General features: G+C 70.4%; 119 protein-coding genes (2 of these 119 cut by a window edge). 64 read left to right on the forward strand and 55 right to left on the reverse strand.

The window, feature by feature from the left end; genetic code table 11:
- A protein-coding gene (locus ABD120_RS24515; RefSeq protein ID WP_343952376.1) for a response regulator crosses the window boundary here: on the reverse strand, window positions 1-629 show its 5' portion. 46 nt of this gene lie to the left of the window's left edge; only the first 629 of its 675 coding nucleotides appear in the window; it begins with the start codon at window positions 627-629; its stop codon lies off the left edge, out of view.
- A gap of 176 nt (window positions 630-805) precedes the next feature.
- Between ABD120_RS24515 and vanY-N the strand changes: the two genes are divergently transcribed.
- On the forward strand, window positions 806-1,366 hold the full coding sequence (vanY-N, locus tag ABD120_RS24520; protein WP_343952377.1) for a D,D-peptidase/D,D-carboxypeptidase VanY-N: 561 nt from the start codon (window positions 806-808) through the stop codon (window positions 1,364-1,366).
- An 8-nt stretch (window positions 1,367-1,374) separates the two neighbouring features.
- On the opposite strand, the gene ABD120_RS24525 is transcribed toward vanY-N, so the two are convergent.
- A complete protein-coding gene (locus ABD120_RS24525) occupies window positions 1,375-1,644 on the reverse strand; it encodes a helix-turn-helix domain-containing protein (RefSeq protein ID WP_343952378.1) in 270 nt (89 codons plus the stop codon).
- An 88-nt stretch (window positions 1,645-1,732) separates the two neighbouring features.
- On the opposite strand from ABD120_RS24525, the gene map reads away from it, so the two are divergent.
- Window positions 1,733-2,557, forward strand: coding sequence for a type I methionyl aminopeptidase (gene map, locus ABD120_RS24530; RefSeq protein ID WP_343952379.1), 825 nt, complete (start codon window positions 1,733-1,735; stop codon window positions 2,555-2,557).
- Between the two features lie 33 nt (window positions 2,558-2,590).
- On the opposite strand, the gene ABD120_RS24535 is transcribed toward map, so the two are convergent.
- From ABD120_RS24535 to ABD120_RS24555, 5 genes are all read right to left on the reverse strand, one after another.
- On the reverse strand, window positions 2,591-3,028 hold the full coding sequence (locus tag ABD120_RS24535) for an ester cyclase (protein ID WP_343952380.1): 438 nt from the start codon (window positions 3,026-3,028) through the stop codon (window positions 2,591-2,593).
- A 50-nt stretch (window positions 3,029-3,078) separates the two neighbouring features.
- Window positions 3,079-3,450 carry a DoxX family protein gene (locus ABD120_RS24540; RefSeq protein WP_343952381.1) on the reverse strand — a complete coding sequence of 124 codons (372 nt, stop codon included), beginning with the start codon at window positions 3,448-3,450 and terminating at the stop codon, window positions 3,079-3,081.
- 100 nt (window positions 3,451-3,550) lie between these two features.
- Window positions 3,551-4,696, reverse strand: a complete 1,146-nt coding sequence (locus tag ABD120_RS24545) for an RNA polymerase sigma factor (protein ID WP_343952382.1) — start codon at window positions 4,694-4,696, stop codon at window positions 3,551-3,553.
- A 14-nt stretch (window positions 4,697-4,710) separates the two neighbouring features.
- On the reverse strand, window positions 4,711-5,049 hold the full coding sequence (locus tag ABD120_RS24550) for a YciI family protein (RefSeq protein ID WP_343952383.1): 339 nt from the start codon (window positions 5,047-5,049) through the stop codon (window positions 4,711-4,713).
- Between the two features lie 93 nt (window positions 5,050-5,142).
- A complete protein-coding gene (locus ABD120_RS24555; RefSeq protein WP_343952384.1) occupies window positions 5,143-6,654 on the reverse strand; it encodes a PucR family transcriptional regulator in 1,512 nt (503 codons plus the stop codon).
- A gap of 131 nt (window positions 6,655-6,785) precedes the next feature.
- On the opposite strand from ABD120_RS24555, the gene ABD120_RS24560 reads away from it, so the two are divergent.
- The 11 genes from ABD120_RS24560 to ABD120_RS24610 all read left to right on the forward strand — a co-directional run bounded on the left by ABD120_RS24560 (window position 6,786) and on the right by ABD120_RS24610 (window position 16,410).
- A complete protein-coding gene (locus ABD120_RS24560; RefSeq protein WP_343952385.1) occupies window positions 6,786-7,343 on the forward strand; it encodes a nitroreductase family protein in 558 nt (185 codons plus the stop codon).
- A complete protein-coding gene (locus ABD120_RS24565) occupies window positions 7,340-7,648 on the forward strand; it encodes a DUF6092 family protein (RefSeq protein WP_343952386.1) in 309 nt (102 codons plus the stop codon). Before ABD120_RS24560 ends, ABD120_RS24565 begins: the two co-directional genes overlap by 4 nt.
- Window positions 7,649-7,653: 5 nt before the next feature.
- Window positions 7,654-8,136 (forward strand): RidA family protein, encoded by a 483-nt coding sequence (locus ABD120_RS24570; RefSeq protein ID WP_343952387.1) that lies wholly within the window; start codon window positions 7,654-7,656, stop codon window positions 8,134-8,136.
- Between the two features lie 19 nt (window positions 8,137-8,155).
- Window positions 8,156-9,229 carry an S-methyl thiohydantoin desulfurase family protein gene (locus ABD120_RS24575; RefSeq protein ID WP_343952388.1) on the forward strand — a complete coding sequence of 358 codons (1,074 nt, stop codon included), beginning with the start codon at window positions 8,156-8,158 and terminating at the stop codon, window positions 9,227-9,229.
- On the forward strand, window positions 9,226-10,770 hold the full coding sequence (locus tag ABD120_RS24580) for a hydantoinase/oxoprolinase family protein (protein ID WP_343952389.1): 1,545 nt from the start codon (window positions 9,226-9,228) through the stop codon (window positions 10,768-10,770). The genes ABD120_RS24575 and ABD120_RS24580 overlap by 4 nt, the downstream gene beginning before the upstream one ends.
- Before the next feature lie 197 nt (window positions 10,771-10,967).
- A complete protein-coding gene (locus ABD120_RS24585; RefSeq protein ID WP_343952390.1) occupies window positions 10,968-11,558 on the forward strand; it encodes an RNA polymerase sigma factor in 591 nt (196 codons plus the stop codon).
- On the forward strand, window positions 11,555-12,403 hold the full coding sequence (locus tag ABD120_RS24590) for a zf-HC2 domain-containing protein (RefSeq protein ID WP_343952391.1): 849 nt from the start codon (window positions 11,555-11,557) through the stop codon (window positions 12,401-12,403). The genes ABD120_RS24585 and ABD120_RS24590 overlap by 4 nt, the downstream gene beginning before the upstream one ends.
- Window positions 12,388-13,245, forward strand: coding sequence for an ABC transporter ATP-binding protein (locus tag ABD120_RS24595; protein ID WP_343952392.1), 858 nt, complete (start codon window positions 12,388-12,390; stop codon window positions 13,243-13,245). Before ABD120_RS24590 ends, ABD120_RS24595 begins: the two co-directional genes overlap by 16 nt.
- Window positions 13,242-14,723 (forward strand): hypothetical protein, encoded by a 1,482-nt coding sequence (locus ABD120_RS24600; RefSeq protein WP_343952393.1) that lies wholly within the window; start codon window positions 13,242-13,244, stop codon window positions 14,721-14,723. Before ABD120_RS24595 ends, ABD120_RS24600 begins: the two co-directional genes overlap by 4 nt.
- Complete coding sequence (locus tag ABD120_RS24605) at window positions 14,714-15,331, forward strand: hypothetical protein (protein ID WP_343952394.1); 618 nt, start codon at window positions 14,714-14,716, stop codon at window positions 15,329-15,331. The genes ABD120_RS24600 and ABD120_RS24605 overlap by 10 nt, the downstream gene beginning before the upstream one ends.
- A 119-nt stretch (window positions 15,332-15,450) precedes the next feature.
- Window positions 15,451-16,410: an alpha/beta fold hydrolase gene (locus ABD120_RS24610; RefSeq protein WP_343952395.1), complete on the forward strand. Its 960-nt coding sequence runs from the start codon at window positions 15,451-15,453 to the stop codon at window positions 16,408-16,410.
- Window positions 16,411-16,414: 4 nt separating this feature from the next.
- Here the strand turns inward: ABD120_RS24610 and ABD120_RS24615 are convergent, their stop codons facing one another.
- The gene (locus ABD120_RS24615; protein ID WP_343952396.1) at window positions 16,415-17,545 is read right to left on the reverse strand and encodes a sensor histidine kinase; all 1,131 of its coding nucleotides are present in this window, start codon (window positions 17,543-17,545) and stop codon (window positions 16,415-16,417) included.
- A gap of 138 nt (window positions 17,546-17,683) precedes the next feature.
- On the opposite strand from ABD120_RS24615, the gene ABD120_RS24620 reads away from it, so the two are divergent.
- Window positions 17,684-18,976, forward strand: a complete 1,293-nt coding sequence (locus ABD120_RS24620) for an alpha/beta hydrolase (protein ID WP_343952397.1) — start codon at window positions 17,684-17,686, stop codon at window positions 18,974-18,976.
- Between the two features lie 33 nt (window positions 18,977-19,009).
- Here ABD120_RS24620 and ABD120_RS24625 read toward each other — a convergent pair whose 3' ends face one another.
- Entirely contained in the window at window positions 19,010-19,981 is a 972-nt protein-coding gene (locus ABD120_RS24625; RefSeq protein ID WP_343952398.1) for a GlxA family transcriptional regulator, read from the reverse strand.
- A 72-nt stretch (window positions 19,982-20,053) separates the two neighbouring features.
- On the opposite strand from ABD120_RS24625, the gene ABD120_RS24630 reads away from it, so the two are divergent.
- From ABD120_RS24630 to ABD120_RS24665, 8 genes are all read left to right on the forward strand, one after another.
- Window positions 20,054-21,277 carry an MFS transporter gene (locus tag ABD120_RS24630; protein WP_343952399.1) on the forward strand — a complete coding sequence of 408 codons (1,224 nt, stop codon included), beginning with the start codon at window positions 20,054-20,056 and terminating at the stop codon, window positions 21,275-21,277.
- Window positions 21,278-21,414: 137 nt separating this feature from the next.
- A complete protein-coding gene (locus tag ABD120_RS24635; protein ID WP_343952400.1) occupies window positions 21,415-22,194 on the forward strand; it encodes an ABC transporter ATP-binding protein in 780 nt (259 codons plus the stop codon).
- A 25-nt stretch (window positions 22,195-22,219) separates the two neighbouring features.
- Window positions 22,220-23,215, forward strand: a complete 996-nt coding sequence (locus ABD120_RS24640; protein ID WP_343952401.1) for an ABC transporter substrate-binding protein — start codon at window positions 22,220-22,222, stop codon at window positions 23,213-23,215.
- The gene (locus ABD120_RS24645; RefSeq protein ID WP_343952402.1) at window positions 23,215-25,254 is read left to right on the forward strand and encodes an iron ABC transporter permease; all 2,040 of its coding nucleotides are present in this window, start codon (window positions 23,215-23,217) and stop codon (window positions 25,252-25,254) included. Before ABD120_RS24640 ends, ABD120_RS24645 begins: the two co-directional genes overlap by 1 nt.
- 131 nt (window positions 25,255-25,385) lie before the next feature.
- Complete coding sequence (locus ABD120_RS24650) at window positions 25,386-26,198, forward strand: ABC transporter substrate-binding protein (protein ID WP_343952403.1); 813 nt, start codon at window positions 25,386-25,388, stop codon at window positions 26,196-26,198.
- Window positions 26,199-26,230: 32 nt separating this feature from the next.
- A complete protein-coding gene (locus tag ABD120_RS24655; protein WP_343952404.1) occupies window positions 26,231-26,479 on the forward strand; it encodes a hypothetical protein in 249 nt (82 codons plus the stop codon).
- On the forward strand, window positions 26,476-27,465 hold the full coding sequence (locus ABD120_RS24660) for a FecCD family ABC transporter permease (RefSeq protein ID WP_343952405.1): 990 nt from the start codon (window positions 26,476-26,478) through the stop codon (window positions 27,463-27,465). Before ABD120_RS24655 ends, ABD120_RS24660 begins: the two co-directional genes overlap by 4 nt.
- Window positions 27,466-27,500: 35 nt before the next feature.
- Window positions 27,501-28,499 carry a FecCD family ABC transporter permease gene (locus ABD120_RS24665; protein ID WP_343952406.1) on the forward strand — a complete coding sequence of 333 codons (999 nt, stop codon included), beginning with the start codon at window positions 27,501-27,503 and terminating at the stop codon, window positions 28,497-28,499.
- 523 nt (window positions 28,500-29,022) lie between these two features.
- On the opposite strand, the gene ABD120_RS24670 is transcribed toward ABD120_RS24665, so the two are convergent.
- Window positions 29,023-29,592 carry a hypothetical protein gene (locus ABD120_RS24670; protein WP_343952407.1) on the reverse strand — a complete coding sequence of 190 codons (570 nt, stop codon included), beginning with the start codon at window positions 29,590-29,592 and terminating at the stop codon, window positions 29,023-29,025.
- Window positions 29,593-29,816: 224 nt separating this feature from the next.
- Between ABD120_RS24670 and ABD120_RS24675 the strand changes: the two genes are divergently transcribed.
- The gene (locus tag ABD120_RS24675) at window positions 29,817-30,998 is read left to right on the forward strand and encodes an outer membrane protein assembly factor BamB family protein (RefSeq protein WP_343952408.1); all 1,182 of its coding nucleotides are present in this window, start codon (window positions 29,817-29,819) and stop codon (window positions 30,996-30,998) included.
- Window positions 30,999-31,146: 148 nt separating this feature from the next.
- On the opposite strand, the gene ABD120_RS24680 is transcribed toward ABD120_RS24675, so the two are convergent.
- Entirely contained in the window at window positions 31,147-32,016 is an 870-nt protein-coding gene (locus ABD120_RS24680) for an aldo/keto reductase family oxidoreductase (RefSeq protein ID WP_343952410.1), read from the reverse strand.
- A gap of 136 nt (window positions 32,017-32,152) precedes the next feature.
- Between ABD120_RS24680 and ABD120_RS24685 the strand changes: the two genes are divergently transcribed.
- Window positions 32,153-32,560 (forward strand): winged helix-turn-helix transcriptional regulator, encoded by a 408-nt coding sequence (locus ABD120_RS24685; RefSeq protein WP_343952552.1) that lies wholly within the window; start codon window positions 32,153-32,155, stop codon window positions 32,558-32,560.
- Window positions 32,561-32,613: 53 nt separating this feature from the next.
- On the opposite strand, the gene ABD120_RS24690 is transcribed toward ABD120_RS24685, so the two are convergent.
- A complete protein-coding gene (locus tag ABD120_RS24690) occupies window positions 32,614-33,033 on the reverse strand; it encodes a Rid family hydrolase (protein ID WP_343952412.1) in 420 nt (139 codons plus the stop codon).
- Window positions 33,034-33,123: 90 nt separating this feature from the next.
- Here ABD120_RS24690 and ABD120_RS24695 point away from each other — a divergent pair, with 90 nt between their 5' ends.
- On the forward strand, window positions 33,124-33,609 hold the full coding sequence (locus ABD120_RS24695) for a MarR family winged helix-turn-helix transcriptional regulator (protein WP_343952414.1): 486 nt from the start codon (window positions 33,124-33,126) through the stop codon (window positions 33,607-33,609).
- Between the two features lie 68 nt (window positions 33,610-33,677).
- Here ABD120_RS24695 and ABD120_RS24700 read toward each other — a convergent pair whose 3' ends face one another.
- Complete coding sequence (locus ABD120_RS24700; RefSeq protein ID WP_343952415.1) at window positions 33,678-34,145, reverse strand: phosphotransferase; 468 nt, start codon at window positions 34,143-34,145, stop codon at window positions 33,678-33,680.
- A gap of 470 nt (window positions 34,146-34,615) precedes the next feature.
- Between ABD120_RS24700 and ABD120_RS24705 the strand changes: the two genes are divergently transcribed.
- A complete protein-coding gene (locus ABD120_RS24705) occupies window positions 34,616-37,147 on the forward strand; it encodes a galactose oxidase-like domain-containing protein (protein WP_343952416.1) in 2,532 nt (843 codons plus the stop codon).
- A 122-nt stretch (window positions 37,148-37,269) separates the two neighbouring features.
- Here ABD120_RS24705 and ABD120_RS24710 read toward each other — a convergent pair whose 3' ends face one another.
- Entirely contained in the window at window positions 37,270-37,839 is a 570-nt protein-coding gene (locus tag ABD120_RS24710; RefSeq protein ID WP_343952417.1) for a sigma factor-like helix-turn-helix DNA-binding protein, read from the reverse strand.
- 95 nt (window positions 37,840-37,934) lie between these two features.
- On the opposite strand from ABD120_RS24710, the gene ABD120_RS24715 reads away from it, so the two are divergent.
- Window positions 37,935-38,174, forward strand: a complete 240-nt coding sequence (locus ABD120_RS24715; RefSeq protein WP_343952418.1) for a hypothetical protein — start codon at window positions 37,935-37,937, stop codon at window positions 38,172-38,174.
- 94 nt (window positions 38,175-38,268) lie between these two features.
- Here ABD120_RS24715 and ABD120_RS24720 read toward each other — a convergent pair whose 3' ends face one another.
- Window positions 38,269-38,757, reverse strand: coding sequence for a MarR family winged helix-turn-helix transcriptional regulator (locus ABD120_RS24720; RefSeq protein WP_343952419.1), 489 nt, complete (start codon window positions 38,755-38,757; stop codon window positions 38,269-38,271).
- Between the two features lie 56 nt (window positions 38,758-38,813).
- Here ABD120_RS24720 and ABD120_RS24725 point away from each other — a divergent pair, with 56 nt between their 5' ends.
- The 3 genes from ABD120_RS24725 (at window position 38,814) to ABD120_RS24735 (ending at window position 41,762) form a co-directional block, all read left to right on the forward strand.
- Window positions 38,814-39,278 (forward strand): hypothetical protein, encoded by a 465-nt coding sequence (locus ABD120_RS24725; RefSeq protein WP_343952420.1) that lies wholly within the window; start codon window positions 38,814-38,816, stop codon window positions 39,276-39,278.
- A gap of 145 nt (window positions 39,279-39,423) precedes the next feature.
- A complete protein-coding gene (locus ABD120_RS24730) occupies window positions 39,424-40,899 on the forward strand; it encodes an alpha/beta fold hydrolase (RefSeq protein WP_343952421.1) in 1,476 nt (491 codons plus the stop codon).
- A 29-nt stretch (window positions 40,900-40,928) separates the two neighbouring features.
- Entirely contained in the window at window positions 40,929-41,762 is an 834-nt protein-coding gene (locus ABD120_RS24735; protein ID WP_343952422.1) for a S1 family peptidase, read from the forward strand.
- 217 nt (window positions 41,763-41,979) lie between these two features.
- Here the strand turns inward: ABD120_RS24735 and ABD120_RS24740 are convergent, their stop codons facing one another.
- The gene (locus ABD120_RS24740) at window positions 41,980-42,744 is read right to left on the reverse strand and encodes an ABC transporter permease (RefSeq protein WP_343952423.1); all 765 of its coding nucleotides are present in this window, start codon (window positions 42,742-42,744) and stop codon (window positions 41,980-41,982) included.
- On the reverse strand, window positions 42,741-43,691 hold the full coding sequence (locus ABD120_RS24745) for an ATP-binding cassette domain-containing protein (protein ID WP_425564026.1): 951 nt from the start codon (window positions 43,689-43,691) through the stop codon (window positions 42,741-42,743). Before ABD120_RS24745 ends, ABD120_RS24740 begins: the two co-directional genes overlap by 4 nt.
- A 46-nt stretch (window positions 43,692-43,737) precedes the next feature.
- On the opposite strand from ABD120_RS24745, the gene ABD120_RS24750 reads away from it, so the two are divergent.
- Window positions 43,738-44,490 (forward strand): TetR/AcrR family transcriptional regulator, encoded by a 753-nt coding sequence (locus ABD120_RS24750; RefSeq protein WP_343952426.1) that lies wholly within the window; start codon window positions 43,738-43,740, stop codon window positions 44,488-44,490.
- Between the two features lie 43 nt (window positions 44,491-44,533).
- On the opposite strand, the gene ABD120_RS24755 is transcribed toward ABD120_RS24750, so the two are convergent.
- Entirely contained in the window at window positions 44,534-44,986 is a 453-nt protein-coding gene (locus ABD120_RS24755; protein ID WP_343952427.1) for a MarR family winged helix-turn-helix transcriptional regulator, read from the reverse strand.
- A gap of 54 nt (window positions 44,987-45,040) precedes the next feature.
- On the opposite strand from ABD120_RS24755, the gene ABD120_RS24760 reads away from it, so the two are divergent.
- Window positions 45,041-45,385 (forward strand): VOC family protein, encoded by a 345-nt coding sequence (locus ABD120_RS24760; protein WP_343952428.1) that lies wholly within the window; start codon window positions 45,041-45,043, stop codon window positions 45,383-45,385.
- Complete coding sequence (locus ABD120_RS24765; protein WP_343952430.1) at window positions 45,382-46,620, forward strand: MFS transporter; 1,239 nt, start codon at window positions 45,382-45,384, stop codon at window positions 46,618-46,620. Before ABD120_RS24760 ends, ABD120_RS24765 begins: the two co-directional genes overlap by 4 nt.
- Here the strand turns inward: ABD120_RS24765 and ABD120_RS24770 are convergent.
- The gene (locus ABD120_RS24770) at window positions 46,611-46,781 is read right to left on the reverse strand and encodes a hypothetical protein (RefSeq protein WP_343952431.1); all 171 of its coding nucleotides are present in this window, start codon (window positions 46,779-46,781) and stop codon (window positions 46,611-46,613) included. The genes ABD120_RS24765 and ABD120_RS24770 overlap by 10 nt on opposite strands.
- A 23-nt stretch (window positions 46,782-46,804) precedes the next feature.
- Here ABD120_RS24770 and ABD120_RS24775 point away from each other — a divergent pair, with 23 nt between their 5' ends.
- Both ABD120_RS24775 and ABD120_RS24780 read left to right on the forward strand, forming a co-directional pair.
- Window positions 46,805-47,668: a hypothetical protein gene (locus ABD120_RS24775; protein WP_343952432.1), complete on the forward strand. Its 864-nt coding sequence runs from the start codon at window positions 46,805-46,807 to the stop codon at window positions 47,666-47,668.
- The gene (locus ABD120_RS24780) at window positions 47,662-50,343 is read left to right on the forward strand and encodes an outer membrane protein assembly factor BamB family protein (protein WP_343952433.1); all 2,682 of its coding nucleotides are present in this window, start codon (window positions 47,662-47,664) and stop codon (window positions 50,341-50,343) included. The genes ABD120_RS24775 and ABD120_RS24780 overlap by 7 nt, the downstream gene beginning before the upstream one ends.
- Before the next feature lie 2 nt (window positions 50,344-50,345).
- On the opposite strand, the gene ABD120_RS24785 is transcribed toward ABD120_RS24780, so the two are convergent.
- The gene (locus ABD120_RS24785; RefSeq protein ID WP_343952434.1) at window positions 50,346-51,272 is read right to left on the reverse strand and encodes an NmrA family NAD(P)-binding protein; all 927 of its coding nucleotides are present in this window, start codon (window positions 51,270-51,272) and stop codon (window positions 50,346-50,348) included.
- 103 nt (window positions 51,273-51,375) lie between these two features.
- Here ABD120_RS24785 and ABD120_RS24790 point away from each other — a divergent pair, with 103 nt between their 5' ends.
- A complete protein-coding gene (locus ABD120_RS24790; protein ID WP_343952436.1) occupies window positions 51,376-51,942 on the forward strand; it encodes a TetR/AcrR family transcriptional regulator in 567 nt (188 codons plus the stop codon).
- Between the two features lie 83 nt (window positions 51,943-52,025).
- On the opposite strand, the gene ABD120_RS24795 is transcribed toward ABD120_RS24790, so the two are convergent.
- The gene (locus ABD120_RS24795) at window positions 52,026-52,907 is read right to left on the reverse strand and encodes an NAD(P)-dependent oxidoreductase (RefSeq protein WP_343952437.1); all 882 of its coding nucleotides are present in this window, start codon (window positions 52,905-52,907) and stop codon (window positions 52,026-52,028) included.
- A 176-nt stretch (window positions 52,908-53,083) separates the two neighbouring features.
- Between ABD120_RS24795 and ABD120_RS24800 the strand changes: the two genes are divergently transcribed.
- Window positions 53,084-53,419, forward strand: coding sequence for a winged helix-turn-helix transcriptional regulator (locus ABD120_RS24800; protein WP_343952438.1), 336 nt, complete (start codon window positions 53,084-53,086; stop codon window positions 53,417-53,419).
- A 21-nt stretch (window positions 53,420-53,440) separates the two neighbouring features.
- Here ABD120_RS24800 and ABD120_RS24805 read toward each other — a convergent pair whose 3' ends face one another.
- Window positions 53,441-53,794, reverse strand: a complete 354-nt coding sequence (locus tag ABD120_RS24805; RefSeq protein WP_343952439.1) for a winged helix-turn-helix transcriptional regulator — start codon at window positions 53,792-53,794, stop codon at window positions 53,441-53,443.
- A gap of 89 nt (window positions 53,795-53,883) precedes the next feature.
- Here ABD120_RS24805 and ABD120_RS24810 point away from each other — a divergent pair, with 89 nt between their 5' ends.
- The 5 genes from ABD120_RS24810 to ABD120_RS24830 all read left to right on the forward strand — a co-directional run bounded on the left by ABD120_RS24810 (window position 53,884) and on the right by ABD120_RS24830 (window position 60,903).
- Window positions 53,884-55,443, forward strand: a complete 1,560-nt coding sequence (locus ABD120_RS24810; protein ID WP_343952440.1) for an MFS transporter — start codon at window positions 53,884-53,886, stop codon at window positions 55,441-55,443.
- 477 nt (window positions 55,444-55,920) lie between these two features.
- The gene (locus ABD120_RS24815; RefSeq protein WP_343952441.1) at window positions 55,921-57,510 is read left to right on the forward strand and encodes a phospholipase A2; all 1,590 of its coding nucleotides are present in this window, start codon (window positions 55,921-55,923) and stop codon (window positions 57,508-57,510) included.
- A 59-nt stretch (window positions 57,511-57,569) separates the two neighbouring features.
- Window positions 57,570-57,869 carry an SCO4225 family membrane protein gene (locus ABD120_RS24820; RefSeq protein WP_343952442.1) on the forward strand — a complete coding sequence of 100 codons (300 nt, stop codon included), beginning with the start codon at window positions 57,570-57,572 and terminating at the stop codon, window positions 57,867-57,869.
- Window positions 57,866-59,812 carry a S8 family peptidase gene (locus ABD120_RS24825; RefSeq protein ID WP_343952443.1) on the forward strand — a complete coding sequence of 649 codons (1,947 nt, stop codon included), beginning with the start codon at window positions 57,866-57,868 and terminating at the stop codon, window positions 59,810-59,812. Before ABD120_RS24820 ends, ABD120_RS24825 begins: the two co-directional genes overlap by 4 nt.
- 263 nt (window positions 59,813-60,075) lie before the next feature.
- Window positions 60,076-60,903, forward strand: coding sequence for a hypothetical protein (locus tag ABD120_RS24830; protein ID WP_343952444.1), 828 nt, complete (start codon window positions 60,076-60,078; stop codon window positions 60,901-60,903).
- Between the two features lie 26 nt (window positions 60,904-60,929).
- Here the strand turns inward: ABD120_RS24830 and ABD120_RS24835 are convergent, their stop codons facing one another.
- A complete protein-coding gene (locus tag ABD120_RS24835; RefSeq protein ID WP_343952445.1) occupies window positions 60,930-61,205 on the reverse strand; it encodes an alpha/beta fold hydrolase in 276 nt (91 codons plus the stop codon).
- 207 nt (window positions 61,206-61,412) lie between these two features.
- On the reverse strand, window positions 61,413-61,895 hold the full coding sequence (locus ABD120_RS24840) for a MarR family winged helix-turn-helix transcriptional regulator (protein WP_343952446.1): 483 nt from the start codon (window positions 61,893-61,895) through the stop codon (window positions 61,413-61,415).
- Between the two features lie 110 nt (window positions 61,896-62,005).
- On the opposite strand from ABD120_RS24840, the gene ABD120_RS24845 reads away from it, so the two are divergent.
- From ABD120_RS24845 to ABD120_RS24880, 8 genes are all read left to right on the forward strand, one after another.
- Window positions 62,006-63,178, forward strand: a complete 1,173-nt coding sequence (locus ABD120_RS24845; protein ID WP_343952447.1) for a cytochrome P450 — start codon at window positions 62,006-62,008, stop codon at window positions 63,176-63,178.
- Window positions 63,179-63,429: 251 nt separating this feature from the next.
- Window positions 63,430-63,858 (forward strand): hypothetical protein, encoded by a 429-nt coding sequence (locus ABD120_RS24850; RefSeq protein ID WP_343952448.1) that lies wholly within the window; start codon window positions 63,430-63,432, stop codon window positions 63,856-63,858.
- Window positions 63,855-65,171, forward strand: a complete 1,317-nt coding sequence (locus tag ABD120_RS24855) for a hypothetical protein (protein ID WP_343952449.1) — start codon at window positions 63,855-63,857, stop codon at window positions 65,169-65,171. Before ABD120_RS24850 ends, ABD120_RS24855 begins: the two co-directional genes overlap by 4 nt.
- Entirely contained in the window at window positions 65,162-66,739 is a 1,578-nt protein-coding gene (locus ABD120_RS24860) for a vWA domain-containing protein (RefSeq protein WP_343952451.1), read from the forward strand. The genes ABD120_RS24855 and ABD120_RS24860 overlap by 10 nt, the downstream gene beginning before the upstream one ends.
- Window positions 66,740-67,244: 505 nt before the next feature.
- The gene (locus ABD120_RS24865; protein WP_343952452.1) at window positions 67,245-68,528 is read left to right on the forward strand and encodes an MFS transporter; all 1,284 of its coding nucleotides are present in this window, start codon (window positions 67,245-67,247) and stop codon (window positions 68,526-68,528) included.
- A gap of 454 nt (window positions 68,529-68,982) precedes the next feature.
- Window positions 68,983-69,384 carry a hypothetical protein gene (locus ABD120_RS24870; protein WP_343952453.1) on the forward strand — a complete coding sequence of 134 codons (402 nt, stop codon included), beginning with the start codon at window positions 68,983-68,985 and terminating at the stop codon, window positions 69,382-69,384.
- Window positions 69,385-69,389: 5 nt separating this feature from the next.
- Window positions 69,390-71,930 (forward strand): DUF7737 domain-containing protein, encoded by a 2,541-nt coding sequence (locus tag ABD120_RS24875; protein WP_343952454.1) that lies wholly within the window; start codon window positions 69,390-69,392, stop codon window positions 71,928-71,930.
- Window positions 71,931-72,173: 243 nt separating this feature from the next.
- Window positions 72,174-72,995, forward strand: a complete 822-nt coding sequence (locus tag ABD120_RS24880; protein ID WP_343952553.1) for a PHP domain-containing protein — start codon at window positions 72,174-72,176, stop codon at window positions 72,993-72,995.
- A gap of 42 nt (window positions 72,996-73,037) precedes the next feature.
- Here the strand turns inward: ABD120_RS24880 and ABD120_RS24885 are convergent, their stop codons facing one another.
- The 3 genes from ABD120_RS24885 to ABD120_RS24895 form a co-directional block, all read right to left on the reverse strand.
- A complete protein-coding gene (locus tag ABD120_RS24885) occupies window positions 73,038-73,397 on the reverse strand; it encodes a hypothetical protein (protein WP_343952455.1) in 360 nt (119 codons plus the stop codon).
- A gap of 177 nt (window positions 73,398-73,574) precedes the next feature.
- Complete coding sequence (locus ABD120_RS24890) at window positions 73,575-74,303, reverse strand: phosphotransferase family protein (RefSeq protein ID WP_343952457.1); 729 nt, start codon at window positions 74,301-74,303, stop codon at window positions 73,575-73,577.
- Between the two features lie 143 nt (window positions 74,304-74,446).
- On the reverse strand, window positions 74,447-75,439 hold the full coding sequence (locus ABD120_RS24895; RefSeq protein WP_343952458.1) for a DUF8189 domain-containing protein: 993 nt from the start codon (window positions 75,437-75,439) through the stop codon (window positions 74,447-74,449).
- Between the two features lie 299 nt (window positions 75,440-75,738).
- Here ABD120_RS24895 and ABD120_RS24900 point away from each other — a divergent pair, with 299 nt between their 5' ends.
- Window positions 75,739-76,725 carry an ArsR/SmtB family transcription factor gene (locus ABD120_RS24900; RefSeq protein WP_343952459.1) on the forward strand — a complete coding sequence of 329 codons (987 nt, stop codon included), beginning with the start codon at window positions 75,739-75,741 and terminating at the stop codon, window positions 76,723-76,725.
- 64 nt (window positions 76,726-76,789) lie between these two features.
- Here the strand turns inward: ABD120_RS24900 and ABD120_RS24905 are convergent, their stop codons facing one another.
- From ABD120_RS24905 to ABD120_RS24925, 5 genes are all read right to left on the reverse strand, one after another.
- Complete coding sequence (locus ABD120_RS24905; RefSeq protein WP_343952460.1) at window positions 76,790-77,041, reverse strand: hypothetical protein; 252 nt, start codon at window positions 77,039-77,041, stop codon at window positions 76,790-76,792.
- A 79-nt stretch (window positions 77,042-77,120) separates the two neighbouring features.
- Window positions 77,121-78,128, reverse strand: coding sequence for a trypsin-like serine peptidase (locus tag ABD120_RS24910; RefSeq protein ID WP_343952461.1), 1,008 nt, complete (start codon window positions 78,126-78,128; stop codon window positions 77,121-77,123).
- Window positions 78,129-78,513: 385 nt separating this feature from the next.
- The gene (locus ABD120_RS24915; protein WP_343952462.1) at window positions 78,514-79,401 is read right to left on the reverse strand and encodes an alpha/beta hydrolase family protein; all 888 of its coding nucleotides are present in this window, start codon (window positions 79,399-79,401) and stop codon (window positions 78,514-78,516) included.
- Window positions 79,361-79,546 carry an epoxide hydrolase N-terminal domain-containing protein gene (locus ABD120_RS24920; RefSeq protein WP_343952463.1) on the reverse strand — a complete coding sequence of 62 codons (186 nt, stop codon included), beginning with the start codon at window positions 79,544-79,546 and terminating at the stop codon, window positions 79,361-79,363. Before ABD120_RS24920 ends, ABD120_RS24915 begins: the two co-directional genes overlap by 41 nt.
- 263 nt (window positions 79,547-79,809) lie before the next feature.
- A complete protein-coding gene (locus ABD120_RS24925; protein WP_343952465.1) occupies window positions 79,810-82,074 on the reverse strand; it encodes an ATP-binding cassette domain-containing protein in 2,265 nt (754 codons plus the stop codon).
- A 61-nt stretch (window positions 82,075-82,135) separates the two neighbouring features.
- On the opposite strand from ABD120_RS24925, the gene ABD120_RS24930 reads away from it, so the two are divergent.
- Together ABD120_RS24930 and ABD120_RS24935 are read left to right on the forward strand one after the other, a co-directional pair.
- Window positions 82,136-83,101, forward strand: coding sequence for a helix-turn-helix transcriptional regulator (locus tag ABD120_RS24930; RefSeq protein WP_343952466.1), 966 nt, complete (start codon window positions 82,136-82,138; stop codon window positions 83,099-83,101).
- Window positions 83,102-83,411: 310 nt separating this feature from the next.
- Window positions 83,412-84,152, forward strand: coding sequence for a carbonic anhydrase family protein (locus ABD120_RS24935; protein ID WP_343952467.1), 741 nt, complete (start codon window positions 83,412-83,414; stop codon window positions 84,150-84,152).
- A gap of 915 nt (window positions 84,153-85,067) precedes the next feature.
- Here ABD120_RS24935 and ABD120_RS24940 read toward each other — a convergent pair.
- Window positions 85,068-85,325 (reverse strand): hypothetical protein, encoded by a 258-nt coding sequence (locus tag ABD120_RS24940; protein WP_343952468.1) that lies wholly within the window; start codon window positions 85,323-85,325, stop codon window positions 85,068-85,070.
- Window positions 85,326-85,520: 195 nt separating this feature from the next.
- Here ABD120_RS24940 and ABD120_RS24945 point away from each other — a divergent pair, with 195 nt between their 5' ends.
- Window positions 85,521-86,411, forward strand: a complete 891-nt coding sequence (locus tag ABD120_RS24945; protein WP_343952470.1) for a CehA/McbA family metallohydrolase — start codon at window positions 85,521-85,523, stop codon at window positions 86,409-86,411.
- 57 nt (window positions 86,412-86,468) lie between these two features.
- Here ABD120_RS24945 and ABD120_RS24950 read toward each other — a convergent pair whose 3' ends face one another.
- Complete coding sequence (locus tag ABD120_RS24950; RefSeq protein ID WP_343952471.1) at window positions 86,469-87,215, reverse strand: class I SAM-dependent methyltransferase; 747 nt, start codon at window positions 87,213-87,215, stop codon at window positions 86,469-86,471.
- A 309-nt stretch (window positions 87,216-87,524) separates the two neighbouring features.
- Between ABD120_RS24950 and ABD120_RS24955 the strand changes: the two genes are divergently transcribed.
- Complete coding sequence (locus ABD120_RS24955) at window positions 87,525-88,040, forward strand: GNAT family N-acetyltransferase (RefSeq protein WP_343952472.1); 516 nt, start codon at window positions 87,525-87,527, stop codon at window positions 88,038-88,040.
- A 56-nt stretch (window positions 88,041-88,096) separates the two neighbouring features.
- On the opposite strand, the gene ABD120_RS24960 is transcribed toward ABD120_RS24955, so the two are convergent.
- Window positions 88,097-88,534 (reverse strand): hypothetical protein, encoded by a 438-nt coding sequence (locus ABD120_RS24960; RefSeq protein WP_343952474.1) that lies wholly within the window; start codon window positions 88,532-88,534, stop codon window positions 88,097-88,099.
- A gap of 88 nt (window positions 88,535-88,622) precedes the next feature.
- On the opposite strand from ABD120_RS24960, the gene ABD120_RS24965 reads away from it, so the two are divergent.
- Together ABD120_RS24965 and ABD120_RS24970 are read left to right on the forward strand one after the other, a co-directional pair.
- The gene (locus tag ABD120_RS24965; RefSeq protein ID WP_343952475.1) at window positions 88,623-88,940 is read left to right on the forward strand and encodes an ArsR/SmtB family transcription factor; all 318 of its coding nucleotides are present in this window, start codon (window positions 88,623-88,625) and stop codon (window positions 88,938-88,940) included.
- A complete protein-coding gene (locus tag ABD120_RS24970; protein ID WP_343952477.1) occupies window positions 88,937-89,353 on the forward strand; it encodes an SRPBCC family protein in 417 nt (138 codons plus the stop codon). Before ABD120_RS24965 ends, ABD120_RS24970 begins: the two co-directional genes overlap by 4 nt.
- Before the next feature lie 9 nt (window positions 89,354-89,362).
- Here the strand turns inward: ABD120_RS24970 and ABD120_RS24975 are convergent, their stop codons facing one another.
- Window positions 89,363-90,202 carry a Rossmann-fold NAD(P)-binding domain-containing protein gene (locus tag ABD120_RS24975; RefSeq protein ID WP_343952478.1) on the reverse strand — a complete coding sequence of 280 codons (840 nt, stop codon included), beginning with the start codon at window positions 90,200-90,202 and terminating at the stop codon, window positions 89,363-89,365.
- Between the two features lie 81 nt (window positions 90,203-90,283).
- Here ABD120_RS24975 and ABD120_RS24980 point away from each other — a divergent pair, with 81 nt between their 5' ends.
- The gene (locus ABD120_RS24980; protein WP_343952479.1) at window positions 90,284-91,225 is read left to right on the forward strand and encodes an AraC family transcriptional regulator; all 942 of its coding nucleotides are present in this window, start codon (window positions 90,284-90,286) and stop codon (window positions 91,223-91,225) included.
- Window positions 91,226-91,235: 10 nt separating this feature from the next.
- On the opposite strand, the gene mltG is transcribed toward ABD120_RS24980, so the two are convergent.
- The 5 genes from mltG to ABD120_RS25005 all read right to left on the reverse strand — a co-directional run bounded on the left by mltG (window position 91,236) and on the right by ABD120_RS25005 (window position 94,917).
- On the reverse strand, window positions 91,236-92,174 hold the full coding sequence (mltG, locus tag ABD120_RS24985; protein ID WP_343952480.1) for an endolytic transglycosylase MltG: 939 nt from the start codon (window positions 92,172-92,174) through the stop codon (window positions 91,236-91,238).
- Window positions 92,171-92,683 carry a SigE family RNA polymerase sigma factor gene (locus ABD120_RS24990; protein WP_343952481.1) on the reverse strand — a complete coding sequence of 171 codons (513 nt, stop codon included), beginning with the start codon at window positions 92,681-92,683 and terminating at the stop codon, window positions 92,171-92,173. The genes mltG and ABD120_RS24990 overlap by 4 nt, the downstream gene beginning before the upstream one ends.
- A gap of 138 nt (window positions 92,684-92,821) precedes the next feature.
- Complete coding sequence (locus ABD120_RS24995; RefSeq protein ID WP_343952482.1) at window positions 92,822-93,529, reverse strand: hypothetical protein; 708 nt, start codon at window positions 93,527-93,529, stop codon at window positions 92,822-92,824.
- A 216-nt stretch (window positions 93,530-93,745) separates the two neighbouring features.
- The gene (locus tag ABD120_RS25000) at window positions 93,746-94,243 is read right to left on the reverse strand and encodes a hypothetical protein (protein ID WP_343952483.1); all 498 of its coding nucleotides are present in this window, start codon (window positions 94,241-94,243) and stop codon (window positions 93,746-93,748) included.
- A gap of 236 nt (window positions 94,244-94,479) precedes the next feature.
- Window positions 94,480-94,917 carry a hypothetical protein gene (locus ABD120_RS25005; RefSeq protein WP_343952484.1) on the reverse strand — a complete coding sequence of 146 codons (438 nt, stop codon included), beginning with the start codon at window positions 94,915-94,917 and terminating at the stop codon, window positions 94,480-94,482.
- Window positions 94,918-94,952: 35 nt separating this feature from the next.
- On the opposite strand from ABD120_RS25005, the gene ABD120_RS25010 reads away from it, so the two are divergent.
- A complete protein-coding gene (locus tag ABD120_RS25010; protein WP_343952485.1) occupies window positions 94,953-95,942 on the forward strand; it encodes an alpha/beta hydrolase family protein in 990 nt (329 codons plus the stop codon).
- A gap of 27 nt (window positions 95,943-95,969) precedes the next feature.
- Here the strand turns inward: ABD120_RS25010 and ABD120_RS25015 are convergent, their stop codons facing one another.
- The 8 genes from ABD120_RS25015 to ABD120_RS25050 form a co-directional block, all read right to left on the reverse strand.
- Complete coding sequence (locus tag ABD120_RS25015) at window positions 95,970-96,728, reverse strand: MerR family transcriptional regulator (RefSeq protein WP_343952486.1); 759 nt, start codon at window positions 96,726-96,728, stop codon at window positions 95,970-95,972.
- 10 nt (window positions 96,729-96,738) lie between these two features.
- Entirely contained in the window at window positions 96,739-97,623 is an 885-nt protein-coding gene (locus tag ABD120_RS25020) for a DUF2268 domain-containing putative Zn-dependent protease (RefSeq protein WP_343952487.1), read from the reverse strand.
- Between the two features lie 129 nt (window positions 97,624-97,752).
- On the reverse strand, window positions 97,753-98,502 hold the full coding sequence (locus ABD120_RS25025; RefSeq protein ID WP_343952488.1) for an SDR family NAD(P)-dependent oxidoreductase: 750 nt from the start codon (window positions 98,500-98,502) through the stop codon (window positions 97,753-97,755).
- 214 nt (window positions 98,503-98,716) lie between these two features.
- Window positions 98,717-99,127, reverse strand: a complete 411-nt coding sequence (locus tag ABD120_RS25030; protein WP_343952489.1) for a MerR family transcriptional regulator — start codon at window positions 99,125-99,127, stop codon at window positions 98,717-98,719.
- A gap of 101 nt (window positions 99,128-99,228) precedes the next feature.
- Complete coding sequence (locus ABD120_RS25035; protein ID WP_343952490.1) at window positions 99,229-99,801, reverse strand: NADPH-dependent FMN reductase; 573 nt, start codon at window positions 99,799-99,801, stop codon at window positions 99,229-99,231.
- Between the two features lie 66 nt (window positions 99,802-99,867).
- Window positions 99,868-100,203, reverse strand: a complete 336-nt coding sequence (locus ABD120_RS25040) for a YciI family protein (protein ID WP_343952491.1) — start codon at window positions 100,201-100,203, stop codon at window positions 99,868-99,870.
- A 115-nt stretch (window positions 100,204-100,318) separates the two neighbouring features.
- Window positions 100,319-100,942, reverse strand: a complete 624-nt coding sequence (locus ABD120_RS25045; protein WP_343952492.1) for a DsbA family oxidoreductase — start codon at window positions 100,940-100,942, stop codon at window positions 100,319-100,321.
- A gap of 33 nt (window positions 100,943-100,975) precedes the next feature.
- Window positions 100,976-101,338 carry an antibiotic biosynthesis monooxygenase family protein gene (locus ABD120_RS25050; RefSeq protein ID WP_343952493.1) on the reverse strand — a complete coding sequence of 121 codons (363 nt, stop codon included), beginning with the start codon at window positions 101,336-101,338 and terminating at the stop codon, window positions 100,976-100,978.
- 482 nt (window positions 101,339-101,820) lie between these two features.
- Here ABD120_RS25050 and ABD120_RS25055 point away from each other — a divergent pair, with 482 nt between their 5' ends.
- Window positions 101,821-102,696: an MFS transporter gene (locus ABD120_RS25055; protein ID WP_343952554.1), complete on the forward strand. Its 876-nt coding sequence runs from the start codon at window positions 101,821-101,823 to the stop codon at window positions 102,694-102,696.
- Window positions 102,697-102,742: 46 nt separating this feature from the next.
- On the opposite strand, the gene ABD120_RS25060 is transcribed toward ABD120_RS25055, so the two are convergent.
- From ABD120_RS25060 to ABD120_RS25070, 3 genes are all read right to left on the reverse strand, one after another.
- Window positions 102,743-103,168, reverse strand: coding sequence for a hypothetical protein (locus ABD120_RS25060; protein WP_343952494.1), 426 nt, complete (start codon window positions 103,166-103,168; stop codon window positions 102,743-102,745).
- A gap of 383 nt (window positions 103,169-103,551) precedes the next feature.
- The gene (locus ABD120_RS25065) at window positions 103,552-104,733 is read right to left on the reverse strand and encodes a cytochrome P450 (RefSeq protein ID WP_343952495.1); all 1,182 of its coding nucleotides are present in this window, start codon (window positions 104,731-104,733) and stop codon (window positions 103,552-103,554) included.
- 91 nt (window positions 104,734-104,824) lie between these two features.
- Complete coding sequence (locus ABD120_RS25070) at window positions 104,825-105,142, reverse strand: SDR family oxidoreductase (protein ID WP_343952496.1); 318 nt, start codon at window positions 105,140-105,142, stop codon at window positions 104,825-104,827.
- Window positions 105,143-105,471: 329 nt separating this feature from the next.
- Between ABD120_RS25070 and ABD120_RS25075 the strand changes: the two genes are divergently transcribed.
- Window positions 105,472-106,362 carry an RNA polymerase sigma-70 factor gene (locus tag ABD120_RS25075; RefSeq protein ID WP_343952497.1) on the forward strand — a complete coding sequence of 297 codons (891 nt, stop codon included), beginning with the start codon at window positions 105,472-105,474 and terminating at the stop codon, window positions 106,360-106,362.
- A gap of 19 nt (window positions 106,363-106,381) precedes the next feature.
- Here the strand turns inward: ABD120_RS25075 and ABD120_RS25080 are convergent, their stop codons facing one another.
- Complete coding sequence (locus tag ABD120_RS25080; protein WP_343952498.1) at window positions 106,382-106,834, reverse strand: winged helix-turn-helix transcriptional regulator; 453 nt, start codon at window positions 106,832-106,834, stop codon at window positions 106,382-106,384.
- 83 nt (window positions 106,835-106,917) lie between these two features.
- Here ABD120_RS25080 and ABD120_RS25085 point away from each other — a divergent pair, with 83 nt between their 5' ends.
- Window positions 106,918-108,108 (forward strand): MFS transporter, encoded by a 1,191-nt coding sequence (locus ABD120_RS25085; protein ID WP_343952499.1) that lies wholly within the window; start codon window positions 106,918-106,920, stop codon window positions 108,106-108,108.
- A 29-nt stretch (window positions 108,109-108,137) separates the two neighbouring features.
- On the forward strand, window positions 108,138-108,521 hold the full coding sequence (locus ABD120_RS25090) for a VOC family protein (protein ID WP_343952500.1): 384 nt from the start codon (window positions 108,138-108,140) through the stop codon (window positions 108,519-108,521).
- Window positions 108,522-108,673: 152 nt separating this feature from the next.
- Here the strand turns inward: ABD120_RS25090 and ABD120_RS25095 are convergent, their stop codons facing one another.
- A complete protein-coding gene (locus ABD120_RS25095; RefSeq protein WP_343952501.1) occupies window positions 108,674-108,862 on the reverse strand; it encodes a hypothetical protein in 189 nt (62 codons plus the stop codon).
- A 274-nt stretch (window positions 108,863-109,136) separates the two neighbouring features.
- On the opposite strand from ABD120_RS25095, the gene ABD120_RS25100 reads away from it, so the two are divergent.
- The gene (locus ABD120_RS25100) at window positions 109,137-110,090 is read left to right on the forward strand and encodes a haloalkane dehalogenase (RefSeq protein ID WP_343952502.1); all 954 of its coding nucleotides are present in this window, start codon (window positions 109,137-109,139) and stop codon (window positions 110,088-110,090) included.
- 115 nt (window positions 110,091-110,205) lie between these two features.
- Here ABD120_RS25100 and ABD120_RS25105 read toward each other — a convergent pair whose 3' ends face one another.
- A protein-coding gene (locus ABD120_RS25105) for a hypothetical protein (RefSeq protein ID WP_343952503.1) crosses the window boundary here: on the reverse strand, window positions 110,206-110,369 show its final stretch. It continues 175 nt past the right edge of the window; only the last 164 of its 339 coding nucleotides appear in the window; the start codon falls outside the window, past its right edge; it ends in the stop codon at window positions 110,206-110,208.

Consider the following 110,369-nt stretch of genomic DNA (forward strand, 5'->3'; position numbering starts at 1 on the left):
TAGACGGGCGCCGCCGAGTCGTCCTCGATCTTCGCGCGCAACCGCTGCACGCAGGCGTCCACGAGACGCGAGTCACCGAAGTAGCCGTGCTCCCACACCGACTCCAGCAGTTGCTGGCGGCTGTGCACCCGGCCCGGCGTGCCGGACAGTTCGAGCAGCAGGCGCAACTCGGTCGGGGCGAGGCCGACCACCACGCCACGGCTGGTGACCACCAGGCCGGCCCGATCGATGGTCAGCTCACCGTGCCGCTCCAGCTCCGCCCGGTCCCGGCCGATCCGCCGGAGCACCGCGCGGATGCGCGCCTCCAGTACCCTGGGCTGCACCGGCTTGACCACGTAGTCGTCGGCGCCCGCCTCCAGCCCGGCCACCACGTCGATGTCGTCGCCGCGCGCGGTCAGCATGATGATCGGCACCTGCCCGACGGCCCGCATGCGGCGGCAGACCTCGAAGCCGTCCATGCCGGGCAACATCAGATCGAGCACGACGACGTCGGGCAGGTCCATCCGCAGCCGGTCCAGCCCCTGTTCGCCGGACCCCACCGCGCCCACCCGGTACCCGTGCCGGGTCAGGGCCAGTTCGAGGCCCTCCCGTACGGCAGGGTCGTCCTCGATCAACAACACTCGCGACATGCCGCCGAGTTTCACAGCAGGCCCCCGTAGCTCGTCGCCGGTCAACCCCTCCACTGTCGGTCGGCGGTGTCCGCGTCTCATTCGCACCGTGTCATGGTCGTGTCACGGTCGCGCCGTCGAGAAACGGTGACATCCGACGCACGACGCACGCACATTCGGCGCCAATCGTAGTCGGCATGACCGAACCAGGCACCCTCCCTCCTCGGCCCCGTGACCGGTTGTACGCCGCCGCCACCTTGGCGCTCGCCGTGCTTCTGCTGCCGGTGGCGCTCGCCCGCCGTCCGGGGCGGGCCCGGGAACTGGCCTGCGGCTGGGCGTTGCGAATGCGCTTCCCCGCCGAGGACCTCACCGGGCTCACCGACGGCACCCTGGCGGCGTTCACGGCGGCGCGCACCGAGGCGCTCTGGCGTCACGGCCAGCTCATCGGCCTCACCTCGGGGTATCGCGACCCCCATGTGCAGCAACGGATGTTCGACGAGGAGGTGCGCCGCACCGGCTCCCCGGCCTCGGCCCGCACGCTGGTGCTGCCACCGGCGGAATCCAACCACGTCAAGGGCGTCGCGCTGGACGTACGTCCGCATGAGGGCGCCCGCTGGCTGGAGGAGCACGGCGCCCGCCACGACCTCTACCGCATCTACGACAACGAGTGGTGGCACTTCGAGTACCGCCCGGACCGGGGCGGCAGGCCGCCACGACGGCGACCGCACCCCGGCGTGGTCTACCTGAGGTCGCGCTGAGGCGACGGCTACGAGGCGGCTTCCAGCGGCAGCTCGGCGCCGCGCCAGGTGGCGGCCAGCTCCTGAACCGGTATGCCGAGCGCCTCGCCCAGGCCGACGATCGTGCCGAATCCGGGGGACGGCAGCCGTCCGGTCTCGATCTTGCGGAGGGTCTCCGGCGAGATTCCGGCCGCGTGGGCGACCTCCGCCGGGTCGCGTCCGGCTCGGGCGTGACGCAGCAGGGCGCCGAGACGCCTGCCGGCTTCGATCTGCTCGGGTGTGAGCGGTTGGCGCACCATGCCCTCAGCATAGAGTTGGTATTACTATACCGGCAAGTGCTACGGTCTCGGTATTACTATACCGAGCACCCCGAGACATGAGGCCCCCGTGATCGAGCTGAAGACACCCGCCGAGATCCAACGCATGCACACCACCGGCCGATTCGTCGCCGAGGTCCTCTCCGAGCTCGGCCGCCTCGCCGACGTGGGTGTCAACCTCCTCGACCTCGAACACCACGCACGCGACCTGATCGGCGCCCGGGGCGCGAAATCCTGCTACTGGGACTACGCGCCGTCCTTCGGGCGCGGCCCGTTCCGCAACGTCGTCTGCCTGTCGGTGAACGACGCCGTCCTGCACGGCCTGCCCCACGACTACACCCTGCGGGACGGCGACGTCCTCACCGCCGACCTCGCGGTCAGCATCGACGGCTGGGCCGCGGACTCCGCACGCACCCTCGTCGTCGGAACCGCCGCCGAAGAGGACCTGCGCGTCATCCGCGCCACCGAGGAAGCCCTGGAGGCGGCGATCGAGGCGGCACGCCCGGGCAACCGCCTGGGCGACATCTCCGCAGCCGTCTGGACGGTGGCCCGCGACCACGGTTACCCCGTCAACACCGAGTACGGCGGACACGGCATCGGCCGCACCATGCACGAGAGCCCCCACGTACCGAACAAGGGCAGGCCCGGACGCGGCCTCACGCTCCGGCCGGGCCTGACCCTCGCCCTCGAACCCTGGTTCGCCCGCACGACCGACCGGATCGTCCACGACGCCGACGGCTGGACCATCCGGTCGGCGGACGGCTCGCGGACGGCCCACTCCGAGCACACGGTGGCCGTCACCGAGGACGGCCCCCTGGTCCTGACCCGGCGCGAAGACGAGAACCCGGCGTCACGGGCCGATCCCACCGGCCGCCTGTCCGCGAGCGACGCCTGACGGCCGTAGCCCGCGCGACAGGGGCCGCGCGGGCTACGGTGCAGGGAACTTCCCGAGCTGCCGCATCACCGAGAGCCCGTCGACGACCGCCCAGGTCTCGATGATCCGCCCGTCGGCGAAGCGGACGGTCAGGACCTCCTTGTACGTGACGGACCTGCCGGTCGGCCCGATGCCCAGGTACTCGCCCCGATGGGTTCCGGTGACCGTGTTCCTGGTGACCACCTTGTCCCCCTCGGCGATCATGTCGTCGATGTGCACGTCGAGGTCGGGAAAGGCCCGATGCAGCGCCACCAGCACCTCCTTCATCGCCTGTGTCCCCTTCGTGACGATGGGCAGAGGCGTGTGGATCAGCAGCTCCGGGTGGACGACCTCGTCGATCGTCCTGGCGACGATCTCCGCGTCGCCACTGCTGACGGCGTCGTGGAAGCGCCGGAGCACCGCCTTGTTGGCCATGGTCTCGATAGTGGTCATGTGGTCGCTCCTCAGATCGGGATGTCGAGACGGACGTACGGGTACCGGGGTCACCAGCCGTAGGGGCCGAACCGTCCCCAGACGACGAACGCGCAGAGCGCGAGCAGAACGGCGGTGAACAGCAGCCCGGAGGGCTCCTTCCTGCGAAGGTGCAGGGCCATGGCCAGGATCATCATGATCGCCAGCCCGGTCGCGGCGATCGGCGTCAGGACGGGTGCGATCCCGGTGACGGCCGGCGCGAGCAGCCCGATCGCGCCCAGCACTTCCGCGACGCCCATGGATCGCAGGGCCGTCCTGGAGAACGATCGCGCCCACGGGTACCTGTCTGCCTGCTTGTCCTTGGGCTGGAGAAGTTTCCCCAGGCCGGACATGGCGAACAGGGCGGCGAGGATCGTCTGCACGATCCACAAGGTCACGTTCACGGTGGCGTCTCACCCGCTGTCGTGGTCCGGGGCGGAAGGCCGGGAGGGTTGTCGCTCATGTCCAGGCGACGAACGAGCGCCCGCCGAGGGGACACCCGGCTCAGAACTGTCGGAGGCGCCGGGTCAGGAACCGCCGCTCGGAGGTCGAGACGGCCAGTTCGAGAGCGCGCCGGTAGGCCGTACGGGCCTCGGCGTCGCGGCCCAGCCGCCGCAGCAACTCTCCGCGCGTCGAGTGGAAGTACAGGTAGCCGTCCAGGTCGAGGTCGTCCACGGCGCGCAACGCCGAGACGGGATCGCCGGCCTGGGCGATCGCCACGGCCCGGTTGAGCTCGACGATCGCCGAGCCGGTCAGCTCGGCCAGCCGCCGGTACAACTCGGCGACCTGCGGCCAGTCGATCCGCTCACGCGCCTGGAGGGAGGCGATGGCGGCCTGCACGACGTACGCGCCGCGCCCGCCCAGCGCCATCGCCCGATCCAGCGCCGCCCGCCCCGCCGCGAGCTGCCGCAGGTCCCACAACGACCGATCCTGATCGTCGAGCAGGACGAGGTCGTCACCGGAGAACCGCGCCCGCCGCCGCGCGTGGTGGATCGACATCAGCGCCAGCAGCCCGTGCGCCTCGGGTTCCCGAGGCATCAGCCCGGCCAGCACCTGTCCCAGCCGGATGGCCTCGGCACCGAGGTCGACCCGGCCGCTGTAGCCCTCGTTGTAGATCAGGTAGACGACGGCCAGCACCGCGTCGAGCCGTTCGGGCAGCAACCGCGCGCCCGGGACCGCGAACGGGATCCCGGTCGCGGTGATCTTGGTCTTCGCGCGGGTCAGCCGTCGTTTCATGGTCTCCTCCGAGACCACGAACGCTCGGGCGATCTCCGCGGTCGTGAGGCCGCCGAGGGCCCGCAGCGTGAGTGCGACCTGGCCCTCCAACGGCAGCGCCGGATGACAGCAGGTGAAGATCAGCTCAAGCCGCTCGTCCTTGATCGGGGTGTCGTCGAACTCGTCCACGATGGCCTCCGGCGCCCGCAGCAGATGGATCTTCCGGGCCAGGGAGCGCTCCCGCCGGATCCGGTCGATCGCCCGGTTCCGGGCCGTCGTCACCAGCCACGCGCCCGGAGCGTCCGGCACACCTGAAACCGGCCAGCGCTCGGCCGCGAGGGCGAACGCCTCCTGCGCCGCCTCCTCCGCCCGCTCGAAGTCACCGAGGAACCCGACCAACGAGGCCAGCACCCGGCCCCACTGGTCGCGGAACACCTCCTCCAGGACGCTCAGAGCCGCACCACCGGCCTGACCTCCACGGTGCCGCCGAACCGCAGGGCCGGGACGCGCGCCGCCAGTTCGAGCGCTTCGTCCAGATCGGCGGCCTCGATCAGGCAGAAGCCGCCCAGCACCTCTTTGGTGTCGGCGAACGGGCCGTCGGTCATCAGCGTCCGGCCGCCCGACAGCCGCACGCAGGTCGCCGTCTCCGCCGACTGCAACTGCGCGGCGCCGACGTGGCGCTCGTCGTCGGCCATCGCGAAGTAGTCGGCGTAGGCCGCCTCGCGCTCCTCCTCCGAAGACGTCTCCAGATAGCCGGGCGCGGCGTAGATCAGCAGCGCGTACTGCATCGCAACCTCCAGGGCGGTGGGCTCTCACCGGTACGACGAACGAGGGGCCGCCCAGGGGACACCCTCGCCGATCCGATCTTCGCCGCCGGAGGGTCAGTGCCTGCGCGGCGAGGGCTGGGCGGCCACCCGGCAGGCCAGTTGCAGCAGCAGGCGGTGCTCGGCGTTGTCGCCGTCCACGTCGAGCAGGTCGAGCAGGCGCTGCACCCGGTTGGCGACCGTGTTGCGGTGCACGCGGAGTGCGGCCGCCGCCTCACGGGGCGAGCCCGGGTGGTCGAAGAACGCCTGAAGGGTACGGAGGGCCTCGTCCCTGCGCCGGGGGCCCAGTTCGTCGAGCGGGGCCAGGAGCCGGTCGACCACGACGCGGGAGCTGTTCATGGCGTACCACTGCAGCAGGACGCGGCGGAAGCCGAGGTCTCGGAAGGCGAGCGGGCGGTCCTGGTGGCGGGCGGTGCGTGCGGCCGCGCTGCCGGCGCGGGCCTCGGTGGCGGAGGTCTGCAGCCCTTCGAGGCCCTGGTAGGACCCGCCGACGCCGCAGTACAGCCGCAGGCCGGTGAACTGCTCCTTGAGCCGGGCCAGGACGGCGGACGCCGTCCTGGCGACGGCCTTCGGCTGGGCGGCGGTGGGCTCGGCGTGCTCGGTCCGCACCAGCGTGAGGGCGCTGCCCGCGTCCGCCCGCTGCCAGCCGGCGCCGTCGTTCAGCGCCGACTGCAGCGCCAGCCGCCGGGCCTCGACCGTGAGCTCGTGCCGGGCGGTCTCGCCGCCGGTGAGGCCGTCGAGATTGTCCAGTTCGATGTGGATCACGGTGTGCCAGCCGTCGACGACGAAGCCCGCGCGCCGCGTCCTGGCGAGGAGGGGTCCGGCGTCCTCGGGCGCGCTGAGCAGCAGCTCGGCGAGCAGCGCCGCCCGCGACGCGGCCGGCCCCTCAGAGGTACGGCGGGCCCGCTCGATCGCGTGCCCGGCGAGCGAGGCGGCCCGGTGCAGCACCAGGCGGACGACCGTGTCGGAGGCGTCCCCGGCCGGTGCGCAGTGCAGCCGCGCCGGTACCGTTCCGGACACCGTGACGGGTACGCCGTCGCCGTCGGGGCCCGGCGCGACGGAGACGGCCCGGCCGAGCTCGCGGCCGGCGAGCGCGGCCAGTTCGCCGATCGGGTCGGGTCCGGGTTCCGCACGGTCGAGGGCCGCCAGCGCGGTCGCCGCCCGGGGGATCACGCGCATCGGCCCGAGGGCGATCTCCTGTTCGATCGCGATCACCAGTCGCGCGAGGTCGGTGCCCCGGGCCACGGCCAGCAGCGACAGCCCGTACCGTTCGGTCAGCCTGCTGACCGTCAGCGGCAGGGGCCGGTCGAGGGGCAGCCCGACGAGGGCGAGCGCGGCCACGTTCGCGCCGGCGGCGAAGCGTACGGCGACGTCGAGCAGGTCGGGGTTGATCTCGTCGGAGGACCTCCCGGTGCAGACCCCGACCTGACCGTGCCCCGCGTGCGGGACGGCCCGGATGTCCTCGATGAGGGTGACCCCGCCGATCTTCCGGGCGTGGCCGGCGTCGCACAGCACGGTGACGACCCGGCCGATGTCGGGGCGGAGCAGGATTTCGCTGACCACCGTCATCCGTCGCACGGTAGCCCCGATGTGCGGTCACCACAAGACTCGGAGTCAAGATGTGCGATCGCACATATCCGTGATGGCGGGTCTGACTTAGTGTCGTGCTCAACCGTCCCCGCCCCCCAGGGAGCGCACACATGATCGATGCCAAACCGCTCGACGTCGCGGACGGCATGCGCCGCCGCCGCATGCACCGGATCTTCGCCGACCGCCCGGTGCCCCGCGAGGTCCTGGGCAGGATGGCGTGGGCGGCGGCCCGCGCCCAGCAGGCGCGCTCGGGCGTACGCCACGTGGTCGTCGCCGACGATCCGGTGCTCATGGCCGCCGCGCGGCAGGTGCTGCCCGGCTTCCTCAACAACGCCCCGGCCATGCTCGCCCTCTGCACCGACCTCACCCAAGCCGACGCCTCAGGCGGCCCGCGCCTGGTCGAGCACGTCAGCCGCCTGGACTCCGGCGCCGCCTGCGCCCATCTCGCGCTCATGGCACAGACCCTGGACCTGGGTGTCTGTACCGTCACCAGCTGGGCGGACGAGGCGGTCCGCGCCCTGTTCGGCCTGCCCGAGCACATCCGCCCCGACGTGACGGTGGCCGTCGGCTACATCGACGCGCAGACCGCCGCTCCCGCGGTCAGGGGATTCACCTCGGGGCTGCACCACAACGCCTTCGGCGCGCCCTTCGCGGACGGTACGCGGTGAACGCGGCCGACGAACGGCTCGGCCGCGCCCTCCACGAGACCGTCACCGTGCTGGTCTGCAGCGCGCCGCTCGCCTTCGACGAGACCAGGCTGCTGGCGGCCTACCGCATGCTCGACGCGGCCGACCGGCTCATGCGGATCATGGCCGACGACGACGATGACTTCCTCCGGCGGGCGCAGGCCGACTTCGCCGCCCACCGGGGCCTGGCCATGACGGACCAGGCGGCTTTCACCGCGTGGCTGTCGCGGTACGTGAGCGAGTTCGCCGCGCAGGCGCTCCGCCGTACCCGCGCGGAAGGGGTGTGAACGGCATGGGCGTCGAAGCGCGCATCAGGGAACTCGGCCTCGTCCTGCCCGCGCCGCTCGTCCCGCCGGACGGGCTGCGGCTGCCCTTCCCGTCCGTGCGGGTGCGGGGAAACCGCGGCTACCTGTCCGGACACGGGCCGTTGCTGCCCGACTGGTCCGTGGACGGGCCTGCCGGGCGGGTCGGCGCCGAGGTGAGCGTGGAAGAGGGCTACGCGGCGGCCCGGGCGACCGGGCTGCACATGCTCACCAGCCTGCGCGCGGCCCTCGGCGACCTCGACCGGGTCACCGCCTGGCTGCGCGTGTTCGGCATGGTCAACGCGGCGCCCGGCTTCACCCGCATGCCCGCGGTCGTCAACGGCTTCTCCGACCTGATCCACGAGCTGTGGCCGCAGGAGAGCGCTGCGCACGCGCGCTCGGCCGTCGGGGTCGCCTCGCTCCCGTTCGGCATCCCCGTGGAGATCGAGGCCGAAGTGGAGATCGACGGATGAACCATCAGGAGGTGGATTCGTGAACAGCATCACTCTCGACGACGTCGAGGACCTCGCGCTCGGCGCGGTCGTCCTGGGCACCGGCGGAGGCGGTGATCCCTACATCGCGAAGATCATGCTGCGCGAGGCCATCGCCAAGCACGGCCCGATCGAGATCGTCGACGCCACCGACCTCGACCCGGACGGCCTGCTCCTGCCGATCTGCATGGTCGGGGCGCCCACGGTGGTCGTGGAGAAGTTCCCGAACGGCAACGAGGCCGCGCGCGTGCTCAGAGCCTTGGAAAGCCATCTCGGCCGCACCGGGGTGGCGGTGCTACCACTGGAGAACGGCGGCCTGAACTCGCTGTTCCCGCTCGTGGTCGCCGCCGAACTGGGGCTGCCGTGCGTGGACGCCGACGCGATCAGGCGGGCCTTCCCGCAGATCGAGATGAGCCTGTTCACCCTCGCCGGGCTGTCGTCCACCCCGATGACCATGGCCGATTCCATGGGCAACTACGTCTTCTTCGACTCCGTCGACAACGCCACGGGGGAGAAGCTGGCGCGCGCGTGCGTGGCGCAGATGGGCATGCTCGCCGTGGTGAGCGCCTACGCCGTCACCGCCGGCGAATGCGCGCGATTCGGCGCGAACGGCTCGCTGACCTACTGCCTGGAGATCGGCCGCCGGATCCGCGCGATCCAGGAGGGCAGGCCGGGGGCCTACGCCGAGTTCCTCCGCTTCTGCGAGGCGGAGATCCTGTTCACCGGCAAGGTCGCCGACATCGAACGCCGAACCACCGGCGGCTGGGCGCGCGGCACGATCACGCTGATCCACCTCGACGACCCGCGCCGGGCCATGCGGGTGGAGGTGCAGAACGAGAACCTGATCGCCTTCGAGGACGGCGAGCCGAAGGCGATGGTCCCCGACCTCATCACCCTGCTCGACACCGAGACCGGCACCGCCATGACCACCGAGTCCGTCGCCTACGGCCAGCGCCTGCACGTGATCGCGATGCCGGCGTTGCCGCAGTGGCACACGCCGGAAGGGCTCGCGCTGGCCGGGCCGCGCGCGTTCGGCTACGACCTCGACTTCACGCCCATCGGAGGGTCCCGATGACGACTGTCCGCATCGGCATCGACGTCGGCGGCACCAACACCGACGTCGTGGCCGTCGACTCCGGCGGGAACGTCGTGACCTGGCACAAGACCCCCACCACCGCGACGCTCTTCGACGGCATCGGGACCGGCCTCGCGGCCGTGCTCGCGAGGGTGCGTCCCGCCGACGTCAGCCACGTGATGCTCGGCACCACGCACCCGGTCAACGCGCTCATCGCCAGAAGCAACCTGGCCCGGGTCGGCGTGCTGCGCATCGGCGCCCCCGCCACGCTGTCGATCTCACCGCTGGCCGACTGGCCCCGCGACCTGGCCGACCTGGTCTGCGCGTACAGCGCGATCGTGCGCGGCGGCCACGAGTTCGACGGCAGCGAGATGGGCCCCCTCGACGAGGACGCCGTCCGCGCCTTCGCCAAAGCCTGCGGCGCCACGGTCGACGTCATCGCACTGACCGGCGTGCACTCCCCGGCCAACCCCGCGCACGAGATCCGCGCCGGGCAGATCCTCGCCGAGGAACTGGGCCAGGGCTTCCCCATCACCCTGGGACACCAGATCGGCGGGCTGGGGCTGCTCGAACGCGAGAACTCCGCGACGCTCAACGCGGCTCTGCGTTTCGTCGGCGCCGAGGTGGTGGCCGGGCTCGAACAGGCGCTGTCCGCCCACGACCTGCGGGCCGAGATCTACATGACGCAGAACGACGGCACGCTGCTGAGCGCGGCGGAAGCGGCCCGCCGGCCGGTCATGACGATCGGCTCCGGCCCGACGAACTCCATGCGCGGCGCGGCCCACCTGTCCGGGCTGACGGACGCGATCATCATGGACGTCGGCGGCACCTCCACCGACGTCGGCATGCTGGTGGGCGGCTTCCCGCGCGAGTCGGCACTGCCCGTCGAGATCGGCGGGGTGCGCACGAACTACCGCATGCCCGACCTCATCTCCGTCGGGCTGGGCGGCGGAACCGTGGTCCGCGCGGACGAGCGCCTGCGGATCGGGCCGGACAGCGTCGCCCACCGCCTGACCGAGCGGGCCCGCGTCTTCGGCGGGGACACTCTCACCCTCACCGACGTGTCGGTCCTGGCCGGACGCCTGACGGCAGGCGAGCCCGGCCGCGCCGCCGACGTGCCCCGCTCGCTCGCCGAACAGGTTGTGGCCTGGGTCGACGACCAGATCGGCGCGCTGGCCGACCGGATCAAGGTGGCCCGCTCCGACCTGCCCCTGGTCGCCGTCGGCGGTGGCGCGCACCTGATCCCGGACGAGATCCCCGGTGTCAGCGCCGTGCACCGCCACGAGTACGCCTCGGTCGCCAACGCCATCGGCGCCGCCATCGCCGAGGCGTCCGGGACGCTCGACCGGACCTTCCAGTTCTCCGTCGGCGGACGCGAAGCCTGTCTTGAGACCGCCAAGCGGGCCGCCGTCGACGCCGCCGTACGGGCCGGAGCCGATCCCGCCGGTGTCCGCATCACCTCCGTCACCGAGATCCCCCTCTCCTACCTGCCGGGCGACAGCGTCCGCGTCCAGGTCAAGGCCACCGGCCCGCTGACCTGACCCCTGCGCTGAGGGGTGGCCCGCCCGGGTGAGGCGACGGGCCACCCCTCAGGCCGTGCCCGTCCGGGGGCGGTGATGAGCCACCTCTCAGACCGTCCGCCGAGTCAGCTCTCAGGCTGTCCGCCGGGCCGCCACGAAGCCGAGGTGTTTCGGCCGGCACAGAACCGCGGACGCCCGATCTTGCGATAGACCGGAATGTGCGCTCATTCTTCACCCGCCGTCGCGAGCCGCCCGAGGTCGGTCCCCACAGCACCGACGCCGAGCTCCTCGCGGCCGTCGCGGCCGACCGGGTGGAGGCGCTGAAGCTCCTGCACCAGCGGCACGCGCCCTGGCTGCGCGTACGGCTGGCCCGCCGATGCTCCGACGCCGACCTCGTGGACGACGCGATCCAGGACACCTTCGTCGCCGTCTGGCGCGGCGCGCGTCGCTACCGAGCGTCGGAAGGCGAGGCGGCGGCGTGGATCTGGACCATCGCGATCCGCAGGCTGATCTCCGCGCTGCGCGGCAGCGGCGCCCCCCGGCAGACCGCCGCGCTCGACGACGGGCACCCGGAGGGCGGCCGGCTGATCACCGAGTCGGCCGAGGACACGGTCCTGGTCGGAGTGGAGCACGGGGACCTGGGCACCGCGCTGGCCAGGCTGTCGCCGGATCTGCGCGCCGCCATCCGGGCCACCGTCCTCGACGGACTCACCGTGCGTGAGGCGGCCCTGCTCCTCGGCGTGCCGGAGGGAACCGTGAAAACCCGCGTGATGCGGGCCAAGGCCCAGCTCAGGGAGTATCTCGCATGAACCCGCAATGGCACCTGCCGCAAGAGCTGATCGAGCAGTACGCCGGCGGCCGTCTCGGGCCGGTCCAGGTGATGTCGGTGGACGGCCATCTCGCCCGGTGTGAGCGCTGCCGGGCGGCGGTGCCGTACGAGAGGGAGTGGCTGGCGGCGAGCTGGGAGCGTGTCGAGGACCTGGTGGACCGGCCCAGGACGCGGCCGTTGGCCCGGCTGCTGCGCCTGTTCGGCGTTCCCGAGCACGTGGCCGCGTTCCTCGCGGCCACTCCCGCTCTCGCCCGGGGATGGCTGGTCGCGGTCACCGCCGTGATCGCCTTCGCGGTGGCCGCCGCCCACCTGGCCGTCCGTGACCCGCAGGCCGGACTCGGCGGCCTGGCGCCGTTCCTGGTGCTCGCGCCGGTGCTGCCGCCGGCGGGCATCGCCTTCGCCTACGGGCCCCGGGTCGATCCCGTCCACGAACTGCAGGCCGCCACCCCCATGGGCGGCGCCAGGTCCCTGCTGCTGCGCGCCGTCGCGGTGCTGGTGACCGCGATCGTGCTGACGGGAGCGGCGACGCCGCTCCTGCCCGGCCCGCCGGGGCTGACGGCGGCCTGGCTCCTGCCCGCCCTCGCGCTGACCTCGGCCACCCTGGCCCTCTCGACCCGATTCTCGCCGCCGACCTCGGCCGCCGCGCTGAGCGCCGCCTGGTTCGGCGCCGTGGTGACCGGCGCCGAACTCACCGGCGACGTGCTGGCGCCGTTCTCGCCCGAGGCCCAGGCCCTGTACGGCGCGGCCGCGCTGATCCTCATCCCCCTCGTCTACCTGCGGCGCGCCCGCTTCGACTCAGGAGAACCCCGATGGACCCGACCGTGACCGTTCGCGGCCTGACCAAGAAGTACGGCCGGAACGTGGTACTCGACGACCTCACCCTGGAGTTCGGCCGGGGGGTGACCGGGCTGCTCGGCCCCAACGGCGCCGGCAAGACCACGCTGCTGCGGAGCCTGGCGACCACCCTGGCGCCGGACGGCGGCAGGGTGCGCGCCCTCGGCCTGGATCCCGAAGACCGGAGCCAGCGGACCGAACTGCGCAGCCGCCTCGGATACCTCCCGCAGGACCCGGGTTTCTACCCCCACTTCACGCTCTTCGAGCTGGTCGACTACGTGGCGATCCTGAAGGAGCTGACGGACCGGCGCGAACGCCACCGGGAGGTGCGCCGGGTCCTCGCGGAGGTGGACCTGGCCGACCGTGCCACGACGAAGGTGCGCAGGCTGTCGGGCGGCATGAAGCAGCGGCTGGCGCTGGCCCAGGCGCTGCTCGGCGAGCCCGACCTGCTCATCCTCGACGAGCCCACGGTCGGTCTGGACCCCGAGCAGCGCATGCGGTTCCGTGCGCTGGTCTCCCGGCTCGGCGAGGACCGTACCGTGCTGCTGTCCACCCACCAGACCGAGGACGTCGCGGCCCTGTGCGAGCGCGTGATCGTGATGAACAGGGGGCGCGTGGCGTTCCAGGGGAGCCCCGGCGAGCTCGCCAGCGTCGCCTCCGGCCAGGTGTGGGTCGCAGGCGCCGCCCCCTCGGGCTCCCGCCTGTTCTGGCGGACCTCGGACGGCCGCTACCGGAGCCTCGGGGCCGGGCCGCCGGGCGCGGCGCCCGCCGCGCCGACCGTCGAGGACGGTTACCTGCTGCTGCTCGGTGAGCCGGTAGGAACGGCGAAGTGATCTTCCGGTCGTTGTTCCTGTTCGAGGTTCTCCGGCTCGTGCGCAGCCCCGTCCCCTGGGGTGCCGCCGCGCTCTGCCTGGGGCTGCGGCTCATCGCGACCTGGCAGTGGCTGCCCGACCTGAGCGTCGAGCCCACGAGCACGTCGGGGGCGATGCTGCTCATGGCGGTGGCCATGATGCTCACGGCCAACCTCGCGACCTCGCGCGACACCCGGGGCGGCCTGCCCGAGACGTTCGGCGCGCTGCCCGGCCACGCGGCGGAGCGGACCAAGGCCGCGACGTGGGCGGCCGTCCTGGTGGGAGCCGGGCTCGCGCTGAGCGTGATGACCGGCTACCTGCTGGCACGTTCCGCGATGGGCCCGGTGGCAGGTGTGTTCGACCCCTACGAGGCGCTGGGCGGAGTGCTGGCCGTGCCCTTCGCCTCGGCACTCGGCGCGATGCTCGGCAGGTGGACTCCCGGGCTGGTCGCCGTCCCCGTCGCGGCCTTCCTGATCGGCGCCTTCACCTGGCTGAACGGTCAGCAGAGCGGCTACGGGAGCTGGTTCCTGCCCGTCGTGCTCTTCCACGGGCCCGACTGGCCGCAGCGTCCGTCGGCGTCGCACGTCGTCTACCTCCTCGCCGCCGTCGTGCTGTTCGCGGCCCTGGCCCTGCTGCGGCACGGGGCCAGGCCGGTGCGGCTGGTCATGGCCCTGGCCGCTGCGGCGGTCGCGGTGCCCACGGGCGCGGCCGCGACCGCCGTGGCGCCGGGGGAGGAGATCAACCGGCGGTTCGAGACCGCGCAGCGGAATCCGGCCGCGTTGCTCGACGACATGGACGCCCGGGTCCGGGAACGCTATTTCGGGCCGGACGCGCGGCGCTGCGAGAAGCACGGCGCCGTCACCTACTGCGCCTTCCGCGACTACGTCGCCTGGATCCCGTCCTGGGTGGCGGCGGTGAACCCCGTGGCGCAGGCGCTGCCCCCGGCGGAGCGTGCGCGGCTGCCGGCCGTGCGGCAGGTCACCGACTCCTGGTCCGACGCGGACGGCGACCAGCGGCCGTCCATCCGTACGCACCTGATGTGGGGGCGGGCCGGAGCGGAGGACACCTACCGGGCCGTACTCGCCGCCCAGCTCATCCGCCCCGTGCTGGGTCTGCGGCCACCGCCGGCGGGCTGCGACCTCCACGGCCGGAGCAGGGCCCTGGTGGGTCTGTGGCTGCTCGGCCAGGCCGTCGCGCCGACCCCGCCGGAGGACCGGGAGATCCAGATCGGCTCGTCCCTCTTCGAGCCGGTGCAGTCGCCGCTGGGCATGCTCCGGTACGGCACTGCCGAGCTGGGCTACGCCCGCAGGCTCCTCGCCATGCCGGAGGCCAGGCAACGGATCTGGACGCACTGGGACACCCTGCTGAAGCCCGGCACGACGCTGGAGCAGGCGCTCCCGCTGCTGGGCCTGCGTCCCGAGTTCGCCGCCGAGCCCACGAGGGGGCGGCCATGCTCGTGATCCAGCTCATCGGGCCGCTCGCACGGGCGATCGACTGGACTCCGCTCGCGGTCACCGGGACGCTCGCCGTGGTCATGGCCTCGGTGATCGAGGCCGGTTCCGCGCTGGGCGTCGGGACCGCTTTCACCCTGCTCAGGATGATGGGCGTGATGCTGGGGGCCGCCGCCGGATTCGCCGTGATCGACGAGCTGACCGTGAGCACCGGGGCGGTCCCGGTGCCCCGCTGGCTCCGCCAGTGGCTGCGCTGCGGCTTCGGCGGCCTCACCGCCGGGCTGAGCTGGGGGATCGCGTGCGCCGTCGCCGTGGCCCGGCTACCGGAGGGCGGCCATCTCAAGGTGGCGGGGATGGCGGTGGAGGCCGCGGTGTGCATCGCGATCGGCCTGCTGACGGCCTCGATCGCCGGGCGTACGCACCAGGGGAAGGCGGCCGCCCTCGCGGGCATGGGGGCTCTGCTGGTGATCGTCGCGGTGAGCCTGGTGCTGCGGGGACCGTACTGGCCGTGGCTCTACCCGGACGAGGAGAACTGGGAGGTCGTGCACCACGGGTGGCTGGCCCTGCTGCCGCTCACCCTCGCCGCCCTGAGCTGGGCGAACCGGGATCTACGCTGAGTCGTCGGCCTTCTTTCGCACCGGCCCGCCGTCGGCCCCCTGCGAGCGGTTACGGCGGGGTTATGCGGCTGGTCGCATGATCTTGCGGTACCACCCCGTCGTCGACCGTGAAAGATCGTATGAAGAACATCATCGCGCTCGCAGCCGTCCCATTCCTGCTCATCAGCCTGATTCCCGGTGGCGCCGCCGACGCGGCCACTCCCGCGCGGCGCATCGCCTGGGCGCCGTGCCCCGACGACGCGACCACCGAGTGCGGCACGCTGAAGGTGCCCGTCGACTGGGACACCCCGAGCGGCGCCACCGTCGACCTGGCGGTGGCTCGGCGTAAGGCCGCCGGCCCGGCGTCCCGGGTCGGCTCCCTGGTCGTCAACCCCGGCGGGCCGGGCGGTTCCGGCGTCGACTTCGTGGTCCGCGGCAGCGGCTACTTCAGCGCCGAGCTGCGAGGCCGCTTCGACCTCGTCGGCTTCGACCCGCGAGGGACGGGCCGCAGCCACCCGGTGGTCTGCTCGGCAGCGCTGATGCGCGAACGTCCGCATCCGTTCGTCAAGAGTCAGGCGGACATGGACGCCTGGGTGTCGTTCAACCGACGACTACGGGAGGACTGCCGGGCGCGTACCGGACCGTTGTACGACCGGGTGAGTTCGCTCGACGTCGCGCGCGACGTGGAGGCGTTACGAGCGGCGCTGGGCGACGACAAGCTCACCTACTACGGTGTCTCGCACGGCACCCTGATCGGCCAGGCGTACGCCGAGCGTTTCCCCGGCAAGGTCAGGGCGCTCGCGCTGGACTCGAACTTCGACCACAGTGTGAACACCGCGAGCTACTTGACCACCGCGGCCGCCCACACGGCGGGGGCGTTCGACCGGTTCGTCACCTGGTGCGAGGCGACGGCGTCGTGCGCGCTGCACGGCCAGGACGTCCGGGCGTTCTGGAAGGGCCTTCTCCAGCGGGCCGACCGAGATGGTGGCGTTGCCGACGACCGCTGCGACCTCGCAGCCCTTGGCCGTCAGCAGCAGCTCCAGGCCGCTGGACAGCAGGACGTCGTCCTCGGCGATCACGATCCGCACGGCACCTCCTGACCGATCACCACGCGCACGGTACCCGGACGGCGAGCGTGGTGGGGCCGCCCGGCGGGCTGTCGAGGCGGACGACGCCGTCCAGGGCGGCCACCCGCCGCCGGATCCCGGCGATCCCGGTGCCCGCCGTCTCGTCGGCGCCGCCGCGCCCGTCGTCGGTGACCTCGACGGACAGCAGGTCGCCGGCGCGTTCGACCCGGAGGGCCGCCCGCGTGGCGGCGGCGTGCTTGGTCACGTTCGTCGGCGCCTCGGCGATCACGTAGTAGGCCATCGCCTCCACGGTCGCCGGGAGCGCGCCCAGATCGGCGAGTTCGACGCGGACCGGCACACCCGACTGGGCGGCCAGCGCCGCCAGCGCCCCGTCGAGCCCCCGGTCGGCGAGGATCGGCGGGTAGATCGTCTGGAGCACCGCGCGGAGCTCGGTCATGGCCTCCTCCGTCGTCTCGTGCGCCTGCCGGATCAGCGCCGCCACCGCGCCGGGGTCGTCGGCGAGGGACTCCCGGGCGAGTCCCAGCTGCATGGCGATGGTCACCAGGCGCGCCTGCGTCCCGTCGTGCAGATCGCGTTCGATCCGCTGGAGCTCCGCGCCATGGGCGTGGACCACGCCGACCCGGCTATTGGTCAGTACGTCGACCCGCTCGGTGAGCCGCTCACGGGCCGAGGGCGTGAGCACCGCCAGGCACAGCCGCGCGTGGATCCGCGCCAGCGCCGGGAGCGCCCACCAGGCCGCCGCACCGAGGACGGCGATCTGGACAGACCCTCCGATCAACGCGGTCGCCCAGTCGCTCACCCGGACGTCGAGTACGGACACCAGGCTGGGACGCGCGTCGGCGGGAAACGCCCACCACGACGACATCGCCACTGCGGCGACCAGGATGTTGCCCAGGCACAGCAGGGCGGCCAGCCCGAGCGGGAACCCGACGACGACATGTGTGAGCGCCCAGACGAGATTCCGCCACCCGGCTGCCCGGCCGGCGGCCGGAACGCCGAGCATGCGGGCGGCCCGGCGCCGATGCCGCTCCACCCACCTCCGCGCCGCCGGCGGCGCGAGCAGCACCGGCAGCACCACCGCCGTGGCCACGGCGGTGGCCAGCGTCATCAGAAGGTACGCAGAACCGGACAACGCCCGACCACGCATGCCTACCTCCTCGTCCAGACCGGTTCGGGGACGATTGTCCGCCACCGGGTTCCGTCGGACACTACAGCGGGCTGTACCGACGCGCGTGCGGCCGGCTGTATGGCCCCGGAACCTCGCACGGGCATAGCGTCCCCGACCATGAAACCGACCTTTCCGCAGGTCCGTGCCCGCCTGCCCGCCACCGACCGCGCCCGTCGCATCGGCACCATGGTCCTCAACAACGGCGGCCCCGGCGAGAGCACGCTCGGCATGCCCCTGCGGGTGCGCGCGGCCATGAAGGACGTCGGCGCGCGCTACGACCTCATCGGCCTGGACCCGCGCTTCGTCGGGCGCAGCACACCGCTCGACTGCGGCTGGCCGATCGGGAGGTGGATCCGCTCGGCCGGCCAGACCCGCGCCCGGTTCGATCACCAGGTGGCGGTGCAGCGCGACCTGGCCGAGCGCTGCGCCCGGCGTCACGCCGACGTGCTCCCGTACGCGAACACGCGCGACACCGCCCGCGACATCGACCTCGTGCGCCGGGTCCTCGCCGAACGCCGGATCTCCTTCCTCGGCTACTCCTACGGCGCCTACCTGGGCGCGGTCTACACCCAGATGTTCCCCGGCCGCACCGACCGCGTCGTCCTGGACAGCGCGGGCGACCCGCGCGAGTGGGGCCCGAGGGCGATCCAGGGCACCGAGGACGAGGCGGAACGCGCCCTGCGCGGGTGGGCGGCCTGGGCCGCCGACCGTCACGTCACCTACGGCCTGGGCGCCACCCCCGCCCGCGTGCTCGCCACCGTGACCGCGATCGTCGCCGCCGCGCAGGAGCGCCCGCTGCGCGTCGGCCCCCATGAGGTGGACGAACAGACGATCCCCTACCTCCTGTCCGTCGGCTCCGGCGACGACCGTCCTGCGGCCCGTGCGGAGTTCACCTCCACCGTCAGGACCCTGAACACGGCCGCGCACGGCCGCCCGGCCGACCCCGGCCCCGGACTCGACGGGCTCCTCACCTTCGTCCTGACCCGCGCGGGCTCCCCGCTGGCCGGCCCGGCGGCCGCGATCGTCTGCGGTGACCGCGCCGCGCCGCGCGACCCCGGCACCTACTGGAACGACGTGCGGCGCAGCCGCGCCCGCCATCCCCTCTTCGGCCCCCTCAAGAACAACATCTGGCCCTGTGCCTTCTGGCCGAGCCTCCCGCGCGAGCGCCCCACCCGCATCGGCAACGCGACGCCCGCGCTGATCGTGTCCGCCACCGGCGACACCGCCACCACCTACGAGGGCAGCAAGGCCATGCACCGGGCGCTGACCGGTTCCCGCCTGCTCACCCTGCGCGGCACCACGGCCCACGGGATCTACGGCGAGTACGGCAACGCCTGCGTGGACGCCGAGGTCAACGCCTACCTGGCCACCGGCGTCCTCCCCGCCGCGAACCCGGGCTGCGGGCCCTGACCCCGTCGCGGCGGCGCGGCGGCCGTGGCGCGTTCAACGGAAGGAGCGACGGTAGGCGGCCGGGGTGGTGCGCAGGGCGGTATGGAAGCGGCGGCGGAGGTTGACCGCCGAGGAGAGGCCGACGCGGGTGGCGATGGTCTCGACGGGCAGGTCGGTCTCCTCCAGCAGGGCACGGGTGGCGGCCAGTCGGCGTTCCTGCAGCCAGCGGGCGGGAGTGACACCGAGCTGATCGGTGAACTGGCGGGTCAGCGTGCGGGGGGAGACGCCGGAGAAGGCGGCCATGTCCTTGACGGTGACCTGGTCGGGCAGGTGCGAGAGGAGCCAGTCGAGCAAGGGGGCCAGAGAGTCCGGCATAGGGCCGGTGGTGGGCAGGGGAGGGTACTGCCGCTGGCAGCCCTCGCGGTGCGGACCGGCGGCGAGCTGGCGGCCGATGCGCATGGCGTGGGCCGCGCCGTACTCCTGCAGGACCTGGTGGAGGCAGAGGTCGAGGGTCGCGGCCGAGGCTCCGGCGGTGGCGACGTCGCCGTGGTCGACGTAGATGACGGTGTCGTCGGGGATGACGCGAGGGTGGCGGGCGGCGAGTTCGCCGGACAGTTCCCAGTGGACGGAGGCGCGGCGGCCGTCCAGGAGGCCCAGGGCGGCGGGGATGAAGATTCCCGCGCAGACGGCGACGATGCGGGCGCCTCGGGCATGGGCGCGGGACACCGCGTGGAGCACGGCGGGCGAGGGGGCGAGGGTCCAGCTCGCGATGACCACGGTGTCGGCGTCGTCGAGGGCTTCGAGTCCGGTGTCCACCTGGATGGGTACGCCGAGGGTGGAGGGCAGGGAGCCGGGATGTTCGGCGCACAGGCTGAAGCTGTAGTGCTGGGGGATGTCGGGGCCGTGGTAGCCGAAGACGGCTGAGGCGGAGGTGACCGGGTAGAGCTCCTGGTTCGGGGCGACCAGGGCGACCACACGATGCGGGCTGAGGGGCGCCGGCGGTGTTTCCGGGCAGTCCAGGGCCATGGCGCAAATGTACCTAATGATGTCATCAGGGACACCGGTGGGCTGATCTGGAAAAATCCAGAATTGGGGCTCATGTGGACCAGGAACTTCATCTTCTACTTCGGGGCCCGCACGATCTCGCTGCTCGGCGACGCGATGATGCCCGTCGCCTCGGCGCTGGCGATCGGGAAAGTCTACGGGATCGCCGGTGTCGGCTACGTTCTCGCGCTCTGGACCACGTCGGCCGTGCTGGTCATGGTGTTCGGCGGGGTCGTGGCCGACCGGATCGGCGCCCGGCGCCTCATGATCGGCGCGGACGTGATCAGGGTCGTCACCCAGGGGGTCGTCGCCGTCGCCTTCCTGGACGGTGCCCCGCCGTACGCACTGCTGCTGGTGACGGCGTTCCTGTCGGGCACGGCCGCCGGGTTGTTCGAGCCGGGCGTCAACGGCATGGTCCCCCTGGTCTCCAGGGATCCGCAGCGGGCCAACGCGACGCTGAAGATCGCCGAGGCGGTCACCCACCTGGCGGGTCCCGCGCTGGCCGGAGTCCTCATGGTCGTCGCCGGGCCGGTCTTCGTCTACGCGGTGGACGCCGCGACGTTCCTGGTCAGCGGGGTGTGTCTGCTGCTGGTCCGGGTCACCGTACCCAAGCCGGGGCCCTCCGACGTGCTGAGCGACCTGCGCAGGGGCTGGGAGGAGTTCAAGGCCAGGAGCTGGATGTGGTCGGTCATCCTGGTCTGGGTGTTCTGGGGGGTTCTGGTGGTCGGGCCGTACGTGCCGCTGTCATCGCAGGTCATCGGGGACGACTACGGCTGGGTGATGGCGGCGCTCGGCCTCGGCACCGTGCTGGGCGGACTGGTGGCGATCAGGCTCAGGCCGCGCAGACCGCTGGCGGCCGGTGCGATGGCGCTGAGCGGGTACGTCGCGGTGCCGCTGACGGTCGCGCTCGGCTCGCCGCTGCCGCTGCTGATGGCCGGGCACCTGCTCGGGGGGTGCGCGCTGGCGCTGTGGTCGGTGATGTGGTCGACCAGCGTGCAGACGCAGGTGGCGCCGGACGTGGTGAACCGGGTCAACGCCTACCAGGTGGCCGGTTCGGTCGCCGGCATGGCCGTCGGCCAGGCGCTGGCCGGCCCGGTCGCCGCCCTGGTCGATCCGCGTGACTTCCTGCTCGGGTCGGCCCTGGTGACGGTCGGCGTGGTGGCGGCGCTGCTGCTGATCAGGCCGGTCAGACGGCTGGGCAGGGAACCCCGGGAGGGCGCCGGCCCGGATCGCCGCGCGCTTCGCACCCTGGACCGTCCTCCGCCCGCAGGTCGGTGAAGGTCGCCGGCGGCTTCCGGGTGCTTCGCCGCGGGTAAGTGGATCCCGAACTTAAGGCATGCCTTACCTAAGTTGTATGGTGGGCCTGATCGTTCCGCGATGGGGAGGTATGCGTGCTCTTGGGGGAGGTCCGCTTGGTGGCGGACAAACTGGACGTCGGGCACTCCGGGCGCCCGGTCCTCCGGCAGGTGGACCTGTCGTTGCGGGCCGGTGCGATCACCGTGCTCGTCGGCCCCAACGGCTGCGGCAAGTCGACCCTGCTGCGTACGGTGGCCGGCCTCCTGCCGCCCATCGGCGGCGACGTTCGCATCGACGAGGTGCCCCTGCGGCAGCTGGCCCGCCGCGCACTGTCGCAGCGGCTGGCCTTCCTGCCGCAGACGTCCCAGGCGCCCGCCGGAGTCACGGTCCGCGAGCTCGTACGGCACGGCCGCTACGCCCACCGAGGCGCGCTCGCCCGCCACACCGGCGAGGACACCGAGTCGATCGCCTGGGCGCTGGAAGTCACCGACGCCGCGCCCCTGGCGGAGCGGCGGCTGGACGAGCTGTCCGGCGGCGAACGGCAACGGGCCTGGCTGGCCATGGTGCTCGCCCAGCGTGCCGGAGTGCTGCTGCTGGACGAGCCCACCACCTACCTCGACCTGCGCCACCAGTTCGAGGTGCTCGACGTCGTGCGGCGGCTGGCCCGTGAGCACGGCATCGCCTGCGGCCTGGTGCTGCACGACCTGATGCAGGCCGCGGCCTACGCCGACGAGGTCGTCGTGGTCGCCGACGGCGGCGTCGCGGCCGGCGGCGCCCCCGACGACGTGCTCACTCCCGACGTCATCGATCGGGCGTTCGGCCTGCGGGTCAGCATCGTCCGCGACCCCGGGAGCGGATATCTCGCCTGCTTCCCCCAGCGGCCGCACGCCGCGTCCTGAACACGTACCACAAGGAGAGTCCCCCGTGCAGAGAGTTCTGCGTGCCCTCGTAACAGGCGCCACCACCGCCGCGCTCGCGCTGACCGCCGTCGGCTGCGGGGGCGGAACCGTCGCGAACACGGCGGGCGGAGCGCCCGCCGGAGACCGGCCGGCGAGCGGCGGCATCACCGTCGAGACCGCGCAGGGCCCGGTCACCTTGAGCAAGGCCGCCACGAAGGTGGTGTCGCTGGAGTGGACCTACGCCGAGGAACTGGTGGCGCTCGGGGTCACTCCCGTGGGCAACGCCGACAACAAGGGCTACGGCACCTGGATCACCGCAGAAGGCGCGAGCCTGCCCGCGAACGTCACCGACGTCGGCGGACGCAACGAGCCCAGCCTGGAGAAGATCAAGGCGCTGCAGCCGGACCTCATCGTGGTCGACTTCGAACGCTCGAAGGCGAGCCTCCAGGCGTTGTCCGGCATCGCCCCGGTGGCGGCGTTCACGTACACCACCAAGCCCCAGCTCGAAACGATGAAGAAGAACCTCACCGAACTGGCGAAGGCGGTGGGCAAGCAGGACCAGGCCGCCGAGGTCATCGGCCGGATCGACACCCGGGCCGCCGAGCTGAGGACGCGGCTGGAGAAGGCGGGCAAGACCGGCCTGAAGTACGCCGTCGGGCAGGGCTTCACCGCGAACGGCACCGCCTCGGTGCGCATGCTCACCGACGACGCCATCGCACCCCAGGTCCTGAACCTCGCCGGATTGAAGAACGGCTGGAAGGGCGCGCCCGACACCTGGGGCATGACCACCGTCGGCGTCGAGGGCCTGACCAAGGTCGAGCAGGACGCCACCTTCATGTACGTCGCCAGCCAGCAGGACAATCCCTTCACCGGTGTCTTCGCCGGCAACCCCGTGTGGAAGGGGCTGCCGTTCGTGAAGGACGCGAAGGTTCTCCCGCTCGACCCCGGCACCTGGCTCTTCGGCGGCCCGCTGTCGGCGCTGCACATCCTCGACGAGGCCGCCAAGGCACTGAAGGTCTGATGACACCCCCTGCCAGACCGGCGGGACGTCGCCGGCGAGCCCTGCTCCTGGGTGGCGTCCTGGCCGTCGTCCTCCTTCTCGTCGGCGTCGTCCACCTCGGTCTCGGCGCCTCCGGCGTGGGGATCGGCGACATCCTTGCCCTGCTCACGGGTGACGGCGACCCCCGCACCCGGGACGTGCTGGTCGGCAGCAGGCTGCCGCGCACGCTGACCGGGCTGGTCGTCGGGATCGCCCTGGGGATCTCCGGAGCGCTCGTCCAGGGCGCGACCCGAAACCCCCTGGCCGCTCCCGACACCCTGGGCGTCAACGCCGGCGCCTATCTCGCGGTGGTCCTGGTGGCGTTCACCGGGGCGAGCCTGGGCCCGCTGCCCGCCGGAGGCGCGGCCTTCCTCGGCGGCCTGCTCGCCGTCGCCGTGGTCCACCTCCTCAGCCGAGGCGGCGTGCTCACCCCCGGCAAGGTACTGCTCGCCGGGGCGGCCGTCGCGCTGGCGGCCACCGCGGCCGCCGAGTTCCTCCAGATGCTCGACGTCCAGGCGACGCGCGGGCTGTTCTTCTGGGGCAACGGCACGCTGATGCAGTCGGAGCTGGGCAGGCCGCTCGTGCTCGGCGCGGTCGTGGCCGTGGGCGCGCTGCTGGCACCCCTGCTCGCGCGCCCGCTCGACCTGCTGGCACTCGGCGACGAGACGGCGCAGTCCATGGGGGTGCGGGTGGACCGTGTCCGGCCCGCCGCCTTCCTCCTGGCGGTGCTGCTGTCCGCGTCGGCGGTCTCGCTGGCCGGGCCCATCGGATTCGTCGGACTGATCGCGCCGGTCATCGTCAGGCAACTGGGCGCCCGCAGGCACGCGCAGCTCATCCCGCTGTCGGCGATGCTCGCCGCCGTCGTGCTGCTGGTCGCGGACGCGGCCGCCCAGCTCGCCGTGCCGCCGTCCGCCGTCTACACCTCGGAGCTCCCGGTCGGTGTGGTGACCGCGCTCATCGGCGGTCCGGTCTTCATGCTGCTCGCCCGCCGGGTGAGCACCGGTGACGCGGACACCGGTGCGGTGGTCACCGTCTCCGGCCGCCGCCGGGCGCCCGCCTACGCGGTCGCGATCGGCGGGGGAGTGCTCGTGCTGGCCGTCGCGATGCTGATGTCCCTGCGGGTCGGCGACGTCGAGGTGAGCTGGGGCCAGCTGTGGTCGGTGCTGTCCGGCTCGGCCGAACAGGTCACCGAGGCCGTCGTGTCGTTCCGGCTGCCGCGCATCCTGGTCGCCGCCCTGGCCGGCGCCTGCCTGGCCGTGGCCGGGACGGCCGTGCAGACCGTCGTGCGCAACCCGCTGGCCGAACCCGGGCTCGTCGGCGTGACCGGCGGCGCGTCGCTCGGCGCGGTGCTGATGATCCTCGTGGTTCCGTCCGCTCCGGCGCTCGCGCTGCCGGCCGCCGCGGGTGTCGGAGGGGTGCTCATGCTCGCCCTCGTGGTCCTCGTGGCCGGGCGCGGCCGTTCGGGACTGGATCCCACGCGCGTGGTCCTGGTCGGTCTCGGGGCCGCCGCGACCTCGATGGCGCTGGTCAACATCATGGTGGTCGGCGCGCAGATGAACATCTCGGCGGCGCTGAGCTGGCTGGCGGGCAGCACGTACGCGCGCGACCTGTCCGCGCTCGGCTGGCTCGTCCTGCCCGCGCTGGTCGCGGTGGTGCTCGTGGCCGCCGCACGTCCGGTGAACCTGCTCGCCCTCGGCGACGAGCTGCCGCGCGCGCTCGGCCTGGAGCTGGGCCGCGCGCGGCTGCTGGTGCTGGGCGCGGCGGCCGTCCTGGCCTCCGGTACGGCCGCCGCCGTCGGGGCCGTGGGCTTCGTCGGACTGGTCGCGCCGCACCTCGCGCGGCGGATCGCGGGCAACGGGGCCGCGCGGATGGTGCCCATGGCCGCGGTGCTGGGGGCGGTGCTGGTCGTCGCCTCCGACGCGCTCGGCCGCTGGCTGCTGGCGCCGACGGAGATCCCGGTGGGCATCGTCACCGCTCTGGTCGGTGCTCCGTACCTGGTGTGGCTGCTCCGGCGGGCCTGAGAGGCCCGAACGGGCGAGTGATCCCACGCGGCCGATCGCTCCAGAGTGACGCTTGACATCAAGTCACCTTCAAGATCCAGGATTGGGAGTGAGGTTAGGCATACCTAAGTGCCTCCGGTGGTGGAGGTGACGTGACGACAGAGGACAGGGGCCATGAGACCGACCACCGAAACGCGCTCGAACCCGTGAAGCGCCGCCTCGTGCCCCTCGTCCTCGCGGCGCCGCTGCTGCTCGCCGCCTGCGGTACCACGACGACCACCGGATCGGCCCCGCCCACGCCGACGGTGACCATCACGGCGGCGAACGGCGAGGTCACCGTACCGGTCACCGACACCGGGATCTGGGCCCTGGACTACCAGACCGCGATCAACCTCCTCGCGCTCGGCGTCGTCCCCTCGCACGCCGGAAGGTACACCTACGACCCGGACCCCTACGTGAAGGCCGCGTACGCGCTCCTCGAACGCGCCGGGGTGAAACTGGTCGAGCCGGGCAAGGCCGAACTCGTCGCCGCCGCCGAGCCGGAACTCGTCGTCGGCAGGCCGAACATGGGCAACGACGAGATCGTCCCCCGGCTCGGCGGCATCGCCCCGGTCGTGACGCTGCCCGGGCTGCCCGTCCTGGAGAAGGAACTCGGCACGCTCGGCGCGATCACCGGGCGCGGGGACCGGGCCTCGGCGCTGGCCGCACGGCTCGAAAGGAAGCTCTCCGACCTGGCCGGGCGCGTCAAGAGCTCCGAGTTCGCCGGCGACTCGGTCTCGGTGCTGTCGGCGTGCGGCGAAGACGGCTACTGCGTCTACGGCGACGCGCGCGGCTTCGGCCGATCCTCGGCGACCTCGGCCTGGTTCGGCCCGCGCCACAGGCGACGGAAGGCAACGAGTGGGGCTACGAGACCATCTCGCCGGAGAACCTGGAGCAGCAGCAGGCCGACATCGTCATCGCCCTGACCGGCTCGGTCTCCGCCGGCGCGCGGTCCCCCTTGGAGAACCCGCTGCTGGACACCTCGGGATCGAAGACCGGCGCCGTGGACTTCTCCGGCTGGTACGACGTCGGCCCGCTGAACCAGATCTGGGTCGTCAACGACCTCACCGCCATCCTCTTCGGCGAAGGCCGGATCGCCGGCGAATCGGACGCTGCGGCGTTGTGGACCGAGCTCACCGACGATGCGCGGCCCGCCGCCTTCGCGGACGTACCGGCATTGTGGTCGAAGGCGGCCGGCACCCCGTGAGCCGGGCCGTGTGGCTGGCCGGCGCCGTCGCCGCGCTGGCGGTCGTCGCGTCGGCGAGCGTCGCGGTCGGCGCCAAGCCCATCGCGATGTCCTCGGTCCTGGAGGCGATCACCGGCTTCGACGGATCGAACGACCACCTGATCGTGCGCGATCTCCGCCTCCCGAGGACGGCCGCGGGGCTGCTCGTCGGGGCCGCCCTCGGCGCATCGGGCGCGCTGATCCAGGCGTTGACCCGCAACCCGCTGGCCGATCCGGGACTCTTGGGGGTCAACGCCGGAGCCGCGTTGTTCGTCGCGATCGGCATCGCCGGGTTCGGGGTGGAGTCCGTCGCCGGACACCTGTGGTTCGCGTTCGCCGGTGCGCTGGTGGCGACCCTCGGCGTCTACCTGATCGGGTCGGCCGGGAGGTCCGCGGCCGACCCGATCCGGCTCACGCTCGCCGGAGTCGCCATGGGGGCGGTGCTCGTGGGTGTCACGTCGGCGATGATGCTCCTGCGGCCTCGGACCTTCGAGCACATGCGCGGCTGGAACGCCGGCACGCTCGCGGGCCGGGGCGCGGACGTGCTGCTTCCCACCCTGCCGTTCGCGGCCACGGGGCTGCTGCTCGCGCTCGTGGCCGCCCGCTCGCTGAACGAGATCGCGCTCGGGGACGAGGTCGCGGCCTCCCTCGGCGTGTCCGTGCGCCGTACCCGCGCCGTCGTGGTCCTCGCCGTCACGTTGCTCGCCGGTACGGCCACCGCTATCGCCGGGCCGATCGTCTTCGTCGGCCTGATGATCCCGCACGTCGCACGCTGGATCGCGGGCCCCGACCAGCGGTGGATCCTGCTCCACACGATCGTCCTCGCCCCGGTTCTGCTGCTGCTGTCCGACGTGGTCGGCCGGGTCGCGACCGCGCCGGGCGAGGTGCCCGTCGGCATCGTCACCGCCTTCGTCGGCGCCCCGGTGCTCATCTTCCTGATCCGGCGTCGACGGGCGGCCGGACGGTGAGCCGGCCCTGGCACGCCGTCCTCCGGTGGGGCCCGGTGGCGATCCGCAGGAACCGCAGAGCCATGCTCGTCAACCTGTCACTCGTACTGCCTTGTGCCGGGGTCGTCCTGTGGTCGCTCGCGACCGGCGATCTCCGGCTCGGCGTGGACCAGGTCGTCGCGGCGCTGACCGGCGGCCAGGACGGTGTCGTCCGCACCGTCGTCGTCACCTGGCGGCTGCCCCGCGTCGTCGCCGCCGCGATCTTCGGCGCCGGGCTGGCCGTCGCCGGAGCGATCTTCCAGTCCCTGACCCGGAACCCGCTCGCCGCCCCCGACGTCATCGGGCTCTCCAGCGGCGCCTACACCGGCGCGCTGATCGTCATCATCGGCATGGGCGGCGGCTACCTCCAGGTGTCCGCAGGAGCCCTGGCCGGATGCTCGATCACGGCCGTCGTCGTCCACCTGCTCGCCCGTCGCGGCGACAGCGGGGGATTCCGGCTGATCGTCGTCGGTGTCGGCGTCTCGGCGATGCTCACGGCGGCGAACACCTGGATGCTGCTGCGCGCCCAGTTGGAGGTCGCCGTCGCGGCGGCCGTGTGGGGCGCCGGTTCGCTCAACGGGATCGCGTGGGACCGGGTGGCCCCGGCCGCTCTCGCCACGCTCGCGCTGTTGGTCGTCGCCGTACGGTTCCAGCCCGCGCTGCGCGTCATGGAGATGGGCGAGGAGACCGCTCGCTCGCTCGGTCTCCGAGTCGAGCGCGACCGGTTGATCCTGCTGCTGACGGGCGTGGCGCTCACGGCCGCCGTCATCGCCGCCGCCGGGCCGATCGCCTTCGTCGCCCTCGCCGCTCCGCAGATCGCCCGCCGCCTCACCCGGGGTCCCGGAGTCACCATGACCGCCTCCGCGCTGGTCGGCGCGCTGGTGCTGACCGTCTCCGATCACGTCGCCCAGCACCTGCTGCCGCAGGTGCTGCCGGTCGGCGTCGTCACCGTCGTCGCCGGGGGCGCCTACCTGGTGTGGCTCCTCATCCGCGAACAGCGCCGCCGCCCCTCGTGATGGTCTCGCGCTTCAAGGGAGCGCTTCCAGGGAACGGCTGCGCGGCGCTTCCAGGGAACGGCGGACGCGCCGCGCAGCCGTCTCAGCGTCCTTCTCTCCATCACGTCGGCCCGCTCACGTGCGGAATCCGCCGCGTCGGCGGACACCGAGCAGCCGGGCCAGATACAGCCCGCCCAGTCCTCCGGTGACCAGCCCGGCGGGCAACGTGGTCGGCGCGAACAGCCGTTGACCGGCCAGATCGGCGGCGATCAGGGAAGACCGTTCAAACGACAGAACGCGTAGAATTTAGGCAAGGCTAAGCTTATCTCGCTGCCGCCCCTCCTGTCCGCCCGTGACGCCGCTCGCGAACATCGCGCTCCGGTGGTGAAGACCTCCACCCGGTCTCCGACGCCGCCGTCCTCCACCCGGACGGGTCCGGCACCACGCGTTCGACAGGATCTCGCCGGTCTGCTCGGCGACGTCGACCACGTCGATCATGGTGACGCTCTCGGCGCGGCCATCACCTTGGCCGGGGCGATCCGTTTCACGCAGAGCGGCGGCGCCGGCCCTCGGGAGTGAAGGTGAAGCTCTGGCCGAAGTCCCCCTCGCAGACGCGGATGGCGAGCAGGACAGGGTCGGCGTAGGCGGGGGGCCAGTGCTGTTCGGCTGCCGGGTCCGGCCCGTTCCAGAGGTGAAAGGCGATCATCGGTTCCTCGGGCGCGCCGGTCAGGTAGCCGAGGGCCTTTCCGTATCGAGGGTTGTTCCCGCCGAAGCGGATCGAGGGCGGGCCGAAGACGGTCGTGACTTCGGTGAGCGTCCGGTCGCACGATGCCCAGGCGCTGATCATGGCCCTGAGGGCGCGGTATTCGTGGAGTGTCAGCGTGTGATCGGCTTGGAGCCAGCCTTGAGCGTGGGCGAATTCCGCGTAGACCGAAGCCACGCCGTCCTCGTGATGGCCGGGTATCAGGGAGGTGAACGCTCCGGTGACTCCGGTCGATGTGAATGCCCCGCGTGCCTCCCACTCCTGCCGTCCTGCGGACCAGCGGTCCTCGCGCCGCTCCACATGCGCCAGGTGGTCGAAGAGAATGCGCAGCGCGACCTCGCCGCCGTACATCCCGGGCCTGCGCAGAGCCAGGTTGAGCTCACGTCTGAGGTGGTCGCGAATCTCTGTGGAGGGCCGGATGTCCGGGTCGTCTGACACGAAGATCAGTCTCCCCGGGTGTTGAGAACCGATCGATCGACCCCAGAACGTCTAATCGGATTCGGCACGTAGTGGCCCATACCTGGGTCGTGAGGCCAGTGTGCACGTCCCGTCTGAATGGGGTAATTGTTGATCTTATGCGGCTGTTACACGGCGGAGCGGTGGCGCTTGTCAGCGTCGTGCTCCTGGTCCTGATCGGGTGGCCGAACCAAACCGTCACCACGGTGGCGGGCACGGCGGAGCCGTGGGATCCGCTGGGGCGAGGAACCCCGGCCATCGACGTTCTCGGTAGTTCCCCCTGGTACGGCGAGCTCTACGGCGATGTGACCGTGGTTCCTCGCGGGAACCACAGCCGTCAGGGCGTCTCCGGCGTACGGCTTGCCGACGGAGCCGAGAGCTGGGTGTACGAGCGTCGCTGGGCCGATGACATGCTGGAGCCGATCCGGGTGGACGATCGGCACGTGGCGGTCCCCTGGCGTGACGGTCACGTGACCCTCATCGACGTGCCGACCGGTGACATCGTCTGGCAGACCGACCTGCCCGACGGACCGTTCGCACCGGAGAACAGGACCCTTGACGAGGAATGGCCGACGGCGTGGGAGCTGTCCGTCGCTCGCCATGGATCCACATCGGCCCTCGTGGTGCTGCACGACGGCCGGGTCGACGTGCTGGACACCCGGAGCGGCGCGATCCGCTGGTCCCGCCACTCCGGCACCTGCCCCGGCGCCCACGGGACCGAATACCCGGGCGTCGGCAGCGTCAAAGGCGCGGGCACGGCCGTACTCATCAGCCGTGGCTGCGAAGGCACGACGGGGTACGTCGTCGCGCTCAGCACCGAAGACGGTAGGCCGCTGTGGAGGTTCACCGAGAGGGAGCTCAATCCCTTGAGCAGCCGAGACCTCGGCGAGGGGCGCTTCGTGTCGGCAGCCGACGGAGGGCTCGTGGTCCGCAGGACCGTGGACGGGAAGATCCTCTGGCGGGCGCGGCCGGCAGACCACTACGTGGAAGACTACGGAGTGTCGGTCGGCCTGCTGACCGTGCCTCACGAATCCGGGATCACCGCATATCGCGTCGCCGACGGCAGCGTCGCCTGGCGCCGCGACGTCAGGGACGGGGGACGCCCCGACGTCCTGACGAACGGGCTGGTCACGTACGCCACATCGACTCCGCGGACACTGCTCAAGCTGGACGCCCGTACGGGCCGGGTCATCGACCGGCACCGCTTCGACAAGGACATCGAGCTGAAGTCGATGGACGACGATCTGGTGGCGATCGGCTTCCAAGAGGTCGGGACAGGCGACGATCAGCTGATCGGCTGATCTCGACGCCTCATCGTGAATCGGGCCACGGCAGACCCGGCGGGTCCACGTGCCCGCCGGTCGCCCGGCGGAGGATCTGCCGGAACGCGTGCCGGTGGAGGCGTTCGGCCTCGGGTTACCCGCTCGGGAAGGACGCGCCGGCGCCTGTTCAGCGGCCGATGCCGTCCAGTTCGGTCACATCCTCGTCGGAGAGGGGCAGTCCGGCGCCCGCGATGTTCTCACGCAGGTGGGCGGTGGACGAGGTGCCGGGGATGAGCAGGATGTTCGGCGAGCGGCGCGTCAACCAGGCCAGCGCGATCGACATCGGCGTCGCCTCCAGTCGGCGCGCGACCCGTGAGAGGGCCTGTGACTGGAGGGGCGTGAAGCCGCCCAGGGGGAAGAACGGCACATAGGCGATGCCGTCGGCGGCCAGGTGGTCGACAAGGTCGTCGTCGTGGCGGTGAACGAGGTTGTACATGTTCTGCACGCACACGATCGGGGCGATCCTGCGCGCCTCGGCGACCTGGTCCGCGGTGACGTTGCTGACCCCGAGATGGCGGATCAGACCCTCTCGTTGAAGCTCGGCGAGCGTCTCGAACGCCTCGGAGATCGAGCCGGGTCGGGGGCCCTGGGCGTCGCCCATGCGCATGTTGACCAGATCGAGGGTCTGTACGCCGAGGGAGTCGAGGTTCTCGTAGACCTGCTCGCGCAGGTCTACGGGACGCCGTGCCGTGGGCCAGTCGCCCTGCGCGTCGCGGGCCGCGCCCACCTTGGTGGCGATGACCAGCGACTGCGGGTAGGGATGCAGCGCTTCGCGGATCAGCTCGTTCGTGATGCGCGGTCCGTAGGCGGCGCTGGTGTCGATGTGGGTGATCCCGACGTCGACTGCCTCGCGCAGGACGGCCAGGGCGCCGTCGCCGTCGGCGGGCGGGCCCATGACCCCCGGACCGGCGAGCTGCATCGCGCCGTAGCCGAACCGGGTGACGGTCGAGTCACCCAGCGTCCAGGTTCCGCCGGGAAGAGTGGAGGGCGTGTCCATGTCGGTGCCTTTCGCTTCCTGTCAGGGGTGGTGTCTCCATGCCCCTTGCATCAGTATTGGAGCCGTACTTCCTCTCGGGAAGTAGGCACTCTGAAGTGCGTAACCAGCCCACAGGTGAGAGGCGAGATCAGTGGCGATGACCGAGGCCGCCGAGAAGGCGGAGTACAACGCGTTCCTGGCAGTGTGCCCCAGCCGTCGGCTTCTCGACCGGATCTCGGACAAGTGGGTCGTCCTGATCCTGTGCGCGCTGGGAGGTGACGAGGCGGGCGAATCGCCCGCCCCGAGGGCGATGCGTTACTCCGAGCTCTCCCGGCTCCTGGTCGGCGTCAGTCAGAAGATGCTGACCCAGACCCTACGAGCTCTCGAACGCGACGGCCTGCTCACCCGCACCGCGATACCCACGGTGCCCGTCACCGTCACCTACGAGCTGACTGAACTCGGCCTCTCACTGCACCACCTGGCCCGCGTGCTCAGACAGTGGGCGCAGACCCACATGGACCAGGTGCTCGCCAACCGCGAGAAGCACGACGCGCAGACTTCCTAGCGTGCGGGGCGTGTCTGAGGCTCTCGGGGTGGTCGTGTTTCTGCGGCTGTCGGTCAGTCGCGCCCGATGACGGCGGTGACCCGGATCTCGACGCGCATCTTCGGAGCGCCGAGAGCCGGGACGCCGGTCTCGGTCCAGATGGGTGCTCGGTCGCCCATGCGCTCGCGGAACTGCTCCACCATGACGCGGTTGTGGCTCTCGCCGATGAAGTCCGTGGCGTCGGGGACGTGGTAGGAGTTCACCGCGATGACGTCCCGCCAGGTGGCTCCGGCCGTGGCGAGGGTTCGCTCGACGTTCTCGAAGGCTTGGACGATTTCGTCCTCGAGGGACTCGGGGAAGTTCCAGTCGTCGTCCCACCCTCCTTGACCTGAGGTCTCGACGCGATCGCCGATCCGCACCGCCTGGTTGTAGTGCATCTTGGCGAGCTGCGTCTCGCCGTACCCGGGTGTGGCGAAGAACTCCGGCCTGCTCATGGTGATCCCTTCAGATTGACTTCACGCGTGAAGTGAATCTATCGGGCTTTCGCTTCACGCGTGAAGTCACCTGCCGGGTATGGTGCTCTTATGTCCACCTCCGAGACCTCCGACCCCGGCGAGACGCTCTGGCTGACCCCGGACGAGAAGGAGGCATGGACCGGGTTGGTTTCGCTGGTCCTGCTGCTGCCAGGGCGTCTGGAATCGCCGCTGCAGCACGCGACCGGGCTGACCCTCTTCGAGTACCTGGTCCTCAGCCACATCTCGGAGGCCCCGGAACGCCGCCTGCGGATGAGCGACCTGGCCTACCTGGCCAACGGCTCCCTGTCGCGGCTGTCCAATGTCGTCAAGCGGTTCGAGCAACGCGGCTGGGTGGAACGTTCGCCCGACCCCGACGACGGCCGGTACACCATCGCTGCCCTCACCGACTCCGGCTATGCGATGGTCGTCGCCGCCGCGCCCACGCACGTGCGAAGCGTGCGGCGGATCGTGCTCGATCCGCTCACCGCGGCTGACCGGCAGGCACTGGCCCGCATCGCCGCCAAGCTACGCGTGCGGCCCGTCGATCTGTCCTAACGAGGAGCCGGGATGGCGCGCCGGGTCGAACCACGGAGGCGAGCGCCGAGCGCGTCCGTGTCACGGGCTCACAGCAGCGCCCCCGCAAGGTTGTCCTGCTCGTCCACCCAGTCGGCGTCGGCTCGGATCGAACGGGTGAAGCCCCGCTCCCGCAATCGGACGAAGGCAGGCTGCCCCCGGTCGGCCAAGGCGTCGATGCCGTCCGAGGTGGCTCGCATGCGTCGCGACACCATGGGCAGGAGCTCGCGGCGCCCTGCCTCCTCCAGCCCGTACTCGTCGGCGAGCAGCCGCAGCCGGCGCCCACGGTACGGCGGCGCGCTCCAGCCCAGTTCGGCGGCGCTCGCGTCGCCGATCAGCGGCACGAACTGCCACGCGGCGTGGGCGAGATCCCAGATCCTCGGCCCGATCGCGACGAGGTCCCAGTCCAGCAGGCCGACAGCCGCCCCGCCCCGGAACACCGTGTTGCGGGGAGCGAGGTCGTTGTGACACGGGATCCGCGGCCCGCCGCTGACGGGAACCTCGTTCGCCCAGGTCACATCCGGTGGCGTGACGAAGCTCGCCGCGGCCTGGTGGTAGCGGCGGATCAGGCGCGCGGCTTCGCGCAGGACACACCGTCACCGGCCTCGGCGAAGCGGGCGCCGAGCAGCACCTCGCCCTCGACGTACGACAGCACCTCGCGCCCCTGGTCGTCGAGGCCCAGAAATCTCGGCGCCGTCGAACCCGACCTCCTCCAGGTGGAGCAGGAGTGCGTGGACGGCCGGCGATCCCGGACCGACCGGCCGGCGCACCGTGTCCGCGATGCGCACGACCTGGTGCACGTTGCCGCCCTCCAGAGGTTGTCCGGACTGCGTCATCGCTGCGGCCACCCTTCTCGATCGACGATGTGGTTGCGGCCGGGCGCAGCGACCTGACCCGCGTCGATACGCTTCCGTAACAGGCATTGCCGCAGGGGGAGCACACACTCAATATCACCTCAGAGCGACCCTTCCACCAGGGATGTGATCGCGTGCGTGTCAGTCGTGTCCTCCTGACCCTCCTCCTTCTGGTCACCATGGGCGGGGCGCCGCTCAACGCCGCGCCCGCAGCGGCGTTATCCTGCGGCCCAGGTGCGACGTTCGGCTTGGGCCTCGTCCAGAGCACCTGGGGCGCGGACCCCGTACGCAACTTCGAAGCCGTCTTCCCGAGAGCGGGAGGCGGCTTCCAGCACTACTTCCGCCAGAACACCGGCAAGTGGGCCATCCCGTGGTACACCACCGGCTGGGTCGGTTCGGGCGGTGTCGACGGTACGGCGGTCCTGCAGAGCAACTACGCCCCGGGCCATCTGGAGGTCGTGGCCACGACCTCGGACGGCCGGCTCCTGCACTACTGGCGTGACGACGGCGGGACCTGGCAGTGGAGCCCGCCCACGCTGATCGCCTCGGGCGTGAAGGGACAGCCGGGCTTCGTCCAGAGCCGCTGGGGGACGAAGGGCAACTTCGAGGTCGTGGCCCCGCTGGCGGCCGGCGGTCTGGGGTCGTTCTTCCGGGACAACGACAGCGCGACGATCCCCTGGCACCACAACGCCACGTTCGGCGGCGGCGTGAACTACGACGCCGTCTCGATGGTCAACAGCTCCTACGGCGGCGGGCTCAACCTGGAGGTCATCGCCAGGACGGGCACCACGTTGCACCAGTACTACCGTGACGCGAACACGATCTGGCACGGCCCGTACACGCTGACCGCCAACGGCGCGCCCGTCGCGGCGAAGGGCACGTTCAGCCTCATCCAGAGCAAGTGGGGCACCGGGACGTACAAGAACTTCGAACTGGTCGTCCCGCTGGCCGCGGGCGGCCTGGCCCACTACTGGCGCGACAACGCCGGCAGCCAGGCCTGGATCGGCCCGGGGACGGTGGACGGCGGCGGCGACTACACGGCCGCCGCGCTCATCCAAGGCACCTACCAGCCCGGCCACCTGGAGGTGGTGGCACGCAAGGACGAGACTCTGGTGTGGACCTGGCGTGACGACGGCGGCACGGGGGCGTGGAGCAAGAAGTACCCGTTCGGCGCTGAATCGCCCGCCTGCGCTCCGGCCACGACCGGCGCCTGGTCCGACCCGATCGAGACCGGCATCGTCGGCATCCACTCCACGGTGCTGCCCAACGGCAAGGTGTTGTGGTTCGCCTTCCAGAACGACAGCGACCACCACGGCCACTCGCTGGTCTTCGACCCGGCGACGAACAAGGTCGAGCCGACCAGCGCGCCGGGCAACCTGTTCTGCTCCGGGCACACGCTCACCCCGGACGGCCGGGTGTGGGTGGCGGGCGGCCACATGGCCGATGTCAACAGCTCCCACACCTTCAACCCGGTGGGCAACACATGGACCAAACACGGCTCGCTCGGTCCGGGCAGCACTTCGGGCCGCTGGTATCCGACCAACACCGTGCTGCCCAACGGCCAGGTGTTCACCATCTCCGGCACGCACGGCGGCGGCGGCCCGGCCAACGCGACGGGCAGCAACATCAACAACACCTGGCAGGTGTTCAACCCCGCGACCAACACGGTGTCGGCCGGCACGCCCGTGACGGTCGCGCCGTTCTCGACGGACGGCTTCGGCCCCGTGGACCTCTACCCGTTCGTCTACGTGGTGCCCAGCGGGCCCCAGGCGGGCAAGGTCATGGTCCATGCCCGGCAGACGACGCGTTTCCTGAACGTGACGACCAACTCCTGGTCGGGCCCGATCGCCACCCGGTCATCCCATTCCCGTACCTATCCGGCGCAGGGCACCTCGGTCATGCTGACGCTCTCGCCGTCCGACGGGTTCCGGGCGCGGGTGCTGGTGATGGGCGGCGCCGGGACACCGCTCGGGCTGGACACGCCCGCGCACAACGGCGTCGAACTTCTCGATCTCGGTACGGCGGCGCCGAGCTGGCGGAACGTGGCGCCGATGAAGGAACCTCGGGTCATGCCCGACAGCGTGATCCTGCCCAACGGCGAGATCTTCGTCGTGGGCGGCAGCCGTACGGGGAAGGCCGATCTGGGAGACCAGCCGGTGCTCGCGCCCGAGATCTACGACCCGGCGGCCGACACGTGGACGCGGGCGGCGCCGATGCGGGTGCCGAGGCTGTACCACTCCACGGCGGTACTCCTGCCGGACGCGCGGGTGCTGGTCGCGGGGCGTGACGGGCTGTTCAACGCCATGCCGTACAAGTGGCCGGAGAACCGGGCGGAGATCTACAGTCCGCCGTACCTGTTCGCGGGCACCCGCCCGGTCATCACGTCGGCGCCGTCGTCGGTGGCCTACGGCGCGACGTTCACCGCCGGGGTCGGCGCGGTGCCGGGCACGTCGATCAGCCGGGCGGTGCTGATCAAACTGGGGTCGGCGACGCACGGTTTCGACATGGGGCAGCGGGCGATCCAGTTGCCGATCGTCGGCACCGCAGCAGGCGGCGTGAGTCTGCAGGCGCCGCCGAACAGCACGGTGGCGCCACCAGGGCACTACATGTTGTTCGTGTCGTCGGCGGCGGGCGTGCCGTCCGTGGCGAAGATCGTCAAGCTCTGAGCGCCGTCGGCCGACGTCGGTACCAAGCCCGACCATCCGTGACCACATGGTGTCCCGGTCGCCTGGCGGGCCCGCATCGCGGACGCGGTGACGGCGATGCGGCCGATTCCACCTGGAGTTCCTCATCGATCCTCGATGACCTCCAGGTGGAGGTCGCGAAGGTGGTCGGGATCCGCGATCAGGTTGATCTCGGTGATCCGTCCCGCCGTGATCGTGAAATCGAACGCCATGCGCGGCCGCCCGCCCCCTGACCAAACGGCCCCGGCGGCCCCGTCCACCAGCGCCGGTCGCGCGCCCTGGGCACGTCCGCGGAAGGTCTCCGCCACCGCCGAGGCGCCCCGCAGCCGTCCGGGCGCGCCCGTCAGCACGGCCGCGCGATCGGCGTGCAGCACCACGTCCGGGTCGAGCAACGTGAGCAGGGCGCCGAAGTCGCCGCCCCGCGAGGCCGCGAGGAAGGCGCCGACGATCTCCCTATGCCGCAGCAGATCGGCACCGGACGGCGGATCCGCCCCCTGAACCCGCCGCCGGGCCCTGCTGGCGAGCTTTCTCGCTGCGGCGGGGGAGCGGTCCACGATCGGTGCGATCTCCTCGAACGGCACGGCGAAGACGTCGTGAAGGACGAAGGCCAGCCGCTCGGCGGGATTGAGCACGTCCAGGACCACCGGCATCGCCAGGCCGACCGAGTCGGACACCAGCGCGGCCTGCTCCGGATCGCTCCCGCCGTCGCCGAGTGGGGCTACCCGTCCTGGTTCAGGTTCGTGGTCGGGGCCGTCGAGGGGTGTGTGCCGTGTTGCTGGTCGTTCCCCGCCGGCCATTCAAGTTCATCGGCGCGGCCGCGTTGATCCTGGTTCTCACCGCCGCGACCACGACGCACATCGTGGCCGGCAGCGAGCTCCACGAACGCGTCGCCGCCCCCGTCAACCTGGTGATCATGTTGGTCTTCGCCCTGCTCAACTGGCCGGCCGGCTGGCGGGACCTGCTGCGCCGGGAACGACGGCCCAGCGCGACCCCGGCGTACGTGAGGTGACCCGCCGCCCGGGTTCCCGGTCGTCGAGCGCCCGCGTGGAACACGACCGCCGCCCGTTCGCCGCGCAGGAGGTCCTGCAGCCGCTGGTGGCCTGTCATGGGCGGGTGTGCTGGGCGAAGTCCCGGACGAACCGGTTGAGCAGGCGGGCGAACGCGGCCAGGTCCTCTTCCGGCCACTCTGCGGTGGCCTCGGCGATGACGGAGCGGCGGAAGTCCCTGATCCGCGTGAGCGCGGCACGGCCGTCCGCCGTGAGCGCGAGCAGTGAGCGACGGCCGTCGAACTGGTCGGCCTCGCGCCGTAGCAGTCCTGCCTGGAGGGCTTGCCCCGCGAGCCTGCTGGAACGCGGCTGATCCACGTCCAGGACCGCCGCAGCGTCGGTGACGGTGAGCGCGTCGCCGTTCGCCTCGGCGGCCTCGATCACGTCGAGCAGTTCGTAGACGGCGTCGGGCAGGCCCGCGCGCTGCCCGGCGGGTTCGCCACGCCGTCCGGACAGCCGGGCCAGCGTACGGCGGCGCTGGCTGCGACGGATGCCGACGACGGCGGCCTCGATCTCGGCCACGTCGCTGTCCGATTTGCCGGTCACGGCACCCTCCATGCATAGTTACAGACAACTACATGTCATATTACATGGAGATTTTCATGGACAAGCCGTTGGGCTACTGGCTCATGCACCTGCACAACCTGCTGGAGGAGCAGTTCGCCCGAACCCTCGCCGACCTCGGCCTCAGCCGCCGCCGATGGCAGGCGCTCAACCTGCTGAGCCGAGGCGACAGCACACGCGAGGAACTGGCCACCGCCCTGGCCCACTTCTCCTCGGACGGTGGGCCGGACCCGCTGGAGGCGTTGATCACGCAGGGCTGGGCGGCCTCGACCGGCGGGGAAGCCGTCGCGCTCACCGAGGCGGGTCGCGCCGCCCACGTCGAGGCGGGCAGGCACGTCGAGACGAGCCGGGCGACCGTACTGGGCGGGCTGACCCGCGAGCAGTACGCCGAGACCATACGAGTCCTCACGGTGATGGCGGGGAACGTCGAAGCCGACCTGGCCCGCTCACACCGGCAGGCACCGGCGGGCGCGCGGACGGCATTGCCCGATGGCGCCGGGTAGCCGAGGGCGCCGACAGATCGGATGGCCGGCTGCGTGGCAGTCGATACGGGGTGGAAACATCTCATCCTCAGGATGGCCGGAGTACGCCTGACGGCGTGCCTCGCGTGCCGTCTGGCGCGCGGGCAGAACCACTGAAAGGTGCACGATGCCCAGCACTCGTCATCTCTCACCCGCCGCACTGACGCTGGCCGCGACCGTGTGCCTGACCGGCCTGCCGGCCGAGGCCGGTACGGCAGGCGCGGCGACGGAGCCGCTGGACTGGAAGAGATGCGCCACGACGGCCAAGGACTGGCCCGTCGCGAACGATGCCAGGACCGAATGCGCGATGCTGACGGTCCCGATGGACTACGCGGACCCGCGGGGCCGTACGATCAAGATCGCGGTGAGCCGGCTCAAGGCCGGGGACCCCGCCAGGCGCCGAGGCGTGATCGTGATCAGCCCCGGCGGCCCCGGCATCTCCAACATCACCGCCCCGGCGTCGTATGCCGCCAACGCCCTCGGCACCCTGGCCACCGACCACGATCTGATCGGGCTGGACCCCAGAGGCGTGGGCTACAGCGACAAGATCAAATGTGCGGAGGATCCTCCCGCCGAACCGCCGCCCGGCACGAGCGCCAAGGCCAGGGCGAAGGCGGTCTTCGACCGGACGGCCGCCTCCAACAAGCGGTGCACCGCGACGGATCCCGACTTCGTCCGGCAGCTGACCACCACGAACATCGCCCGTGACGTCGACGCGCTCCGTGCGGCCCTCGGCGTACCGAAGATCGGCTTCTACGGGGTGTCGTACGGCACCGCAGTGGGTTTGACCTACCGGACGATGTTCGACGACCGGGTGGACCGGATGTGGGTGGACTCGGTGATGTCACCCGTCATGGATCTCCACGCCATGGACGCCACCATGGACGCGGTCGCCGAGAAGTCCTTCGAGCGGTTCCTCGCCTGGCTGGCCGGGCGCGACCCCGAGTACCACTTCGGGACCACCGCCGCCGAGGTCCGCGCGACGGTCTTCGCCCTGCGCGACCGGCTCGACCGCAAGCCGCTGGTGGTCGGCAAGGGCGCCCGCCTGGACGGCGACTGGGTGAGCGGGCTGCTCGGCATGGACCCCGGTGGCTGGGCCGCCGCCGCGCGGGATCTGGCCACCGTCCGGGAGGGCCGCGTCCCACGGTCGGCGCGGACGGGCCCGGCCGCCTCGCAGGTCTTCGGCTTCGACGACACGCCCTTGGGCATGAACACCACCCAGTACAACGCGATCTTCTGCAACGAGGGAACCGGCGGGCGCGACTTCGAGCAGGTGTGGGCCGATGCGCGGGCACGCGGCCAACGCTTCCCGGGAACCGGCGGCCGGATCGAGTTCAGCGGCTGGTGCGCGGGATGGCCGTGGCCCGCTCGCCCGTGGCAGCAGGTCACGGGGAACAGCCCGCTGCAACTGTCCGGCCACGTCGGCGAGTTCGTCACCCCCTACGACTGGGCCGTGGACGCCGGGAACGCCGCCGGCGGGACGCTGCTGACCGTCCAGGACGGCGCGCACGGCTCGCTGAGCCGACTGCCCTGCGCCTCCAAGGTGATCGACTTCTTCCGTACCGGCCGCACCAGCGGGGGCACCTGCCCCGGCATGCAGTGACCCCACCCCTTCCCATGAACGGACCTGAGATGCGCAGAATTCGGCGACTCGGCGCGGCGCTCGCCGCCGCCCTTCTCGGCCTCTCGCTGGTGACACACCCGGCGCAGGCCGCGCCCGAGGACCTGACGGGCAGCGTCGACGTCAACGGCTGCTCAGGAGCACTGGTACGGTTGCCGACCTCCGCACCCGCCGACCCGGCCCTCGTCCTGACGAACGGGCACTGCTACGAGAACGCGTGGCCGGTTCCCGACGAGGTGCTGGTGGACCGGCCCTCCCACCGCCTGTTCGAACTGCTCGGCGCCGACGGCCAACCCGTTGCCGCCCTGCACGCCGTCAGGGCGCTCTACGTGACCATGACCGGTACCGACATGGCGCTGTACCGACTCGGCACGACCTACCGGCAACTGGAGCAGGACCACCGCCTCCGGCCGCTCACGGTCTCGGCCCGGCGCCCCGAGCCGGGGAGGGAGATCCGGGTGGTCTCCGGCAGCCTGAAGAAGGTCTACTCGTGCGCCGTCGACCGGCTCGCCTACCGTGTACTGGAGTCGGGCTACATGACCAAGGACGTCCTGCGGTACACCTCCGCCTGCAAGACCGGCCCCGGCACCTCCGGTTCCCCGATCCTCGACGCGAAGAGCGGCGAGGTCGTCGGGATCAACAACACCAGCAACCGCGACGGCGGCAGGTGCACGCTGGACAACCCGTGTGAGATGAACCGCGACGGCGTCGTCACCGCGCGCAAGACCGCCGCCTACGGCACCCAGACGTACTGGCTCACCACGTGCGTCGCGGCAGGGAACAAGCTCGACCTGGACCGGCCCGGCTGCCTGCTGCCCAGGCCCGGCCCACAGGCCACGCGGTGATCGCCTCCTCGTACGAACCCGGCTGTGGACGGCACCGCTTCCGGAGCTGAAAGCACCGACGCCGCCATGGCCATGACACTCGTGCCGGGCAGCGGGGACGGTGACGCCTTCCGTTCCTCGTGATCGGAAGGTCGTCGCCGACGGGAGCACCGGGCCGAAGATCTGCGCCGAGCCGCTGACCATCCACAAGCAGGAGGGCTTCCGCACAGCCCTGCTGTCAGGCCGCCGTCCTGCGCCGGAACAGCAGGGCCGCGATCGGGAGGCCGGCCACGACCACGCCCGCGAGCCAGGCTGTCGCGACGACGCCTGCCGAGCCCATGGGCTGGTCCAGCAGCAGCGCCCGCATCGTGTCGATGATGGGCGTGAGCGGCTGGTTGGCGGAGAACTCCCGCAGCACCGCCGGCATGGTCTCGGCGGGCACGATGCCGTCGGACAGGTACGGCAGGAACAGCACGACGAAGCTGAACGCCCCGGCCGCCTGCGACGACTTCACCAGCAGGCCCCAAAGCACGGCCAGCGTGGACAGCGCCAGCACATACCCCGCGACCAGGGCCAGCACCATCAGCCAGTCGGAGAGTGTGGCGTCGGGCCGGAAGCCGAGCATGAGCGCGACGGCCAGTGAGATGGCGCAGGAGACCAGGTTGCGCAGCACAGAGGCCACGACATGCCCGGCGGGCACCACCCAGCCGCTGATCGGCAGAGTGCGGAACCGGTCGATCATCCCGCCGGTCATCTCGTCGGAGATGGTCACGGCGGTGAGCGCGGCGCCGTACCCTCCGGACATGAGCAGTACGGCCGGTACGACGAAGTCGATGTAGTCGAGCCTGCTGGAGCCGGTCGTGATCGCGCCGCCGAACACGAACACGAACAGGAGCATGATGATCACGGGCAGGGCGGTGTTGACGATGAGGCCGTCCAGGACCCGCATCTCGCGGCGCAGGTCGCGCACGACCAGGCGGCGCAGGTCGGCGGCGGCGCTCATGCCGCGGCCGAGGTGAGCTCGAAGAAGACGTCGTCCAGGGTGGGAGTGCGCAGCGCCACCCGCGAGACGGCGATGCCCGCCGTGTGCAGCAGGTCGAGTGTGCGGCGCAGGTGGTCGGCGTCTTGGAGGGCCAGCGTGAGCTCCTGGGACTCGGCGTCGAGATGGGCCCCCGACCCGGCCAGTACGGCGCCCGCCCGGGGCAGATCCTCGGCCCGCGCCGGGCGCAGGGCCAGTCGCTCCGAGCCGACCTGACGCTTGAGCGCCTCGGGGGAGTCGTCGGCGACGACCCGGCCGCCGTCGATCACCACGACGCGGTCGGCGAGTTGGTCGGCCTCCTCCAGGTACTGCGTGGTGAGCAGGATCGTGGTGCCGGAGGCGAGCAAGTCGCGGATCACCGCCCACAGGTCGGCCCGGCTGCGGGGGTCGAGGCCGGTCGTGGGCTCGTCCAGGAACAGGATCGACGGGGCCGACACCATGCTGACGGCCAGGTCGAGGCGGCGGCGCATACCTCCGGAGTATGTGCCCGCCCGCCGGTCGGCGGCGTCGGTCAGGGCGAAACGCTCCAGCAGTTCCCCCGCGCGGCGCCGGGCCTGCCGTCCGCCGAGACGGTAGAGACCGGCGAACAGCTCCAGGTTCTCCCGCCCGGTCAGCAGGTCGTCCACGGTGGCCTGCTGCGAGGTCAGCCCGATGGTGCGGCGTACGGCCACGCCCTCGCGCGTCACGTCGTGCCCGCCGACCACGGCGGTGCCGCCGTCGGGGGCGAGCAGCGTGGTCAGGATGCGCACGGTCGTGGTCTTGCCCGACCCGTTGGGCCCCAGCAGGGCCACCAGCGAGCCGGTGGGGACGGTCAGGTCGATCCCGGTCAGCACACGCGTGGCGCCGAACGACTTGGTGAGCCCCCTCACCCGAATGGCATCTGTGAATGCCGTACTGTGTATGACGTTCATAGTTTTATTAATGCAGAATCCTAGGACCGAGTCAAGGAGAAGCTCGATGGCGAGAGAACGGTCGCTGCCCCCCGTGTTGCAGCGGATGTGGGGGCTTGAGGCCGTGCCGCGCAGGGGCCCGAGGCCGCGCCTCGACCTGGCCACGATCACTGCGGCCGCCATCGAGATCGCCGACTCCGAGGGGCTGGCCGGCGTCTCGATGGCGAGCGTGGCCGCGCAGGTGGGATTGACGACGACGGCGCTGTACCGGTACGTCGACAGCAAGCAGGACCTGCTCACCGCGATGGCCGACGGGGTCGCACCGCCGCCGCCGGAGCCCGGAGGCAGGCACTGGCGCGACTACCTCGCCCTGTGGACCCAAGCCCACCGCGACCTTGTGCTCCAGCATTCCTGGGTGCTGTCGATCTCCCATATCGCCCCGCCCTTGGGTCCGAGACGGCTGCTCTGGCTGGACCGGGCGCTGGCCTCGCTCGACGGCACGGGCCTCGACGAGGGGGAGAAGGTCAACGTGGCCAGCACTCTGACCGGCTACGCGCTGACCGACGCGGCGCTCGTGCTCTCGGCGACCGAAGGGGTTCCCGAATTCGACGAGGCCGGCATCGAAGGCGCCGCCGACTACGGGGAACTGCTGGTCGGCATGCTCGACCCCGAGACCTATCCGGCGCTGTCGGCCGCCATGCGCGCGGGCGCCATGCACGGCGTCGAAGGCTGGGTGGACGACGAGGACTTCCGCTTCGGCCTCCGCCTGCTGCTCGACGGCGTCGAGCAGCTGATCGAGCGACGCGCCGAAAAGGACTGAGACGCGGATCGAGCGCCGGCTGGGGGTGTACCGGGCGCGTGACTCAGGGTTGGGGTGCGCCCGCGGCGGCCGCGCAGGCGGCGAGATCCTCGTGCAGTCGGTGCTGCCGTTCTTGTGACAGTGGCGCGAAGATCTGCCGTTCGACGGCACGCGCTGCGACGCTGGCCGTGCGCAGCGTGGATTGCCCGGCCTGGGTGAGCTCGGTCGGCAGCGCACGCCCGTGATCCGCGTGAGCCGGCCGGGTGAGCAGGCCCCGCTCCTGTAGTCGGCGGAGCACGACGTTCATCGACTGGCGCGTGACGAAGGCGTGGCGGGCGAGTTCGGAGTTGGACAGTCCCGGATGCTGGCCGAGCAGTTCGAGGCATGCGTATTGGGCGACGGTGAGACCCAGAGGACGCAGCACCTCGTCCATCGCGGCGTGCAGTGATGCCTGTACCTGCTTGAGGACATAGCCCACCGACTGGTCGAGGTCGCCCACGGTCTCTTCTTGCTTCATGTCAGTATTCTGACATATCCTCCTATGTCAGTTCCCTGACATAGGAGGAAGTTCATGGGCGGGCAGGTCACGTACTTCGAGTTGCCGGGCAAGGACATCGAGGCGACCCGGCGGTTCTGGGGCTCGCTGTTCGGCTGGACGTTCTACGAGGGCAACTTCCCGGGATACTCGATGATCCAAGGGCCCGAGCCCATGGGTGGAGCGCCGCACGATGATCCGTCACACCACCCGCGCGTCTTCTTCGCCGTCGACGACATCACCGCGGCTGTGGCTCGGGTGCGCGAACTCGGCGGTACCGCGGAAGATCCGGTCGATATCCCCTCCGGTGCCTACGCCCACTGCAAGGATGACCAGGGCGTGGAGTTCAGCCTGTCCCAGCAGGCGGGTATCCACGCTTGAACGGCACCGAGATCACCGAGTCAGGCCGCCTGCGCGGACCGCTGCTTCCGCTGGCACTGGCCACGTTCGCGGTCGGCACCGACGCGTTCGTGATCGCCGGCCTCTTACCGGCCATCGCCGCCGACCTTGACGTCGGTCTGCCGGCCGCCGGACAACTGGTGACCGTGTTCGCGTTGACGCTGGCTGTCGCCGCACCGGTTCTGGGCTGGCTGTCGAGCCCACTGGATCGTCGTAAAGCCCTGCAGTTGGCACTGATCGTGTTCGTCGTCGGCAACGTCGTGACCGCACTCAGCCCGAGCTATCCGCTGGCATGGCTGGCCCGGATCCTCACGGCACTCGGGGCGGCCACGATCACCGCCACCGCGTCGAGCGCGGCTGTCGCGATCACGCCCCCCGAACGGCGAGGGCGGGCCATGGCGCTGGTCATCGGTGGGCTCACCTTGTCGACCGCGCTGGGTATGCCTCTCGGCAACCTGATCGGCGGCGTCGACTGGCGTCTCACACTCTGGGCCGTCGCGGCTCTGGGCGTCGTTGCCGCGATCGGCATCACGGTGGCGTTGCCCAGGGTCGCGCTGCCGCCGACGACCCTTACGGCCCGGCTGGCCCCGCTGCGCCGGCCGAAGGTGCTCGCCGTTCTGGTCGTGACCCTGCTGGTGATGGCCGGGCACTACACCGTCTACACCTACCTCGCAGCCGTGACCGAGGGCGCGACCGGGTCGTTTCCACAGGCCATCACCATGGTCTTGTTCGTCTGGGGGGCCGGTGTCCTGTTCGGCAACTTTCTCGCCGGCCGGCTCGCCGACAGCCTTCCGGGACGCGGTCTGGCGCTCGCGGCACTCACCGGCGGTACGGTGCTGCTCGTGATCAGCCCGCTCACGGTCAGCCACCTGGTCGTCGCGTGCGTCTGGGCCGCGATCTGGGGCGCAACCGACGGGATGGTCTCCGTCGTGCAGCAACACCGGCTGGTCGGCCTCGCACCGGCTTCGGCACCTGTACTCCTCGGCCTCAACTCCTCCGCGATCTACCTCGGGGTCGCGATGGGCGGTGGGCTCGGCGGCCTGGCTCAGGACTGGCTGCCGGTCACGGTGCTCGGCGTTCCCGCCGCCGTCCTGGCATTCCTCGCGACGACCGTCACCCTCGCCGAGAGGAGAGCCGACACAACGCAGAGTTCACTCAGCGCAGCCGAGAGGGTCCGAACGCCCGGCAGGAGAACTGTCCGCCGAGATCAGGTGTGATGCCTGATCCGTCCGTGGAGACGGTGGTAACGGTTGATGTGCTCGAAGAAGCCGGTCCGCCGCTCCAGCACCGGCGAGTTGGGGTGGTCGGTCATGGTGTCGAGCAGCTTTTCCCGCTCCGGATCGGCGTTGCGGGCATACTCGTAGCGGAACCCATGCATCCACGCCCACCGGGAAGACGTTCATGGCCAGACGGCGCCAGGGCAAGAAACGGACGAAGGGTACGGCGGAGACGGGCGGCGACCCGCCGCAGGAGGAAGCCTCAGGCGGTGGCTGGAAGGCCGCGCGCGTATGGCTGGCCGGGATCGGCAGCGCCGTACTCATCGCGGCGATCGGCGTGGTGTTCACCACCTGGTACACCGCCGGCGGGATCGACGCCGTCGACAGCATCGGCGGCGCGCCGCCGCTGACGATCGGGCACGTGGCCGTGGACCTTGAGGAGCGCCCGCTCGTGCTGAGGGAGCCGGTGAGCGACCCCAGGGACCGCGCGACCCTGCTGAGCAGGGCGACCGGCGACGCCGAAATGGCGGCCGTGCTGGCCCGCCATCGCGTCGCCACGATCGGGGCCACGAACGTCACCGTCGTCCTGACGGGCAACCGCAGCAGCCTGCGCATCATCGACGTCAGGCCGAGGGTGCTCGTGCGCGCGCCGCCCGCCGACGGCGCCCTGTTGCGTCAGGGCACCGCAGGGGAGGCCGGCACGGTCGAGCTCGTCGCCGACCTCGATCGGCGGCCGGTGCGGTTCGCCGCGAAGAAGGAGCCGCGCACCGCGTACTTCACGAAACAGCAGATCGATCTGAAGCGGGATGAACGGGTCACGCTCAGTCTGTCGATCGTCGGCGAGTCGGCCTACTACGAGTTCGATCTCGTCGCCACGGTGCTGGCCGAGGACCGCTCCGAGGAGGTCGTGATCAACGGGCCGGGAGGCGTTCCGTTCCGGCTGACGGGCCCCGCCGATTCCTACCGCAGCACCTACCGAGGATTGGAGACCGGCGGCTGGGCGCCGATCTCCACCGGCCGGGACTGCACGGCCGTGGTGGCATGCTGACCGCGCGGGCCGCCGTCGCCCTCGTGCTGACGGTGGCGCTCCTGGTGACGCCGGGCTCCGACGCACCCAGCGGTGGTCTCGTGCCTGTCGGATGGCGTATGGCGTGGACGGCGCCCGACGGCTCCGACTCGGTGGTCTGGCACTACGGCACTCCGCTCTATGGCGTATCCGAGCAGGTGCTGGTCATGGTCGACGACGGGGGCGCGATCCGCGTGCGCGACGCCCGTACCGGCGTGCCGACCAGGAGCGTCGGGACCTTCGACGGGACGGTGGCCGGGGTGTGGGTGGCCGCCGGCACGATCGTGGTGTTCACCGAGAAGGAGGAAGGGCGCGGTCAGTTGCTCCATGCGTACGACCTGGCCACGGGCGCGGCGTTGTGGCGGCGCGCGGTGAGCATCGTCCGCGAGGGGCACCCACCCGGCAGCGGCTCCTACCGAGGGCAGCGGGTCATGGTGACCGAGGCCGGCGTCGTGGTGGCCGAGCGGCAGCTCGAACCCCTGACCCTCCTGTCTCTGGACCTGCGCTCGGGCCGAACCCTGACGAGCACGGTGCACGAGCGGAACTGCGACCTGCTCGCGGAGAAGGGCGCCCACTCGGTGCTGCTGCTCGACTACTGCACGGGCAACCGGGTCCGGCTCTCATCCGTCGATCCGGCCACGCTGCGGCCCTTCTGGACGCGCACGCTGCCCCCACCGGCGCTCACCTTCCCGAATCCGAGACAGGCCGGGGACCCGCCCCTGCTCGCCCTCATCGTCAGCGGCGACGGGTACGCCGAGGTCGTGGTCGACGAAGTCACCGCGTTCTACACGCCGGACGGCCGGCGGCTGCCCACCGATCCGGGCTCGCCGACCTCCACCGCTACGGTCCGGGGCGGCCGGTGGACCGAGCCGTTCCGGGCCGGTACCGCCGGTACGCACGTGAGCGGATCGACCAGGTGGCCGCTGCCGGCGTTCCTGACCTCCCTCGACCGGGCCACGGGACGCCTGCACGCCCTGCCACTGGACGTGCCCTACGCGGGCGCCTATCTGGTGGGGACGGCAGGGGACCTGGCGTTCGTGCACTCCGGCGGGAGCGTCTCCGCCTACGTCCTGACGTACGGAGCCGCGCCGGACGGCCATCTGTCCGGCCTCGCTCCCGACGACGCCTGGCCGGACGCGTGCGGCCTGCTGGACGCCGCCGACCTCCGTCCCCTGGCGGACGGTTACGTGCCCAGACCGGTGACGCGGGCGCTGCTCGGGCGTCCGCTGCCCGAGCCCGTCCAGTGCGACTGGATCCCACCCTCGGACGACGCCCCTGCGGTCTCCGTCTCGGTGGAGTGGGTGTCGCACTCCGACGCCGCCGCGCGGCGGATCTTCGCGGCGGAGACCGCCTCCATCAAGGAGAGCCACGCCTACGACCCCGTCACGGCGGATCCGTACCTGCTCGACTATCTCCGGTCCTCGGCGATCGGCACCGGCAGTGAGCCGGAAGCCGTCGTCGGCGTGGGGTCCGTGATCGTCCGGTTGGCCTCCGTCTCGCGCCCGGCGCTCAGGCTCCTGGCCCCGGTGGTGCGGGATGAACTGCTGGCCCGCCGAGGACTTCCCCGGCCCACGCCGTCCTCCCCTCCCCAGATGCGTTGGAGCTTCCCCACGGACGGCGATGTCCGAACCGAATTCGTGGTGAGCGGCGATGGCGTCTACGCCGCCGGCGGCGGCCGGGTCTACGCCCTGGACGCCTCCTCTGGCCGCCCGCGCTGGGCCCGCACGATCGGCGATCACGTGGCGGGGTTTCAGGTCGCCGACGGCCAGGTCTACGGCTTGGCCGGAAACTTCCTTCACGCCTTCGACGCTCGTACGGGCCGTCAGAAATGGCGGTACCAGGGCAAGCAGCTCGTCATGTTCACCGCAGGGGAAGGGCGCGTCGTCCTTTGCGGCTACGGGGGGACCGACGTGCTGGACGCGGCCACCGGGCGGCGGCTGTGGCGTTCCGGCGAGCGCGGCTGCACCGGCCGTCCCGTGATCGGGGGCGGTGCCGTGTACGTCCCCGGCCAGAGGGGCATCGTGCACGCTCTGGACGCCGCCACCGGCCGCCATCGTTGGAGCGCGCGCGGCGACGGGGACGTGACACCGGCGGGGAAGACCGTCTACCTCGGCACCGGCAACCGCGTCCGAGCGCTGGACGCCGCCTCCGGCGCGGAACGCTGGAGCACCCCTGTCGGCGACGGCGCCGTCTCCGCCACCGTGCTCTCCGGCACCGCCTTCTACGCCAGGGACTCGGCGGGCACCCTGCACGCGCTCGACGCCCGTACCGGCGAGAAGCGGTGGACCTTCTCGCCCGGCATCGTCGACACTTTCCCGCTGGCCCGCGCGACGGTCTCCGGTAGCCGCCTCTACCTGGTCGGGCCCGGCGGCATCGTCCACGCCCTGGACGCCGCCTCGGGCACGGAACTGTGGAGCACCCGAACGGGGGGCGGTAGCGTCTCCGCCCCGATCTCGCGCGGGGACATCGTGTACGCCGACGGGGGCGACAACGCCGTTCACGCCCTGGACAGTGCGACGGGCGCGCGCAAGTGGCGCGTGATCGTCGGCAGCCCTGCGGCGATCGGCCCCGTCGTCGAAGGCGGGCTCGCCTACGCGAGCGGCAGCGGCAACGTGTACGCCATCGGCCCCGCCCCCGGGCCGGGCCGGGGCCGGTGAGGTCAGGCCACAGGCGTCAGGTACCTGTGTGCCCACTGGTCGAAGGTCGTGAGCGGGATGCCGTAGTCGCGCGCGTACTCCGGGCGGGCGGGCAGGCCGACCACCTGGACGAACTCGTGGGAGGCGATACCCGGCCCGGGCATCCCGGCGGCGATCGCCTCCTCCATGGTCAGCTCGGGCGCGGTCAGTTCGGTGCCCAGGGCGTCCGAGAGGATCGCGGCGATCTCCGTCATCGTCCGGTGGTCACCGGCCAGTTCCAGTTCGACCTCGTGGAAGCGTTCGGGCTCGGCGAACGCGGCGGCGGCCGTCGCGCCGATGTCGTCGGCCGCGACAAGGGCGAGCCGGGTGGACGGCTTCAGCACGGTCACCAGGCCGCCCTCGACACCGCGGGGGAACAGGTAGGCGACGGCCGGCAGGAAGTTCTCCATGAAGAAGCCCGGCTTGATGATCGACCAGCGGGTGAAGCCCGCCTCGCGTACCCGGTTCTGGATGTCGGCCTTGACGGTCATGGCCGGCTCCAGCGCCGCCCATCGCCCTTCGGCCCAGCCGGGGGTCTCGACGTGCTGCCCCGCTCCAGAGGTCGACGTCTGCACGAACTGCGGTACCCCGGCGGCCAGCGCCGCTTCGATCAGGTTGACGGCCTGGCGCAACTCGTCGTCGAAGTCGAACCCGCCCGCTCTCGAAGGGGGCATCTGCGCGGAGAAGACGGCTCGGGCCCCTTGCGCGGCATCGGCCAGGGAGTCGCGGTCGTGGAGGTCGCCGGTGACCAGTTCGGCGCCGAGCGCCCGGACCGCCTTGGCGCGGTCCGTTCCGGGGTCGCGAACGAGCGCGCGCACGGGTACGCCGGCGGCGAGCAGCGCGCGGGCGGTGGCGCCGCCCTGCTGTCCGGTGGCGCCGGTGACGAGGACGGGTGCGGGGTCTGTAGCCATGAGGCCGCTCCTGAGGTGCGCGAACACGAAACGGCGGACCTCGCCGTTTCCAGTGCGATACGATACGGCGGACCCCGCCGCTTAGCAAATGTGAGGTGACGCCATGCCCGCCCAGCGCGCGGACGCCCAGCGCAACCATGCCCTCCTGCTCGCCGTGGCAGCAGAGGCGATCGCCACGGACGGCGCCGACGCGTCCCTGGAGCAGATCGCCCGTACGGCGGGCGTCGGGTCCGGCACCGTGCGCCGCCATTTCCCCACCCGCCAGGCACTGCTCGAAGCGGTCTTCCGGGGGCGGGTCGAGACCCTGTGCGCCCGCGCTCGCGAGCTGACCGGCCAGGCCGACAGCAGAGCCGCGCTGCTGGATTGGCTGCACGCCGTCACCTCGGAGGCCGCGACCATCCGAGGGCTGGCCGTCGCGCTGACCCGCGACCGGGCCGACCCCTGCGCCGTGCAGGAGTACTGCTGCACGGCCCAGCTCACCGAGGCGGGCGGCCCGCTGGTACGCCGCGCCGCGAGCGACGGCGAACTGACACCGGGCGTGACCGTCGACGACCTGATCACCCTGATCACCGGCATCGCCCTCGCCACGGAACACCACCCGAACCCCGCCACCGAGTCCGACCGGCTGCTGCGCCTGGCGGTGTCGGGATTCTTCCGGCCGCAGGGCTGATGCCGGTGCTCGCCTCGGCCGGATTCCGGATGAACGTCGCGCTCGTCGTCAGGCCGGCACCCGTACCGGCCTGATCGCTGTGGTCAGGAGCGGTTGTCCAGGTAGTGGCGGGTGAGCCGCGTGATGTCATCGCCGCCGTGGCCCGCTTCTACGACGGCCTGGGCGAGGGGACGGACCGACCCGAGCGGCCCGGGGTCCATGCCGCGGCTCTCGGCGGCGTGGATGATGTGGTCCATCGTGGCCACGTTCGAGGCGATGCTCGACACGTCTGCCGGGAATTCGCCGCGATTGAGTTTTTCCGCCATGTCGGTGATCGATTCGGGGAGCAGGCCGATGATTCCCTGGGCGAACGGCGCGAAGTCGGCGGCGTCGATGCCCTCCGCCTCGGCCAGGGCGAAGGAGTGGGCGAGACCGCTCATCGACGTCCAGAAGATGTTGAGCAGCGCCAGGTCGAAGCCCGCAGCGCGGCCGGGATCCGCGCCGAGATGGGTGTGCGAGCCGCCGAGCGCGGACAGCGTCTCGGCGTGCGCCCGGTACGACTCCTCGGGTCCGCTGTAGAGCAGAACCGCCGCGGAGGTGCCGATGGTGAAGGTGGGCGACATGACCGCTCCGTCGAGGTAGTCGATGCCGTGCTCGGCGGCCCAGGCGGCGGCCGTACGGGAGCGGGCGGGGGTGTCGGCCGTGAGATTGATCAGTGTGCGGCCTTTCAGGACGTCGGCGATCGGCAGGAGGATCGCGTCCGAGGCGTCGTAGTCGAGCACGCAGACGATCACCAGCGGGCCGGCGGCAGCGGCGTCGGAGGGAGACGCGGCCAGGACGGCGCCCTTCGCGACGAGTGCGTCCGCCTTGGACGCGGTGCGGTTCCATACCGTGGTGGGGTGCCCGGAGGCCAGGAAAGCGGCCGCGATGGCCTGCCCCATGGGGCCGAGACCGAGAACGGTGACCGGGCTCTTCTGGGCGGTCATGTCGTTGTCCTTTCGTCGCCTGATGGTTCGACCGGGCAAGGGTGCCGTCGGTGAACTCCGCGTCCTTGGAAATGGGGGACCTGCGGTGTCTCCGACCTTGGCCCGTTGCGGAAATTTGTGCAAGTACCTACTATTTGTTCAGGTACTTACCTTTACTTCAGCATGGGAGGCTTCGGATGAAGAAGCGCAGCTACACCTGCGGCCTGGACGCGGCCGTGGACGTGGTCGGCGGCAAGTGGAAGGCGCTGATCCTGTGGAGCCTGCACGAAGGCCCTCGGCGGTTCGGCGAGCTGCGAAGAGAGGTGCCGGGCATCAGCGAGAAGTCGCTGATCCTGCAGTTGCGCGAGATGGAGCACTGCGGATTGGTGCACCGGGAGGTGTACAAGCAGGTCCCGCCGAAGGTGGAGTACTCGCTGACCGAACTCGGTCAGTCCCTCAACGAAGCCCTCATCCCGCTGGGCGACTGGGGTGAGAAGCACATGAAGACCATCGAAGCGATCCCAGCGGCCTGACCGGCCGGCGGACCCGGCCGATCAGGCGGCCGGTGATCCGCCCTGGCGCACCGCCTCCTTGTACCAGCGGCCCCAGTCGTCCAGCTGCTCGGTGATGGCGTCCAGGCTGCGTCCGACCTCGGTCAGCGTGTAGTCGACGCGTGGCGGCACTTCTCGGTGGACGGTCCGCGTCACCAGACCGTCGCCTTCCAGCTCCCGCAGCTGGCGGGTCAGCATGCGCTGCGTGATGCCCGGCAGGGTTCGCCTGAGTTCACCGAAGCGCAGGGTTCCCGGGACCAGTTGCTTGAGGATGGCCAACTTCCAGCGACCACCGAGAATCTCCATGGCGAACTCGACGGCGCAGTAATCCGGAGTCTCTTCGACATTGGAACGCACGGCTGACCTCCATTGGTATACAGAATGACACTAGGTAACATAAATGGCCGTACTTGCAGCTTGCGGTGAAACCTCCCGAAACTGTGACAATGGTGAACAACGATACGCCCGTACCTGTGCGCGCGACAGGGGAAGGGGACCGGCCGACCTCGTCGTCGCGGCAGCGGTGGGTGATCCTGGCCGTGATATCGGGCGGCCTGCTGCTGTGCGGCATCGACCTCACCGTGCTCCACGTCGCCGTGCCGAGTCTGAGCCGGGATCTCCGTCCCAGCGCCGCGGAGTTGCTCTGGATCGTCGACGTGTACTCCCTGGCACTCGCCGCCATGCTCGTGACGTGCGGGACCCTGGGCGACCGGATCGGCCGACGCCGTATGGTGCTCGCCGGCTTCCTCACTTTCGGGCTGGCCTCGGCGGCCTGCGCCTTCTCGGCGTCCAGCGTGCAACTCATCGCCGCACGTGCGGCGCTGGGCCTCGGCGCGGCGATGATCATGGCGTCGACGGTGGCGATCATCAGGGTGGTGTTCACCGACGGCCGTGAGCGGGCCTTCGCGATCGGCGTGTGGACCTCCGCCCACAGCGTCGGAGCGACGATCGGGCCGCTGGTCGGCGGGCTGGTCGCCGAGCGGTGGGGGTGGGGTGCCGTCTTCCTGGTGAACGTTCCCGTGCTCGTCGTCATCCTGGCCGTCGGGGCTCGCGTCATCCCCGAGTCGAAGAACCCCGTGCCCCGCCGGTGGGACCTGGCCAGCGTGGTGCTCTCCGTCACCGGCCTGGCCGCCGTGGTGTACGCGCTCAAGCAGGTCGGCGAACACATCGGAGTGAACGCCACGATCATCGTCACCGCCCTCGGCGGGGTGACGCTGCTCTACGTCTTCGTCCGCCGGCAACGACGTCTGGCGGAGCCGCTGCTGGACTTCTCCCTTTTCGCCGAGCGCCGCTTCACCACCGCCACTCTCTGCGTCATCGGCTGCTTCGGCGGCTACGTCGCCCTGCTGTTCTTCCTGACCCAGTGGCTCCAGCAGGTGGGCGGCTACTCTCCGCTGTACGCCGGCCTTTCGCTGATGCCGTTGGCCGCCGCCAACGCCGTGGGCGCCGTCACCGCGCCCTGGATGGCGAACCGGTGGGGAAACCGCGGGGCGCTCACCGGTGCGCTGCTGCTTTTCGCCCTCGCCTACGCGGTCATCGCCGCCGTGGGCGACACCGCCCAATACGGCGTTCTCCTCGCGCCGCTGCTCGCAGCCGGGTACGGCGCCGGCATCGTCATGACGCTGGGCGCCGACTCCATCATGAGCGCAGCTCAACCCGAGCGTTCCGGGGAAGCGGCCGCCATTCAGGAAACCTCCTTCGAACTCGGCGCGGGACTCGGCGTCGCCGTCCTCGGCACCGTCATGGCCGTCGTCTACCGCACCGGCATGCCGCCGGTTCCCGGCCTCGGAGCCGATGAACGCGTCACAGCCGGAGAGTCGTTCGCCGCCGCCGAGGGCCTCATGGCCCAACTGCCCCCGGCAACCGCGGACGCCGTGCTGAACGCGGCCCGGCGAGCCTACGACCAGGGCTTCACCGCCGTGGCGGTGATCGCGACGGTCGGACTGGCCCTCACCGCTGCCATGGCGGCCGTCCTGCTCCGCCCCGGCAAGGGCGAGAGCGTCTGAAGGACGGCGCCGCCTCGGCTCGCGCTGTGCGATCTCCTCCGGACCGGTCGACTCGGCCCGCCGCCGCTCCGTGCTGTGCCTCCCACACCGGCGACAGCACGGAGACAGGTCGGCGAAAGGCGCTTCTTCTAGTGTCGGACCGGATCTCACGCTCTTCACGAGAGGGCTCGATCCCCGGAGCGCGGTACGAACGCGTGCCGCCGTCCGGCGCTCGCGGTCGGGAGTCCCGCCCGGAACCGTTGTTCCCGGGCGCGTTCTCACCAGGTGAGCCCCAGAGATCGTCACGGCAAGGTGACTATTTTCTGCTATTGCATCGACGATCACCCGCGAGCAAACTGTGACCAGGCAAGCACGCTCCGAGATCGCCGGGAGCGCGCGAAGAGCGCATCTTCTACACGGGGAGCAGTACGAACCATGCTGAACAGGCGACTACGCCACTTGTGTCTCGGGTTAACCGCGACAGCGACCATCCTTCCCTTGATCACCGCGATCCCGGCCGCCGCCTCCACGGCCACTACCGCCACCACGACCGCGGATCCGACGCCGGTCCAGCAGATCGGCCCAGGCCAGTACTTCGCGGACACCCGGGTCTTCGAAGTCAGCGAGTCCGACGTCGCCGCAGGGGCGATCGGACGCAGGCACAAGGTGGCCGCCGTCGACGGCGGCCTGGCCAGACCGGAGTCGGTCCCGGCGGCGCGCACCGACCTGGCCGTCTTCGGGCCCGGCTGGCAGGCCGAGTTCCTCGGCGGGACCACCAGCCGTGCACTGAATGTGCAGGGAAACGAGGTGGTCGTCACCGAGCTGGGACTGTCCGGCTCGACCCGCTACGAGCTCAAGAGCTCGGTCGACTTCCCCTCCGGCGGAGGCATCCGCAAGTACGAGGCCACCGACGGCTCCAAGCTCAGCGAGACCACCCGCTGGGACACCACAGCGGGTGCGATGAAGACGACGATCACCGAGGTCCCGGCGATGGACCTCGGCACGCCGGCCGCAGGGGACGACGGCTTCGTCAACGCCGACGGCAGCGCCACCAGCGCCGCCGACCTGAACCTCACCTACACCTGGTCCCAGCTCGGCTCGGCCTCCTGGCGGGTGACGGACGTCGCCAACCGCGCGCACGGCGCCGCGGCCGTCCGCTACGACCCGCAGGGACGCGTCGCCTCCGTCACGGAGTCCGCCGCCGGCGACACCCCCGAGAGCGTACTGACCTTCCAGTACGCCACCTCGACGACCGCCACGGCCGCGACCTTCGGCGACTTCCAGGGACGGATCAAGCAGATCTCCCTCGCCACCGGCACGGACCCGGCCCAGGTCGTGGCGAGGTACGGCTTCGACACCGCCGGCTACCTCCGGACGGCCACCGACCCCACCGACGACGGCCAGGCCGGCTACGCCTACGACGCGACCGGTCGTGTGACGACACTGTCCTCCGAGCGAAAGGGCGCCTGGGATCTGAGCTACTCCGGCTCGTCCGCCTCGCCCACCGCCACCTCGACCGGTCCCGGCGGACTGCCGGACGCCCCGGACCCGGCCAGCAGCACGCGCCCGCCCGCGGGTGCGCCGAGCCTGGCCGATCCCAACACCACGGGACCGCCCACCGGTGAGTTTCCGCCTGAGGGTATCGACCCAGGTCAGGCATACCCCCGCCATTGCTGGTACGCCGCGAGCTGGCTGTGGTACACGCGCGCCGGCTGCGCCGCCTGGACCGCGCACTACGGCTGGCGCAAGCCGTACTGGAGGCAACTCCCCACCGGACGCTGGGTCGTCGGCATCCTCTACGACCACTGCACCAGCGCCCCCGACCGGCCGGGCGGATTCAACTTCATCCCCGCGTGCGACATGCACGACTACGGGTACGGCCTGATCGGCAACACCTACAAGGGCTACCGCTTCTACCTGGACAGGCACCGCAAGGTCGACGTCGACGACGTCTTCTACGTCACCCTGCGCGATTGGACCTGCTCCGCTTACAGCTGGTGGCGGCGCGGTACCTGCCGGAACATCGCCTGGGTCTACCGCAAGGCGGTCCGGTTCGGCAATCCGAGGAACGGCGCGAACGCGACCTGACGAACTGCGGGCGCGGGCCTGTTCCGAGGGTCCGCGCCCGCCCCACCGAAAGCCTTCTCATGCCCCGTAGAAGACACCGCCGCCGAGCCGCCCTGATCGCCGGCGCCTACCTGGGCGCCGTGCTGGCCACGGAGGGCTACCTCAGGTTCGTCTCCATCCGGTACGGCACGCCGATCGGTCCCGGCATCGTCCTGATGGCACTCACCCTGCCTTCCTCCGTGCTCGTGCTGGCGACGCCGGTGGAGGGCGGGTACCTGGAGGCCGCCCTGGTCGGCTGCGGCGTCCTGCAGGCGGGCGTGCTGTGGCTGCTGCTCCGTGGACCGGTCGATGCCAGTTCTTCCTGGAGGAATCACCCGTGAGGAAATCAGCCGCCATCGTGGCGGTCTTAGCGTCGGTCGTCGCGCTGACGGTCACCGGGGCCGTGGCGCTGGCCTCGGCGCCCGGCCCCGAGATCGCCCCCGGCCTGTCGAAGCGACTGTCCGCGGGCGGCACGATGAGAGTGATCGTGACCACCCGGAGTCAGGCGCAGCTCTCCGCGGCGGCCGCCTCGGACCAGGTGCTGCAGCGCTACACCTCTCTGCCCATGGTCGTCCTGCGGGTGGACAAGGCCGGGCTGGACCGGCTCAGCACGCAGCCGGACGTGGTGAGCGTGGTCGAGGACAAGCCCGAACCGCCGGTGCTGGCCCAGAGCGTGCCGCTGATCGGCGCGGACAAGACCCGTGCCGCGGCTCTGACCGGCAAGGGCACCGCGGTCGCCGTACTGGACACGGGGGTGGCGGTACGGCACCCGTTCCTGGGCGGCAGAGTGATCGCCGAGGCGTGCTTCTCCCCGAGTGACCCGGAGTACGCGGCCACCAGCCTCTGCCCGAACGGCACGGACGCGCAGGAGGGGCCGGGCTCGGCCGACTCCGAGCAGGGCCGGTGCGCCACGCTCGACTGCGCCCACGGCACGCACGTGGCGGGGATCATCGCCGGCCGGGCCGGGGTCAGCGGCTCCGACGGTCCGGGAGTCGCTCCTGAGGCCGACATCGTCGCCATGCAGATCTTCAGTCGCTTCGAGTCGGAGGACATCTGCGGCATGAGCGCCTCGCCCTGCGTGCTGAGCTTCACCAGCGCCCAACTCGCGGCTCTGGAGAAGGTCCACGCCCTGCACCAGTCGGGCGTGCCGATCGTGGCGGCCAACCTGAGCCTCGGCTCGGGCCGGTACAGCGCGGCATGCGACGCCGACCCGCGCAAGGCGGCGATCGACCGCCTGCTCACGCGTGGTGTGGCCACGGTCGTCGCGGCGGGCAACAACGGGTTCGGCGACGCTGTCAGCGCTCCGGCCTGCGTCACCTCGGCCGTCGCCGTGGGCAGCACCACCGACACCGACGAAGCCTCCGGCTTCAGCAACCGAGGCGCGCTCCTGGACGTCTTCGCGCCGGGTACGGGCATCACGTCCTCGGTGCCCGGCGGGCGATGGGCCGCCATGAGCGGTACCTCCATGGCCGCCCCGCATGTGGCCGGTGCCTTCGCGGTGCTGCGCCAGACGTACGCCTCGGCGGGCATCGGCGAACTGGAGGCGAAGATCAAGAGCACCGGGAAGGCCATCACCTACCCGGGTGGGAGCACTCCTCGGCTGCAACTGAAGGACGCGGCCCTCGGCCCGACCCCGACTCCGACCCCGACGCCCACTCCGAAGCCGACGCCGCCACCGGACGGCAAGCACTGGGTGGACACCTTCGGCACGGCCAACGGCTACCCGTGGACGCAGTGCGTCGGCAAGTGCCCCGTGCAGGGCAAGCTCTACGCCGCCACGAACTACGTCTTCTGCAAGATCTGGGGAGACGAGGTCAGGGACGGCTCCGGCAACTACAACCGTTGGTGGTTGCTCACCGACCTCGATCGCACCAACCCGGGGGCGAGCGGGCGGTCTTACGTCTCGGCCTACTATCTGTCCCGCTGGGGTAACGACGAGGCCCGTGACAACAGCGGCGCCGTCATCCCCGACTGCACGGGCAAGAGCACCGGCAAGCACTGGGTGGACACCTTCGCGGACGCCATCGGCTATTCCGGCCCGTTGACCGGCGCGACCATGCAGGGGCAGCTCAACAAGGCGACCAACTACGTCTTCTGCAAGAAGTGGGGCGCAGAGGTCAGGGACAGCGCGGGGAACCACAACCGTTGGTGGTTGCTCACCGACCTCGATCGCACCAACCCGGGGGCGAGCGGGCGGTCTTACGTCTCGGCCTACTATCTGTCCCGCTGGGGTAACAACGAGGCCCGCGACAACAGCGGCGCCGTCATCCCCGACTGCAGCTGACCATGCATGGTGTCTGGCCGACTCGGGCGGGAGGGACCCGTCTGATCATCATCTAGCTGCCGTATTCCCGGTTTTCGCGGCCTTTTTGTCAAGGCGGTTGAAAACCGGGAGAGCGCTTCCACTACTCCCTGCTACCTGCGGTGACGCCAAATTCTTGAGAAGAGTTTCTTGATTGTTTGGCATTCGTGAGTCAAGCTTTACCATGATCATCGCGATGGCCCGCCACCGCGGGCCGTCGGCCGCACGTGGAAGGATGAGGACGCTTGACGTACACGAGAACGCTCGGACGTGCCGGTGTCGCAGCCGTCGCCGCGACGCTGACGATCCTGAGCACCGGGGTGGCCGCACACGCCTCCCCTGCTCCCTCCCCCGCCAAGAGTTCCGCCGTCGCCTGCCAGCCTTCGGGTGCGCTAGCAGTCGACGGCGCGGAGCTCGACGTCAACAGCCCCGCGCCAGGCGTGGGTAACTGCTACACCTTCACCGGAAACGTCGGCGACAAGCTGACCGTCGGAATCTATCTGCCCGGCGCCACCGGCGAGCGGTTCGGCTTCCACAGCAAGCTGATCGTCCGCGACCCGGCCGGCCAGATCGTCGCCCAGTACGTCGGTGGGTCCCCGCAGGTCGAGGGCATCTACCGGCTGGCCATCCCCGACCTGACCGCCGCCGGGACCTACCAGGTCGAAGTGGCCCCGGTGTTCCCCGACGGCTTAGTCTCCGGCCGAGTCCTGCTCAACTCCGTCGTCGACCTCGGCCGTGTCGACATCGACGGTCCCGGCAAGCAGGTCACCCTCAAGCGGATAGGCCAGGAGCAGCGCATCACCTTCGCCGGACGCTCCGACCAGTGGGTCCAGCTCGACCTGGCCAACTTCGACTTCCAGACCGGCACCCCGGCGCGTGAGGCGGGCGTCTGGGTCGAGATCTGGGACAAGGACAAGACCCGCCTGCTGTACCGCGACGTCCTGCGCGCCAACGGCCGCCGCGAGATGGGTCCGCTCCGCGTCACCGCCGACTTCGTCGTCCAGGCGTGGACGGTGTGGGGCTCGCAGGGCGGCGTGACCCTCTCGATCCCGAGCATGCCGCCGCAGAAGTAACCCTTTGAGAAAGTACGGCGCGGGCCTCACACGGGCCCGCGCCGTACTCGTATCCGAGCCGGACCGGTGTCCAGCCAGTCGGCGACGGCCGCGACGTACTCGCCTGTCTCCGTCAGCGGCAGGAGGTGCCCGGCTGATGGAAAAGTCCGATGTGTCCAGTCGGGACGGCGAGCGGCCACACCGTCGACCATGGTCGTGGTGATCAGCTTGTCCTGCGCCCCGGCCAGCAGCAGTGTGGGAACGTCGAGCCGGTCGATCATGCGGTGGGCCGCATCCCTGTCGACGAAGAGGGCGGACAACACCGAGGCGAAGGCCGCGACGGCGCAACCGAGGTGGCGAATCGCACCCCTTCAGCGTGCCATGCCGGGCGCACCGGGGAAGGCCCAGCGGAGGATCGGGGCGCTTCTTAATCCACCGGCCGGGATCGGTGGCGGGGTGTCGGGTGGGCACAGGTGTCGGCAGGGGCACGGCGGCGCAATGGAGCCGGTCGCGGGGCCAGGCCCGCGCGGTCAGGTGTCCCTCTGCGTGAGGTGTGCATCCACGGTGCCGCGCAACTCGGCCAGGAAGGTCTCGAACTGCTGTAGCACCTCGGGGTGGTACTGGGACAGCACCGCATCCTGGCGGTCGTTGACGGGACCGAAGAACTCGTCGGAGAGTTTTCTGATGTGCGGGCTGGTACGCAGGGTGACGACGCGCCGGTCGGTGTGTTCGCGGCTGCGGACGACGTACCCTGCCTCTTCGAGGCGGTTCACCAGCGCGGTCATGGCGCCCGACGACAGGGAGATGCGCCTGCTGAGCTGGGCCGGGGACAGCGGGGCACCCCGCTCCTCGGCGGAGGAGATCTCCAGAAGGGCGAAGGCGTCGGTGGAGTGCACGCCCAGCACTGCGGCGAAGCGGCGGCCTAGTTCGGTGAAGGTCGCACCATAGGCCCGGAGCCCTTCCGCCAACCGCTCACGCTGCGCCGCGACGCCACTGGGCATCGGTTCCTGCATCCGGGTTCTCCGCCTTCCCTTGTCTGTGAGCCGCGTCGACGGCGTGTTTGACAATCTATCGGGCCCAATCTACCTTCGCCATGGAACTACTTCACCATGGAGGTATCTAAGTGACCGGTGCGCCTTATGCTGGTGCCGACCCGTTCGCCAACCCCCCTCGTGGCCTCAGTGAGCCTCATCCCGCCCCGGCCGCCCTGCGCGCCGCAGGCCCGATCGTCCGGGCCGATGCCTACGGTGGCGGCCCGGTGTGGATCGTCACCGACGATGCGCTGGCCCGTAAGGTTCTCACCGACCCCCGCCTCGTCAAGGACCCCGCTTACGCGCCGCCGAGCTGGGACCCTCACATCGTCGGACTGGAGCCGCCAGCCGCCGAGCACCTGTCGCTCACCACGGTCGACGGCCCGGAACACACCCGGCTGCGCCGTGCGCACGCCGGGCTCTTCTCCGCCCGCAGGATGCGCGAGCACGCCGATCGGACCACCGAGATCGTCCGGCGCCTGCTCGCCGAGGTCGCCGACGACCAGGTCGACCTGATGGCCGACTTCACCACCCGGGTCCCGCTCACGGTCCTGTTCGACCTGCTCGGCATCCCGCTCGACCGGGTCGACCAGGCCATCGACGCCTGCCAGCGAATGGTCCACGGTGCCCCCGACGAGATCGGCGGCTCGATCGCGGCGCTGGAGGAACTGGCCGCCGAGTCGCTCCGCGACGGTCGGCACGGGCTCGCCGCCGAGCTGCGCGATCACGTCCCCGACGAGGTCACCGACGTACAGCTGCGCTACCTGATCTTCGGGCTGATCTTCGCCGGGCAGCTCACCACGGAGGCGGCCATCGGCTTCCTGGTCGCCCACCTCCTCGACCCCGACCGGCCGGTGGACGGGGTCACGATCGATGATCTCGTCCAGGAAACGCTGCGTCTGCACCCACCCGCCCCCTTCACTCTCTGGCGGTTCGCCACCACCGACCTCGAACTCGCCGGTGTGGCGATCCCTGCGGGCTCCCCGGTGCTCGTCGACATTCAGGGCATCAACACCGCCCCCGGCCGAGCGAAGGGGCAGGACCTCACCTTCGGTGCGGGCCCGCACTACTGCCTCGGCGCGCACCTTGCCCAGGTCGAGTTGAGCGCGATCGCGAGGGTGCTCCGGGCCGACTTCCCCGACGCGCGCCTGGCGGTGCCGTACCGCGAGCTCCGGCAGGCCGGTGAAGTCGGCATCATCGGAGGTCGGCTGACGGCCCTCCCGGTCACCCTGCGCCCGGGAAGCAGCGGTGCGCAGGGTGGCTGAGACTCCTCGTGATCCGAACTCCGAACAGTTCCTGAGGTTTGCCGATCACCCCGGTGGCCGGCAGTGGGCCGCCGGGGCCGGCCTTGGCCGCAACCCTGCTCCAGTAGCCGGACGCATTGATTCACCGTCTATCGCGTTCCCGGCAAGACATCGCAATCAGGTGAAATTCCCTTTCTGAGGACAGTCCGTGTCTAAATAGCATGGCGAGGTTACGATCGCCGTACATATTCTTGGGTACGGGAGGGACAGGCATGGATATGGCAGCATTGGCCAGTCAGCTCATGCCATACCTGAGTGCGGCGATCGGTGCCTATGGGGCGGCTTTAGCGGCCAAAACTCAGGACGTCATCGCGGATGAGACGGTCATCCTGGGACAACGTCTGCTTCAGCGCGTCCTCAAACGAGAACAGTCCCGCGCGCAAATCGAGTCCGCCGTCAACGATCTTGAGCAGGCCCAGTCGGACCCGGAGGCGGGGGACGTCGACGACGCGTCGGCGGCGCTGCGTCTCCAACTGAAGAAGGCGCTGACCGCCGATCCCGAGATGGCGGCGGAAATGGCCAGGATGCTGTCGGACACCACGCTTTCGAGCGGGGTCACCGCAGTGGGCGAGCGGGTCGCCGTCATCGGGGTCAACGTCGGTGTCGTACAGCAGGGCGACGATTCCACCGCCTCGCGATGACCGATCCTCCCGTCCCCAAGAAGGCGGCGGCACGCGGTAAGCGCGCTGCTGAGATCAGCGACAACCGCGGCATCACCCAGCAGGGCGACAACTCGGCCGCGGGCCAGGTGCAAGCCGGAACCGTCGGTGAGATTCACGTTCATGTCGCGCCGCCGCGCAAGTCGTCGGGGAAGAAGTCCCCGGACCCGCCCGACGAGGGCAGGCGGCGACTTCTCCTGATGATCGCGGTGGGCGCGGTGGGCACTGTCGGCCTGGCCGGCGGCGGATTCTGGGTCCAGCAGAACCTCACACAGTTGACGCCGGTGTTCGGCGGCGGGTGGGAGGCGTTGTTCGCCAGCGAGGAGATCGGTGAGGTCTTTCGGCGGCAGCGACTCGATGTCGACGTCAACAATCTCTCCGGCATCGACATGACCTACATCCAGGGCGAGGACCTGGACCGCTACCACTTCTTCCTGTGCCCGGCCGACAGCATCGCCGCAGCGGTGAAGAACAACTTCAGGGCGTCGGGACAGTCGCCGTCGAACCCCCGCCTGGTATTCCAGGCCCCCATGGTGGTGCTGGTTCACCGAGCCCTGCTGGAATGCCTGGTGGGCCAGTCCCTCGTCAGGTCGGAGAACGGCTTCCACGTTTTCGACGTACTGCGATATCTGGACCATCGCCTGAAGAAGCCGAACTGGACATGGGGCAGTATCGGAGCGCCCGAAGCGGTCGCGCAGGGGGATTCCCAGGTGGAGGTGGTCTCCGGCGCTCCGTGCTCGGCCGGCGGCGGTGATCTGTACCTCAGCCTGCTCATCCACGCGCACCGGAAGAACTACCGTACGGACAAGGTGCGTTTGGTCAACGATTTGCAGCGATTGTTCCTGAACAGTTGGCCGGCGAGCAGTTCCGGCCTGTTACAGGAGTTCTTCTCCAGCCAGCAGTACCCGATGGCCTTCGTCTACGAGCACGACGCGCTCAAGTATCTGGCGGACCAGCAGGGAATAGCACCCGATAATTACCGCCTGCTCTATCCCGACCCGGGCGTGATCTCCAAGCACCTGTTCGTCGGCCGAGACGACGAGGACGGGAGCGAACTCGTCGGCGATCTGCTCACCTCGCGCGAAGTGCAGCAGATCATGGCACGGAGATTCTTCCTGCGTGGCGCCGACGCCGAACTCTTCGAACAGGCCGTCATCGCGCACGGCATGACCGGTTGCATCCGGCAGGGCGACGCTGTCGGGTCTTTGGCACTGCCGATCCCTTCCGACATCGCCCCGTTTCCCCGCCCGGACCTCATGATCGAATTCAGGAACGAGATCGTGGCATGCGCCTGAGCCGACCGGCACCTCGGAGGGTGGTCATCGCGGCGGTGATGTTGCTCGTGCTGTTCGCCGGGCTGTACGCGACCCGGGATCCCGACCGGCCGGAGCAGATCACGATCCTGGCCGCTCCCGAACTGATGGATCTGCGTCCCGTCCTGTCCGACTTCACCCGCGCCGAAGGGATCCGGGTCGAACTGCGCGAAGCCGATGGCGCGCCCCTCTCCACGCAACTGGGCACACGGCCGCCCGTCGACGCCGTCTGGCTGCCGACCGGCCTGGAGCACAACGGGGACGGCAACCGGCAACTCGGCGCGGGAAGAACGATCACCTTCTCCCCGGTTCTGCTGGCTCTGAAGGTCTCGGTCGCCGAGCGCCTCGGTTGGATCGGCAGCCGGGTCACCTGGAAGCAGATCGCTTCGGCCGCCCGAGGACACCGCTTCACCTTCGGCATGAGCGCACCGGATCAGACGTTCACCGGGCGCGCCGCCGTACTGGCCGTCGCCAGCGGTTTGACCGGGGTCATCGACTCGATCGACGACGGCGACATCTATCCGGCGGCGGGCGGGCTGCGGGCGATGTCCGCCGCGCAGACCGTCACCGCGTCGACCGATGCCGAACTGGCCGCCCGCTTCCTGCAATCCGGCGGCGCCTCCGCGGACGGGCTGTACACCCACGAATCCCAGATCGCCCGGCTCAACGCCTCCGGCCTTCTCAAGCAGCAGTTGGTCCCCATACGACCGAGTGACGGCGTGGTCAGCGCCAGGTACACGCTGCGGCCCCTGCTGAAACCGCGTACACCGAAGGCGGCCGAGAACCTGTCCCGGCTCGCCGACCATCTGCTCGACCCGGACACGCAACAGAAGATCGCCGATCGGATCCGGCACCGTCCCATCGCTCCAGGCGTGCGCCTGCCAGCGGCTCTGCCTGCGAACCCGCCCCCGTTGCTCAACATCCCCCGGGACCAGACCGTCGTCGACCGGCTCGTCGCCGTCTACCTGGGCCGCTACCGTTACGCCACCCGCACCGTCTTTCTCCTTGACGTCTCGGGCTCCATGCGCGGTGCCAAAACCGCAGACCTGCGCCGGGCCGCCGCGGCCTTGGCCGGTGCGCCCGTGACTCACGGGGCCGGGGTCGCCGAGGAGGAGGCGATCTTCCTCCCGTTCGGCTCCTCCCCGGCCAAGCCTGTGATCATCGACTTGTCCGGCGCCCGCTTCGCTCGCGGTCACAAGGCCGTGAGCGACTTCCTCGCCGGCCTCACGCCAAGGGGACACACCGCGACCTACGACGCCCTCGTCGCCGCTCTGCGGAATCTCGCCAGGCTCGGCACCGACGACCGCATTCTCTCGATCGTCCTGATCACCGACGGCATGAGCAACAGAGGTCGCACCCTATCCGACTTCATGAAACATCGTGACACGCTGACGCCCGACCTCAAACGGGTGCCCGTCTACCCCGTACTGGTCGACGGCGCCGACGCCCGCTCCATGCGGCAACTGGCCGAACACACCGGCGGCCGGCTGCTCGACGCCCGCCACACCGACCTCGCCGCCGCCTTCCTCGCCTATCGAGCCCAACAATAGGACGGCGAGCAGGCATGCCCGGTCAGCGGCGAATGTCGCCGTCGGCGTGTCGGCTCGGCCGTCAGGCGTCCGGCTCACCGTACGGATGACCGGTTCTTCTCGGATACGTCAGTAGACCGACCGGCCGCATCGGAGACCGTCACCCTGTCCGGCGGTTCGTTCCCCGCCAGGGACCATGCCTCGTCGCAGCGCGGAGTGAGCATTCACCTGCTCGCGAAGCAATGCGGAAAGAAACGATCCGCAATATGCGGCATGGTCGAGGGAGACGGATCGTCACGCACCCGACCGATCCACGAGACCCTGATGGAGACGATGCGTTCCCTCCGCGATCCGAGAACCCAGTAGCAGGTCCGCCTCGCGGAATCAATCGGACGTCAACATTCGTTGTCACGTCCGCCGCCTGTGGCGGCGCGCCTTCCCGGCCCGCCACCGCGACTTATCCGATCGCGGATTGTCGTAGGCGTTCCGTATGTTCATGTATGCATCCACCGATACGGACAGACCGATGACTCGAAGGACCCCCATGATGACCGCGACCACCCCCTGGCGCAGAAATGTCGCCCTCTTCCTGACCGGCCAGACCGTGTCCTTGTTCGGCTCGATGGTCGTGCAGTACGTGGTCATGTGGTGGGTCACCCTGGAGACCCAGTCCGGGCTGGCCGTGGCCCTCTACGCCGTGGCCGCGTTCCTGCCGCAGGGCGTGGTGTCGATCTTCGGCGGCGTGCTCGCCGACCGGATGAACCGCCGTGTGCTGGTGATGATCGCCGACGGCGGTATCGCCGCGGCCACGCTGGTGCTCGCCCTGCTCATGGCCAACGGCGTGACCGACCTGTGGATCGTTCTGCTGGCGGTCGCGGTCAGGTCGGTCGGCGCGGGTGTTCAGACCCCCGCCGTGCAGGCGATGATCCCGCAGATCGTGCCCCCCGAGCGGCTGATGCGGGTCAACGGGATCTTCCAGACCATCCACTCGGCGATGGCGTTGCTCGCCCCCGCCGTCGGTGCCGCGATCTTCGCGGCCTTCGGCCTCGTCCCGGTGTTCTTCCTGGACGTGGTCACGGCGGTCATCGGCATCGGCCTGCTGGCCCTGGTCGCGGTCCCGACGCTGGAGCGGGTGGCCGAGTCCGGCGCGACCTACCGGCAGGACCTGGTCGAGGGAATGCGCTACATCCGGTCGAACCCGGTCGTGCGCTGGCTGCTCGCGGTGTACGCGATCATCTTCATGCTCACCGTGGCGCCCTCGTTCGTCACCCCGCTGATGGTCGCGCGCAGCTTCGGCACGGAGAAGTGGATGCTGGCCGTACTCGAGGTCGCCTTCAGCGTGGGCATGATGCTGGGCGGCGTCCTGGTGTCCACGGTGCTGGCCAACCAGGGACGGGTACGGATGATCCTCTTCGCCGTCTACGGGTTCGGGGTGCTGACCGTGGCGCTCGGCCTGAGCACGAACCTCTGGGTCTTCTACGGCTTCATGTTCCTGGTCGGCCTGCTGGTGCCTCCGTTCTCGACCCCGTTCATGACCCTGATCCAGGAAACCGTCGAAGCCGGGATGCAGGGCCGGGTGTTCAGTTACGTCGGCATCGTTATGGCGCTGGCGACGCCGCTCGGCATGGTCGTGTTCGGTCCGCTGGCCGACGTGGTCAGCGTGCAGGTCCTGCTGATCGGCGCCGGACTGGCCGCCATCGTGGTGATCGCGATCGCCGCCCGCCTGCCGTCCGGCCGTGCCACCGTCGCCGCCGCCCGCTCCTCGGCCCCGCAAGGCGAGCCCGAGGCGGAGAGCGTCGCCAAGGTCTGAGCGCAGGAAACCGCACACGGGACACTCTCCCGCGCCCTCTGATACCCGGCAGCACATGGACTGGCCGCACCAGCCAGTCCATGTGCACCCGGCATCCGGAAGGGTCCCCGCGTCCTGGTGACCAGATGGTGGGTCTCCTGTGCGAACGACCCGCGCACGGAGGCGGTCGCGCGCCGTCTCCGGCACGCCCAGCAGGACGGTACGGTCGCCGCCGGCCTGGACGTGCTGATCGACATGACGGACGGCGCGGTCACCTACCGGGTGCTGCAGCGGGACCCGCCGAGCTGCTGCGCCATCTCACCGTCGTCTACCGTCAGGCCGGGCTCCACCCGCTCGCCACGGCGCCGACCGGTCGTGCCGGAGCACTCCCGGAACTGTGCGTACTGCTGGCCCCGGCCGGGCCGTCCGCCTCGGTGCGGCAAGACTGTCGGTCCGCTCTTCTATGGTGGCTGCCGTGGTGGACATCGAGGTGCGCAGCCGAGTTCCCGGCAGGTCCGGCGACGACCTGCCGACAGTGCTGGTACGGCTGGCCGACGAGGGCACGACGGTGCGGGAGCTGATCCGGCGCACGGTCGAGGAGCAGATCCGGGAGTCGCGCGCCGACACGGCGCGTTCCCGGCGCATCCTCGACCGGCAGTACGGGTCCGACGACGAGACCCCCAACGGCGCGATCAGGAAGCCGCCGGCGGATCCTGACGCGACTGCGGAAGCCGCCCGAGCGCATCGGGCCTTCGCCCGGGGCACGTTCGTGGTCTTCGTCGGCGGACGGCAGGTCGCCGACCTGGACGAGCAGGTCACCCTCCGGCGCGGTGAACCGGTGGTCTTCCTGCGACTGGTCGCGCTGGCAGGAGGCTGATGACGATGGAACGCTCTGTACCGGACATCTACCTGGCCGCCGTCCACGAACACCGCGAGGCGCTGTGGCGGCTGGTGGACCAGGCGCGCGTCGCGGCGAAGGCCGAAGACCTGCCGGGCCTGCGCGAGACGGCCGGGCAGATCCGGCTCCGGATCGAGCAGGGCGACGATCAGACGATCGGCAACCTGGCACCGCACATCGGCGACATCGTCGCGGAGGTCGACACGCTCTACGACGCCGCTTTCCCGGCCGACCGGCGGGACGACCTGGCCGACCTGCTGGCCACGCCGTGGCCGTCGGCTCACCGGAAGTCTCTGCTCGCCGCCTTCCTCGGGTGCGACGTCCGGCACCGGTCGGTGCTGGACGAGGTGGCGGAGTCGGCCGTCGCCGCTGCCGACGTCCACCTGCTGCGGGTGCTGGTCTCCACCCCGCTGGGCAGTCTGAGCAGGGAGAGCGTGGCCCGGATTCTCGACGCGCTCCACCGGTTCGGCGCCCTGGACGCCGCCATGGTCGAACGGGCCTTCACCGACGACCGCTACCTCGGCCACGCCATCATCGGCCGGTCTCCGACCGGCGAGGCGAGCGGTCCACCGCTCGCCTGCGCGGATGCCGTTCGGGACCATGTGGACGCGCTGACCTGGCGGCTCGTCTGCGCACCGGCCCCGGCCGACTGGGACGAACTGCCCAAGGGGCTGGCGCCGCGTGGGCTGAGGTTCGTCCGGGTGGCGCTCACCTGGGACGGTGACCGGCGGGTCGCCGACCACCTCGGGGTGGCGGAGTTGACCGACGAGGAGCGCGGCGACCTGCTCGCCCTGTTGCGGGATCGGCCGGTGGAGGAGCGGCACCAGGCGTTCCGATGGCGGCGGCACGCCGGCGACGCCGAGGCGTTGCTGCCGTTGTTCGGCCTGGAGCGCGCCGCGCCGTTGCTGCGCCTGATCCAGGCGATCCCGGCAGACGAGGTCGCCCGCCAGGACCGGGCCGTCCTGCTGGCCGCGATCGAGGACGCCGGAGCGGACGCCGCCCGGCGCATGCTGGAACGCGAACCGAACGAACTGGTCTCCGCGGTCATGGGTTGGAACCGAGCCGAGGTGCTGAAGCGCGTCAAACACAATGCGTTGCGGGGCATCGCCGCCTTCGGGATGTTGCCGCTCGCTCCGGATGAGACGGTCCTCGACCGCTATCTGGCATTGCGCGAGTGCGCGAAGAAGGGCGCCAAGCTCGGTCCCAACCGCAGGCACAGCCACGCCGCCGCGGTCGCGGTCGCCCTCGACCACCTGGCGCAGGTGGCCGGCGTTTCAGAGGTGAGCCGCCTCGAATGGGACTGCGAAGCCCGCATCGCCACCGAGACCCCCACGGTGGCGGAGGTCGGCGACTACCGGATCGCGTTGCGGTTCGACGGCGCCGACCCGGTGATGACGGTCGACCGGGCGGGTAGGACGTTGAAGTCGGTGCCCGCCGCCGTCCGCGCCGACCCCGGTTACCAGAAGCTGCGTGAACACCAGAAGCGACTGACAGACCAGGCTCGCCGGATGCGGACCGGGCTGGTGGAGCGGCTGGTCGCCACCGCCGGCACGCTGGCACCGGACGAACTGGCCAGGTTGCTGTCACTGCCCGCCGGCGCGGCGATGCTGCCCGCGCTGCTCTGGAAGGACCAGGCGGGGATGATCGACCTGCTCGACCAGGTCGACACCACCGGCCCGGTCACCGCCGTCCACCCCGTCGAACTGCATGATCGAGGAGTTCTCGCCCACTGGCAGGCGGAGATCGTCCGGCGCCGCCTCCAGCAGCCGGTCAAACAGGTGTTCCGGGAGCTGTACGTGCTCACTCCGGCAGAACGCGAGGCGGGCTCGGTGTCGCGGCGGTTCGCCGGTCAGAGGGTCAGCGGCAAGGTGGCCGTCCAACTGCTGTCCGGCCGGGGTTGGCACACCCACAGCAAGTACGACGACCATCAGGCGACCCGCGCCGTCGGCGACGGCCTCATCGCCGGGCTGCGGTGCGACTTCCACGGCTACTTCGGGAGTGGGGACGTCCTGATCGGCGAGATCCGCTTCCTGACCGGCCCGGATCGTAACGCTGCCCCGACCCGCTCGGACGGCGTGCCGGTGCCACTGGCCGACGTGCCACCAGCGGTGTTCTCCGAGGTCATGCGCGATCTGGACCTGGTGGTTTCTGTCGCAGGCATCGAGCCGGAGGCGTACCTGTCGCAGGCGCAGGCGGACAGTCGTGCGCAGGTCCTTGCGGCGCTCATCGCCGACCTGGGGCTGGCCCGGGTCACCGTCGAGGGGCGCGAGGCCGTGGTACGTGGTACCCGGGCGACCTATCGGGTGCATCTGACCAGCGGCAGCATCCACGTCGACCCGGGCGGCCACCTCTGCGTGGTGCCCGCCTCGTTCGGCGCCACGGCACACCGGCGGCTGTTCCTGCCGTTCGCCGACGAGGATCTGATGACGAGCGTCATCCTGAGCAAGGTGCTCCTGCTCGCCGAGGACGAGAAGATCAGCGATCCGTCGATCCTGGCTCAGCTCGACTCCCTCACGGGGATCTGACGCCGCCCCAGGACGAACCCGCCCACGAGGTGACCGACGTGCATCAGGTGGCAGTCGTCGAGCCGTCGCGCGGCGGCGCACCATGCCGCCGCGTCCACAGGTACGTCGGTGCCCGTGTCTGGGCTCGACGGACTGATCTCGCTGAGCGATATCGTGGTGATCTTCCTTCAGGCCATCCCCTGAAGTGGCCCGGACCATGCGCTGAAGGAGCGGTGAGCGGTGAGGTTGCCCGCAGACAGTCACGTGCACAGTGAATGGTCCTGGGACGCCCCAGGAGGCTCGATGGAGGGCGCGTGCGCGAGGGCGGTGGCGCTGGGCTTGCCGGCCATCGCCTTCACCGAGCATGTCGACCACACGGTCTGGACGGTCGCCTCCGGCGACCTCGACCCGGGCGGCTTCCTCGCGGGCTTGAGCGCGCCGGATGGATCGTTGACCCCTCCGGGGTTCGACGCGCAAGGGTACCTGGAAGCGATCGAGAGGTGCCGCGAACGTTTCCCGAGCCTCCGGATCCTGAGTGGCCTTGAATTGGGAGAACCTCACTGGCATGCCGAAGCCATCACGAAGGTCCTCGGGACCGGACGATTCGATCGCGTCTTGGGCTCCCTGCACTGCCTTCCCGAAGGCGCCGGGTTCGCCGAGCCGCCGGGCCTGTTCGAACACCGGGACGCGGGTGAGGTCGTTCGGGGGTACCTGGAGGAAGTCGCCAGGCTGATCGCCGGGAGCGAGGCGTTCTCCGTGCTCGCTCACATCGACTACCCCGTCCGCCACTGGCCGAGGGAGCGGGCCGGCGTCTTCGACTACTCGGCCTTCGAGGAGGAGTTCCGGCACGCGCTGCGGGTGACCGCTCAGTCGGGAAGAGCGCTCGAACTCAACACCCGCCTGCCGATGCACGCGACGCTCGTGAGGTGGTGGCACGAAGAAGGCGGCCAGGCGGTCACCTTCGGAAGTGACGCTCACGGTCCGGCAGACATCGCGCGCAGATTCCGAGAGGCGGCGCACATGGCAGAGGCCCACGGGTTCCGCCCAGGACGAAACCCCTACGACTTGTGGGCGCGCGTGGACTGATCGGCGCGAACACGCTCGGACGATCGCCGGCCCTGTCTGCCTTCAGCTGCGCCGGAGAAGCTCGGTGTGCGGCAGGTCCTCGGGGTGCAGGAGGCCGGGCCGGGCGTTCAGCAGCCGCCATCGACTCGTGACCCCGTCCGGGCCCTTGAGCGTTCCCTGCGCGAGCGCGGCGTCGATGCGGGCCCGCACCTCACGCTCCGCTTCCGCCTCCACCGCGAACAGGACACGCAGCCGCACGGTGCCGTCCCGGCGGTCGGCGTCCGTATGGTGCGGCGCGATCGGGCAGGGCGGCTCGTGCTCCCAGTGCCCGCACAGCGCCGCGGTGATCGCCGCTCCAGGGGAGCGCACATCGCTGTGTGCTTCCATGACGATGGTCGCCTCATGGGCGAAAGCCGTGCGCACCCTCCGATGATTCCTCACCCGCGTCCGAGCGGTCCAGCGTGGATCCCGATCGGCGAGGTCCGCGACTGGTGTTCCGCGAACCCGTACGGTGCAGCCCCCTGTCCGGGCCAGTTCCAGAAACAAGGGTGCGCTGGGGAAACGGCGTCATGTGCTTCAGGAGACGGGGCGGATGTGGCCTCACCGTCGGGATCTCAGTACGGCGAGCTCGGGCTCCGGGTCGAAGCCGTGCTCGATCAGCCAGCGGGCCGTGCGCAGGCTTCGCAACGACCACCACGCGCGGATCACGTCGAGATCGACGTCGGTGCCGTAGCCCGCGAGGACGTCGCCGAGGCGCTCCTCATGCCCGAGCGTCAAGGTGGCGAGGTCGAACAGGGCATCGCCCCGGCTCGCCTCGGACCAGTCGATCACGCCGGTGACGTCGTCACCGTCCACGAACACGTGGGTGACCTGCAGGTCGCCGTGCGTGAACACCGGTGTCCACGGCCGCAGCGCGGCCTCGGCGACCCGGCGGTTGCGGGTGACCACGTCCGTGGGGAGAACGCCGTTCGAGACGAGCCACTCGCATTCGCCGTCGAGCTCCGATGCGATCTCGTCGAGGCTTCGGCCGGGCCATGGCGGCAGGGGCGCGTCGTGGAGTGTGCGCACTGCGGCGCCCGCTGCGGCCCACGCCGCCGACGACGCGGTCGACGGCTCGCCGAGGCGGCCGAGCGCCGTTCCGGGGAGGGCGGCGAGCGCGAGCACGGGCGGCTTGCGCCACAGGATCTCCGGCGTCGGGATCGGTGCCATGGCCATCGCCTCGACCTCGGCGTCCGTGCGGGTCTGATCGGCGTCGATCTTCAGGAACACGTCGCCGACGCGCAGGGTGGCGCGTTCGCGATGGGCGACGACGACCTCGATCTCTTTCACGTCGGCCATTATCGCGGGACAGACCACCGACGTCGCCTGCGACTGCGCAGCCCGGCCTCGGATCGAAGGGGTTGGCAGCGCCGAGCAGGGCGGTGGGTGAGGGGCTGTGGTGGGGCGAATGTGTGCTCGCCCCACCGGCTTCGTCAGTTCAACGTCAGGGTGGACCAGCCGGAGCCGTCCCAGCGGTAGTAGATGTGCTGGTTGGAGGCGTTGGGCGCGATCGCATGGACATGACCGTCTTCGGTGGTGATGGCGGCGGGGTCGCCCGCGATGGTGCCGCCCAGGTTGGCGGTGTTCCAGGTTCCGCCGGACCAGGCCCAGTACTTGAGCTGGTTGTCGGTTCCGCGAACGAAGAGGCGAATCTGACCGACGTCGACGTGGGCAGTCGGGTCACCCGCGATGGAGCCGCCCAAGTTGGCGGTGTTCCAGGCCCCTGAGAAGTAGGCCCAGTATTTGAGTTGGTTGTCGCTTCCCCGGGCGAAGACACGTACCTCGCTACTGACTGGGGAGTGGGCGGTGGGGTCGCCTGCGATGGAGCCGCCGAGGCTGGCGGTGTTCCAGGTTCCTGCGGAGTACGCCCAGTATTTGAGTTGGTTGTCGGTTCCGCGAGCGAATACGCGTACTTCGCCGATGTTGGTGGTGTGGGCGGTGGGGTCGCCTGCGATGGAGCCGCCGAGGTCGGCGGTGTTCCAGGTTCCTGCGGAGTACGCCCAGTATTTGAGTTGGTTGTCGGTTCCCCGGGCGAATACGCGTACTTCGCCGGCGTCGGTGGTGTGGGCGGTGGGGTCGCCTGCGATGGAGCCGCCGAGGCTGGCGGTGTTCCAGGTCGCGCCGGTCCAGGCCCAGTATTTGAGCTGGTTGTCGGTTCCCCGCGCGAACACCCGCAACTCACCGGTGTCGGTGTTGTGCGCCGAGGGTGAGCCGACGATGCTGCCGCCGAGCGAGGCGCGGTTCCAGACGCCCCCGAAATTGGTCCAGTAGACGAGGTCGCCGGAGGCGCCCCGGCTGAAGTACCGCAGCCTGTTCCCGTGCGGCAGCAGCGAACCGGACAATGACGGCGTGTTGACCGCTTGCCGGACGAGGGTGGTTCCGGCTTGGGCGGGTGTCGCCGCCGCGAGGGCGGCGGCGGTGAGCACCAGGCTGATCAACCCGGACGCTAAGCGCGTGATCTTCAAGAAGGGTCCCTTCGACACTCGTGGAGGGATGAACGTGTCCTCAGGATCACGCCGGGTTCGCGACCGGAACAACGACCTTCGACGGAGGTCTAAAAAGCCTGCACAGACGGGCAGGATCGTGAGGGCGGGGCGCTGGAGCGGATGGTGGAACCCGGACCAGAACAAGGCTTCGGGACGGCGGCCGCCGAACGTGTGCGGTGACGTGGCCGCCCGCCTGTCCGATACACGGGGGAGCGGTTTCGTAGCGGTCTGGAGGCTGGGTGCGCATTCACTTCTCGCGGGGCGATCTCGCACGAACCCGACTGGCCGAGGGCGCGGACGTCGCATGGGAGGTGATCAACAGCCTCCACGCGCTTCAGGCCGCGTACGGCGGATCGATCCTGCGGGCCTGGCGCAAGGCAACGGGCCCCGACCTTGCCGCAGCGGACCTCGGCCGCAGGGTGCGCGACCGGCTGTTCCCCGTGGCGCCCAACGCTTCGTACTTCCCCGACCTCCTGACCCCGCCGGAGGGCGCGCTCGGGCTGGGGGAGGCGTTGGAGACCGTCGTCTCCGCGCCGCGTCGCCGGTTACGCCAGGAGTTCGGCGCGCTCCGCGGCTCGCCGGGCGCCGGGCCGTGGCTGGCCGACCTGGCAGCCGGACGTACGGCGGCGCTCAGGGAACTGGCCGCGACGCTCAGCGAGTACCACCGGGTCTCGGTGGAACCCCACTGGGAGTCGATAACCACCTCTGTGGCCGCCGATCTGGCCTTCCGGCGGCGGGCGCTGCGTGAACACGGCATCGCCGCGCTGCTCGCGACCTTCCGGCCGATGATGCGCTGGGAAGACCCGGTGCTGCACCTGCCCATCCACCCTTCGGGTCGCGACGTTCACCTGCGCGGGCGCGGGCTGGTGCTGATCCCCTCCTACTTCTGCCGCAGGCACCCGCTGACGATCTTCTCGGCGGAGCTGCCGCAGGTGGTCGTCTATCCCGTGGAGCTTCCGCTCCGGGCCGCCGTACCGTCGTCCGTCGGCGCGCTGGAGCGCCTGCTGGGTGAGACGCGTGCGGCCGTGCTGCTGGCGGTACGCGCGGAGCGTACGACCGGCGAGTTGTCGCGGGACCTCGGCGTGGCTCCGGCGACGATCAGCCACCACACCGGCATCCTGCGTGAGGCGGGCCTGATCCACAGCCGCCGCACCGCGAACACGATGCTGCACACACTCAGCCCCCTCGGCGCCGCGCTGCTCAACCGCCATCCCTGGCAGACGTAGCCCCGCCACATCGGGCGGGCCCGGCGGCACACGTCGTGAACGTCGCCGCGCGAGCGGCGACGGTTCACTCCTCCTGGATCGGGGCGGGCGCCGGGTTCGCCTCGCGCATCCGCTCCTCCGTCCAGTAACTCCGATCGGGTGCCGGCGGGTCGACACGGTGCGCGGTCGGGGACGTCTGAACGCCGGTGTCGCTCGTGGGCGCGGGAGGACCGGTCTGGGTGGCTGAGGACGAAACCATCCGCACCACTGTGACGGCGACGGCGATCACGGCCGTGACCCCCACCGCTGCGACGACCATCCGGAGGGGAGTTGACATCGTCGGGCCTTCCCTGAAGGAGCCTCCGATTGAGTATGGAGCACGCCGACGTCGAGCGGCGTGCTCCATACTCTATCCGCTAGGGCAGTCCATTGGCGTAATTGAAGAGGTCCCAGTCGGGATTATCGAAATACGGACTCCACCACTGAGTCGGGTTGACGATCCGGTTCAGGGTACTTGAGGTTCCGTTGATGTATCCGAGGCCGGTACTGTCGTTGTAGGCCCAGAGCCAGGGGCCGCCGCTCTGGCCTCGGGTGAGCGGACACCCCATCGTGATCTGGTTTGCTCCCGCTGCGGCAGTGTTTCCCTGACAGAAATACTGCCAGTCGCCCGGGTACGGATTCTCGGACGGATAGCCGAGCATGGTCATGAAGCGCGCCCGGGGCTGTCCGGTCTGCAGGCCTTGGCCGCCCACGGTGTCAACGAGTCGCTGGTTGAACTCGTTGTTGGCAACCACGGCGAAGGCGACGTCGTAGTCGAAGTTGCCGCTACCGCTCCAGCCGTTGAAGGTCGCCAGCGAAGTGGCGGGGAATGTCCCGTACGGGCGGTTTCCGAAATTAAAGTAGGGGACGAAGGCCCAGTTCTGATGCCAGTTGCGGCCACCGCCGCCGTGTACGCAGTGTCCGGCCGTGCTCACCAGCCGCCGGGAGGAGCTGTTGACCGAGGCGCCCGAGCAGACGTAGTTGAGCCCGTCGACGGCGTTGCGGTAAAAGATCTTTCCGACCGTGATCGAGGCGTTGACTTGGACACCGATGTCCTTCGTGCTCGGACCTGCCTTACGGTGGTCCAGGCTCTGCGGCGACGACGGCGCCACGGGCTCCACCTTGTGGAGGGTCGCCGGTGCGTCGGCACTGGGGCTTTGGGGTGTGACCGTGGAAGGAGCCGCCGAGACCGGAATCGCCTCGCGCATCCGCTTTTCCGTCCAGTAAGCCTGAATGGCCGCGCTTCTGGACTTGCCGGTTCGCGTTACTTCCTGTGCTACGTCGGAGCTGACGGGTGCGGGAACGGTGACGGCTTCGGACGGGGAGTTCGCACTCGACGTGGCGGTGCTCCCGGCGGAGGCGACTCCAGTGAGCGTTGCGCTCATGAGGATGACGCCAATTCCCGCCGCGAGCGAGCGTCGCGTTAAGGGACGTAATCTAACCGCGCGCATGTGGCCTCCGTAAAGGCGTTGAGAGGGCTGTGCAGGCTGACCGTATGCCGGAACCCGGGCGCGGTAAATAGCGCGGCATTGATCGGCGGCGTCATTAAATGGACATTGATTTCAGGGCTCGACTATGAGATGGCACGCCCGACGTGGGAATATGGGAGTCCCGAAAATCGGGGCAGCTCGACTTTCTCGGCGGCAGCGATGTGCGCGGGTGCCGCCACGGGATTTCACCGGACCCGGGCCGCCCGGCCGCGGTGCAATATTTCATGTCACGCAATTCCCGTTGCGCGGGCGTGAATCAAGCGCGCCCGCGAAGACCGCCTCAGGGCCTGCGGCCGTGAAAAGTACGGCGCAGGTCGGTCACCCAGGCGTCGGGGTTCTCCCAGGGGATGAAGTGGCCGCCGTGGTCGTGGGCGTTGACGTTGACGTGGTTGAACCAGGCGCCCTGCGGGCCGGTCCTGAACGCCTGGACCCGCTCGGCGGCTGTGTGGATGCCGGGCGGGTTCTCGTAGGTGACGAAGGTGAGGCCGACCGGCGCCTGCACGATCGGCGTGCGGTCGTGGGCGGGGGTCCAGGGGTAACGGTTGGCGTTGGCGTAGTAGCGCATCGACGTGGCGATGGAGTTGTTCACCCAGTAGATCGTGGCGTGGGTGAGCAGGTCGTCCCTGGTGAAGACGGATTCGACGTCGCCGCCGTTGTCGCTCCAGGCGTTCCAGCGCTCCAGCAGCCAGGCGAGCAGCCCGGCGGGTGAGTCGCTCAGCCCGTGGGCCAGGGTGGCGCCGTCGAGCATGTGCACGGCGAGGTGGCACGCCGCACGGTGGTCCCACTCGATGATCCGGGCGCGGACATCGGCGGGCTGGTCGTCGGTGAGGGGCCGGTTCCGGGCGAAGTCCCAGGCCCGGGGGCCGGAGAAGAAGTCGAGGGGCAGCCCGGAGCCGATATGGATGCCGTACAACGCGTCGGCGTACTTGTGGCCGAGTTGGCTGGAGACGATTCCGCCGATGTCGCAGCCCCCGGCGGCGTACTTCTCGTACTCCAGGATCTCGGTCATCAGGGTGTGCCAGAGGTCGGAGACCTTCCAGAAGTTGACGTCCGGAAAGCCGGTGAGCGGGCCGGGGAACCCGAATCCGGGCAGAGACGGCACGATGACGTCGAAGGCGTCGGCGGGGTCACCGCCGAACGCGGCCGGGTCGGCGAGCGGGTCGATCACTGTCGGGGACGCCGTAGGACCAGTCCTCGTTCCCCTCGTCCAGCGGCGGCCGCGTCGATGAGAGGCGGGCGCGCAGGTCATCGAGGACCTCGTCGGACACGTGGATCGGAACGGGCTTCAGCGGGAAGGCGCGCGGGGTGCTCATCGTGGTTCCTCACTGGCTGTGCCGGTCGGCGGCGAGCCGTGACGGCCTACCGCCAGAGCGCTTCGGCCGCCCTGACGACAGATACGCGAGCGGCCGAAAAGCCAGAACATTTCCGGGTCAAGGTGCGTCGCCAATCCAATCACATCCGGATCCGGCGACTGATGTGCGCCCGTCCTCCGCGCGGAAGGGAGCCCCGCAAAGGCGAGTCCTCTCGGCCTGGTCCTGAAGCTGCTGCGAGAGTTCCAGGCGATTGCGGGCCGCCGTCAAGAAGACCGTGACACGGCGGAGTACCTGTCGGAACCGTCGCGCAGGGCGGCGGCGGTGGCCGTACCTGTCAATCCGGTGACCGGCCCCTGATAGAGGATCCGGCCGCCGTGCTTGCCGGGTCCGGGTCCGAGGTCGAGCATCCAGTCGGCGTGCCGGATGACGTCCAGGTTGTGCTCGATGACGACCGCCGTGTGGCCCTGGTCGACGAGCTGGTCGAGGAGGCCGAGCAGGACGGCGATGTCGCGCAGGTGCAGGCCGGTGGTGGGCTCGTCGAGGACGTACAGGGTGGGGGCGGCCGAGTCGCGCAGTTCCTTGGCGATCTTGACGCGCTGGCACTCGCCGCCCGACAGTGTGGTGAGCGGTTGACCGAGGCGGAGATAGCCGAGCCCGACGCGTTCCAGCGTACGCAGGGCACGGCCGATCTCCTCGTCCGGCAGCCGCCGGATGGCGTCGGCGACGGTCAGGTCGCCGAGGTCGGCGATGGACAGGCCGTTGACGCGGTGACCGAGCACCTCGGCGGTGACGCGCCGTCCCTGGCAGGTCTCGCACACGGACTCCTGCCCCTCCATGAAGGCCAGGTCGGTGTAGATGACGCCGAGCCCCTTGCAGTCGGGGCAGGCGCCCTCGGAATTGGCGCTGAACATGCTCGCGGGCAGGCCGCTGTGCCGGGCGAAGAGCCTGCGGACGGGCGTGGCGATGCCGGTGTAGGTGATGGGGGTCGAGCGGCGGTTCGTGCTGACCGGCCGCTGGTCGATCACGACCGCGGCGTGCTGGGCGAGAAGTTCCGCCGCGAGGCTGGACTTGCCCGAGCCCGCGACCCCCGACAGAACCGTCAGGACGCCGGCGGGGATGTCGACGGTGACGTTCTGGAGGTTGTTGCGGGTGGCGTTCGCAACCGTGAACGCGCCGTCGGCGGTCCGGGGACGTTTGCCAGGTGATCCACGATCGCCGAGGGCCTGCGCGGTGGCCGTGTCCGCCCGCCGCAGTTCCTCGAAGGTGCCCTGGAACACCAAGTGCCCGCCGCCCGCGCCCGCATCGGGGCCGATCTCGATGACCTGGTCGGCGATCGCCATGACGGCCGGGTCGTGCTCGACGACCAGGACCGTGTTGCCCTTGTCGCGCAGCCGTCGCAGCAGGGTGGTCATGGAGTCGATGTCATGCGGATGGAGGCCGACGGTGGGCTCGTCGAAGATGTAGAGCATCTCGATGAGGCTGCTGCCCAGATGCTTGACGGTCTTGACGCGCTGTGACTCACCGCCGGACAGGCTGGTGGTGGCGCGGCCAAGATGGAGGTAACCGAGGCCGATGGCGACCATGGCCCGCAGCCTGCCGGTGAGCGCCGCCACGGCCGGCGCGATGGCCGGCTCACGCACCTCCTCCAGCAGAGCGGCAAGTTCGGTGACCTCCATGCGGGCCATCTCGCCGATGGTGCGGCCTGCGACGGTGACGGAGCGGGCGGCCTCGTTGAGGCGGTCGCCGTGGCAGTCGGGGCAGATCTCCGCGCGGGTGAACCGCTCGACGGTCTCCCGCTTGCGGTCGGACAGGTCGTCGGCGGTGTGCAGGTAGATGCGCTCGAACCGCTCGACGACGCCCTCGTACTCCTTGGGCGGCCTGGTGCCAAGGGCCGCTGCGTGCGCACCCCCGTAGAGCAGGGCACTGCGCTCGGTCTCCGCCCAGTCGCGGAGCGGGGTGTCGGCCGAGAAGCTGCCGATGTCGGCGTACTGGGAGTACCAGTAGCCGCCCTCGCCGAAACCGGGCAGCAGGATCGCTCCCTGCGCGAGAGATCTGTCCAGGTCGAGAAAGCGGTCGACGGCGCTGACGATCACCTCGCCGAGCCCGGAGCAGGACGGGCACATACCGGCCGGGTCGTTGAAGGAGAAGCGGTTGGACTCGCCCACGAACGGCGTGCCGATGCGGGAGAACAGCAACCGCAGGTACGTCCAGGCATCGGTGATCGTGCCCACTGTGGACCGGGCGTTCCCGCCGAGCCGCCGCTGGTCGATCAGCACGACCGGCGAAAGCCCCTCGATCTCGTCGGTCCCGGGACGGGTCCACTTCGGCAGCCGGTTGCGCGCGAACGGCGGGAAAGTCTCGTTGAGCTGGTGTCCGGCCTCCGCCGCGATCGTGTCGAACACCAGCGATGACTTGCCCGACCCCGACACGCCGACGAACACGATGAGCCGGCCTCGCGGGATGTCCACGTCGAGACGCTTGAGGTTGTTGGTACGGGCACCGCGGATGCGGATGGTGTGCTGAGGCATGAGAGCGAACCTACGAGCAGATGTGGTCGAATCCTGGCCGGAATTTCGCGAAAATAAGGTTATGCCGGACGTCACTCAGCGCATCCTCTCTCTGCTGGCCACGCTTCAGACCGGCCGGGCGTTCACCTCCGACGAACTGGTGGCACGGCTCGGCGTCAGCGCCAGGACGCTGCGCCGTGACATCGATCGGCTGCGCGGCTACGGCTATCCCGTCCACACCCAGCCGGGACCCGGAGGGCACTACAGGCTCACCGCCGGTACGGCGATGCCGCCGCTCGCGTTCGACGACGAGGAGGCGATCGCGACCCTCCTCGGCCTGGCCACCCTCGCCGCCGTCGGCAGCGCCGTCGAAGGCAGTCTGGACGAGGCCGCCACCCGCGCCTACGGCAAGGTCGATCAGTACCTGCCCAAGCGGCTGCGGCACCGCGCCACACACCTGCGCGCCAGCCTGGAGACCGGCACCGCCGTCGCCCCGAGCGTCAGCGCCGACGTCCTGGCCACGCTGGCCGACGCCATTCAGCGCCGTCACCTCGTCACCTTCCAGTACGTCGGCAAGGACGGCGCCGCCACGTCCCGGCGCGTCGAGCCCTACCGCCACGTTCAGCACAACCTGCGCTGGTACCTGCTGGCCTGGGACACCGCCAAAAGCGGCTGGCGGGTCTTCCGCCTCGACCGCATCACCGGCCTGCACGTCTCGACCGGCACGTACCCGCCGCGCTCGCTGCCCGCCGACACCGCGCTCGACTACCTGCGACAAGGGCTCGGCAAGAACCGCGAGCGGGTCGTTCTCACCGTGCACGCACCCCTGCCGGCCGCCGCCGACGCCTTCAAGCACCAGGACGCGGAGTTCACGGCAACGAGCGCGGAGCGGACCCGAGTGGTCCTGTGGCTCGACACCTGGCAGTGGCTGCTCGTCAACCTCGCCATCCTCGACACGGCATTCACCGTCCACGAACCGGCCGCCTTCCGGGCCGCTTTGGCGGATTTCGGCGCACGACTCGCCGAGGGCGCCATGCCTGGCGGATGACGGGCGCCTGCCGGCGTAGGGGGTTGCTCTTTCATGGAGACCGGTCGCGTACGTCATCGACGCGCTCACCCGGAACGGGCCGTCAGCATCACCGGATGGCAGCCCTGGATGACAGCCACCCCACCCGCGCGATTGGCTGGCCGAAGTCCGGGGTTACGGATTCGCCGGAAAACGGAAGCCTCGAATGATCGTAGATCACGATTTATCGTGTGGGGAAAACGCCCCAGCGGAGAATTCGTCTCGGCTTTGACGGCGAAAGGTACGCGCGCCACCACCTAATCCGGGATGAGCCGCGAATGAAAGGTGTCACATGTTATCTCGCTTAGCCAGATTACTGACCGCCGTCGCCGCGACGGCAGCGCTCATCGCAGCACCCGCGCAGGCCCAGTTCGCCTGCACCGGAGTCCCTGGTCACGTCCAGAGCCCCGTCGAGATCGACCGCTCCCAGAACTGCGGCCCAGCCACCCCGGCGATCGAGATCCACTACAACACCGCCGACGGAGTGGTGCAGTTCCGGGACAAAAACAGCAACAGCGCAGTCGACAGTCACGATGACATCGCCTTCGTGCCGAGCGTGCCTGGCCAATACATCAGATACGGCGGCATCAGGTACGACCTGACCGAGGTGCACTACCACTTCAGGGCGGAGCACAAATTCGCGGGCGAGGTCTTCGCCCCGGCCGAAGCCCATTTCGTCCACCGGCGAACCCCCACCGGCAAGCCTGTGGTCCTCGGTGTCCTTCTCGACGGTGTGGCCACGTCGGCCGGCGCCCACCAGCACATTCTCGAGAATGCGCCACCCACCTTCCTCGTTCCCTGGCCCGTCGGTGGCATCGATGTCGCGTCCATGCTCCCGGCCAACAAGGCGAGCTACCGGTACTACGGCTCGCTCACGTCCGATCCGTACACCGATGTCGACTGGGTCGTGTTCAACGACCGTCTCCAGGCCAAGAGCCAGACGATCGGCAACCTGCATGCCCGTTTCGGCCCGGCCGGTAACAAGCGAGGGCTTCAGCCCGTCGCGCCGAGGATCTACCACGGCCATCCGTGACAGACAGCCGGGCGGGCCGCGTACCTGCCCGCCCGGGTGCGACGTGCTGCGGAAACGCCGCACCGGCCGGTCGAGCGCCCGGCCATCCAGCGCCGGACGTCAGCGTCTGCCCAAGCCGGTCAGCCGGCGACTGCCTGCCAGGCAGGGTCGACGATGGTGGTCATGATCTCCCGTCGCTCGTGGACGCGGCCGTCAACGCGACGAGGTCGATCTTCCCCACGCTCCGGCCTGGCGAGGAGAGGTCCTGGCACGAGGGCTGCCGTTCCTGGCCCCGGAGGAGCACGGCCGCGCACGCGTCCTGCGCCTTGAGCGCGGGCAGACGAGCGCCATCGCACTGGACACGGCGGCCACGGTCAGGACTGTCACCTTCGCCCATCGGACCCGTGGCGATTCGAACCCCGGATTCACCGCACTGAACAGGGTGAGCGCCGTCTACCGCTTCTGCTTCTCGGATGGCGAGTCGCTCGGTGTTCCCGTCAGGGACGGCTTTGAGATCGACCTCCCGTCGCTGGGCTGGGGGATGCGGCCGAGCCTGGCGGTGCCCGACGAACCTGACAGTCTGCCTGATCGCGACATGGGCGCGTTCGCAGACGCGGGCGGCCGGCAGACCGAGGTGGTGGGGGCCGGCCGCTGGTCGGATCGGCCCGGTGGACCGAGTTTCGGGCTTCAGGGCGTCGAGACGCGGCCCCGCTACTACCTGTGGTCGTGGACCAACCCCAGGCCCGGACACGATGTCGTCCGCATCGACCTCGAGTCGTCCGAGGCAGTCGTCGAAATCGGCGGAATCTGTGTCGGGTTCCTCGATGAGCATCCCCTGCTGCCGGAGGCCGCTCGGGCCGTGACGGCCGAGGTGCCACCCGGCTACGCCGGCGACGGCTCGGATCTCGAGATCACGGTGGATCGCGGAACCGTCACCTACACGACCCCGCTGCTGCGGCAGCCGGACGCCGACGATCCGTTCTCAGCCTGGGGCGACGCCCAGGACGCCGAGGAGGCGGCCGTGTACGCGCGCGTGTCCTCGATCGGGTCCGGCACCCTGCGGCCGGCGGCGAACGGCGAGACCATCGAGCGGGCCCGCTGGGCGGAACTGGCCGAGGGCCGCTCCCACGGGTCGCTGCGAGTGAACGAGGTGGGCCGCAACTGGGTGCGCACCGAGATCGTGGACGATTCCACCGGTCAGCCGATCGCCTGCCGGGTGAACTTCACCTCGACCGACGGCGTGCCGTACCAGCCGCACGGCCACCATCACCACGTGAACGGCGATCGCCCCAGCTGGCACCTCGACGTGGGCGCCGACGTGCGCTTGGGACGCACCACATACGCCTACACGGACGGCCGGTGCGAAGGCTGGCTGCCACGGAAGCAGAGATGGGCGGCGGGCTCGACGCGACGCTGTCGGACTGGGCAGACCGCTGTCGTTCACAGGGCGGCACCGTCGTCGTCCCGCACTTCCCGTTGCCGCTGGGGGAGCAGGCGGCCTTGGTCGCCACGGGTCGGGTCGACGCGGTGGAGTCGTTGGGCCTGTGGCCCGACCTCATGTACCTGCACTACTACCGATATCTCAATGCCGGTTACCGCCTGGCGGTCAACGGCGGCACGGACAAGATGTCGAACGACGTCCCGATCGGGCTGTCGCGCACCTATGTGCGCCTGGGGGAGGACGACGACTTCGGATACGACGCTTGGTGCCGGGCGCTGCGAGCCGGCCGCAGCTACATGAGCAGCGGGCCGCTCCTGAGTCTGCTCGTCGACGGCCAGGGCCTCGGCGACACCGTCCACCTCCCGGAGAAGGGGGGAACGGTGGCCGTTCTGGCCACGGCGAGAAGCATCTTCCCCATGTGCCGCCTTGAACTGGTGCACAACGGGCGGGTTGTCGCCGCCTCAGAGAACGAAGCCGGCGCGCACGAACTGACGATCGACGAAAACGTGCGCTGTGACGGCCCGGGCTGGCTGGCCGTGCGTGTCGGCGGCGGCGGGCCGGAGCACCTGACGCTGCATCGAGATGAGTTGCGGCGGTCGATCATGGCGCACACGTCGCCTGTCTACCTCGCCTGCGCCGGGCGCCCCACCACGGATCGCCGGGCACTGGAGGATGTTCTGGCGCTCATCGAACGCGGACGTTCCTACGTGGAACTGCGTGCGGCCGCGGCTGCCGCCGATGCGGCCGTGCACCACCATGGTGGCGATCACCGGGCGTTTCTCGTGAGGCCCTTCGACCAGGCGCGCGCTGCCGTACAGGCTCGTCTGGCCGAGGGCTGAGGCCTCCGGCCGGACGCGCTCAAATAGACCGTCCCACCACCTTGCCTGACGTCGCGTTCAGGCGATCAGCAGGCGCAGGCCGAGCTCCGCCGCGTCGAGGTCGGCGAGGTCGTGGTTGCGTTCGGCCCATCGGCCGGAGGCGAGGTCATCCCGCAGGCTGCGCACCGCGCGCCGCTCGGCGTCCGGCCCGACTCTCGCCCAGACCGACATCCCGCGACGGACCTGCTCCTCCAGGTACGCCTCCGGCCTTCGCCAGTACGCCTCGAAGAGGCCGTCGGCGCAGTCCCACGGGACGGGTACCCGTTCGATCCGGGCCCCGATCGCGTCGGCCGACTCGGTCACCGAAGGGCGACCGGCAAGAAGGTTCGCGACCTCGGGCAGGTAGTCGCGAGTGAGCCAGAACCGAAGACGCCACCCGCTGTCGGCGGTGTCGTGCGTGAACACCACCACCCGCCGGGCGACCCGCCGCATCTCCCGCAGGCCGGCGATCGGGTCCGGCCAGTGATGAACGGAGGAGACCGTCATCGCGGCGTCGAAGGTCTGGTCGTCGAACGGCAGGCTCTCGGCGGATCCCACCAGGCACGGCGCCGCGTCGGCAGGGCGCTGCGAACGCATGAGCGCCGACGGTTCCACCGCGAGGACCTGCCGGTCGTGAGGCTCGTACGACCCGGTACCCGCACCGACGTTCAGGACGGTCCGGGCATCGCCGAGCGCCGCCCAGATCTGCGCGGCGATACGGGGTTCGGTGCGCCGTGTCACGGTGTAGGTGGCTCCGATGGTGTCGTACAACTGCGTGCTGGACATCGATGTCGCCTTTCCGGCTGTCATCCATCACCGAGCAGAGGGGCGCTTGATCACCATTTCACCACATCGACCGGCAGGTCCGGCAGTCGTGCCGCCGGCACGGCTTCACGGCTCCGGCCGAGCGCGACGCCCCCTCTCCGACCGTCGAGATCGGCGTTGTGATAGGAACTCGGACAGAGAACATCCGAGATCAAGCGTTGGACGGCTTATGACACAGACAGCACCGGGGCCGATCGCCATTGCGTCGCTCGTCGCGGCCGCGAACCGGCGAGCGCCGTGGTCCGCCGCCAAGGGCTTCCCCGCCCCGCCGTGAACCTCGAACGTCTCACCGGCCAGGAGACCCTGGCCCACGTCCCCCACCTGGTGAAGATCTACCGGGCCGCGTTCGGCGGCCCGCCATGGCACGAGGACGAGCACGCCGCCGACGCCTTCGCCGAACGCCTGCGCACGGACACGCGGCGCCCCGGATTCGCGGCGGTGCTGGCCGGTGACGACGGCGAGCCCGCCGGCTTCGGTACGGCCTGGCGCACCCCGGCGCCCTTCCCGACGGGCCGTGCCTACGACCTCGTCCGTGCCGAACTGGGTGACGCGGTGGAGTCCCTGCTGGTCGGAGCGCTGGAGGTGGACGAACTGGCGGTGAGCCCACACGCGCGCGGCCAGGGCCTCGCGGGCCGGATCCTCGACCTCCTGTGCGGCCGGGCCGACTCCTGCTGGCTGCTGACGTCCCCGCGAGCGGCCGATGCGATCAGGCTCTACGAGCGGCTGGGCTGGCGACGCCTGACCGGGCCGGACGCGGACATCGTGGTGTTCCTGCGTTCGCCGTGAACCCCTCCGTCCGTGCCCGCGTCCCGGCTGTGGGGCACGGATGCGGCCGGGATCGTTCAGGAAAGCCGGGTGAAGGACATGGTCATCCACGGGTGCCAGGTGGCGGCATCGGTACGTTCCCAGTCGGCGGACATGGTGGCGTCGTCGGTGATCACGAGGGTGGCGCGCTCGGTGTCGCCGGCGAAGGTCCATACGCCGTCGTCGTCCACGCTCGCCCGCATGGTGGCGAAGCTGCCGTGGTTGTCGAAGGAGCGCATGGGATAGGTGCCCGTGGCCGGGTCGTAGGGGCCGATCATCTCGATGACCTGCACGTGGTCATCGCCGATGCGCACGTCGGCCCGGTGGACGAGGAAGAACCCGCCGATCGGCCACTCGTAGGTGTCCGTCCCGACGATCTCGAGATCGGACGCCGGCACCTTCCCCCGGGTGTGCCAGTGGCCGACCAGCGCGTCGAGGCGCTTGTTCTCGATCGGGGGGATCGGGTGGTGAGACATGGAAACCGTCCTTGCCGTAGTATGTAAGTTGTTGCTTAAATACTTACATGGCTGGCGACGGTGGAGCAACCGATGAAGGCGGTGGGTGATGGATGAGGCGTTGCGGGCGGTGGCCGATCCGACCCGGCGCGCGATACTCGTCCTGGTGCGGGATGAGGAGGTGTCGGCCGGTGACATCGCCCGAGGTTTCCCCGGCATCAGCCGGCCGGCGGTCTCCCAGCACCTGCGGATCCTGGTCACGGCCGGCCTGCTCGACGTCCGCAGGGCGGGCAATCGCCGGTTTTACCGGATGCGCCGCCAGGGCCTGGCCGAGGCGGCGACGTTCTTCGAGTCGATGTGGTCGGCGCCGCTCAACCGCCTCAAGCAGGTGGCCGAAGAGGAAGAAAGCGCAGAGGGATCACCATGAGCACCATCGAGCAGACGTTGTGGATCCGGGCCCGCCCGGAAACCGTCTGGCGCCACTTCGTCGACCCGGTACGGCTGGCGCGCTGGTGGGGCGAGGCCGAGGTGGATCCCCGCCCCGGAGGCGAACTCGTGGTGCGGATGCGGGAAGGTCCGCGTCCGATCATGCGCGGGTCCTTCCTGGAGCTGGTGCCGTACGAGCGGATCGTCTTCACCTTCGGCTGGGAGCCCACCCCCGGCGCGCCCGTCCTACCGCCCGGCACCTCCAGGGTGGAGATCACGCTCACCCCGGAGAACGACGGCGTGAAACTGACCCTGCGACACAGCGGCCTGCCGTTCACCCTGGAGGGGGAGACCGGCGAAGGGTGGGCGCACGCGCTCGCCCGCCTCGCGCAGACGTCCGAAAGCGTCGCGTGACCCGGCCGTTCAGCGGCCGGGGGCGTCCCACACGCCGGTGGGGGCGATCTCGGCCACCCAGTCGGCGAAGTCGCGGGGCTTGCGGCCCAGAGCACGCTCGACGCCGTCGGCCAGCGAACCGTTGCGGCCGTCGAAGAACTCGGAGATGAGTGTGGCCAGCGGCTCGGCGAACTCGCGCGGGGCGCCTTCGCCGACGATCGCCTCGGCGAACGCGTCTCGGGTGATCGGCTCGTAGCGGAGCTCGCGCCCTGTCGCACGGGCGATCTCGCCGACGCCTTCGGCGAAGGTCCACAGCCGGGGGCCGGTCAGCTCGTAGCGCTCGCCCACGTGTCCGTCCTCGGTGAGGGCCGCCACCACGACGTCGGCGATGTCGTCGGCGTCGACGAACGGGTCGGCGTTATCGCCGGCCGGCAGCGCCAGGACCCCGTGGCGCAGCGGCTCAAGGAACACGCCCTCGTCGAAGTTCTGGTTGAACGAGGCGGGGGCGACGACGGTCCACTCGACGGGCAGGCTCGTCACGGCATCCTCGCATCGTACGGCCTCGTCCTGGTTGCGGGCGGACAGGAGGACCAGGCGCTCGACGCCCGCGTCGACCGCCAGCCGGGCCACGGTGCCGACGGCCTCACCGGCTCCGGGCCACTCGATCTCCGGGTAGTACATCAGGTAGGCCGACTTGACCCCGACGAAGGCGTCGGCCCAGGTCGCCGGGTCCTCCCAGTCGAACGGAGGCTCGCCGGAGCGGGAGCCGACCCGTACGTTCACACCGCGCTCGACCAGTCGCTTGCTCACCCGGCGGCCGATCCGGCCGGTACCGCCGAGAACCAACGTCGTGTACTCGTTTGCTGTCATGGCTTCAGCTTGACGGCGCACACTCTGGATGGTCCATGGCCGAGATATCGAAATGCATATTCAATCGTCTACTCTGATCGGGTGGACGCACTCGCAGGATTGCTGGAGGGGCCGCGAGCCAGCGGCGCCTTCCTCCTCCGTATCGTCCTGGACCCCCCATGGTCGATCCGGGTCCAGGACGGCTCGCCGCTGTGCCTCGCCGTCGTGCTCAACGGCGAGGCGTATTTCGAGCCCGAACACGGCCGGCCGGTACGGCTGCGCCCGGGCGACGTCGCCATCGTCCGTGGGCCGCAGCCGTACCTGATGAGCGACGGCACGACGACCCCGCCGCAGGTCATCGTGCATCCCGGCCAGCGGTGCGTCACACCGGAGGGCGTCGAACTGCGCGAGCGGATGGCGCTCGGGGTGCGCACCTGGGGGAGCAACCTCGACGGGTCGGTGCAGTTGCTGCTCGGCGTGTACGAGGAGGTCGGCGCCGTCGGCCAGCGCCTGCTCGACGTCCTGCCGCCGCTGCTGGTCGTCTCCGAGGACATGTGGGACTCGACCCTCCTGCCGGTGCTGGCCGGAGAGGCCACCAAACAGGGGCCGGCGCAGGGCGTCATGCTCGACCGCCTGCTCGACCTGCTGCTCATCTCGGTGCTGCGGGTGTGGTTCGACCGGCCCGAGGCCGAGGCTCCGGCCTGGTACCGGGCCTTCACCCACCCGGTGGCCGGTGCGGCGCTGCGCCTGTTCCACGAGGACCCGGCGAACGACTGGACGCTGGCGCGGGTCGCCGCCGAGGTCGGCGTGTCACGGGCGACGCTGGCCGAGTGCTTCCGCGACGCCGTCGGCACCCCGCCGATGACGTACCTGACCGAGTGGCGCCTGGCCTTGGCCGCCGACCTGCTGCGGCAGTCCGACGCCACGCTGAACGCCGTCGCCCGGCAGGTCGGCTACGGCAGCGGATTCGCCCTCAGTTCGGCGTTCAAACGCGTGTACGGCATCAGCCCGCAGGCGCACCGCACCACAGCGCCGGCGCGGTGAACCGGCGACGTCACCACGTTCGCTGGTTCCCGCGGTGTTCTTCGACCAGTTCCGCGAACTCGGAGCCGGACGCGGTGAACTTCATGACGCCCTTCTTCGGATCGGTCGCCACGAAGTAGAGCCAAGCGCCGGGGGCTGGCTTGAGCGCGGCCCTGATGGCGTCCTCCCCCGGGTTGCCGATGGGGGTGGGCGGCAGACCCAAATGCCGGTAGGTGTTGTACGGCGACGACGTCCTGAGGTCCTTGAGCGTCGCCGCGGTTCTGCTCTTGCCGAGGCCGTACAGGACCGTGCTGTCGATCTGCAGCGGCATGCGCCGCTCCAGCCGGTTGTAGATCACCCGGGCGATCTTGGGCATGTCCTCACGCCTGACCGCCTCGGCCTGGACGATGCTCGCGACGGTCAGGATCTCCAGCGGCGTCCTGCCGATCCGCTCGGCCCCCTCCACAAGTCCGGCCGACCTGAACCCCGACACCATCGTCCTGAGGATCTCGCGGGCGCTCATGGCCGGGGAGATCTCGTAGGCGCCGGGGGAGAGGAACCCTTCGAGCCTTCCCCCGGCGTACGACGGCAGGCCGAGCGTCGTCCCGTCCTCGGCGGCCTTCTCGAAATCCGCCACCGGCCTGCCGGTGAGCGACGACAGCGCCTTGAACACCTGTGAGAGCCGCATGCCCGCCGTGACGGTCACGGTGACGGTCCGGGGCGCGGTGGCCGGGCTCGGAGCGGTGGTCCGCTGCGCGGCGACCTCGCCCGGGCCCTGTGACGAGATCGCCTGGACCACGAGCGTGGATCCCACGGCCATCGCGGCGACGGCGGCGGCCGCCGCCAGAGCCAGCACCCGTCGGCGATCGGGGCGCCGTTCGCGGACCTGGAGGAATCGATCCGGCGCCGGTGGCCGTTCCTCGTCGGCCATCTCGGAGAGGGTCTCGCGCAGCAGGCTCTCGATGTTCATCCGAACTCCCTCACCTTCGTCAGTTCAGGCGCCGTCGTCTTCAGGCGTTCCAGCGAGCGGTAGATCTGGCTGCGTACCGAACCGACGCGGACGCCGAGCAGTCGCGCGATCTCGGTTTCGGAGAGGTCTTCGAAGTAGCGCAGCACGAGCATGGTCCGCTGCCGGGGAGTGAGCCGGGACAGCGCCGCGCGCATCACCACCCGCAGGTCCGCGACGTCGGCGTGGCCGTCGCCGGACTGCTCGGGCACCCGGTCGGTGGACACCTCCGTGACGCGTGAGCGCCGCCGCCACCAGCTCACCTGCTCGTGGTACATGACCCGGCGGACATATCCCTCGATGGCGGTGGGATCGCGCAGGTTCCGCCATTTGGCGGCCGTCTTGACCAGAGCCGACTGGACGAGGTCCTCGGCGGTGTGCCGGTCACCGGTCAGCAGGTACGCGGTACGGAACAAAGCCCCCGATCGGTCGACGACGAATCGCCGGAAGGCCGTCTCGAATCCTGGATCCACCCAATCCTCCTCGCGATGTTCACAAGGCAAGGACGCGGGTGGCACGTCGATCTATGCCAGGTCGATCCCGTGACTTCCCGGCAACCGTGGCGTCCTTCTTCCCGGTCTTCGTCGCGGCGGTCGTCCGGTCGCGGCCCGTCAACCGGTGACGGCCAGCGCGCCGCTGAGGAGGACGTCGTTGGCCAGGATGGTCAGCCGGTTGGACAGGTCGGCCGCACCTGCCCAGGCCTGCCGTACGTCATGGTCGTCCTCGATGCGTACGTCGAGGTGGGCGAACGACAGGTCGTCCAGCATGGTGTCGTTGAACACGTCGAGGGTGTGGCTGTCGAAGCAGCGAAGCGCGTATCCGAGCATCGTGCTTTCGGCGCGCAGCCGGTGGGCGGAGATCAGGATGCCATGGTCGGCCGCCGGGTCGGTGCGATGGACGACCTCGTCGAACGGTTGCGGCAGCACGACGATTTCCTGGCAGGTCGTGATGGCGATGACGTGGTCGAAGGCCAGCCGCCGGTCGGGCAGATCATCGTAAAGCTGCTCGACGAGGGGATCGTAAGAGGCGTCGGATGCGGGCACACCGCCGTGGACGGCCAGGTACTGGGCGAAGTCGGCCAATCGCCGGTACTTCTCGCCGCCGTAGAAGCCCAGCCGGAGGCCGAGCAGGCACGGGTCGCGCTCCGGCGGCAGCGGTGGGTCGATGTCGGCGACCGAGCGGGGCTCACGATGCTCCGGCATGCCGCGCTGACGCAGGGTCGCGTTGACGTCGGTGAGGAACTGTTCCCGCTCCTGGATGCTCCAGTCCTCGTGGTCGTCAGGGCAGAGGAACATCCCGACGTTCGCATCCAAAGCCATGGGATGATTGTAAGCGGGCCGCATCCGCCGTGAACCGGGCGTTCGCCCGCCCCCCCACCGACTGTCTGCTCCACCTGTGCTGCCAGGCGGAGCAGACCAGGGCGTCCTCGGGTCGGCGGGTTCAGCCGAAGGTGCCGGACACCTTCGCGTCAGGGGAGAACGCCTGCCAGGCCGGCGTCACCTCACGGGTACGGCCGCCGTTCTCGTCGCGACGCCTCAGGAAACGCAGTCCTGGGTCTTGAGGCCGAGCGCCATCTCCTGAAGACGGCCTTGGGCGTCGAGCATGAACTCGTAGTAGGCCCTGGAGTTGCCCGGAACCGCGACGCGCGGGTTGGTGTCGGCGGGCGACGTCACGTTCGGGTAGGCCTTCTTGATCTGCGTCATCGTCGCGCCGAGCCCGATGCCCTCGCGGGTCTTCATGCCCCTGGCGGCGAAGACGACGGCCACGCCCCGGCGCTTGGACAGGTAGAGCCCCACGCTGTCCTTGCCGGTGGGGTGGGTCTTGAGGTCCCAGCCCGTGCACGGGCTCGCGCTGTCACCCAGCTTGTGGGTGATCTTCCCCGTCGCCTTGGCCTGCTTGGCGGTCATGCCGAGCTTGACGGCGCCGTAGCCGTGCGGGCCGAACGAGGGAGCCGCCGCGCTCTGCGCGAGGGCGGGGGTGCCTGCGACGAGTACGGCCCCGGCGGCCAGGGCAGCGGCAAACGACCTCTTCATGGCGGTCTTCCTTCCGATCTCGACCTGTACACCTGTTGGAGTGCCGAGGAGGAAGAATGGTTGCGCGAAAGTCCCGGGCGAAACGGCCGGTCTCCGGGGTTCTCCTCATGGTGGCCGCGTCGGCCGAGTGGAGCGCCCGCCGAACCGAGAGCCCGCGCTGACCCGAGGGCCCCGTCTGCGAGAACGCGCGGGTCCGCGCTTTCGCCCAGGCCGTTCACGAGAACGCCACGGCCTCGCTACGAGCCGGACCCGACTCGGTCGAGCGGTCCGGTTCGCGGACTCACCCGGCAGTTGGTGTGCAGGTACCGGGCCTGCCCGTCCACGAAGTCGTAGATCGCGACCGTCTGGGTGTCCTCCAGGGGATCCGTCGGCGGCATCAGGAAGTGCGTGTCGCTCACCGCGAGCAACTCGTGTCCGATGCGATCCGGTTTCTGGAGGATCTCCGCCTGCATGGGGTCGATGACCAAGGTCAGGAACAGCCGCCCGCCTTCGGCCGACACCTCGTACCAGGTGCCGGGTCCGCCGTAGACGCCCTCGTACCGGGACGGGTCGAGCTTCAGCGCCGGGTCCGGTACGGGCAGGTCGGGGACGGTGACCGTACCGAGGCCGGTCAGGATCTCGTTGAACACCGCCCGGTAGAAGCTCTCCCGAGGCCCGCCGTTGGTCAGCATCACGACGGCGGTGTCCGGTCGGCACCACCGTCCTGCACGTGAACGACGCCTCCCGCCCCGACCCCTGGAACCTCGACGTCCGGACCAGGCAGCTCAAGGTCACCCTGTGGTACCCGACCGAGCAGAAGGACGGGGAACGGGCGCCGTACATGACGCCGAAGGAGTCGGAGCTCTACCTGAGAGGCTCCGAGATCGCGGGCGTCCCGTACGACACGCTGAGCAGGACGCGGACGAACGCCGTCAAGGACGCCGAGCCTGCGGGGGAGCGGCTTCCGCTGGTGGTGCTCTCTCCCGGCTTCACCAAGCCGTTGAGCTCACTCACCTCCCTGGCGGAGGATCTGGCCAGCCGGGGGTACGTCGTGGCCGGGATCGACCACCCCTACGAGAGCCACGTCACGACCCTGTCCGACGGACGGGTCGCCGACTGTCTCGCGTGCGACAGCGACACCGATCCGGGTTTCGGCGGGCGGGTGGTCCAGGGCCGCGCGGCCGACGTCTCCTTCGTCCTCGACCACCTGACAGCGAAGTGGGACGGTTCCCGCCTGATCGACCGGTCGAGGATCGCGATGGTCGGCCAGTCGATAGGCGGGGCAGCGGCCGTGGCGGCCATGGTGAAGGACTCCCGCGTACGCGCCGGGATCGACATGGACGGCAGCACCTACGCCCGGATTCCCAAGAGCGGATTCTCACGGCCGTTCATGTTCATCGGTTCTGAGCGGCAGGTGCCCGGCGGCGGCGACGGCTCGTGGGACCGCGACTGGAAGCTGCTGACCGGGTGGAAGCGCTGGATCGCGGTGACGGACACCGACCACCAGGCGTTCACCGACATTCCGCTGCTGGGGCCCGCCCTCGGCATCAAGCCCGCCCCCGGCGCCCTGCCCGCGGAGCGCGGCGCCCAGATCGCCCGCGTGTACGTCGCGGCCTTTCTCGACCAGCACCTGAAGGGACGACGGCAGCCCCTTCTGGACCGGCCGTCGTCCGGCTATCCCGAAGTCAAACCCTGCCCGGAGCACTGTGGAGAATCCTGAGGCCCGAGAGAACGGCGTGCCCCCGGGCTACATCCGGGTACTCGCGTACAGGCGTAGGGCGTCGCGGACGAACCTCGCCCCTGCGGCGTCGTCGTACATGCCGGCGAATCGGGGGTCGTCGGCGTACATGTCCCCGAGCCCCCGCACCATGTCGATCGAGCGCTCGCGGTCGCCCTCGGCCGTCGGCGTACCGGGGATCTGGCGCAGCCACTCGACGTGCCGGGCCGCCAGTGCCTGCGCGCGTTCCGAGGCCGGACCGACGCCGGCCTTCGCCGCGGTGACCCACGCGGCGACGAGGTCCTCGGTGTCCTGCTTCCAAGCCCGCTGCTGGTCCAGGCTCTTGCCGTGCCACCAGTCATTGCCCGCCTGGAACGCGCGCTCGCCCCAGAGTGAGATCACCTCGTCCTTGTAGAGGTCGTTGAACCCCGACAACATGACGTCCATCCTCGGCTCCGCCCCCGCCCGCAGGGCATCGAGCGTGTGACGCACCGACCGGATCTGCCGGTCGATGCGCTCCCGCTCCTCTTCGAGCGCGGCGATGTGGGCACGCAGACCCTCGTGCGTGTCCACCTCGTCGGCCAGAACCTCGGCGATGGCCGGCAAACCCATGCCGAACCGGCGCATGAGCAGGATCCGCTGCAGTCGGGCGACCGCGGCGGAGTCGTAGTAGCGGTAGCCGTTCGCGCCGATCCGGGACGGGGCCAAGAGCCCGACGCGGTCGTAGTGACGCAGGGCGCGGCTGGTGATGCCCGCCCTCGTCGCGAGCTCCTGGATCGTCCACTCCATCCGTCCAGTGTCACCTGCCGCGCAGCGTGGTCGCGATGATCTCCGCGCTGTCGGCGTGCAGCGCCTGCGCCGCCGTCTGACCGGTCGCCGCCAGATAGGTGTCGACCAGCCGGTTGCCCGCGGCGTACCCGGCGCCCATCGGCAGCCCCACCGGGGTGACACCGAGGTGTTCGGCACCGACGTCGCCGTGGACCCAGGCGGTGAAGTTCTCCATGCCGGTCACGTCGAGCCCGGTGAGCACCTTCTCGAAGACCGCGTCGTCGTGCAGGTGCGGCACGCCGATGCGGGCGGGACCGAGTTCGTCGCCGTAGAGCTGGCGGGCGAAGGCGTCGGCCAGGCCCTCGGAGACGATGTGCTCGCCGACCGTGACGGTCATGGGGTCCCACACGACCCCGCCCGGGCTGAACCTCAGGTTGTGGTGGAGTTCGTGGACGGCGGTGGCCTCCAGCCGCTCCACGTTCTCGGGGAACGGCCAGAACGTGATGGCGATGTTCCCCGAGATGCCACCGAACCCGGTCACACCCAGGCAAGGACCCATGAAGTGCTGGTCAGCCGGATCGCCGAGTGCGAACAGCACGGTGATGTCCGGAGCCTTCGCCCCCGGGTTCGCCTCCAGCAGTACGGCGAGAGCCTCGTCGAGCGCCTTTCGCATCCGCTCCCAGGCTCCGGCCGCCGCCAGGGTCTTGAGCGCGTCGAGGCAGCGCGCCTCGTCCCGGTCGATGGGGAACCCGGACGATTGACGGTGGATGGCCACCAGATCGACGTCTCCGGGGTAGTAGCGGTACATGCCGCTGTTGGGCTCCAGCATCGAACGCAGCAGGTCGACGCGGTCCGCGACCGGGGCGAGCAGAATCCGCCTCATGGCGGAGTAGGTGTCGAGAACAGTGATTGACATGGCCCCGATGCTAGAAGTTGACGCAGCGTCAAGGTCAACCGTGTGCGTGGTGCTGGGCTCAGTCCCTCTGGCCGATGACCTCGTGGAGGTACCGGACGGCGATTTCCTCCGCACGGCGACGGCGTTCGTTCACAGCAGGGTTCCTCCGGTGACGTCCACCCACTGGCCGGTCACCCAGCGGCTGTCCTCGGAGGCGAGGAAGGCCACCACGTCGGCCACGTCCTCAGGGGTGCCCAGGCGGCCCATGGGCGACTGCGACGCCAGGTAGGTCCGCGCCTCTCCGACGATTCGGCCCTGGTGGATGTCGGTGTCGACGACACCGGGCGCCACGGCGTTGACCGTGATCCCGCGAGCGGCGAGCTGCTTGGCGAGCGTCGAGGTGAACACGTCCAGCGCGCCCTTGGACATGGCGTAGCTGATGCTCTCGGGCACGGCCCACCCCCGGGTCAGCATCGTCGAGACGTTGACGATCCGGCCCCCGTCGCTCAGCCGGGGCAGCGCGAGCCGGGTGACGAAGAACGGGGCGGTGGCGTTGACCGCGAAGATCCGCTCGAACTGCCGCCTGGTCACGTGCTCGATGCCGGGCTCGTCATTGAGGATGCCCGCGTTGTTGACCAGGATGTCCAGCTTGTCGGCGTGCTCGTCGAAGGCCGCCCACAGGCGTTCGGCGTCGTCGGTCGTGCCCAGTTCGGTCCGCAGGGAGAACGCCTGCCCGCCCTCCGCCACGATCGCGGCGACGGTCTCCTGGGCGGCCTGCTCGTTGCTTCCGTAGTGGACGGCGACGCGGGCGCCGTCACGGGCCAGGCGCCGGGCGACGGCCCGGCCGATCCCCCTGCTGCCGCCGGTGACGAGGGCGGTCTTGCCGTGGAGAGGGTTCATAATGCCTTCCTTGTCGTGTCAGGTGGGGGTCGAAGATCCCGGTACGCCGCGCGTGGGCGTGCCGAGGAGGAGCGCCGTCACGTGGACGGCGCTCGGGCAAGGCGGTGGCGGGGTGACGACGCTGCTTCTCGGCCCGGTGGCCGAAAGCGCATGCTTCCGGTACGTCGAAGCGTCCGCGGCCACCGCGGATCTTGTTTGCGGCGATCCCGGAGGATCAGTCCCGAGGCGGGCGCGGCGAGGCTTCCGGCTGGAGGAAAGCGAGCGCGGCCAGGTCGTTCACGGTCTCTTGAAGCTCGTTGATACGGGCGTGGCCGATCCGGACGAGTTCGTCGCCGGCGGCGACCCACAGGTCGAGGTCCTGTGAGAGGGGCGGGATCTCGGCGAGGATGTCGGCGCTCTCCCTGAGGGTGATCCCCACACGTTGCGCCGCGAGCGCCAGTTTGATCCGGCAGATCGCGTCCACGGTGAAACGGCGGGCGTTGCCGCTGCTCCGGTAGCCGCGGATCACGCCGTACCGCTCGTAGAAACGGACCGCGTTGGGCGTCACCCCGGCCGCCCTGGCCACCTGCCCGACCGTGAGGTCGGCCCGGCTCGTTCCAGAGCCGGGATACTCGATGGTGGTCATGGCACACGTCCCGCGTTCACTGATGAGTCCTGCCACCCCAGTATGGCCCGAACCCGCACGACCAGGGCGAAGGCCGCGACGCCGCCGGGGGTCTTCGTCGCTCATGTCCGGCCGGTCGGCTCCGCGACCCGGATGGAGCGCAACGCGTCCGCCCACGTGCGCAACTCCGTCATCATCGTGTGCAGCGCCTCCACCGTGCCCGGCGGCGGGACGAAGCGGCCGACGGCGTCCAGATGCTCCCAGGCCATCGGCAGCAGGACGGACTCCCGGATCGTCGTGGCCCGCAGTTCGGGGAAGACCGTCCGCAACTGCTCGACGGCCCTGATGCCGCCGGAGGCGCCGTATCCGACGAACGCGACCGGCTTGTACGCCCATTCGGTGAAGTGCCAGTCGATCACGTTCTTCACCGGAGCCGGGAAGCTGTGGTTGTACTCCGGCGTGAGGAACACGAATCCGTCGGCGTCCGCGAGGCGACCGGCGATCGGGGAGTCGGCCGTACCACCCGGTTGCAAGGTGTGCATCGGCAGTGGGATCGAGGCCAGGTCGATCAGGTCGAGGTCGAGCCAGTCGAACGGGGCGAGTTCGCGTTCCAGCCACGCGGCGAGGGAATCGGCGAGCCTGGGGCTGCGCACACTGCCGATCACCAGGGCGATCCTGACGTTGTCTGCTGTCATGGGATCGACGCTAGGCATTCGCCCATAGGCGAACTCAAGTCGGCGCCCGACGGCGACGAACGGCGGCTAGGCATCCCAGGTCGGCCGGATCTCGATTCCCGCGCCCATCGGGCAGCGGCGGGCGATCTCCTCGGCCTCCTCCGGACCCGTGCACTCGATCAGGTAGATCCCGGCCAGGTCCTCCCGCAGCCCGGCGAACGGGCCGGGCGCCGATGTGTCTTCTCCCGGACGCAGCGTCCTGGCCTCGGCCTGGGGTTTCAGGGCGACGCCCGTGAACGGGACCCCGCGTTCGCGCAGGTACTCACCGAACGCGGCATGCGCGGCCACGGCTGCGGCCATCTCCTGCCGGGGTACGGTCGCCCAATAGTCCTCACGATCGAACAGCAGCAAAGCGATCTTCACCGTCGAACCTCCTTGACCCGTATGACGCGCGAGCCCGCCACACATCGACAATCGAGCACCGGGTCTTACAGGAGGAGACTTGCCGGGGCGCCGCGCCGCGCCCCGGCGGGCCGGGTCAGCCGATCGGGCTGTGACTCAGGAGCCGGTGCAGGTCGGCGACGGACTGGACCTCGGAGACCGGCGGCCGCCCGTCGATCACCAGGCTGGGAACGCCGGTCACGCCGTGCGCGGCCGCGTGGCGCCGGTCGGCGCGCACCTGCTCGGCATAGTCGTCACCGGCCAGGACCGCGCGCACCGCGTCGCCGTCCAGTCCGGCCTCGCCGCCCAGGCGCACCAGCACCTGTGCGTCGGCCACGTTGAGTCCTTCTGTGTGGTACGCCCGCAGCAGGCGCTCCATCATCTGATCGCCGAGCCCCTGGCCGGCAGCCAGCTTGATCAGCCGGTGCGCGTCGAAGGTGTTCACCGGGCGAGCCAGATGCAGGTTCAGCTCCAGCCCCTCCGCCGCACCCAGCGACCGGATCCGGGCGATGCGGGCGGGCGCCTGCTCGCCCCACCAGCCGGCCATGGCCTCCGCGGCGGTCGGGCCGGGAGTGCGGCCTTCGTCCGGCGCGAGCTCGTAGGCACGCCAGACGATCTCGATGTCGTCGCGGTCGGGGTGCGTGGCGAGTGCGGCCGTGAGGCGTCTTTTCCCGATGTAGCACCAGGGGCACAGCACATCGGCGTAAATCTCAATCTTCATGGAACGTCCTGAACGATGCTCGTGGCCGATGGATCAGGCGTCCAGGCGCTGGGGCCCGGGACCGATCTCGCGGACGACGGTGTAGGTGGGGACGCCGGTCATACGGGGTGCGGCCCGGTCGGCCAGACCCTCCAACGCCTTGCCGATGGCGGCCATCCGCCCGTCGGTGTCGGAGGTCTCCACGAAGTGGCGATAGTCCGCCTCGCTCGCCCACTGCACGATGTTGTACACGCGGGTGCCGTCGGTGCTCACATGAAAGCGGGCCGAGCGGTAGCCGGGGTAGAAGCGCACCCACCGCTCCTGGATCTCCGCGAAAGCCTCCACGAACTCACGCTGCGTATCAGCGCCGTCGACGGTGTAGTCGATGATCGAATAGAAACCGGGATCCGTGCTCACGGAACACACTCCTCAAGGTCGGAATCGGGGCGGCGCCCTCGCACTTCATCGTGCAATCTCAACTTAGGTCGAGGTCAAGTTCCGCCGTCCCGCTCGACCGGGCCCCGAGCGGCTGATCGCCGGGGGGCTCGGGATCAGCAGAGGCGAGGTCGGGCGCCGGATCAAGTGCGACCTCCTCCTCAACCGCACCACGAGCACGGGGTTCTCGTTCGTCGTCATGCCCGCCGAGGGCGAGGCGGGCGTGGCCTCCGGGCACTCGGCGGACGGCGGGGCCTGAGCGGCCCGGCGAACCTGAGCCCCATGGTCACCCAGGCAGGGCGCGGGCACCCGCGCACCTGCGCTCCATGCCCTGCCTGGGCGCGCGAGAACGTCGTGGCGGGGGCCCGAGCGGCTGCTCTGGGGTGCGCTCGTGGTGCTGACGGCCGGGATCGCGGTCCGGTGGATACCGGCGCCTGCCGGGTTGTTCGGGGGGGACCGTACTGATCGGGGCGGGAATCGCCGTGGGCAACGTCTTGCTGCCGAGCCTCATCAAACGCGACTTTCCCACCAGAGTGGGCCTGCTGACCAGCGCGTACGCCACGGTGATGGGAGCCGTCGCCGCCGTGGCCTCCGGGGTGGCGGTGCCCATCAGCCAGGCCGCTCCCGGCGGTTGGCACACCGCGCTGGGCTGCTGGATCGTGCTCGCGCTGGCGGCGATCGTGCTGTGGTTCCCACAGGTACGTACCACGCGACCGGCCTCGGGGGAGAGCCGAGGGCATCGCCTGCCGTGGGGGTCGCCGCTGGCGTGGGCGGTGACGGCGTTCATGGGACTGCAGTCGCTGGGCTTCTACGTGGTCGTGACGTGGTTGCCCCAGGTGCTCCAGGACACCGGAGTCGACGCGGCCACGGCAGGATGGCTGCTGTTTCTGTTCCAGGCGGTCGCGGTGGTGACCGGCCTGGCCGCGCCCGCCGCCATGCGGTGGGCGCGGGACCAGCGCGCGGTGGCGACGGTGAGTTCGCTGGTCGTGCTCGCCGGCTACCTCGGGCTCCTGCTCGCGCCGGGATGGGCACTGCTGTGGAGCGCCGTCCTCGGACTGGGCGGAGGGATCTGCCTGGTGCTCGCATTGGCCTTCCTCAGCCTGCGGGCCCAGGACGCGACCGTGGCCGGCGCGCTGTCGGCGATGGCACAGTCGATCGGCTACCTGGTGGCCGCCGTGGGACCGGTGGCCTTCGGGCTGCTGCACGCCGTCGGTTCCGGGTGGACCGTACCGATCCTCCTGATGTGCGTCGCCGCAGCGGGCCAGGCGGCCGTCGCGATGACGGCCGGCCGGGGCACAGTGCCCCGAGTCGACGGCCAACCCCGTTCACAAGGGCACTGAAGAGGAGGGCGAGGTTGGTTCGGGTCCGTGCGGCAGTCCGGAGGGGTCAGTTCGATTGGGTGATGGCGACGGGGGCGGATTTCTCGGCGGAGAGACATCCGGGTGGTGCGGCGCCGCCCGAAAGGCTGAAGAATCCTACGCCGCCGCCACCTCCCTCTACTCGATCGCCCTCCATGATCGGGCCTCTCCCCGGGACGCGCACGCCGCGTTTGCCCGAGCGGAGAAAGGGCCTGGTCCCTGCCGGCCAGATCAGCGGGGTCGTGTTTTCGGTTCCGCCCTGAACGTGGGTGAGGAAGAGGCACTTGCCGGTCTGGCTGTATGTGAGCGTGCCGGTGATCTTCATGTCCATTCCGCCCTCGAAATGGTGGACGAAGATGACGGGGTCCTTGCCGACCCGGTATATCGGTTCGGTGGCCGAGGTGCATCCCGTAAGCAGCAGGATCGTGGCGGCCGCGCTCGCCACCGGTCTCATGGGAATGAGCTTCTCTTACTGCTCCCAGCCAGTCAATCAAGGCAGAAATCCGATATCCCCTTATGGTCTCGAACGCGTCGACGTGAAAGCGCGTAAAGGTGAGACCGGTAGAGCCGACCGGCTTTGGCCGTCGCGTGGTGAGAGCACGACAGGGGAAACCTTCGAGGTGACGCCTGCGGCCTGGAATTCGGCTGAGGGCGGCCACCCCGGGAAACGTGTTCCCGGGGCGGCCGCCCGTTCAGTCATGATCCAGCTCTCGGGTGAAAGAGGAACGCCTCAGTTGATCGGATCAGGGCAGTGGCGCAGGCTGATCTCTCGTTTCGGTGAAAATCCCGACGGCTAACCCGCCGTAGACAGCGGTTCGGTGTTCGGCGGCTGTCCGATCACCAGGTCACCCGAAGCGTGTGCACGCCGTACACGAGGCTGGTGGCGCGGAAGTTCGGCTGCTCGGACGGGTCTGCCAGGGCGAGGCCGGGGAAGCGTCGCAGCAGTGCCGGGAAGGCGATGCGCATCTCCATCCGGGCCAGCGGCGCCCCGAGGCAGTGGTGCACCCCGTGGCCGAAGGCGGCGTGGCCGGCGGCTCCGCGGGAGATGTCGAGGGTCTCGGGGTCGTCGATGAAGGCCGGATCCCGGTTGGCGGCGGGAAGCGAGCAGATCACCAGCGATCCCTCGGGGATGAGATGCCCGGCGATCTTCACGTCGGTCGTGGTCGTGCGCGGCGGCAGCGCCTGCACGATGGACATCCAGCGCAGCAGTTCCTCGACGGCGGGTTCGACCTGGGCCGGATCCTCGCGGATCATGGCCAGCTGCTCCGGATGCCGGAGCAGGGTCAGCGTGCCCAGACCGAGCATGTTCGAGGTCGTCTCGTGCCCGGCCAGCAGCAGCAGTCCCGCGATGCCGACCAGCTCGTCGGTGCTCAGATCGTGGCCGTGCTCGCGCACCAGCATGCCCAGCAGATCCTCGCCCGGATCCGCCTGGGCGCGGGCCACCAGCTCGCTCATGTAGGCGCGGTCCTCCCGTTGCGCCGCGACGCGCTGCTCCATCGGCAAGGAGATGTCCAGCAGGCGCACGGAACGCTCGTGGAACTCGGCGCGGTCGCCGTGCGGCACACCGAGCAGCTCGCAGATCACCAGCGACGGCACCGGCAGCGCGAAGTGCTCCACCAGATCGGCCGGCTTCCCGGCCCGTTCGAGATCGTCCAGTGCCGCTTGGACGATCTCGACGATCCGGGGTTCGAGCCTGCGCATCCGCCGTACGGTGAACTCCGGGGTGAGCGTACGGCGCAGCCGCGTGTGCTCGGGTGGGTCGAATCCGATCAGCTGTCCGGCCTGCATCTTGGCCCGTTCGTCGGCGCTCATCTGCTCGGCTCCCGGGAACGGTGTCCGGGCGCTGCTGAACCGGGCCGGGTCCGCGAGCACCTGGCGAACGTCCTCATGGCGGCAGATCACGTACGCGGGTGCGCCGAACGGTGTCTCCACCAGCACCACGCCCTCGTCCTCACGGGCCCGGGCCAGTTCCTCGACCGGGTTGAGCCCGTTCCGCCGGATATGGATGGGCAATTCCATTGCTTTAGTCATCGTCTGTCCTTTCGAGCGGTGACCAGATGAATGTCTTGGCGAGTACGTCGATGAGTCGGCGTTCGGTGCGGAACCCTGCTCAGGGTTGGGTGTCGAGCCAGTCCCGGAAGGTGGGCCCGGCGAGTCTGGCGTGCGGGCCGGGCGGGAACGCGCCGTCGGCGGCGAGCCCGGCATCGGGGATGTCGGCGCCGATGACGGACGCCATGGCGATCCGGGCGACCCCCGCCTTGCGGCCGTACTCGTGCAGGTTGCGGGCCGACGTACGGAAGAACGCGGTCGCCGCCTTCTCGTCGGAGTCGTGCCAGGAGACGACGTCGATGACGGCCCCGACCCCGGTGAGGATCTGGCCGAGTCCCTGACCGGTGATGACGTCCCGCGCCACCGGCGTGGACGTCATCACCGGTCAGGACGTCGACGACGTGGCGGCCCGGCCGCCCGCTCGCTCCGGCCACCGCGAACCCGATGCTCATGCTGCCGTCCCCTACTCGCTTAGTCCCAGCCGGGATCGGCTTGGCGATGAGACCGGCCGGGCGTCGTTGATGCTGACAAAGCGGATATTTCCTCACTCATGCTGTGCGTCGTTATGAGCAAGAGATCCCGACGGGCCGCTCCTTGTGACACCACGGCCGCTGTGACATACACCACCTGCCGGTGGTGTCACAGAGCGGCGGGGATCGGGATCATATGGAGATGGCACGGCCGCGACCGAACAGGCAGGAGCCCGGGATGAACGAGCGAATGGACGCGGCCACCACGGCGTTCGTCACCCACCGGAACCTGTTGTTCACTCTCGCCTACGAGATCCTCGGCTCCGCCGCCGACGCCGAGGACGTCCTGCAGGAGACCTGGCTGCTGTGGACGCGCGTCGATCTCGGCCCCGTGCTGAACCAGCGCGCGTACCTGGTGCGGATCGCCACCCGGCAGGCGCTGAAACGGCTGCGGACGCTGACCCGGCGCAGGGAGTCCTATGTCGGGCCGTGGCTGCCCGAGCCGTTGCTGACCGCGCCGGACGTGGCCGAGGACGTCGAACTGGCCGACAGCGTCTCGATGGCGATGCTGCTGGTGCTGGAGACGCTCAAGCCGACCGAGCGGGCGGTGTTCGTGCTGCGCGAGGTGTTCGACCTGGACTACGACGAGATCGCAGGCGCCGTCGACAAGAGTCCGGCCGCCGTACGCCAGATCGCGCACCGGGCGCGGGCGCACGTCTCCGCGCGCCGTCCGCGCGGGACCGTGTCCCCGGCCGAGACCCGGGCCGCGCTCCAGGCCTTCCAGCGAGCGGTCGAGACCGGTGAGTTGCAGAGCCTGCTCGACCTCCTCGCGCCGGACGTCGTGGCCCTGAGTGACGGCGGCGGCGTCAAGCGCGCCATGCCCCGACCCGTCGTGGGGGTCGACAAGGTGGCGCGCCTGCTGTCCCTCGGCTGGTGGCGACGCGACGCGAAAAGGTCGGTCGAACTGGTCCAGATCAACGGCGGCCCAGGGCTGCTCGTACGGCTCGACGGCGAGATCGACGGCGTGCTGGCGGTGCGGATGGAGAACGGTTACGTCACCGGCGCCTACCACGTGCGCAATCCGGAGAAGCTGTCCCGTATGGAGCGGGAGACCGCGATGACCCGCTGAGGCGGACCGGTGGCAGGGCTCAGCCGGTTTTCCGTACCTGTGACGTGTCGGCCGACAGCGGCCGGCCGTCCTGGCCGAGCGGGTGGAGTTCGGCAGGTTCCCGCCCCTGGGCGTCGACCAGGACGGAGTGCGTCTCGCCCGGGGCGAAGGCGTGGCGCTCGCCCCATTGGCGGAGGGCGACGACGGCCGTGAAGAGGTCCCGCCCGGCTTCGGTGAGCCGGTAGGTCTGGCGTCTGCCGTCGGTGGCGGCGCTCCTGTCGAGGATGCCCTGCTCGACGAGCTTGCGGAGCCGGTCGGTGAGGATGTTGCGGGCGATCCCCAGTCGCTGGTGGAACTCCGTGAAGGCGGTCGCTCCGTCCATGGCGTCGCGGATGATCAGCAGGCTCCATCGGTCGCCGACCAGGTCGACGGTTCGCGCGACCGGGCAGGCCGGGTCGGTCCAGGCGCTTCCTGCGGGGAGCGTGACGTCCACCGGCCCTCCAAGGTGAGTTGCAATCTGAAACCAGTATGCCCTAGCCTCCAGTAAGTTGCATTTTGCAACCAATTGGAGGCGACATGTCGTTGGGATTGACCGGTGGGCAGCGGGTCGTGCTCGCGATGGTGTGCGCGGTGACGGTCTCGTCCATCTACGGCATCCAGCCGGTTCTCGAGACCGCGGGCGCGGACCTCGGGCTGGGGGAGGGGACGCTGGGGTGGCTGGTCGCCGCCGGCCAGATCGGCTACCTCGTGGGGCTCGTGCTCCTGGTCCCGCTCGGCGACCTGTTCGACCGTCGCAGACTCATTACCGTGCACCTGCTGCTCACCGCGGCCGGCGCGGGGGTGGCCGCCGCCGCACCCACCGGCGGCGTCGCGATCGCGGGCCTGGCCCTGGCCGGACTGTTCGCCGTGGTCGTCCAGATCACGGTGGCGTACGTCGCCGCCGTCTCGCCGGCCGGCGAGCGGGGCCGCAACATCGGCGCGGTCACCTCGGGCGTGGTCATCGGGATCCTCGGGGTGCGGGTGATCGCGGGCACGCTGGGCGAACTGGCCGACTGGCGGGTGGTCTACCTCGTGATCGCCGCGCTGTGCGCGATGCTCGCGCTCGCCGTCCGGTCCACCCTCACGGCCGACATCCGCCGCCCCCGGGCCCGGTACGGCCAGGCGCTGTCATCGCTGGGGCGCCTGATCGTCGGTGACCGGCTCTTCCTCAGCCGAGGGCTGGTCGCCTTCTTCCTGTTCGCCTCCTTCGGCACGCTGTGGAGCGGGCTGGCGCTCCCGCTGGGGGACGCCCCATGGCACCTCGGCACCACCGAGATCGGACTGTTCGGGCTCGCCGGACTCACCGGGGCGCTGGGCGCGGCCCGGGCCGGCCGGTGGGCCGACCGGGGCCTGACGTCCTCGGTGACCGGCTGGTCGCTGGCGCTGCTCGCGCTCTCATGGCTGCTGATCGCGCAGGCGGGGTCGTCGCTGTGGCCGCTGATCGTCGGTGTCGTCGTCATGGACTTCGCCGTGCAGGCCGTCCATGTCAGCAGCCAGCACCTGCTCACCACCGCCCGCCCCGACCGGAGCAGCGGCGTCATCGGCGCCTACATGGCCTTCTACTCCCTCGGCTCCGCGCTCGGCGCGATCACCACGACCTGGGCCTACAGCGCCACGGGATGGTGGGGGGCCAGTGCGCTCGGCGCGGCCTACGCCGTACTCGGACTCCTCGTCGCCGTCTCGACCCGGCGTCTCGCCGTTCTGCCGCAGACGAGACGACCGATCTGACCGAAGGTCGTCTCCCTAGACTGACGGGCATGGCATGCCGCATCAGTGAGTTGGTCATAGAAGCCGCCGACCCCGAACTGCTCGCCGCGTTCTGGAGCGGGGTCCTCGGCTACGTCGAACTCGGGCGGGAGGAGGACGGGAGCATCGAGATCGGGCCGCCCGGCGTCGGGTTCGGCGGCCTGCGGCCCACCCTCATCCTCAGCCCGAACAGCGAGCCTCGGGCGGGGAAGCCGCGACTGCACATCGACGTCAACGCCACCGACCGCGATCAGGACGCCGAACTGGAGCGGCTGCTCGCTCTCGGTGCCAAACCCGCCGACGTCGGCCAGACGGGCGAGGAGAGCTGGCATGTCCTGGCCGACCCGGAAGGCAATGAATTCTGCCTCCTGCGCGCCCGGCTCCAGCCTCTCTGACCGTTCTGGCCATTGCTTCGCCCTGCCCTCCGGCCGGACGCCCGGCGGTTGGTCGCGTTCGAGGGCGGCCAGAAGCCGCTCCGCGGTGATCTCGCCTGGGCGCGACCGATCGATGACGTCGGCCCGCGGCGGAGCCGGATCGGTCTCGACTCTCAGCCCTTGTCGGGTCGGCTCGGCGGTTTCGGGGGTGTGTGCAGGATCTTGGTGAGCAGGGTGTCGCGGTCGTGGAGGGCGGTGCGGCCCGCGTCGGTGAGTGACAGCAGGTGGGTCCGGCGGTTGGCGGGGTTGCGGGTGCGGGTGAAGCGGCCGGTGGCCTGGAGGCGGTCGAGGAGTCTCACCATGATGGTGCGGTTGATGCCGAGGCGGTGAGCGAGGTCCTGCTGGGAGGGGGCCGTCTTCGCCGGCGAGGATGTCGAGGACGACGAAGTCGCGGGCCTGCGAGCCGTCGTGGACGGTGTGGGTGGTGGCGGCACACGCGGCATGGCAGGTGGCCGGTGGCGGTGTGCAAGGGGCCGGTCTCGTCGTCGACGGTGGGTTCGGTGTGGTGGGGCATGGGGTGGTCCTTCTTCCTGGCGTGATGTTAGCAGGTTGATGGTTGGATCAGAATTAGTTGGGATGTTGACAGTTGGGGATGTGTGGATCTACGGTCTGAGCATCACTGCATCGAAGGGTCAAACGATCATGAAAACCGTCGCCGTCCTCGACTCCCATCTCGCCTACACCGAGACCGGACAGGGGGAGTCGCCGGTGGTGTTCCTGCACGGCAGCCCCACCTCGTCCCACCTCTGGCGCAATGTCATCCCGCACGTCGCCGATCGCGCCAGGGTCCTTGCCCCGGACCTGATCGGGATGGGCGCCTCGGGAAAGCCCGACATCGGTTACCGCTTCGCCGACCACGCCCGCTACCTGGATGCGTGGTTCGAGGCGATGGGACTGGAGGAGGTCGTCCTGGTCGGCCACGACTGGGGCGGCGCGCTGGCCATGGACCGCGCTGCCCGCCACCCCGGCCTGGTGCGGGGCCTCGCCGTACTGGAGACGTTCCTGCGGCCGCAGGCGTGGGCGGAACTGCCGCAGGACGTGATCGACCATGCCCGGGCCCTGCGCACTCCCGGGCTCGGAGAGCGGCTGCTGCTGGAGGAGAACGCGGCCATCGAGTACGCCCTGCCGCACCCGTTCGCCGTCAAGACCGGCCTCGCCGTGGAAGACCACGACATCTATCGGGCGCCCTACCCCGACCCGGCCTCACGGCGTCCGCTCCTGCAGTGGCCGAGGGAGATTCCCTACGACCGCGAACCGGCCGATGTGGCCGAACGCATGGACGCCTACGGCGCCTGGCTCGCCACCAGCCCCGAGGTGCCCAAACTGCTCCTCACGGTGGAGGAGGGCGTCGGTATCGCCTCCCCCGAGATCGTGGACTGGGCCCGACGGAACATCGCCGCCCTGGAGATCGAGGGCATCGGGCCCGCCGGCCACCAGGCCCCCGAGGACCAGCCGCACGCCATCGGCCGGGCCGTCGCCGGCTGGCTGACCCGGCACCGTCTTCTCACGCCGGCCCGGACGAGCGTCTGAACCGCGAGCGCGGCGGCGGCCGGCCCCCGTCATCGCCCGCCGGGCCGGCTACTCGGAGTCCTCCGCGCTGAGCGTCGCCTTCAAGCGCCGCAGGGGCCTCAGCCCGAGTACCGCCTCAGCGTCGCAGGATGATCGCCGCAGCCGCGGCGACGTTGACGACGGCGATCGCCAGCCAGGTGATCACCAGCCCGAGGGCGCCCGCGTTGGACACGGCGATGGCGGTGAGCGGGATGCCGAGCCCGATCGAGCCCAGCGCGACCTTAATGATCTCCCCACCCC

This window comes from Nonomuraea longicatena (assembly GCF_039525605.1).
Lineage (GTDB): Bacteria > Actinomycetota > Actinomycetes > Streptosporangiales > Streptosporangiaceae > Nonomuraea > Nonomuraea longicatena.

Bases quoted from the DNA above. Each gene is read 5' to 3' on its own strand.
- ABD120_RS24970 (WP_343952477.1), top strand. From the start codon at position 88,937: ATGAGCACCATCGAGCAGACGTTGTGGATCCGGGCCCGCCCGGAAACC.
- ABD120_RS24840 (WP_343952446.1), bottom strand. From the start codon at position 61,895: ATGCAGGAACCGATGCCCAGTGGCGTCGCGGCGCAGCGTGAGCGGTTG.
- ABD120_RS24590 (WP_343952391.1), top strand. From the start codon at position 11,555: ATGAACCCGCAATGGCACCTGCCGCAAGAGCTGATCGAGCAGTACGCC.
- ABD120_RS24760 (WP_343952428.1), top strand. From the start codon at position 45,041: ATGGGCGGGCAGGTCACGTACTTCGAGTTGCCGGGCAAGGACATCGAG.
- ABD120_RS24965 (WP_343952475.1), top strand. From the start codon at position 88,623: ATGGATGAGGCGTTGCGGGCGGTGGCCGATCCGACCCGGCGCGCGATA.
- ABD120_RS24820 (WP_343952442.1), top strand. From the start codon at position 57,570: ATGCCCCGTAGAAGACACCGCCGCCGAGCCGCCCTGATCGCCGGCGCC.
- ABD120_RS24610 (WP_343952395.1), top strand. From the start codon at position 15,451: ATGAAGAACATCATCGCGCTCGCAGCCGTCCCATTCCTGCTCATCAGC.
- ABD120_RS24730 (WP_343952421.1), top strand. From the start codon at position 39,424: ATGCCCAGCACTCGTCATCTCTCACCCGCCGCACTGACGCTGGCCGCG.
- ABD120_RS24960 (WP_343952474.1), bottom strand. From the start codon at position 88,534: ATGTCTCACCACCCGATCCCCCCGATCGAGAACAAGCGCCTCGACGCG.
- mltG (WP_343952480.1), bottom strand. From the start codon at position 92,174: ATGAACATCGAGAGCCTGCTGCGCGAGACCCTCTCCGAGATGGCCGAC.
- ABD120_RS25095 (WP_343952501.1), bottom strand. From the start codon at position 108,862: ATGGTGAGACTCCTCGACCGCCTCCAGGCCACCGGCCGCTTCACCCGC.
- ABD120_RS24905 (WP_343952460.1), bottom strand. From the start codon at position 77,041: ATGTCAACTCCCCTCCGGATGGTCGTCGCAGCGGTGGGGGTCACGGCC.
- ABD120_RS24850 (WP_343952448.1), top strand. From the start codon at position 63,430: ATGGATATGGCAGCATTGGCCAGTCAGCTCATGCCATACCTGAGTGCG.
- ABD120_RS24800 (WP_343952438.1), top strand. From the start codon at position 53,084: ATGAAGAAGCGCAGCTACACCTGCGGCCTGGACGCGGCCGTGGACGTG.
- ABD120_RS25015 (WP_343952486.1), bottom strand. From the start codon at position 96,728: ATGGAGTGGACGATCCAGGAGCTCGCGACGAGGGCGGGCATCACCAGC.
- ABD120_RS24685 (WP_343952552.1), top strand. From the start codon at position 32,153: ATGACCGAGGCCGCCGAGAAGGCGGAGTACAACGCGTTCCTGGCAGTG.
- ABD120_RS25075 (WP_343952497.1), top strand. From the start codon at position 105,472: ATGAACGAGCGAATGGACGCGGCCACCACGGCGTTCGTCACCCACCGG.
- ABD120_RS24950 (WP_343952471.1), bottom strand. From the start codon at position 87,215: ATGTCCAGCACGCAGTTGTACGACACCATCGGAGCCACCTACACCGTG.
- ABD120_RS24865 (WP_343952452.1), top strand. From the start codon at position 67,245: ATGACTCGAAGGACCCCCATGATGACCGCGACCACCCCCTGGCGCAGA.
- ABD120_RS24770 (WP_343952431.1), bottom strand. From the start codon at position 46,781: ATGCATGGGTTCCGCTACGAGTATGCCCGCAACGCCGATCCGGAGCGG.
- ABD120_RS24555 (WP_343952384.1), bottom strand. From the start codon at position 6,654: ATGACGGTGGTCAGCGAAATCCTGCTCCGCCCCGACATCGGCCGGGTC.
- ABD120_RS24750 (WP_343952426.1), top strand. From the start codon at position 43,738: ATGGCGAGAGAACGGTCGCTGCCCCCCGTGTTGCAGCGGATGTGGGGG.
- ABD120_RS24810 (WP_343952440.1), top strand. From the start codon at position 53,884: ATGGTGAACAACGATACGCCCGTACCTGTGCGCGCGACAGGGGAAGGG.
- ABD120_RS24735 (WP_343952422.1), top strand. From the start codon at position 40,929: ATGCGCAGAATTCGGCGACTCGGCGCGGCGCTCGCCGCCGCCCTTCTC.
- ABD120_RS24595 (WP_343952392.1), top strand. From the start codon at position 12,388: ATGGACCCGACCGTGACCGTTCGCGGCCTGACCAAGAAGTACGGCCGG.
- ABD120_RS24725 (WP_343952420.1), top strand. From the start codon at position 38,814: ATGGACAAGCCGTTGGGCTACTGGCTCATGCACCTGCACAACCTGCTG.
- ABD120_RS24795 (WP_343952437.1), bottom strand. From the start codon at position 52,907: ATGACCGCCCAGAAGAGCCCGGTCACCGTTCTCGGTCTCGGCCCCATG.
- ABD120_RS24670 (WP_343952407.1), bottom strand. From the start codon at position 29,592: ATGTACGGCGGCGAGGTCGCGCTGCGCATTCTCTTCGACCACCTGGCG.
- ABD120_RS24930 (WP_343952466.1), top strand. From the start codon at position 82,136: ATGCCGGACGTCACTCAGCGCATCCTCTCTCTGCTGGCCACGCTTCAG.
- ABD120_RS24680 (WP_343952410.1), bottom strand. From the start codon at position 32,016: ATGGACACGCCCTCCACTCTTCCCGGCGGAACCTGGACGCTGGGTGAC.
- ABD120_RS24560 (WP_343952385.1), top strand. From the start codon at position 6,786: ATGATCGATGCCAAACCGCTCGACGTCGCGGACGGCATGCGCCGCCGC.
- ABD120_RS24975 (WP_343952478.1), bottom strand. From the start codon at position 90,202: ATGACAGCAAACGAGTACACGACGTTGGTTCTCGGCGGTACCGGCCGG.
- ABD120_RS24580 (WP_343952389.1), top strand. From the start codon at position 9,226: ATGACGACTGTCCGCATCGGCATCGACGTCGGCGGCACCAACACCGAC.
- ABD120_RS24605 (WP_343952394.1), top strand. From the start codon at position 14,714: ATGCTCGTGATCCAGCTCATCGGGCCGCTCGCACGGGCGATCGACTGG.
- ABD120_RS24535 (WP_343952380.1), bottom strand. From the start codon at position 3,028: ATGACCACTATCGAGACCATGGCCAACAAGGCGGTGCTCCGGCGCTTC.
- ABD120_RS25060 (WP_343952494.1), bottom strand. From the start codon at position 103,168: ATGAGACCGGTGGCGAGCGCGGCCGCCACGATCCTGCTGCTTACGGGA.
- ABD120_RS25070 (WP_343952496.1), bottom strand. From the start codon at position 105,142: ATGACGTCCACGCCGGTGGCGCGGGACGTCATCACCGGTCAGGGACTC.
- ABD120_RS24755 (WP_343952427.1), bottom strand. From the start codon at position 44,986: ATGAAGCAAGAAGAGACCGTGGGCGACCTCGACCAGTCGGTGGGCTAT.
- ABD120_RS24780 (WP_343952433.1), top strand. From the start codon at position 47,662: ATGCTGACCGCGCGGGCCGCCGTCGCCCTCGTGCTGACGGTGGCGCTC.
- ABD120_RS24675 (WP_343952408.1), top strand. From the start codon at position 29,817: ATGCGGCTGTTACACGGCGGAGCGGTGGCGCTTGTCAGCGTCGTGCTC.
- ABD120_RS24625 (WP_343952398.1), bottom strand. From the start codon at position 19,981: ATGGCCCTGGACTGCCCGGAAACACCGCCGGCGCCCCTCAGCCCGCAT.
- ABD120_RS24570 (WP_343952387.1), top strand. From the start codon at position 7,654: ATGGGCGTCGAAGCGCGCATCAGGGAACTCGGCCTCGTCCTGCCCGCG.
- ABD120_RS25085 (WP_343952499.1), top strand. From the start codon at position 106,918: ATGTCGTTGGGATTGACCGGTGGGCAGCGGGTCGTGCTCGCGATGGTG.
- ABD120_RS24620 (WP_343952397.1), top strand. From the start codon at position 17,684: ATGAAACCGACCTTTCCGCAGGTCCGTGCCCGCCTGCCCGCCACCGAC.
- ABD120_RS25065 (WP_343952495.1), bottom strand. From the start codon at position 104,733: ATGGAATTGCCCATCCATATCCGGCGGAACGGGCTCAACCCGGTCGAG.
- ABD120_RS25025 (WP_343952488.1), bottom strand. From the start codon at position 98,502: ATGAACCCTCTCCACGGCAAGACCGCCCTCGTCACCGGCGGCAGCAGG.
- ABD120_RS25030 (WP_343952489.1), bottom strand. From the start codon at position 99,127: ATGACCACCATCGAGTATCCCGGCTCTGGAACGAGCCGGGCCGACCTC.
- ABD120_RS24740 (WP_343952423.1), bottom strand. From the start codon at position 42,744: ATGAGCGCCGCCGCCGACCTGCGCCGCCTGGTCGTGCGCGACCTGCGC.
- ABD120_RS24745 (WP_425564026.1), bottom strand. From the start codon at position 43,691: ATGAACGTCATACACAGTACGGCATTCACAGATGCCATTCGGGTGAGG.
- ABD120_RS25045 (WP_343952492.1), bottom strand. From the start codon at position 100,942: ATGAAGATTGAGATTTACGCCGATGTGCTGTGCCCCTGGTGCTACATC.
- ABD120_RS24995 (WP_343952482.1), bottom strand. From the start codon at position 93,529: ATGGCTTTGGATGCGAACGTCGGGATGTTCCTCTGCCCTGACGACCAC.
- ABD120_RS24860 (WP_343952451.1), top strand. From the start codon at position 65,162: ATGCGCCTGAGCCGACCGGCACCTCGGAGGGTGGTCATCGCGGCGGTG.
- ABD120_RS25000 (WP_343952483.1), bottom strand. From the start codon at position 94,243: ATGAAGAGGTCGTTTGCCGCTGCCCTGGCCGCCGGGGCCGTACTCGTC.
- ABD120_RS24785 (WP_343952434.1), bottom strand. From the start codon at position 51,272: ATGGCTACAGACCCCGCACCCGTCCTCGTCACCGGCGCCACCGGACAG.
- ABD120_RS24925 (WP_343952465.1), bottom strand. From the start codon at position 82,074: ATGCCTCAGCACACCATCCGCATCCGCGGTGCCCGTACCAACAACCTC.
- ABD120_RS25090 (WP_343952500.1), top strand. From the start codon at position 108,138: ATGGCATGCCGCATCAGTGAGTTGGTCATAGAAGCCGCCGACCCCGAA.
- ABD120_RS24630 (WP_343952399.1), top strand. From the start codon at position 20,054: ATGTGGACCAGGAACTTCATCTTCTACTTCGGGGCCCGCACGATCTCG.
- ABD120_RS24645 (WP_343952402.1), top strand. From the start codon at position 23,215: ATGACACCCCCTGCCAGACCGGCGGGACGTCGCCGGCGAGCCCTGCTC.
- ABD120_RS24775 (WP_343952432.1), top strand. From the start codon at position 46,805: ATGGCCAGACGGCGCCAGGGCAAGAAACGGACGAAGGGTACGGCGGAG.
- ABD120_RS25035 (WP_343952490.1), bottom strand. From the start codon at position 99,801: ATGACAGCAGACAACGTCAGGATCGCCCTGGTGATCGGCAGTGTGCGC.
- ABD120_RS24910 (WP_343952461.1), bottom strand. From the start codon at position 78,128: ATGAGCGCAACGCTCACTGGAGTCGCCTCCGCCGGGAGCACCGCCACG.
- ABD120_RS24920 (WP_343952463.1), bottom strand. From the start codon at position 79,546: ATGAGCACCCCGCGCGCCTTCCCGCTGAAGCCCGTTCCGATCCACGTG.
- vanY-N (WP_343952377.1), top strand. From the start codon at position 806: ATGACCGAACCAGGCACCCTCCCTCCTCGGCCCCGTGACCGGTTGTAC.
- ABD120_RS24855 (WP_343952449.1), top strand. From the start codon at position 63,855: ATGACCGATCCTCCCGTCCCCAAGAAGGCGGCGGCACGCGGTAAGCGC.
- ABD120_RS24790 (WP_343952436.1), top strand. From the start codon at position 51,376: ATGCCCGCCCAGCGCGCGGACGCCCAGCGCAACCATGCCCTCCTGCTC.
- ABD120_RS24875 (WP_343952454.1), top strand. From the start codon at position 69,390: ATGGAACGCTCTGTACCGGACATCTACCTGGCCGCCGTCCACGAACAC.
- ABD120_RS24945 (WP_343952470.1), top strand. From the start codon at position 85,521: ATGGGCGGCGGGCTCGACGCGACGCTGTCGGACTGGGCAGACCGCTGT.
- ABD120_RS24690 (WP_343952412.1), bottom strand. From the start codon at position 33,033: ATGAGCAGGCCGGAGTTCTTCGCCACACCCGGGTACGGCGAGACGCAG.
- ABD120_RS24525 (WP_343952378.1), bottom strand. From the start codon at position 1,644: ATGGTGCGCCAACCGCTCACACCCGAGCAGATCGAAGCCGGCAGGCGT.
- ABD120_RS24695 (WP_343952414.1), top strand. From the start codon at position 33,124: ATGTCCACCTCCGAGACCTCCGACCCCGGCGAGACGCTCTGGCTGACC.
- ABD120_RS25020 (WP_343952487.1), bottom strand. From the start codon at position 97,623: ATGTCAATCACTGTTCTCGACACCTACTCCGCCATGAGGCGGATTCTG.
- ABD120_RS24615 (WP_343952396.1), bottom strand. From the start codon at position 17,545: ATGCGTGGTCGGGCGTTGTCCGGTTCTGCGTACCTTCTGATGACGCTG.
- ABD120_RS25100 (WP_343952502.1), top strand. From the start codon at position 109,137: ATGTTGACAGTTGGGGATGTGTGGATCTACGGTCTGAGCATCACTGCA.
- ABD120_RS24935 (WP_343952467.1), top strand. From the start codon at position 83,412: ATGTTATCTCGCTTAGCCAGATTACTGACCGCCGTCGCCGCGACGGCA.
- ABD120_RS24550 (WP_343952383.1), bottom strand. From the start codon at position 5,049: ATGCAGTACGCGCTGCTGATCTACGCCGCGCCCGGCTATCTGGAGACG.